This is a genomic window from Adhaeribacter soli, from assembly GCF_008727925.1.
GTDB lineage: Bacteria > Bacteroidota > Bacteroidia > Cytophagales > Hymenobacteraceae > Adhaeribacter_A > Adhaeribacter_A soli.
The window spans coordinates 1-115,343 of record NZ_VTWT01000001.1; the positions used below are offsets into that span (position 1 = coordinate 1).

A 115,343-nucleotide genomic window follows, 5' to 3' on the forward strand; every position below is an offset into this window, starting at 1 on the left:
CGTAGCGCCAATGGTACTGCCGTCAAAGGTGGGAGAGTAGGTAGCCGCCAACCCCTTAAACAAACCCTTTGCTGAAAAGCAAGGGGTTTTTCTTTTTATATCCCATTCCGAAAGCCTGATTAAAAAGATAAAGTGAAATAAGAATCCTGATTGGCCGTTTCTTTAATGCATCAAAAACTTTCAGTTTAAAGAATAGGGAAGTATTAACAGAATTAAGTGAACAATAAGCTTAATTACTTAGTTTTTTGCTTTGCTTTCCCTAATTTCACCCAAATTATTCAGGAATGATCTTACAGGCTCCTTATTTTTTATTCGGCTTATTTGCTATTGCCATCCCGGTGATCATTCACTTGGTGCAATTGCGTAAGCCTCAAAGAGTTCTGTTTACCAATGTAGCTTTCATCCGGAACGTTGAGAAGATCACCGCCAATCAGCGGAAGCTGAAGCATTGGTTGATCTTGCTTAGCCGGATCTTATTCCTGATTTTTCTGGTACTGGTATTTTGTCAGCCTTTTATTCCGGCTCGGGATAATGCTTTAGCCGAAACGGCTGCTGTAAATATTTACCTGGACAATTCCGGGAGTATGCAAAACGAGGCTGATAAAGGCGGTGTTTCCTTAATGGAAGAGAGTATTGAAGAAGTAAATAAAATTACGAAGAGTTTTCCGAAGTCAGTTCCCATTCAACTGCTTGATAATAGTTTCAGAACAGGGGATTTCCGGAACCTGAATCCTGAGCGTATTCCTGATGTATTAAGTCAGGTACAATTCTCTCCTCTTAACCGGCAAGCATCCATTATTTATTCACGTCTGCAATCCGGAAAAGGACAAGCTCAAAGAACATTCTGGTTTTCGGACTTTCAGCGTTCTACTTTCGACCCGGGTTTTTTCACCAAAACAGATACCCTTTCCCAGATAAGCCTGGTTCATATAAAACCAGCCTCCACGGCCAACCTTTTTATCGATAGCGTAAGCCTCGAAGATGAATTGGTGCGGTTAAATGAAAATAACCGATTGCTGGTTCGGGTATACAATAATGGTGATGAGCCTAAGAAGGGAGTAAGTTTAAAGCTCGTTATCGGCAACCGGCAGGCGGCTGCAAACAGTATCGATATTGAACCCAAAAGTGCGGCCACTGCCCAGTTGGAATTCCGCCTTACCGACAAGCAAACTCAACTGGCGCGGCTCGAAGTGGAAGATCAACCAGTTACTTTCGACAATACCTATTATTTTGTGCTTCAGCCGGCAACTGCCATTTCAATTCTGGATATTAATAGCAGTGCCCTGAGCAATACCAACCGCTTGTTTACCAATGAGCCTTTATTCCGTTATCAAAGCCTTGGTCCCGGAACAGCCAATAATCAGGTAATAGCGCAGGCGGATCTGGTGTTGGTGAACGAACTGACGTCGGTAGATGCTGCTTTAGCCGATAATCTGAGCAAATACGTGAAGAATGGCGGCAACCTGATCATCATTCCGGCGGAGAAAACAGCTGAAAATGGTTACAGCAACATCTTTCAATCCTTAGGCATACCTGTTCGCAATGCGGCTGAAGATCAGACTAAGGTTTCGCAATTGGCGCTGCCTGACGTAAAGAACCCGTTCTTCCGGAACATATTTACGGAGCTGGATAAACGGATGCAAATGCCACGGGCGCCGAAATATCTGCAATGGCAACGTTCTGATGCGGGTTTGCTGAACTTTAAAGATGGTTCCGGCTTTTTAGCCCAGTTCAATTCCGGGAAAGGGAAGGTATATGTTTTTGCCGCGCCTTTTTCTGCCGAAAATAACGAATTCAGCCGCAACGCTTTGTTTGTGCCGGTAATGTACAAGCTTGCCCTGAGCAGTCATGAGTCGGAGCAGCAACTGGCGTATAATTTCAGCCAGCGTACTTTTTCGCTTCCGGTTCCGAAAACTGACATCCGGAAAAGCCATTTCTCTTTGGAAACCGATAGCCTGAAGTTTATTCCGGAGCAGCAATTGCGCAATGGAAAGATGTTCTTTACGCTTCCGGCCGAAATGGCTGAAGCGGGTTTTTACAAGCTAAAGCATAATGATTCTACCCTGATGACGCTGGCCTTTAATTACCCGAAAAGCGAATCGCTGCTGGATACGTATTCGGCTGAAGAGCTCCGGAGTCTGATCCCGAATAAAAACGTGAAGATATACGAATCGGCTGCCAATGCTGATTTCAGGGAACAATTTACCCGCGAAACCAAAGGCACGCCGCTTTGGCAGTATTGCCTGCTGCTGGCCTTGTTCTTCCTTTTAGTTGAAATTCTCTTAATCAGGTTCCTGTAAAATGGATGTTCTTTTTAAAAACGTAAAGATTTTTGCTCCGGCTTCGGCCTTTCATCTACAAACTTCAAACTTACTCCTTAAAAACGGCCGCATTGGTTATATCGGTTACGATGCTACGGATGCCGAAAAAGTATTCGATGTCCCTGGTTTATGCGTGTCCGGTGGGTGGTTCGATATGCACGCCCAGATTACGGACCCGGGTTTTGAATACAAAGAAGATATCGTTTCGGCGGCCCAGGCTGCTGCTGCCGGCGGGTTTACTGAAATACTTTGCTTCGCGAATTCGGAACCGTTGCTGCAAACCAAAAACTCCTTGCTTTCTTTAAAAGAACAGACCCGGAGCCTGCCGGTTACCTTTCATCCGGTTGGCGCGGCTACGGTAAATTCTGAAGGCAAAGACCTGACCGAAATGCTGGATTTGCAACGCCACGGCGCGGTAGCGTTCTCCGACGGGGAATCCGGCATTCAGCAGGCGGATGTAGTTCTGAAAGCGCTGCAATACCTGCAGATCACCGACATGCTGCTGATAAACCGGGCCGAACACGTGAAGCTGAACGAACGCGGGCAGATCCACGAAGGACTGGTAAGTACCCGCCTGGGTTTAAAAGGCATGCCGGCTTTGGCCGAAGAACTGCACCTGACCCGCGACCTGGAACTGCTCGAATTTAACGGGGGCAGGCTGCACGTACCGTTTGTGTCTACCGCCCGGTCGGTGGAGAAGATCCGCGAGGCCAAAGCGAAGGGTTTGCAGGTTACCTGTGGCGTGGCTACTTATCAGCTGGCCTTTACCGACGAAACCCTGATCCCATTCGACACCAATTACAAAGTAAACCCGCCTTTCCGTTCTGAAGCTGACCGTAAAGCCCTCATAGAAGGCTTGCAGGATGGTACCGTCGATATATTGGTTTCGGGCCATACGCCGCAGGATGTAGAAAATAAAAAGCTGGAGTTCGACCACGCGGCCTTCGGCATTACGAACCTGGAAACTGCTTTTGCCGTGGCTTGTACTTATGCCAAAGAATTGCCCCTGGAAACGGTGCTGGAGAAGATGGTAGTGAATCCGCGGAAAATCCTGAACCTGCCTTTGCCGGAAATAGAAGAAGGTGCGGAAGCGAATCTGACCTTTTTCCAGCCGGAACAATCCTGGATCTACGAAGAAGAAAATATCCGGTCGAAATCGCACAACAATCCGTTTATCGGGCAGCAGCTTACCGGAAAGGTGTTCGGCATTGTAAATAAAGGGCAGTTTATCCTTAATGATCCGGTGAATGTATAATAATTTGCCGAAACTGTTTTAACTTGCTATCTAATCTGCTTTTATTTTAACACATGTTCAATCAGGCCATTTTCCGGACCGGAATTAAATTTGGGGGTATCAGTGCACTGGCTGGTTTTGCAATCATTCTTATCCTGTTCCTGGTTGGTATTAACCCCTTCGGGCAGCTAAGCCTGTGGAGCTGGATCTTTATTCCGGTTTTCATTTTCCTGGGAATCCGTTCGTTTAAAAGAACCTTCGATCCTGAAATGGGCTTTCTGAGAGCGTTGAAAGTAGGCTGGATCATTGCTTTTTTTACGGCCTTGTTTTCAGCTTTACTTATTTTTATTTTCGCTACGCTGGGCGGCGAAGACCTTATTCAGCGGCACATTGCCGAAATGAAAATGCTGTTCGAATCTTCGCGGCAGGCGGCCATTGAAGCGAAAGTGCTTACGCCGGAAGCCTTCGACCAGACCTTAAACGAACTGGACAAGACCACCGCTGGATCGCTGGCCCTGGACGATTTCTTTAAGAAATTTGCCGTCGGTTTTTTTATAGCCGTAGTTGGCGCCGTATTTTTCCGGAAGTAAACCCGTATTCTCTAAACCTATAAAACTATGAACGAACAACGAACAATTTCCTGGTGGTCAGTGGGGTTAAAGTATGGCCTTATTACAGGCCTGGTTGGCTCTGTATTAGCCATGATTAATTTCATTACCGGAAACTTTGACAATATATGGCTGATGTTTGTAATTGGCCTGGCCATTTATATTCTCGCTATTGTTCTGGCGCATCGGGAGTATAAAGCAAACAATGCAGGATACATGACCTATGGAGAAGGGCTAATGATAGGTACTTTAACGGTATTTATAGCCGGTGTAATAGGCGGTTTGTTTTCTTATGTATACATAGAATTTGTAGATCCGGGAATACTGAATAAAATGGTTGAAGTACAAATCAGGATGATGGAAAATTTTGGCCTTCCGGAAGACAAGCTTGATGAAGCGATTCAGAAAGTGGAAAGAGATACAACAGCTGCTAATCAGTTAAAAAGCGGCTTGATAAATGGCATATTTAGTGGTTTGGTTCTTTCCCTGATCGTGTCTGCTTTCACAAAAAAGAGAATGCCCGAATTTGAATAAGTATTAATGAACGAAGCTACGCTCGATATTTCTGTTGTAATTCCCCTGCTGAACGAGGCCGAATCTTTGCCCGAACTTACGGCCTGGATCGCCCGCGTAATGCAGGCAAACAATTATTCTTACGAAGTGCTGCTGGTCGACGATGGCAGTACGGATCATTCCTGGAAAGTAATTCAGGGCCTGAGCAAGGATAACCCTGCTATTAAAGGTTTACGGTTTAACCGGAACTACGGCAAATCGGCGGCCCTGAACGTAGGTTTTAAACAGGCCGCCGGCGAAGTGGTGATCACCATGGATGCCGACCTGCAGGATAGCCCGGACGAGATCCCGGAACTTTACCGCATGATCAAGGAGCAGGAATACGACTTGGTTTCGGGCTGGAAGAAGAAACGCTACGACCCGCTGAGCAAAACCATTCCTACCAAGCTTTTCAACGGCGTTACGCGCAAAATGTCGGGCATAAAGCTGCACGATTTTAATTGCGGCCTGAAAGCTTACGACCAGCGGGTGGTGAAAAGTATTGAGGTTTACGGCGAAATGCACCGCTACATTCCGGTAATTGCCAAGTGGAACGGTTTCGGGAAAATAGGGGAGAAAGTAGTGCACCACCAGGAACGGAAATATGGCGTTACCAAATTCGGCCTGGAGCGCTTCATTTACGGCTTCCTGGATCTGATGTCCATTACCTTTGTATCGAAGTTCAAAAAGCGGCCCATGCACTTTTTTGGCACCATGGGTACCGTTTCGTTCTTTATCGGGATGCTCATAACCTTAGGCCTGATCACGGAAAAAGTGATCCGGGTGTTTACCAACGAACGTGGCCGCGATGTGGTGGCGCAACCTTTATTTTTCTTAGCGTTAGCAGCCATAATTATTGGGGTGCAGTTATTTCTGGCTGGTTTCCTGGCCGAAATGATCTCACTTTCCGGCTCCCGCAAAAACGAATACCTGATCCGCGACCGGGTAGGAAACCTGTAAAACCGTACCGGAAATGAAGCAAAAAGTAGTGATCATCGGTCCGGCGTACCCCTTGCGGGGCGGTTTGGCAACGTACAACGAACGCCTGGCCCGCGCCTTTGCCGAAGCCGGCGACGAAGCCGAGATCGTTACCTTCAGTTTGCAGTACCCCAACTTTTTGTTTCCCGGCCAGACCCAGTATTCCACCGACCCGGCACCCCAGGATCTGGTCATTAAGCCTTTGATCAACTCGGTTAATCCCCTTTCCTGGCTGAAGACCGGTTTGTATTTAAAGAATCAGAAACCCGACATCGTTATTTTCCGGTACTGGCTGCCTTTTATGGGCCCGGCCCTCGGTACCATTGCCCGTCTGATCTCCGGCAACAGGCACACCCGCATTCTGGCCATCACCGACAACATAATTCCGCACGAAAAACGCCCCGGCGATGATATTTTTACGAAGTACTTTCTGAGTGCCTGCCACGGGTTTATTACCATGAGCAGATCGGTACTGGAAGACCTGAAAAAGTTCGTGCCGCAAAAACCGGCTATTTACCACCCGCATCCGCTTTACGATAATTTCGGCGAAAGCCAGCCCAAAACAGTAGCAAAAACAGCATTAAAACTCGACCCAGCCACGCATTACATCTTATTTTTCGGTTTCATCCGGGCGTATAAAGGCCTGGATCTGTTACTCGAAGCTTTTGCCGAAGAGCGCCTGGCCAGGCTGAAGAACGTAAAGCTGATCATTGCCGGCGAGTTTTACGAACCTGCCGAACCGTATGAAAACCTGATAAGAAAGTACCACCTCGAACACCGGATTGTAAGAGCCACCGATTTTATTCCGAACAGCCAGGTTGCCACCTATTTCAGTGCCGCCGACCTGATCGTACAGCCCTACAAACACGCCACCCAAAGCGGCGTTTCCCAGATCGCCTACCACTTCGACAAACCCATGCTCGTAACGGATGTAGGCGGTTTAGCCGAATTAATTCCGGACGGGAAAGTGGGTTATGTAACTGCCCCGGAGCCCAAAGCCATTGCCGACGCCATTCACAATTTCTACACCTCCGGCAAAGAAGGATTTTTTATTGAGCAGGTAAAATTCTACAAACAGCAATTCTCCTGGAAATCGATGCTGCAGGCCATTAAGGAAGTGGCAGGCAAGGTTGAGAGGAATTAGAAATTAGAAATGCTGGCGCAAGTGTTAAGCCGAAGGCGTCACTTGGGCCTGACAGACAAAAGCCAGTCTCCAGACTGGCGTAAAAAGCAACCCAAGAATTACATTCCTCAGAAGTCCTCTCCTGAATTAGCTGTTGAGTGGGGGCACGGAAGTCTGAAGACTTCCGCTTGTTCTTTAGGCCCAAGTGACGCCTTCGGCTTAACACTTGCGCCAGGAATAAACAATTGCGCCAGGAATATTATTCAGTAGCAACTCTAACAGAAACATTCCCTCTTTTCCGGAATTGTTCCACATACCGGTGCGCGTTCTGAATATCGTCTAAACTATAAGTCCGGTCTATTACGGAGGTTAATTTATCAGCTTCGATCAATTCTTTGATGAAGGTTAGATCCTGTTTCGTTGGTTTTGCCTGTCCGTTAACGGAAACATACCTGCCATTTGGCTTCAGTAACTTTTGAGCGATTGCCTTTTTGGTTTTGCCTACCGCATCGAAGATGATATCGAATTTTACATCCAATGCGGTAAAGTCTTCCTTTAAATAATCGACGGTTTTATCGGCTCCGAGAGACTTTACCAGATCGATGTTGCTGGTGCTGCAAACCGTGGTAACTTCTGTCCCGAAATGCTTCGCTAATTGCACGGCAAAAGTCCCGACACTACCCGAAGCGCCATAGATCAATACTTTCTGACCTGCCGCTATCTTGCCTCTGCGTAAAAAGGACAAGGCTGTTAAGGAGCCCAGGGGTACTGTTGCCGCTTGCTCAAACGTCATATTCGTTGGTTTTAAAGCAATTACCGCTGATTCCCGCAAGCATTGGTATTCAGCGTAGCCTCCGAACCTGAGCCCGCAAAAGGCAAAAACGGCATCGCCCGGTTTAAACGACTTTACATCTTTACCAACTTCCTCTATTACACCTGCTAGTTCAAAGCCAAGCACCTTTACCCTTTTAGGTTTGAATAAACCGTTGAATAAGCGGGCTAAAAACGGATCAGCTTTTCGCATCCGCCAATCACCCGGCGTAACCGACGTTGCGTGAATTCTGATCAAAACCTCATCGTTTTTGGGAACCGGTTTGGCAATGTCCTGCAAGGTCAGCACATCCGCACTTCCGTAGCGCTCATAAATAACTGCTTTCATGTAGGTTGTTTCGTGGTGGTTGATTCGAGTAGCGTAATTGGTATTGCCGGAAGTGGAGAAATCAAAACGCAGATTTTTGGTTTTGGAGTGCTGCAAGATCGAAAAATGAGTTTGCAATTAAGCAATTCGGTCGGCTTCTGGCTAATTCCTGTAAAGAGAATTAATTAGCTTTTACTGTCAGATTTTTTCAGAATGCCTTTTTCAACGCTTTCGTTTATCAGGTTTTCCGCATAATTCCAAAGTGCCGTCGAGCCCTCTTTTATCACTTTCTTCTTTTCGTAAACTTTGTGGTAATCCACGTCGAATTCTGCCCAGGTTCCACCCTTATTGGAAGTGTTTTGCAACAGCGGTTCAAGCCGGTCCATGGATCTGGCAAATTTGGCTTCATTGGTTTGGCCAAGCTCAAATTCTTCCCAGATCGAAATAAACTCCTCGGCCTGTTCTTTGGGCAGCATCCCGAAAATGCGGTTGGCGGCTAATCTTTCTTCGTCGGTATTCGAATGGCTTTTTACAGTGTCGTAAATGAAAGTATCGCCGGCATCAATTTCAACAATGTCGTGGATCAGCACCATTTTCAGCACCTTCAGAACGTCGATCGGAACCTCGGCATGCTCGGCCAGCACGATTGTCATCATGGCTAAATGCCAGCTATGCTCCGCGTCGTTTTCGTTCCGGTCGCTGTTAAACAGTTTCGTCTTTCGCTGAATAAGTTTGACTTTGTCTATCTCTTTGATGAAATTGATTTGCTGTAATAGATTGTCTGGGTGCATCCTTATTATGAGTTGAAAGAGGGCCTGGTGATGTTGCTGTTAACAGTTTGAGTTGTGCCCAATTGATCGCAAGACTGTCACTAAACACAAAAATAATTAAAAAGCAGAAACAGGAGGAGGTTCAAATCGGCCGGACATAACTTAAACCTGATGTTAGCGATTTCTTTTTTCCAATGACCAATTTCCATCTCTAAGTTTATCCTTCTCAATCTTGCACCGAAATGTGCCCGTTTTTTCGTGATACGAAATTTCAGGATAGGCAAGCGTTTGAGAATTAATATTCAATAGGACTTTGATTGAATCAGTCAATCCTTTTGTTGAGAATCTTAACTTTCTATTTGCAAATATTTGTAACTGGGGAAATTCTAACGAATCTATGTCTTCAATTGGCACTTCTGCTTTTCCGTCTACATCAGTTTGATAAATTTCAATCTTTGTTCCATTGGCGTTGAAAATAATAGAGCTGTTAGAGGTTAAAATGTGTTTTTCATTAGCTTTAATAGGTTTAATCAGAAAACCTTGAGTGGGTTTACCGGTTTTATCGTTAATTTGAAAAATTACTGCTCCTCTTGAAGGACGGCCCCCAAACTCGACCTTTCTTACTAAATTAAAACTTCCTTTAGGTAACGACTTAAACTCAATACTATCTCTGCTTCTTCTCCATTTTCCAAAAGCAACATAAGAACGTCCTTCGCATCCTCCTTCCATCGAAAAAGTTGAATCGCTGTTAAGGAAAATTGAATTAGAGCAAAATCCACTTCTATCACTATAAGTTTCGCTAGTAACTACATTTTGGTTTCCTGTTGGTTGCAAAACTTCAAGGATATCTTTTTTGGCACTATTACAGGATACAGTTCCAAATATCAGAATGGAAAAGCATGTGATTAATTTTTTCATTGAGTTACCGCCAACGGTCTTGTACATGCTGTGGTGGGGCGTAAGTCGAAGCTTGAGTATTTGTCTTGTTATATTAAATTGTTTTTCTTTTAAGCTTATTTCCTTGTTTCCAGTTTAAAGTTTAGCTTTTGAATCTCTTCGTAAAACTCTGTAGAATCGAGCGGAACAGGTTGTGTTCCTTTCCTTTTGTCTATAATCCAGAATTTGATTTCTTTATTAATCCTGCCTTGGATGTTTCTGGCGATAATATATTCTGAATTGAAAGTGTAGTGAGTTACTTCTTCAGGAACTACAGTCTGTCCACCACTTCTATTTTTATTCCTACTTAGTAAGATTTGAGATTCTCTTCCGTCGCCCATATAGTAGTAGTTGCTACCAAGCTCTTCTATATTATCTGTGTGGTCATACAGGCATGATTGTAAAGATAGAGCTACAGCGACTAAAAGGATTTTCTTCATCTTTATTTATGTCTGCAATTAAAGATAACTAACTGTATATAAAACACTCCTACGCTTATCTGTCTTATATCCGTAGCCTTTAAACCACCGGCTGTAAGATCTTATCTTCCGTAGCTAAACACTTCCGCACGTATTCGAATACTTTTTCCGCCGGCAGTTCTTCCATGCACGACACCCCGAACTTACAGGTACCGCGGTAGAAGCAGGCGCATTGCTTTTCCGGTTGTACCAGATAGCCGCGGCCGTAGAGGTCGAATTCGTACGGGTTGAAGATGTTGTTCATCAGCACGATCTTTTTCTGCAGGGCAATGGCAATGTGCATGGCCATGGTAACCTGGGTCACGATCAGATCCATCTGGTACATCAGGTTAATGAACTTCGGCAGCTCGAAATACCCGAAATACAGTGCATTGGTAACGTTCGCCAAGGTAACGTTGCGCTCGTGTTCTGCTTCGCCGCCTAAGAGCACCGGCTGGTAACCGTTACTTTCCAGCAATTCTATCAGCCTGATCCATTTCTCGTCGCTCCATAAACGGGTGGTCCAGCGGTCGCCGCAACCGGTATTCAGGCCCACCAACGGTTTGCTCCGGTCTAAATTCCAGTTATAACCTTTGTCTTCGTGGTTATCGAAAACGTATTCCTCGTGGTTAAATTCCCAGCCGCACAGTTCAAAGATTTCCTGCACATACGGCTTGGTATTGGCCTGGCTCAGGTCGTCGAAAACGCCCGTTAAATATTTATGGTTGGCCAGCGGATTGGAAGGAAAAGCCACGCCGTTTTTCAGGGTATAACCGAATTTCTGGGTCGCGTTCAGGGAATCGTGCAGGGCACAGGCTTCTTTGTCTTTATCTAAATTGAAGAGTACATCGAAATGCAGTTGCTGTAAATAAAGCACCGAAGCAAAATCGAATTTCAGAATCTCATCGATTGCGCCTTTCGGCAGAATAGCCGGGGTAAGCGTAAGCCAGGTAATTTTAGCGTTCGGGTATTCGGCCCGGATCTTATGCAGCAGCGGCGTAGTGCGGATCACATCGCCGATGGCGCCGAGTTTAATAATTAAAATGCGTTTCTCAATGGGCTGGTATGCCGGACAGGTACAATGGTAGCCGTGTTGTTTATGAGGGAGGCAAGGCAGGTCGCCTTTAAAATAGATACAATCGGTATTCAGCAGTACGCCGTTCACTACATCAGCCATCGGTTCGGAAGAATAAAAAGGAGAATTAAAAAATGGGAGCGTTTCCCGCTTAAAATTAAGGAAATGCCGGTTTTATAAAGTAGCCGAAATTAGGAAGAATTGTGGAAAGGGAAAAATGAAGGAAGGTATTAACGTGTATAGCAGGGTTTAAATGTGAACGCAAAGTAAATAATCGGTATTGTATGCTCCTGGCTTAAACCACGCTTTTACTTATAATGGATAATTCCAACCTCCCATAATTCATTGGAAAAAATGATTTCTTTTGTGCGGTTTTCGTTCGCCTGATACTCATCCTTTCTGCTTAAATAGCCGTACTCCTTACCAGGTTTAAGAAACTCATCATAAAAAATATACTTACCGAACCGGTTTACCTTGTATACCCCATCCCTGATCTCGTACGCGGCCTCCGTTTGAAATTGCTTGGGCGGTATCTGCAGATAAAATAGCGTATACACGTAAGGAAGCGGCATTTGGTCGGTAATCCGGACCTGATCTACCGGTAAATTTCTGGCAGCTGCAAAGGCTTCTCCCAATCCGATATTAAAATGATGACGAATGCTCTCCTTCGGATATTCCTTAAAGTAATACCGGATGGTAATACTGCTTTCAAGAATAAGCCAGGTCAGGAGCAATAGCTTAATGGTAGTTTTTGGGGCAGTATCTTTTAGATTCGTTAAAATAAGATTAACAAACCAGGCAACAAGCGCCAGGCCGGGAAGATAAAAATGGTTAAACCGGTTAACATTAAGTTCAAAGGAGAAGATCAGGGCCAGAGAGGCAATAGCCCAGGAAAAAAATATAAAAACGACACTGTTTTCCTTATCGGGTTTATTCGTTTTAATGCTCGGGAAACTCCGGATCCCTGCTGCTACAATACCAATAACGGATGCCGGAACCGTAAAGAATAGCAATAGTTTAAAACCCGGTATCAGGTTATAATTAGAGCCATCGTCAAAACCACCCATAAAAAATCTGAGGTTATGCAAGGCGGTTTCTTTCCAGTCTGCAGCCTCAACCTGACCTAGCCTGCTGGAGGGCAAAAGGGGGGTGGAGAAAAAAAGACTATCCGTCCAGGTTAGATTTTTTTTAAGTAAATAGTTTTCTATAAAGAAAAGCAGGAACGGAAGCGCTGCAAGTATAAATAAACTAAAAGCAGCAAGCCACCGCTTCCATTGAAGCCGGATTCTTTCCCGGAAAAACAGCAGTAATAAGGTAAAAAGGGTTGGCAAAACCACTATTGTGGTTCCATAGCCATATAAGGCTAAGGCAAAGGGTATTAAGGAGGGTAAAATCCACTTGCTACCGTTGGCGGCAAATGCCCGGATAAGAAAGAAGCACCCGAGTAACATGAAAAAGGGAGCAAGATTACTTTCCAGCGCCCACCTCGACAGCATGAAATGCCAGGGTATTACTACGATTAGCAGTAGTCCCAGAAATGCAGGAAACCGGCCCAGAGGCCGTAAACAAAAGTAAAAAAGTGGTAAGGTTAAAATTCCCAGAATAAGGGAAACGAGCCGGGAAGAGAAAATACTGAGACCGAAAATTTTAACGATCGGGGCTGATAAATAAGAAAGCAGCACATTCTGGCCGCTGCCCCAGGCTGGAAAATAAGCAGGTAAAACATTTCCCCATCTGTCCTTGCCTGTTTCGGCCAGACAAAAAGCTTCATAAGCACTGGAAGCTTCGTCCTGATTAAACCCTGGCGGAATGGCCGGGAAATTAATTATCCGGATAAAAATGCCTATCGTTATAAGTATAAGAACGGAAAAGGCGTAAGCTCTTGGAGAGAAAGATATTCCTGGGAAAACCGAATTCATTTAAATAGAATCAACTTATTCTGGATCCGGCAAAGATAACATAATCATTTTATTATGTGTTCTAACTGACAGGATCGGAGTTGGCGCCGCACTTTATCTGGTAAACTGTCAGGTTATTTTTTAGAAAGTGGGATTAAAAATCCCGCGGTTCGGTTAAGACGGGATTATAAAACCCATCAAGCAAATTCTAAAAATTAACCTGACAGTGTACTAGGCTTACCGGTGAAATTGTAATTCCATATTTAAACAAATCAGAATAAAAGCATGGATCCCGCTCCTTACTTCCAGGATAAATTGCCCCGGCCGCCGCTAATGCGATAGCCGTCTTTGTCGCGTGGCCAGACTGCAGCCTCGTTGGTTAAAACAACCGGCTCACCTACCACAGAAGGAACAACGGCGATAGCTGTGTAATAAGAAATTTCAAACGTTTTATAGCTCCACACCGCAATATGCTTCCCGTCCGGCGACCAGACCGAAAAGCTTTCTTCGTTGTCGTTGTCCGATGCCGTAAGCTGTTTCATGTTCGTGCCATCCAGGTTTATGGTCCATAGGTGTTTATTCAGCACAAAAGCAACCCGTTTCCCGTCCGGACTAACCGAAGGCAGTAAAGGCGTAGGATTCGCAAGTGAAGGATTGATATTGGTAAGCGTAGCGGTATTGCCGGTAATGGTAGCAATGTGCAGGCCTGCCTTAGCCGAAGGCGTGCTCGGAGCATACCCATCCGAAGAGAAATCGCCGGCTACCACCAGCCGTCCGTCCGGCAGCCACACGGCATTGTACACGTCCGGAATACCGGCCACGTAATTCCCGTTCATATCAATAATAACCGTCCCTTTTTTCACCGGATAAGCCGAAGGGTTATAGACTTTCAGGTGAGTAAAAGCGATCTTCGTCCCGTCCGGCGATACCTGGGGCGCGTAAACGGCCGAGGTTTCGTTTGCATTGTAGATCACCCTTTTTTGCGTGCCGTTGGCATTGGTTATTTCCAGGCGTTCAAAGTATTCGGAAGTATGCAGGGTGGAGCCATCGGCCAGCCGGTGGGGCATGCGGCCGGCAAATAATTCCGGGTCGGCTTTGGTACTGAAGTTATACTCCCGCACCGAAGCAGACCAGTCGTGCAGCAGCTTCCCGGTCCATACGCCGGCTTGCTGACCCGGATCATCCGGGTTCTTTTTAGGGCTGTCTTCCTTGTCGCAGGAAGTAAAAGCCAGCGAACTGGTGAATACTAAAAAAAATAGGACGAGGGATTTAAATTTCAAGACCATAAAACAGGGTTTTAAAACGGTTAGAAAAATAAAACTTAAACTGAAACCGATCCGTTCGGTTGGACAATAGGTATAAATATAAGCCTCAAAGCCGGAAATTGTTTTGCGGGTTTGAGGGACTTTATTTTTCGTGTCTTTTCTGTTTCTTTTTAACTAATGCCTGTCTGGGTTTTGCCCGGAAGCAGAAGTGCCGCCATAGGCGAACAAAGGCTTTACGCAAAATCTGAAATTTCCGGCAAATTTTAAAGCTTCGGAGTTATTATTAAAATTGCAGAAGTAAATTCTGCCGGACAGTATTTATCTTCCCTGATCACTTTCATATCCCTGGTTTAGCTAACCTGTTCTTCAACATGTAGGTCATGGCTTTACCGAAATGTTGTTACCTGTCAGCTCATTTTCGTCGGTTATGTTTTTGTTGAAGAAAAAAAATGTAACTGTTCTGTAAGTATCGTTAATTAAAAGCAGGCTGCCGCCAAAATATATGAGTTAACCGGCCGGAAAAAGGTAGTATTAAACCATAAAAAAGTGCACCAGGTTTTCCCTGGCAGGCATGCTGAAAAAGTAGGATTGGTTAAACGGAAGGTTCCGGTAGAATTTCCGGGTTCAGCGTTTCGTTTGCCGCAACTGGCAGGTTCGACGCGCGCATCAGTATAAAATAAATTACGCCTGAAACCAGCAAACCTACAAACCAGGCATAATGGTACAGCTTAGAAACCCAGGGCCAGACCGCATCCTGCTCAATTGCCTGAATGGTGGTCAGGAAGCCGGGCACGTTGGGCAGAATGCCCAGCACCAAAGCAAGAATGGCTGCCTGGTTATAGCCGTTGCGGTACGTGTATCGTCCCCCGAATTGGTACAGGTCGTTTAATTCCAGCGTCTTCTTCCGGATGAAAAAATAATCGACGATCATAATGCCACCGATGGGCCCGAGCAGGCTGGAATACGCAATGAGCCAGGTAAAAATGTAGCCGTTCGGGTCCGCGATCAGTTTCCAGGGAAAAATGAAAATGCCGATGATACCGGTAATAAAGCCGCCTTTTTTGAAATCGATTTTAGCGGGGGCGAGGTTGGCAAAATCGTTGGCCGGGCTTACAATATTGGCGGCAATGTTGGTAGCTAAGGTAGAAATGGTAACAGCAATCATGGCAATGCTCACCAGGACTTTGCTTTCGAATTTACCGGCCAGCACCAGCGGGTCCCAGATCACGTTGCCGTAAATTATAACCGTTGCCGAAGTAACCACTACCCCGATAAAGGAAAAAATGGTCATGGAAGGTGGCAGCCCGATTATTTGACCGGTTACCTGGGCGCGCTGGCTTTGGGCATAACGGGTAAAGTCCGGAATATTCAGGCTAAGCGTGGCCCAGAACCCGACCATGCCGGTTAAAGCCGGAAAAAAATAATGCCAGAAATCAGCATTAGAGGTAAATTTAGATGGCTGCGCCAGAATTGGCCCTAAACCGTTGCCGGCAGAAATGGCCCAGAAAAGTAAGGCCAATGCCGCTGCTGGAAGGAAGAATGCTTTAAACACCAAAAGCTTTTTAATGCTTTCCACCCCACGGTAAACCACCGCCATATTCAGCAGCCAGAAGGCAATAAAGGTAATGGCCGGACCGGTTTCCAAACCAAAGGAAGCCGGAAAAACTTGTGGCAGATCAGCAACTCCCGGAACCCAGATCTTCAGCATTAAATACATGGCATAACCACCCAGCCAGGTCTGGATGCCGAACCAGCCGCAGGCCACAATTGCCCGGAGAATGGCCGGAATATTGGCGCCTTTCAACCCAAAACTTGCCCTGGCCAGAACCGGAAACGGAATGCCGTATTTCGCACCGGCATGGCCGTTCAGCACCATGGGGACCAGCACAATGGTGTTGCCCAGAAAAATGGTAAGAATAGCCTGCCACCAGTTCATGCCCCCTTCAATAAGCGAGCTGGCCAGCATATAGGTAGGAATGCACAAACTCATACTGATCCAGAGGGCGGCATAATTCCATGTATTCCAGGTGCGGTTTTCCGGCGCTACCGGCGCCAGGTCTTCGCTGTAAAGCGAGGTGTTCGCCTGCACTTTTTCCGGGTTATCGGTTAGCGTTTTCATGGGTTTGGTTTTTGATGGTTACTGTAATCCTGTTCGCCTTTGAAGGAAAAGCTTGTTTCATTCTTACTAAAATCTCCTTGGCCTGTGTCGCACAGGCCAAAGCACTGAAGGTAAAAATTAGCCTACTTTCAAATAATCAGCAGTAGCATTTTTTGAGGCTGTCGCCTCACTGAAGTTGAAAACTTCAGGCTGTTTGTAGGTTCAAGTTACCGCTTCGCTCAAACTTGAACCAGCATTTTTAATAATGAAATGGCCTTGCCTCCAAAGGGGGACTAAGTTGCTGTACTTTGTAGAGGTACGAATTAAGGTACTTTAGGTATGGTTAGCAAGGTTATTTTCCTTGCAGTTTTTCAATTGTAGGATAATCTAAATAAGCAAAAGTTAACCGCCACCGATTACTTATTTTATTGAATTCAAGATTGCCAATCCTTGCCCAATTCTCTTGTATTGTTTCAGGTTCTAATGTTTGAGTCTTTTTTATTTGTTCAAAGAAGGAAGTAGGTTTAGTGTCTCCTGGTAAATAATTCTCTTCCTTCAAATAAGCTGATAATAATTGGGGAAAGTACTTTTTGTGATATTTAACTATTGGGTCGCCATCAAAAGGTCCTCGGGTTTCTAAGGGAAACTGAGTTAAGGCCATAATTTTTGCTGTATCATTTTCGATTATTGCCTGTCTGAATGATTTCCAATACAAAGTAAAATCAGTATGGGATGTATCCTCCAATATTTTATGTTTTACTGCTGTGGTTGCTTGAACTGAAGATTTTTTAACAACCTCACGAGGATTATTTTGTGTTTCTGATTCCTTTGTTCCACAGGAAGAAATTCCGATTAGACTTATCAATAATAAGAGGGATATTTTCATTTTTGCTAACTATCATAATAACAAACAGGAAGCCGCAGTTTTGAAAAATCAAGGAGTAAATCTTGAATTTTGAATACAAAATGCGGCTTCCTGGTTGGTTAGAGACAAATTAAAGAAAACTTCTGCTTCCGGAAAACTCAGGAAGCAACCATCTGCTCTTTGGAGGAAACGCCTTTTCTCCGGTTTTCCAGAATACGGAAAAAAGACCGGCTCCGGATTTCTTCCAGCGTAAGGCCGGTTGCCAAAGCTTCTTCTTCGGAAATGGCGCCGCAATTCATGGCTTTCAGGAAGAAATTAAGCAAGCCCTGGCCGGTGGCGGCATCGTCGAAAACGTCTTTGGTGAGGGTGGAAATGGCGGCGCGTGCTACAAAGGTTTTCAGGCGGAAAACGGCATCTTCGTAGCTGCTGAGGAAAAAGTTGTAGGTAGCGGCATAGCGCATCGGCAACTGGGCAGGATTCAGATCCCAGCCCTGGTAGAGGCCGTTGATGAGCGAATGCATGGTGTGCCCGAAGCCGATCTGCCAGGCATTGTGCACGGATTCGCGGTTTTCTTTTTCCTGCTCAAAGCTCAGGTTTTCGCCGCGGTGCGGACCAATGGGCATGATGTTGGTGGCGCCGTCGGATAGGAAAATGCCGGTACCGCCGAGGGCTACTTTGGTCATGTGGTGGGCGAAATCGCAGACGGGGTGCGCCATAGTCTGGTATTTGGCCGTAATACCGGCAGAGGCGGTGTAATCGTAGGTGCCGAAGTGCGCGGCAATGCAGCGGCCTTCGCTGGCTTTTATAATGCGCATGAGCGGGTTGCGGCCTTCGTCGTCCATGATGATCTGAGTGGCTTCGACCATGGTTTCCATTTTCAGGGTTCCCGGTTTCAGGTTGTTTTCCCGTTCCAGAATTTCGAAGAAGCGTACCATGGCCGTCATTTGCTCGGGTATAGTTACTTTGGGCAGCATTACCACGAAGTTTTCCGGTAGTTTTCCGCCGGTTTCTTCCAGCAGGTTGGTCAGGAAAATATCGAGGGTGCGGATGCCGCGGTGCTTCAAGTCTTCGGTAAAGGGTTTGATGCGGATGCCGATGAAGGGGGAAATGGTGCCGTTTTTCATGCCGGCGGCTAATTCCCGGGCGGCCTGCACGGCAGTGGCATCTTCTTCGTCGTCGGGGCGATTGCCGAAACCATCTTCAAAATCGATCCGGAAATCTTCCACAGCTTCGGTCTGAAGCTTTTTAACGACTTTGTTGTAAACCGAATACGAAAGCCAGGCCGCTTCTTTTTTACGTTCTTCCTCCGTTTGGTCTCCCAGCTTTTCGGTCAGGGCTTTGATGTCTTTTTCGAGGTGGGGCAGGTGCTCGTAGCCTTGCAATTTCAGCACGTTGGCCAGTTCTACGAAATTTGGGGCATAGGTCTGCAGGCTGCGCAAAGCAATATCACCCATTTTCTGACAGGTGTCGGACTTGAACAAATTTGCGCCGCCGTAAACCGTGTGTACCGGTTGCCGGTCGGGCCGGTCGCCGGGGTAGGTTTGCTGGAATTTACGATTGGCAAGGCCGAGGGTATTCAGGAGTTGCTCTTTTTCGGTGTTGTTTATGCTGAGTTTCATAGGGGCTGAATTTTTAAGTTGTTGCGTTTTTGCTGGGTTTGACCCCGCCTAAATCCTCCCCTAAAAACAGGGGAGGACTTGAGTTACTTTATCTGGAGGTTAAGTAAGTTGGTGGACAAATTTAGTTTGCACATTCATCCCTGTTACTTTTCTGTCATTCTGGAAGAATCTTGTGAATTCTAAGCATTGAACCATAAATTTTTTACAAAATGACAATTGTAGTAGTTTGAATCAATTTGATCCCTTACTTAAATCCTTTATTTATAAGCTTATTTTAAAACTTTAAGTACTTCTGGTTCTTTAGGAAGACTCATAGAATTCACCTGAATTCATTTAAGAACCGCGGTAAGTGGAATAGCCAAACGGATTTAGCAGTAACGGAATGTGGTAGTGTTCCTGGCCGGTGATGTCGAAAATGATTTCGATGTAGGGATAGAAGGTGGCGGTATTTTGCGCGTCGAAGTAGGGTTTGGTTTCGAAGCGCATTTTGTAGATGCCGGTGGCAAGCTCCGTTTGGTTATCGAGCAGATCGGGAATGCGGCCGTCCTGGTTCGTTTTTCCTTCGGCCAGCTCCACCCATTCGGTGTGGCGGTAATGCGATAAAATGATGGTAACACCCACAGCGGGTTTGCCTTTGGTGGTGTCGAGGATGTGGGTTGTGATCTGGCTCATGCTGCTAAAAGTTTTTCTAACCGGATTCTGGTGATCTTGTTTTGTTCGCCCATCGCAATTTTCATTTCCAGGTCAGGCGGATTTTGCAAACGGGCCCGGAGCGAATCGAGCATTTCTTCGGCCGATTTACCCGTAGCACAAATGATGAAGATGTAGCCGAATTTCTGTTCGTAAAAATGGTTGGCTTCGGCCAGTTCGTTTAAAACTATTTCGGAAGTATGATTTACCCCCGCCTGTTCGCCGGATGCCCATTGCGCGGTGGAGGCAAATTTTTCCCTTAACGCATTCGTATCGCCAATTTTAGGGTGGTGACTGAACGCTTCGAGCCAGTCCCGTTCTTCCAGGTCGTACCAGATCTGCTCGGCTTCGTTGAACAGCTGGTCTTCTTTTGGAAAAGGGAAAAGCACGCTTAGTCTTTCCACCCATTTCGAAGAGCCGCAACACATAAAAAGCGCTTCTTTTAGTGCCTGGTTATCCAGGGCATTCAGGTCCTGTAATGCCATGCGGGTCAGATTATGGTCGGAAACCGGTTAACGTTCTTGTAGTAAATGTACACGGCGGGTTCTTTGCCCATAGCCGTAAACCACTGCTGACAGTAAGGCGCCATCCAGATAGAATCGCCTTTTTTTACCGGGTACCAGCATTGGTCGAGCATGTAAACGCCCTGGCCCTGCAAATAAAGCAGGCCGTGCTCCATGATGTGGGTTTCTACCATGGGCAAATGGCCGCCGGACTGGTAGGTGAAAATGTTAACCGCCATATCCCAGGAATTGTTGTTGGGCAGCAATTCCTGAATACGAAGCGCTTCATCGTTCATATAAACCGGGGCTTTGGAATCGTCTTTTTCGCCGAAAGTAACTTCTGGTACGTCGAAGCCTTCCAGCATTTCATAAACTTTGTGAAAAGTAAGGATCCGGGTGCCGGTTTCTATGTTGGTAAAGCTGTAATCATTTTCGATGGGCACGTATACGAACTGGCCGGTTTTTAAGGCCTTTTCGGTACCGTTTACCGTTGCCGTGCAGCTGCCTTCCACCACGTAGAAAAAGATTTGGGAAGCCTGAGTTCTGCCTTTTATGGTGCAGTCCTGGTTGGCGGTGATCAGGGTCTGGCAAAGGCCGGCACCCATGTCTTCGTTGATGATCACGTTTACCGTGCAGTTGCTCCAGCCGGGCACGTTGCTGTTGATGTAGCCGTCCGGCGCGATAATGGCGTGGTTGTGTTTTACTACGGAGCGGGTTAATGCGGGTATTTCCATTCGTTTTATTTGTATTTGGTAGTTGTTTTACTTTTTTGTCGTCCTTGAGCTAAAGCGAAGGGGCTCATTTGCTTTGAGCAGTTTTTCTGTTCTAAATGGTATTGTTTTTTATGGCTGACTTTATTAGTTCCTTTGGCTTCGCTTGGGATGACTGTCTAAATTGTTTCCAGATTCCATTCCGTTGACAGGACCACCCCCAACCCCTCCTTGAATAAAGGAGGGGAGCTTAAAAAAGCGATCCTAAATTCTGTTAATTCTTAAATTCTGTAAATTCTGCTTCAGACAAACTTGGCTACGGCACGCCAATATGTTGTTGCTGCAGTTGTTCCTGAAGGAGTTTGTGCAGGAAGTTTTCGGAAACCCGGAGGGCGGCGGCAATGTCTTTGGGTTCGGCATTTTCCAGCGGGTTGTGGCTGATGCCTTCGTAGCAGCGCACGAAAAGCATGGAAACCGGTGCAACTTTGGAAATGGGAACCGCATCGTGTCCGGCACCGCTTACCAGTTTTGTTTCCGCATAACCTGCTTCAGTAATGGCTTCGGAGAGTAAGTCGTTTAATTTAGGATTGCAGGTTACTGGTTCGGTTTGCTGTACCAGCTCCCAGCTTAGTTCCAGATTGCGGATTCGGCAAAGTTCTTCAGCCAGGGTTCTCAGGTCTTTTTCGGCAATTTTTAAGGTTGTTTCGTTTGCGCTCCGGATATCTAAGGTAAAATTTACAACTCCGGGTATTACGTTGCTCGCCTGGTTTGGTATTGCTAATTTACCTACCGTGGCTACCAGACTTTCTTTATGCTTCCGGGCATATTCTTCCGTTTTCAGAATGAAATCTGAAGCGCCGCAAAGGGCATCGCGACGCATAGGCATGGGTACGGTTCCGGCGTGACCGGCCATTCCTTTTAAGGTGATTTCGATACGGTTTTGCCCGGAAATGGAAGTTACAATGGCCACCGGAATATTCAGTTCGTAAAGCACCGGTCCCTGCTCGATGTGCACTTCAAAATAACCAACCCATACTTCCGACGGAATCGCATCGTGTTTGAGTTTTTCCGGGTCTCCGCCTAGCGTTTTTATGGCTTCGTTTAATGTAATTCCGGCCGCATCTTTTTTAGTTAAAGCAGTTTCTTCGAATGAACCGGCGACTACTTTACTTCCTAAGTAGGTTGTATGGAAACGCACGCCTTCTTCGTCGGAAAACGCGATGAGTTCGAGATTAAAAGGGAGTTCGGGTTTAATTGTTGACAGATTTTCCAGCAGATCGAGCCCTAGCAGAACGCCTAACGGTCCATCGAACTTACCGGCATTTTGTACAGTATCGATGTGCGAACCAATCACGAACGTTCTTTTGGAATGGGGCGCCGGTTCGAGCCGGCCGCGCACGTTGCCGATGTTGTCGGTGCGAGTTTGCAGGCCGGCGGCTTCCATCCATTCCTTTACCAGTTGGCTGCCTTTCATAAATGCTTCGGAACCGAACGTGCGGGAAATCTGCCCGGGCTCTTCGGTAATGGCGGCCAGTTGGTTCAGGCGCGAAAGAATTTTTTCGGTTCGTTGTAAATATTCCTGCATATCAGTTTCTTAAGTAAAAAGACATCGGTATCTGGATATTAGTATCTGGACTAAAAGTCTGCAAGTTTTTGTAATTCAGTTTATTGTGTAAACAGTATTTCCTTTCAAGCTATGCCTTTGATTTATATTGTCATTTAAAAGAATTTCACCCTGGTTTAACTGCATAAAATTGCCTTGGTCATATACCTTTTTCCCGGCGAGGTAAGTTTGCTCCACTACGCCGCTTAGTTCCAAGCCGTTGTAAGGCGAAGTTTTATGCCGGTGGTGGGTATTGGCTTCCAAAACGGTAAAAGCTTTTTCCGGATGAAGTACCAGCAGGTCAGCATCGTAGCCTTTGGCAATCTTCCCTTTCCGGTGTTGCAGCCCCGCCAGTTTTGCCGGATTTTCGGAAAGCCATTTTGCCAGGTCGGCCGGGTTAAAGCCTCGCTTTTTTGCAGCAGTCCAGAGGGCCGGAAAAGCGTATTGCAACGAGGCGATGCCACCCCAGGCCGTGGTAAAATCCCCGGTCCGGATTTGCTTTAAATCAGGTGGCGCGGGCGAATGGTCGGTGGCTAAAAAATCGATAATGCCTGATTTTAGAGCTTCCCAAAGCTGTTCGTTATTTTCCTTTTCCCGAATGGGAGGCGCACATTTAAATTGGGTTTGACCATCCGGAATTTCTTCGGCGTTGAAAAATAAATAATGCTGACCGGTTTCTACAGTAAGCGGCAAACCTTTGGTTTTCGCTTCGGCAATTTGATATAATGCTTCGGCCGAAGACAAATGCACGATGTGCGTGCGGCAGTTAAATTCTTCGCAAAGCCGGATCATCAGGGTAATGGCTTCGTTTTCCCAGGCTTTCGGCCGCGAGGCAAGATAATTCCGGTACGAGCGTTTATCGTTTTTTTTCCAATCTTCCGAATTCACGCTTAATTCACAATGCACCAGTAAAGGAAGATCGTAGCGGGCCAGAACGGGCATTACTTTTCGCAAGTCCGCTTCAGTGGCGTTCGGAAAATCGTCGATGCCGGAGTGGGTAAGGAAAGCTTTAAACCCCAGAATTCCGTTATGAATCAGCGGCTCGATCTCAGACCCGTTGCCTGGAACTATGCCGCCCCAGAAGCCGCAATTGGTATGCAGTTTCTTTTCGGCAGCCCTGAGTTTTTGCTTCAAATTTTCTACCGTTGTGGTTACCGGCGAGGCGTTCAGCGGCATATCTACGAGCGTGGTAATTCCGCCGGCGAGCGCGGCTTTAGTCGCGGTATCGAAGCCTTCCCAATCGGTGCGGCCGGGTTCGTTTATGTGCACGTGCGGATCGATCACCCCCGGAAACAAATAATTGTCTTCCAGGTTTACTATTTCGCACGAAACTTCCGTGTGCAGCGGCGCCAGATCCGTGATCCGGCCGTCCTTCAGGAGCACCAAGGCTTCTGCAATGCCATCAGGGGTAACCGTGTATTTGCTTTTCAGGGCCAGGTCGAACATGGGTTTGCGCCGTTATAGTCTGCAGGAATAAATTTTTATAAATATATTATTTAAAATATAACTTGTATAATAAATTTCTATATTTAGCAAAATATAAACGGTAAAACCGCTTCCGGCTCCGGTAACCGGCTGCTACCTGATGGCTGTTGAGAGTACAAAGACAGCCGGAGGAAATACCATCGAACACAAGCTTACAAGTCCTTTTTAGTTTTCAGGAAGAATTTTTATCTGTTTTCAAAACATTTAAACAATACGCTTATGCTGCCGTCGCTGGTACTTTTTATTGCGCTGCTGGTACTGTTCTTATTGCTCGGAGTGATTTACGGATTGAAGCATTATGCCCGATCGGATGAAGACGGTGTAGCTTTGGGAAACAGCGGGTTTACGGTGGAAGGCGTGGCGTATGCTTTAATTGTGTTGGCTTCGCTTTATGTGGTAGGCGTGGGCTACTTTTTTGTGCGCGGCACCGCCCTGGAAGGGCACCTGCTGGAGTGGCTCAACATCGTGGTGCGGCTCATGCACATTACGTTCGGTATTGCCTGGATCGGGGCTTCTTTTTACTTTGTTTTCCTGGAAAATGCCCTGAACCGGACCGACAACGTGCGGGAAGAACTGGCCGGGAATTTATGGGCGGTGCACGGCGGCGGTTTTTATTACCTCGAAAAATATAAGGTTGCGCCAAAGGAAATCCCGAAAGCCCTGCACTGGTTCAAGTACGAAGCTTATTTTACCTGGCTTTCCGGCTTTAGTTTGCTTTTTGTGGTCTATTACTTCAATGCGCGGGCCATGCTCATCGACCCCGCCGTATTGAACCTCAGTTCTTTAGCAGCAGTGAGTTTGGGTGTTGGTTCTTTGATCTTAGCCTGGCTTATTTACCACTTCCTGTGCAAAACCGAACTGGTGAAAAGAGGGCTCTGGTTTGCGTTGATCGGGTTTGTAATTGCCGTAGGATTTGCCTGGTTTTATTGCCAGGTTTTCAGCAGCCGGGCCGCCTTCATTCACTTCGGGGCCATGCTCGGAACGCTGATGGCGGGCAACGTTTTCTTTATTATAATTCCGGCGCAAAAGGCGATGGTGCAGGCGGCAAAAGAAGGGCAGCCGGTTAATCCAGTCTTAGGGAAAAATGCTTTGTTTCGGTCCTTGCACAACAATTACTTTACTTTGCCGGTGCTGTTCGTAATGGTAAGCAATCATTTCCCGAGCACGTTTGGCAATAGTTATCCCTGGGCAGTTCTGGCGGCTATTTCATTGGGTACAGCAGGAATCAAGCACTGGCTCAACCTCCGGGAAAAGAAACAGGCTACGGGGTGGGTAATGCCGGCTTCGGTGGTGCTGTTGCTGGCGGTGGCTTTTTATTCGGCACCGGAAACCAAAACAGCAAGCGCTGCTACCTGCACCCAACAAATTGAAATGAGTCAGGTCAACAAGATCGTGCAGCAGCGTTGCGTTTCCTGCCATTCCGGTAACCCCACCGACGATGTGTTCAAATCGGCCCCGAACGGCGTGAAGTTCGATTCGCCGGAAGCAGTAGCGAATATGCGGGATAAGATCATGCAACGGGTAGTAGTAACGAAGACCATGCCTCAGAACAATAAAACCGGCATGACCCAGGAAGAGCGCGACCTGATCCGCTGCTGGATCGAGCAGGGGGGCGGGAAACATGGAAGCTAAACCGTAGCGTTTTAGGGCAAAAAGCTATTGGACAGAACAATCAGCCTTGAAATTTCTGAAAGGTGGTTAAGTTTTTTCGGTTAAGGTAACGTAACAGGTAATATAAAATGGTGCTGGTATGGCTACAAAAGAACTCAGCATAAAAAACAAGTTTCAATTAGTTAAGAAGCTGAAAAACCGGATCGGGGTTATTCGCGTGCTTGTGGGTTTATTGACCTTCGGGCTTGGCATCACCTTTCTGGCTTTCCGGAATGGGTGGGTAGCCGTAGATTTTCCGGTTTACCTAGGTTTGTTAACTGCAGTAATTTTGGTTGCGGTAATGGTTTATGGCTATCAGATCTACATGGTCCGCCAGGCAATTCTTACGTCTAAGAAAACGGTAATTACCGGTCGTATTCAGAAAAAAAGCATGCAATGCAATGAGTACAGTACCGAGTATATTTTTCAGGTGGAAGGAAGGCCTTATGATGTAAAGTCCAGGCACTTCGATGCTTTTCAGGAAGGAGAAGAAATAAGGATCGAAATGATGGAGCCAGGTAAAGAATTGCTGAAAGTAAAACGCATGAAATGAGCTCCTGCCTGAAGAAAATATCCTTAAGTAATTAACCATCATTCACTTCCTGCGATCTTATATCATTTCATTCTCCTTTCGTGCTTTCTAAACTTTCGTAAACGGTAACCGATAGGAGCGGCAGCTGCACATTTGTTCCGGCTTTGGCAGCGTCAGGCAAGAGCTTTGCCACCAAGTCTTTCGTTTCGAGCCATTTTCCTTCTTTCGAATCCACGATCTTCTGCCATTTCTCCGACCAGGCAGGGAAGGTGTAGGAAATTACTTCTTCGGTTAAATTAAATAAGCAAAGCAGGTGCTTCTGTCCGCCTACGGCCTGCCGGTGTAATTCAAAGCCGGCCTGGCCCAGGAGGTTGACGCGTACGTCGTTTTTGCAGAAATTATGCAGTACCGGGTGGGTTTTTCGCAAGCTTATCAGGTGCTGATGCCAGTGCAGCATTACGTTGTGTTTGCCGGTTTTTCGTTTTTCCCAATTCAGCTTGCAGCGGTTAAATGTTTCCGGAGCCTGGGCATCGGGCGGACCTTCGTTAAAGCCGAAAGCGGCGAACTCTTTCTGGCGGCCCTGGCGTACAGCTTCTATTAATTTTTTATCCGAATGACTTACGAAATAAAAGAACGGCGCTTCTTCGGCGTATTCTTCGCCCATAAAAAGCATGGGAACGTAGGGGGCCAACAGGATGGCGGCAGCGGCAATTTTCAGCCTCTCGAAATCTACCAGTAAGCTGAGGCGTTCGCCTTTTACGCGGTTGCCGACCTGGTCGTGGTTCTGGTTGAAGACGATGAATTTTTCGCCCGGAACTCCGGCTGAGGAGACGCCGTGCCGCCGTTTCCGGAATTTTACGTATTCACCGCTGTGCACAAACCCGTCGGTATAGGCTTTGGCTACCTGCTCTAACTGGCCATAATCGTAATAGCGTTCCCGGCCTTTTTCATCGAGCATTACATATAAAGCATGGTTGAAATCGTCGAGCCATTGAGCATCGAATCCGAAACCACCGGCTTCCGGATGCTTGATTACTTTGGGGCTGTTAAAATCGCATTCGGCGGTAAGGTGCAGCGGGCGGCCCAGTTTTTCTTCCAGGGTTTTTACCCGGCTGCTCAGCACTTCCCAGATATGCACCGCACCCAGATCAAACGCCATGTGAATGGCATCGAGCCGGAGGCCGTCGAGGTGATAAGTTTCAAACCAGTAGAGGGCGTTGTTTATGAAATATTCCCGCACTTCATCCGACCATTCCCCGTCAAAATTGAAGGCTTTCCCCCAAGGAGTGGTGTATTTATCGGTAAAGTAGGGGCCGAACTTTTCGAAGTAATTTCCTTCCGGGCCCAGATGGTTATAAACTACGTCCAGAAAAACGGCGATTCCGTGGGCGTGACATGCATTTACCAGCTCTTTTAATTTTTCCGGACCGCCGTAAGATTCGTGAACGGAATAAGGGTAAACCCCGTCGTAACCCCAGTTGCGGCTGCCGGGAAACTGGTTAACGGGCATCAGTTCCAGAGCATTAATTCCGGTATCGGTCAATTCTTTGAGGCGGGGAATAATGGCTTCGAAGGTGCCTTCGGGAGTGAAAGTACCTACATGCAATTCGTAGAGAATCAGTTCTTTTAAGGGCGGTGATTTCCAGGTCTGGTCCTGCCAAGGAAAGGCGCTGTGGTCTACCACTTCGGAGGGGCCGTGTACGCCTTCGGGCTGAAAATAAGAAGCCGGGTCGGGATATTTTTCTTCGCCCTCGGGCATAAAGAAATAGCGGGCTCTGCGAGAAATATTATCTTCAGTGAGCGTGAAATAACCTTCCGGCGCCGGCTGCATGGCTATTTTTCGGTTTTCGGGTGCAACCAGTTGCAGGAACATTTTTTTCTTTTCCGGCGCCCAAACGCTGAATGTACACCTGCCGTTGCCCAGGTAAGTTGCTCCGATCCTCTTCATTTTCCATCTCAGACTAAAAATTGAATTCTTCGGAAGATTCAGAGCAGTTTAAAGAATAAGTTTGAGAGCCTACCCCGAGATTGCAGAGCGGGCATGCAGGTAATGACCGTATTAGGCAAAAGCTACCGCTGAAAGGTAAATGCCCATGTAGCACCCAAGCGTAAACCCTTCCAGTAGCGGGGGTATTTCGTTTTAACGGATTCTCCCCTTGAGCATCAGAGGGGTGTTTACACGTTTTTGATATATTCTGCAAGTGTAAACACCCCTCTAACTCCCCTGAAGGGGAGAATCCGTTAGAATGAAACAGCCCTGCTTCCGATAGCAGGCCTGTTTTCCGGCCACTAGCCGTGCTGTTCCGGTATATCTATTTACGAAAGCCGCACGATTATGCCTTCGTCGCCGGCCAGGTTTACCCAATCGGTTACTATATTTCCTTCCCATTCGGTTATGGTGGCTACTTCTATGGTGCCGCTGAATTTAAAATGCGGCGGTTTGAAATAAGAGGGGCGGTGGCTCAGATTCAGCAGGATCAGAAAACGGGTGTCACCGGCTTCCCGGACATAGGAAATGATCTGCTTATCGGCATAGACCGGGGTGTAGCTTCCGATGCGGAGCGCGGGCTCATTTTGACGGAGCATTATCAGCTCTTTGTAGAAAGTCAGCATCGAAAAGGGATCTTTCTCCTGCACCTCCACGTTCAGGCGGCGGAAATCCAGGGCTATCCGGAGCCAGGGTTTGCCGGAAGTAAAACCGGCATTTTCCGTAATATCCCATTGCATGGGGGTGCGGGCCGGGTCGCGGCTCAGGTTTAGTCCGGGCATGTTCAGGCCTTGCGGGTCCTGCACTTCGTCGAAAGGAATGGGAATATCGCGCATGCCTATTTCATCGCCGTAATAGATGGTGGGCGTGCCGCGCAGGGTAAGCAACATCATGGCGGCCACCCGGGCCTGGGTAGCGCCAACGCGGCTGGTAATGCGGGGCTGATCGTGGTTGCTTAACACCCAGTTTGGCCAGGCTTCTTCGGGGAGCGCACCTTCGTATTGGTTAATGGTAGAGGCAATATGTTCGGCATCCCAGGGCAAAACCAGCAACTGAAAATTAAAAGGCATGTGTACCTCGTTGTTATCTGCTCCGTAGTAGGCTACCAGTTTGTTTATGGGCAGGTAAACTTCGCCGATCAGCACGCGGTCGCCGGGATAGCTATCGGTTAACTTGCGCATTTTTCTTGCAATCTCGTGGACTTCGGGCTGGTCGGTGGAATAAACCGGCAACAGCTTGTCGTAGTGGTTCATGTGGGGTTGGTAGTCGGGGTTTGACGGGTTGTTCCTGAATTGCGCGTCCTTTATCAGGTGATAAATAACGTCTATCCGGAAGCCGTCTACCCCCTTGTCAAACCAGAACCGCATCACATCGAACATGGCCTCCTGCACTTCCGGGTTGCGCCAGTTCAGGTCAGGTTGTTCTTTCAGGAAACCATGGTAGTAATATTGTTGCGTTTTCTCGTCCCATTCCCAGGCGGTTTCGCCAAACATTGCCAGCCAGTTATTCGGTTCACTGCCGTCTTCGTTGGCATCGTGCCAGATGTACCAGTCCCGTTTGGGGTTGTCGCGCGAAGACCGGGATTCCTTGAACCAGGGGTGCTGGTCGGAGGTATGATTAGGAACAAAATCCAGCAAAAGTCTCATTCCCCGCCGGTGCACTTCGGCCAGCAACTGGTCAAAATCTTCCATGGTGCCGAAAATGGGATGAATGCCGGTATAATCGGAAATATCATACCCGAAATCGGCCATGGGCGACTGGAAGATCGGGGAAACCCAAATAGATAAAATGCCCAGTTCTTTGAGGTAATCGAGCCGGGAAATAATGCCCTGGATGTCGCCGATGCCGTCGCCGTCGCTATCCTGAAAAGACCGGGGATAGATCTGGTAAATGATGCACTCCTGCCACCAATGATATTTTGAAGGGGTAGTTTCCATGTACTTTTTCGGTTAAAAAGCCTACTGTTTAAACTTTACAGCTAACCAAAAGTTTACGCATCGCGTCCGCATTCAATGGAAGAAAATTAGTAACCAAGGCTTTATTTCCGGTGGAAGGGTGTAGTTCGGACAATATATGTTTATCCAGGTTAGTCCTTCCGTTTTCCCGTTCCGGCAATAAAAAGTTTCAGAAGGAAGGCCGGTGTGCTTTATTGGTGAATTAACCTGCAGATCGCGCTGGTTATTTTTGTGGAACTGTTGAAAGAAAGCTGCCTGGTTTTTCCGGGCAGCTTTTTTCTTTAGCAGGAATTTCTTCGTATTGCTCAGGAAGGTGGTAAAACGATACCTGAACCAGGGAAAAAAGAAAAGGCAGACATGGCAACAATTCAGTTTCACGGGGCATTGAACGATTTTTTACCGCCCCGGTGGCGCAATGCCTGGTTTCCCCTGTCTTTTAAAGGCAAGCCGGCCGTTAAAGATGCCATCGAAGCCTTGGGCGTACCGCATGCGGAAATTGATGTGATCCTGATAAACCAAACGCCGGTTGCCTTTCAATATGGGTTGCATCCGGAAGATGAGGTGGAGGTTTTTCCGGTTTCTTACCGGCATCACTTTCCCGGAAGCGTTTTTCTTCAGCCAGAACTACCGGAAGAGATCAGATTTGTACTGGATGTACATTTAGGTAAATTGGCCCGGAATTTACGGATGCTGGGCTTCGATTCGGTGTACGAAAAAACTTACCGCGACCAGACCATTACGCAAATAGCCGCCGCTGAAAACCGGATCGTGCTGACGCGGGATGTGGGATTGCTGAAGCAAAAGGCCGTAAAATGGGGCTACTGGCTGCGTTCGCAACACCCGGAAACGCAACTACTTGAAGTTATTCGTTACTTTCACCTCGAAAATAAACTTCAGCCTTTTACCCGCTGCCTGGAATGCAATGGCACAATCCGGGAAGTTTCGAAAGAAAGCGTACTGGAATATTTGCCGCCTAAAACCCGGCAGTTTTTCAACGAATTTTACCAGTGCGAAACCTGCCGGCGGGTTTACTGGAAAGGCTCTCATTTTGATCGCATGGAAGCCTTTATTCGGGATTTTAAGAATGGGAGCTCTGGGTAATTTGCTGTTTATTCTGATGTTGTTTCAAATTGGAATTTCTCAATAGCGTAGTGCCTTAGTAGCGTAGGGTTTAAACCCTACGCTACTAAGGCACTACGTCCAATTATTGCTCTTCCGGACATCCTTGTCCGGAAAGTTTCTGGCGGGGGCATCTTTATCCCCATAACCACACCCGCGGACAAGGATGTTCGCACCATGTTAAGTTTCGGACAGGGATGTCCGAAACAGCATTTTAAGATTACAAATCCCGTCAGGCAAATGCTGATAATTAATTTGGTCGAGCAGTAGTAGCTTAGTAGCGTAGGGTTTAAACCCTACGCTACTAAGCTACGAGGCTATTGCGGAACGACGTCCAAGCCTTTGATCTCTTCCCGGTATTGCTTTGGCAGAATGATAGCTTTAAGCAGCCAGTCTAATTTAAAAATGCGGCTTAGTTTATACCCTTTCAGGACCGGCGTAAGCAATTGTACGTGGTTAAAACCGAGCAACCTCAACACGATTTCCGGGGAGACCAGTTTCTGGGCTTCGAGCAGGAGTTTGTAGCGGACCGGGCCTAAATGTTTGTGGTATTTTTTGTACAGGTCTATGGTGTGGTTGCTTTTTTGCATGTTGGCTTCCAGGTGTTCCCGGCGCATTCTGGTCCAATCCCGGAAAGTTTCCGGCAGACCTTGAATCCCCATCCGGGTACCTACGCGGTTAAATACCTGAAACACTTCATTTTTTTCTTCGTCGCTGAGTTTGCGTTCCAGTAGTTCGTAAGACCGGATGGAATAATCGATAAGCATAAAGAGCACGTCGCGGTAAGCCCAGTCGGGAATGAGGACGCCGCGTTTTTCTTCGAGCCGGCTATGAATGGCCGCCATTTTATCGATGGCGCGGTTGGCGGCTTCTTTTTCTGAAAACACGATGAGGCGGGCATAGGCAACCGTGGAGAACAGGCGGCCCAACGGGTCTGCCGGCAAACGCCCCGTGAAATAGAGCCAGTCAACGGCTTTATTCAAAGCAAATTCGGCAGAAGCTCCGGCAAATATGAACAGGATCGTATCGCCTTTTCCCCAGATCTGCCGGACTATCGAATCTTTGTTTACAAAATATTCCATAACTGCTTAAACGAAAAAAAACAGGCCGGTAGGGTGGCACATTGGCAAAAATCAAGGCTGTTCGCTAAATAAAAGCTGCCGTTCGCCCTGAATTATTCCAAAAATAAAGCCAACAGGCAAAACAAATCGATAATCAGTAGTGCCGGGCTCAGTTCAGATTTTTTGCCGGCGGCAAGTTTCAGGGCGGTAAAAGACAGGAAACCCCAGATAATGCCCTGGGTGATGGAATGCGTAAACGGGATGAGCACCATGGCCAGAAAAGCAGGAATGGCATCGTCGAGCTGCAGCCAGTTTATTCTGGTGACCGGCCTGATCATAAACGCTCCGACCAGTACCAGGGCCGGCGCTGTGGCAATTGGCGGAATAACCGAAAGCAGGGGTGCCAGAAACAGGAAAGGCAGGAACAAAACGGCCGCAACCACCGCCGTTAAACCCGTCCGGCCGCCGGCCTCAATGCCCACGGCCGATTCCACATAAGCCGTTCCCGGACTGGAGCCGACCAGACCGGCCAGCGTCGTGGCCACGGCATCGGTCATGAGGGCACGTTTTACGTTCCGGGGTTCGCCGTTTTCATCGGTCAGGTTAGCGGCTTCGGCCAAACCCACCAAGGTAGAAAGGCTGTCGAACAGGTCGGTGAACACGAAGGCAAAAATTACGGGCCAAACTGAAAGTTGTATGGAATTGAGCAGGTCCAGTTTAAAAACCAGACTGAAATCCGGCGCGGCAAAAAGGCCCTGATACGTGAGGAGTGGCCCCACGTTAGGTTCAAAACCCCACCAGCGCCCTAAAGGGTAGGCGGCAAGGGTGGTAAAAATAATGCCCAGCAGAATGCCGCCTTTTACCTGCCTGGTTACCAGCAGGGAAGTAACCAGCAAACCGGCCACAAAGGTAAGTAAGGTAGGCGTAAGCGGGCCCATGGCCGTCATGGTAGCCGGGTCGGGGACAATGAATTTCGCGTTGGTTAGGCCGATAAGGGTAATGAACAAACCTATTCCGGCGGCAATTGCATAACGCAACGGCCGCGGAATGGCCCGGATAATATAGGTCCGGATGTTGAAGGCCGAAAGCAGCAGGAAAACGATTCCCGACCAGAAAACCGCGCCCAAAGCCACTTCCCAGGGAACGTTCATGCCCAAAACCGCCGAGTAAGTAAAAAAAGCGTTCAGCCCCATGCCCGGCGCCACCAGGATCGGGTTTCTGGCATACAGCCCCATCATGAGGCTGCTGAAAAAGCAAACCAGCACAGTGGCCGAAAGCACGCCGGAAAAAGGCATGCCCGCCTGGCTCAGAATACCCGGGTTTACGACAATGATGTAAGCAGTGGCCAGAAACGAGGAAATGCCGGCAATGCATTCGGTTTGCCAGGTAGTCCCGTTCTTTTTCAGTTCAAAATAATCCGGCATAAGGCAGATGGTCTTTTAATAAATTCCGGGAGCGCGTAATGGTGGCTGTACGGATTAAGTTAAAAAGTGCTGCTTTCGGCAATAAAAATTTTGGCTAATGCCGATTCCGTTGACTGAAGCCAACGGCAAGGGAAATGTTAGTTGGATGTAATTGGAGTTAATGATGTTTTATTCCGATAGGTATGGGGGAATTTTAAGGAACGGGCTTGAGCAAATTTCCAATGCCCTGTCTATGATTGTCTGCTTTAGCAAACGGCTCCGTCAGCTAAAGCAGACGGGAATGAAGGTTCTCAAAATAAATGCCTGATGGAGTGGTTTTTTGGCTGGGAACCATAGCATTTAGGTCGGCACTTAACGTTAATCATCGGCACTTAACGGCAGTCAATAAAAAAGCGGCTGATCTGCACCAGCCGCTTTTTTGAAATTAATAGGTTCAGGTTCTTAACTGTTTGTTTAAGCTTCCGCCGGAATGCGTTTGAGGGTTTCCAGCAGGAAGTTCCAGTATTTCTGTACCGAAGAGATCTGCACTTTTTCGTCCGGGGAATGCGCGCCGGTAATGTTAGGGCCAAACGAGATCATTTCCATTTCAGGATAATTGGCTCCTACAATCCCGCATTCCAGACCGGCGTGGCAGGCATTTACGTGGGGCTCTTCTTTGTACATTTCGCGGTACAGGTCGGCCATTAATTTCACGATGCCAGCATCCGGGCGAGGCATCCAGCCGGGGTAGGCGCCCTTGAAATCTACGCTTGCACCGGCCAGCTCGAAAGCGCTCTGAATGGCCTGGGCCAGGTCCATTTTCTCGCTGTCTACGGAGCTACGGGTGAGGCACTGTACGGAGTAGCCGCCTTCTTTTACCAGTACGCGGGCCAGGTTGTTGGACGTTTGCACCAGACCGGCAATGTCAGGACTCATGCGGTAAATGCCGTTCGGGCAGGCATATAAGGCGCGGAGCAGTTGCTGCTGAAAGTCTTCGGCTAGCAGTTTTCCCTGGGCTTCGGTTAATTCCAGCGTAATAGCCAGGTTCGGGTCGGTGGTGCGGTATTCGGTTTGCAGGATGGCGGTTTGCTCTTCCACAAACTTTTTCAGATCGGCTTCGCGGGCTTCTGCTACGGCTACCAAGGCAAACGACTCACGCGGAATGGCATTGCGCAAGCTGCCGCCATCTATGCTGCTAACGCGAAGGCTGAATTGCGAGGAAGCCATAAAAAGCAGGCGGTTCATCAGTTTGTTCGCATTGCCACGACCCAGGTGAATGTCCATGCCGGAGTGGCCGCCGGTCAGGCCTTTTACGCTGAGCTTGTAGCTTTTGAAACCGGCAGGAATTTCTTCGGCCTGGTATGTTCCGGTAGCTGTAATGTCTACACCGCCGGCACAACCGATGGTCAGTTCACGGTCGTCTTCCGTGTCGAGGTTCAGCATAATTTTGGCGTTCAGCAGGCCGCCTTTCAGGCCTAAAGCGCCGGTCATGCCGGTTTCTTCGTCGATGGTGAATAAGGCTTCGATGGGCGGGTGCGCAATATCCTGAGAAGCCAGAACGGCCATAATGGAAGCTACGCCAATGCCGTTATCGGCGCCCAGCGTGGTGCCTTTGGCCCGTACCCAATCGCCGTCCACAAACATCTGAATGCCTTGCGTGCTGAAATCGAAATCGGTGTCGGCATTTTTCTGATGCACCATATCCAGGTGGCTTTGCATAAGCACGGTTTTGCGGCCTTCCATGCCCGGAGTAGCCGGCTTTTTAATGATCACGTTGCCTACTTCGTCCTGAATGGTTTCCAGGCCCAGTTTCTGCCCGAAATCTTTTATGAATTGAATAACCCGTTCTTCTTTTTTTGAAGGGCGTGGAACCGCGTTCAGGTCGGCAAAATTGCTCCACATTTCCCGTGGTTCCAGGTTTCTAACGTCTGTGCTCATAGTTTTTTATGCTAAAATGGTACTGTTCGGGCCAAAAAAAATTAAGGCTGGAACGGAATGATGGGCTAAAGATAAAAAGCTATTTCGGGATTATCAGAATTAAGTAGATGGACATTGGTAGCTGGATATTAGTAGCAAGACTAAAAAAACGCGAGGCGCTATTATCCGGAAAAATATTTAACCGAATTTCCTTTCAGGAAATGCGGTGATTTAGTCCTGCTACTTACTACCTGGTTTAAGGAAGTTAAGTTAATGGACGCATTTATTTTAAAATACTAGGATTGTCATTCAGGACGAATCTTGTGAATTCCGTGCCCTGAACTCACAAGATTCTTCCTGAATGACAGAAAAGGTTAGAATAAACCTGGTAAACTAAATCTGTCGACTTACTTACTTGGAATTACAGCCGGTAAAACGCTTGGTATCAGGAAAGTGTTTTTGAATGAATTTCGGACTAGGCTTTGCCGGCCAAGTGTTTTTTCTGAAGTTCGTAGCCGATAATGGCCGGAATGTAGAACGTAATATCGGCGGCGAATTTTGCCACTACAATACCCGCCGAAAAGTTGCCGAGCAGGATCGGGAAATAATACATCAGCGCCGGACGAATCAGGAAACTATCGATCACTTCGGCCAGGCCAAATTCCACCAGCAGCGCGCGCAAATTTCGGAGAAAGACCGGAAAACGGTAGGTTTTACCGTCTGAATTCAGGCTTTTGCGGGTTTTATATATATCGGTGCCTAAGATCAGGCCGAAAAAAACGAGGTTGCCGCCCAAGGTTCCCACCAAAGCCGCCTGCAGGTGGTTTCCGGTGAAGTGGAAAGCCAAGCCGGCACAAGCCAGGGTCGCGACCAGCGAGAGAATTTCAGCAGGCAGGTAGCGCTTGAGCCATTCTTTCAGGTTTTGTTTCATAGCGTGGGTTTATGAGCGTTAGAGCAGCCTGGTTAACAAATAGTTAGATGGAAGTGGTTCAGTTTTAGTTGGATAATGCGGGAGAATTGCCGGGAATTAAAGGGAAGTGAAATGCTGTTTCAGGTAAAAATTTATACATTTAAAGTTCAAAATTAAGGAATATGCTGAAGATCTATCATAATACCCGGTGCAGTAAAAGCCGCTGTACGCTCGATCTGTTAAAGGAAAAGGGCAAGGATTTCGAAGTGGTGGAATACCTCAAAACGCCGCCAACCGTAGCCGAACTGCAGGAAATTACCGCGAAACTCAACCTGAAACCGGAACAGCTCGTGCGGAAAGGGGAGAAGCTTTACCAGGAAAAATTTGCCGGCAAAACCTATACCGACGAAGAATGGCTGCGGATCCTTGCCGAAAATCCGGTCCTGATCGAGCGCCCGATCGTGGTGAAAGGCGACAAAGCTGTTATCGGGCGGCCGCCGGAAAATGTGCTTACCATTTTATAAGGGAGTTAGTGGTTCGGAAAGGCAACGTTCCTTGCCTGTTGAAGTGCCGGCTTCCTTAATCCGGAGATTCCTGTAAAACTGCCTTCCGGTTGTAAAGCAGTTCGTTGCCTCGTTTTCCGGTCAGGGTTATAGCTTCCATTTTGCGCAAGGAATAGGTTATCTGGCGGCAGCGGAACAGGGGCAGCTTCAGGCTATTGGCCAGGCATTTATTCGAGAAGGGTTGGGGCAGATCCGAAGGGAGTATTGCCAGGAATTCTTCCGGCCGGTGAAAGCTTCTGGTTTCGATTACTTCCAGCAGGCGGCGGTCTTTCAGGCTCTCGCGTTTGCGGCGCTTACTTCCTTGGCCGTCTTTGCAGCGCACTTCTTCCTCCCTTATCAGCAGAAATTCCACGCTGAAATTCGGGTGCATCATTAGTTCCGGGATTCGGACCAATTCTTCAAACAGATCGGTGAGTTTGCCTTTTGTCGGTGATTTGCGACGGGAAATAATTTCGGAGCCCGAAGGGTTGGTTTGTACCACCCATTTTTCAATAGTAACCGGATGGAGTAAATGCACTTTGTGGGTTTTTATCAGTTCCTGCAGCTTCCGGCGAATGGCGGTGAAATTCCGCGTCTGGATCTCGATAAGTTGGTCGCCCCGCACCAGGTCAATCACAAAGCCGTGCAGGGGAATCTCGAAGCGGTCGTTCGGCTGAGCATACCATTGTTTTAAGGCGGCATGCAGTGACCGTTCGTTTCTTAAACCAATGCCATTCGAGGCTTTTTCTGTTGCTTCTCCTACGGTTTCCTGCCCTTCCATGCAGTAAAATTCGGAATAAGGATCGGGATTCTTCCTGGCTTAACCATTAAAATTTTCGCTGGGGAATGCCCAAACTTTAATCGCTAATCCTACCTCAGAAATTGACAGAGGTAAGCTTTCTGCTTTAAAAATGAATTTAAAGGCGTTTCATTGCCGTCTGCTTTAGCTGACGGATAAAAGGACAGCAAATTCGGCTTTAGCCAAACTCTTCACTTGCATAGAAATGAATTAGGCTAAAGCCATAGAGGCATTTGACCGGAAACCGTCAGCTAAAGCAGACGGCAATGAATAAGGAATTAAGTGAGAGATTCTGCTCAGGTATTTTAATGTTTGCATGCTTAGGCAGTTTTACCAGGCACTGAAGTTAGGCCTGAAAAAGAAAAAAGCCCCAAGAATCTAAACCTCAACCTTATCTTCCGAAAGTATTTTAACCCGGTGTTTCAGTCCCCAGTCGCGGAGGGCAAAAATGATGGGGTTCAGGGTGTGGCCGTATTCGGTAACCGCATATTCTACTGAAACCGGCATGGTCTCATAAACGGTGCGTTTCACCAAGCCGTTAATTTCCAGGTCTTTCAGTTCTTTGGAAAGCATTTTGGCGGTAATGCCGGGTACGTCGCGGTGTAGCTCCTTGAAGCGCCTTTTATGGATGCACAAAGCCGTGAGGATCGGAATTTTCCATTTGCCGCTGATAATATCCAGCGCGTCGCGTATAGGTAAAATATGGGTCAGGCAAAGTTCGCTTTTCATGATTCCGGCTCTTGTGGTTTCCTAAAGGATACCAGTATCCTCTGGTATAGTGGTTACAAATGTATACCGATAACGCCTAAGTTTGCAAACAATTTATTAACTGCTCTCACAAATATGAATTTATTAGAAGCTCTGAACTGGCGCTACGCCGCCAAACGCATGACCGGCGCCCGCGTACCGGAAAACAAACTGAACAATATTCTGGAAGCCATTCGCTTATCGGCTTCCTCCATGGGCCTGCAGCCTTATACTATTCTGGTAATCCAGAACCAGGACCTCAAGAAAGAGATCTTCGAAAAAGCGGCCCAACAACCTCAGATCGTGGAAGCATCCGCACTGCTGGTTTTTGCCGCCTGGGATCCGGTAACAGAAGAACAAATAGATGAATACATCGACCACGTGGCCGAAGAGCGGGGCGTAAACCCCGATACGCTGGCAGATTTCCGGAACGGTATCAAAACCATGGTAAAAGGCCGGACCCCGGAAGTGAATTTTAACTGGGCAGCCCGTCAAGCCTACCTGGCGTTGGGAACCGGCCTGGCAGCAGCAGCTTCCGAAGAAGTGGATGCCACGCCCATGGAAGGCTTCAGCCCCGAGGAACTCGACAAGGTGCTGAACCTGCCGGAAAAAGGCCTTCGTAGCGTCGTGATCATGACCCTGGGTTACCGCGATCCGGAGCGCGACCCGCTGGTGAATGTAAAGAAAGTGCGCCGCCAGAAGGAGAAATTATTTATTTCGATTAACTAACTGACGTTATATAAGTTTTTTTGAGGTCCCCCTCCAAAGGGGGACTTTTCTCCTGCTTGCGTAACACCTTAACTAATTCATCCGGCCGGAATATCAGGAAGCTGTTGAAAACCGTATAGTTTCCGGCATAAAAACCAACCTTAAGACTATACGCATCAACCCAACGCATAAACAAAAGAACGCATGGAAAAACGCAAATTAGGAAATTCAGGGCTTGAAATAGCTCCCCTGGCCCTCGGCGGAAACGTATTCGGCTGGACGATCGACGAACCGAAGTCTTTCGAAATCCTGGATGCTTTCACGGCCGCCGGATTTAATTTTATCGATACGGCCAACGTGTATTCCGCCTGGGCGACCGGCAACAAAGGCGGCGAATCGGAAACCATTATTGGAAACTGGCTTAAGAAAAACGGCAACCGCGAACAGATCATCCTGGCAACCAAAGTGGGCGCCGACATGGGCGAAGGCGGCAAAGGCCTGGCAAAAGATTACATTTTCAAAGCCGTGGAAGCTTCCCTCAAACGCCTGCAAACCGATTACATCGACCTTTACCAAACCCATTACGACGACCCGGAAACCCCAATCGAAGAAACGCTGGAAGCATACGCCGAACTGGTAAAATCCGGAAAGGTTCGGGCAATCGGGGCTTCCAACATGAGTGGCGACAGGTTGAAGCAATCGCTTGAGATCAGTAAGCAGCACAACTGGCCCCGCTACGAAACCATGCAGCCCGAATACAACCTCTACGCCCGCGAGCAATACGAAAAAGAATACGATCAGCTCTGCCGCGAGCATAACCTGGGCGTGATTCCATACTACGCGCTGGCCAGTGGTTTCCTTACCGGAAAATACCGTGCCGAAGCCGATCTGGGAAAAAGCCCGCGCGGCGGCGGCATGACCAAATTCCTGAACGAACGCGGCTTCCGGATCCTGCAGGCCTTAGACGAAGTAGCCGCCAACTATGAAGCGAATCCCGCTCAGGTTGCCTTAGCGTGGCTTATGCACCGCCCGGGCATCACGGCACCGATTGCCAGCGCCACGAGCCTCGAACAGCTCCGCGATCTGGTAATTTCGGAAGAATTAAAACTGGATGCGGAAGCTATGGAAAAACTAAATCAGGCCAGCGCTTATTAGTACTCGTGCAAGCTGGTTCAAGTTTGAGCGGAGCGGGAACTTGGACCTATAAATAATCTGAAGTTTTCAACTTCAGTGAGGCGACAGCCTCATAAAAGGCTCCTGCTGGTTATTTGAAAGTATACAATATACTTAGCTGCCGTGCTTTGGTTTGTGCACACAGTCCAAGGAGAATTGGAATGAAATATTACGCCGGAATTTAACTTAATGGGTTAAAGTAACTATTTAGTCATCCCGACGACAGGAGGGATCTCATCAGGTTGGTAGTACCATTTATTCTGGCTTCTCTACCTTCTTCCGGAGATCTCTCCCTCTGGTCGGGATGACCAAATAAAGTTTGAAAGCTTTTTTGTGAAATCCCAATTCAAAAACAATCCTTTTTAACACTCTCACCCCAACCAAAAATGAAACTCAGCATTCTCGATCAGTCGCCGGTACGGAAAGGCGGCACCGCGCGGCAGGCCATTCTGGAAACGGTGGAACTGGTAAAACTGGCCGAAAAGCTGGGGTATACCCGTTTCTGGGTTTCCGAACACCACAATACGGGCAGCCTGGCCGGTTCTACGCCCGAAGTCCTGATCGCGCATTTGGCCGGCGAAACCGAAAAGATCCGGCTTGGTTCCGGGGGCATTATGCTGCCCAACCACAGCGCCCTGAAAATGGCCGAAAACTTCCGGATGCTGGAAACCCTTTTCCCCGGCCGCATCGATCTGGGGCTGGGCCGCGCACCGGGCACCGACCGCTACACGGCCTCGCTGCTGAACCCCAGCAATACATTCAGCGAACACGATTTCACCCAGCAACTCGTAGACCTTACCCATTATTTGAACGATACCGCACCCAACGGACCGAACCAGAAAAAGATCCGGGCCATACCGATTGCCGAAACGGTACCCGATTTGTGGATGCTGAGTTCCAGCGGGCAAAGCGGTGTTTTTGCGGCGCACTTTGGCATGGCTTTTTCCTTTGCCCATTTTATAAACCCGAACGGTGGCCCGCACATGGTAAAGATGTATAAAGAGCATTTTCAGGCTTCGGAAAACCGGAAGCAGCCCGAAGCCAATTTTGCCATCTTTGTAATGGTAGCCGATACCGAAGAAAAAGCCGAACAGTTGCAGGCGGTAATGGATGTGCAAATGCTTCGGATCGAAAGAGGGGTACGGGAAGGTATTTTACCTTACGAAGACATAAAAGACTATAAGTTTTCGGAAGATGAACTGGAACGGGTGCAGTTTAACCGCCAGCGAATGGTAGCGGGAACGCCGGAAAAAGTAAAAGCTAAACTGGAGGACCTGGCCAAAAATTACGGGGTAGACGAAATTATGGCCGTAACCATCACCCACGATTTTGCCGATCGCATCCGCTCGTATGAATTGCTGGCCGAAATGTTTGAACTGGGTAAATAAGGCCAAGCCGTAAATACCGAATTCCATTAGAAAAAATTTTGGCAGATTATAGCGCAAGCGTCCGCTAGTGCTTACATGCTTAACTGGTCTGCTAAAATAAAGCACAAGTAGAAAGCACAAGCGGACGCTTGCGCTATTCCAAATAAAGAACGTTGCTAAATATCATCTGGTATAAGTTAGAAGCTATCTTATAAATAAGCATGTCATGTCGAGCCTTAGTGAGACAACTCGTTGGCGGAAAGCAATACTTCTGGCTTTTCTGCTAATGGCCGACAAGGTCCTTCGCTGACGCTCAGGATAACGCAATAAATTTGATTAGCCTATCAGCAAAAGGAAATAACCAGGTAGTACAGTCCCCAAAGCCATTCCTTTATTGTCCATTAGAAGCAAAAGGGTAGGGGAAATAGCTGAAAAGTCAAAGATCAGGCGGCAATGGTTTCGGTAACTCTCCGGATATCGGTGCTTACTTTCTGAATAAACATTAGCTGTTCTTTCAGCAGATTTTCGTCCGGATTGGTTACGGCCGGCAGGGCTGCAGCCGGCTCCGGAGTTACCGTGTCCGCCGGACTGTTGCCGGGCAAAGCGCCCAGCTTTTTCATACTTTCCTGCAGGTTGCTTAAGGCTCTTTTCACTGTCCGCTGATTTTCCGGGGCATGGTTCCTGCCCTGCAGCAGGGCGGTAGCCAGGTTTGCCACGTAGGAAGTAAGAATGTGGTTCAGGATAATGAATTTCTGGATCTCTTTGGCGTTTTTCTGTTTTCGTTTCGGTTCCGAGAGCATGCGCTGAAAAGCAGCTGAAAGGTTCGCGGAACTCACGTAAACCTGTTTGCGGGCCAGTTTGTATTCTTCGGTGCCCACCTGGCGGCCGGTCAGCGCATCGGAAAGTTTTTGCAGATAGGCCGTATTTGCTTCCAGGGTTTCTTTTAAAAATTTCTGCAATTGGTCGGCTTCCCAGCTTGGCAGAATGAAATAACTCGCCGAAAAGGCAATGGCGCACCCGATCAGGGTATCGATAATGCGTTCCTGCACAATATTCAGGCTTCCGGCTCCCAGAAAGTTAAATAAAATAAGCACGAAGGGCGTCATGAAAATTACGCTAACCACATAATTGCGCCGCTGAAAACTGTAGGAAGCCACCATGAAAAAGAGCAGGAAAACGAACTGGGCGGTCCGGTCCTGAATAAAATGCAGGATGAGAATACCAATGCCGCCGCCGGCCAGTGTACCGATAATGCGTTCGTAATTCCGCTTTTTGGTAAGGCTGAAAGCCGGCTTCAGGATTACAATTATGGTAAGCAATACCCAGTAACTGTGGTGCCCGTACGGAAAAAGCTTGGTAATAAGAAAGCCGGCCAGACAAACCAGGGCTACCCGAAACGAATGCTTAAAGGTATTGGAGCTGAACGTTAAGTTGTTGCGGAATAATTTCAGGTCGTAATCTTGCCGGGAAACGAATTTCGAGAACTCGGCGGGGCTGCTTCCGAACGTCTTCTTTGCCGAAGCTTCGGAATAATATTCCTGGATGTTGTGCAGGCGCTGGTTCAGGTTACGGAGGTTTACAAGGATCTTTTTCAGCACCAGGTTGCTGCCGCCGGTATCTTTCAACGCATCGATATTCGTTTTCAGCTGTTCCAGGATAGGGTTCAGGTCCTGGGTTCGTCCGTAACGGATATTGGCCTGAATGGAAAACCCGATGGCATCCAGCTGATCGGCTACCAGTAAAATGAGGTCGGAAATCTCTTTCAGGACCGGGGTGCCGGCAAAGCGTTCGCGCAAAGAGCCGTAATCGTAATGCGTAGCCGTAATTTGTTCATACAGGTCTACCAGGTCTACAAAGGTGAGTACCAGCAAACGGCTTTGCCCGGTGGGCTCTTTCATAAACTGCCGGCTTTTGAACAGGAGCTCGCGCACGGCATCCTGTTTTTCACTCACCACAATCTGTTGGGCCACCAATTTCTGATAAGCGTCTTCCAGGTTGGTGCGCGGCTGGTAAAAAGCGGCTTTCAGCCGTAAAAAGCGGGCTACTTCGTGAATGCACTCCCCCAGGGTCTGTTGCGCCTGCCGGTAAGGCCTGATCTGGAATAGCAGCCAGCTTAAAACCATGTACCAGGTGCCGCCGCCCAGAATCAAAAGGGCGTGGGGCACCACCTGCTCCGGTTTTAAGGCCGCATCCATGGTCAGGATCATTACCACGAGGCCGGCCGTACCCAATGCCGCCGCCCGCGGGCCGTAAACCATGAACATGGAGAAAAAGAAACTGAAAAGAAGGATTTCCGCGCCTAAGATAAATGGATTCAGGCGGGCAAAGCCGGTAATGATGGCCACCAAGAAAATGGTGATATTGCAGAGCAGCATGGCGTTGCGCTTATGCTGCACCGGCCCCGGCGTATCGGTAATACTTACGCAAAGTGCCCCCAGCGAAAGCGAAAGGCCTACCTCGAACTGATTGAATTGTGCCGCAATGAGAGCGGGAAATAAAACCCCTACCGTAATGCGGAGGCCGTCGGATAAATACTGGCTGAATAAAAAATATAAAACCTCGCGGGCTTGTTTTTTCATGCTGAAGCTTTGTACTGCAAATATAGAACGGGAGTTCAGCTTTAAAATTTCTTTTCGATCTCTTGACCGCTTACCGGGTTTTGTAAGGCTGTTGAAATCAGGAATTTAAAACTTTAAGAAAGCTAACCGGTTTTACTTTCCTTGAAATGTTCTTATTTTTACCCTGAAAATTAATTTTCGGCATTTACAGTAATTTAAGTTTACAGGAGGCTGAGGCTATGGCGCGAAAAGAATTTAAGAAAGCGAACGGCGATATATTTCTGATTGCAGAACGCATGCCCGATAATGCTTTTATCCATGCCCGCTGGATCGGTATCCAATCTGTGGCAACGGTAATGGAAGGCGGAAATTTTTACGTTTCCATGTTGCAGAAACAGCCTTGTCCGCGCCTGCTTAACGACCACTCCGAACTGATCGGCCCCTGGGAGGTAGCCAACGAATGGATCGCCAGCGACTGGACGCCCAAAGTGCGCGCCCTGGGTTTGCAGTACATGGCCCAGGTGTTGGCGCCCGGCATTTACGGTAAAATGTCGTTTCACCAATTGCACCAGCGCATCGAAGGGCAGTTCGAAATTATGATGTTCGATAAAGAAGCCCCGGCCAGGAAGTGGCTGCAGGAAGTGGATACCTTCTCCGTTAAGTAACACAGTTCCCTTACTCTCCGGTACCTTCTTCCGGAAATAAAAATGCAGCCTTGCCGGAACGAACAACTTACGCAAAAAAGGAAATTGCGTAATATCGCAGCTGAAAATCAAAGCGCTGTGCATGATCAATTATAACCCTAAAGACTGGTTCACGTTCATTTTCCGGTTTTCCCGGGCCGATACTTTCCGGCGGTTGCTGCCTTTAATGCTGGCCGTTAGTGTTTATGCCGGCGGCATTGCTTACCTGGAAATGAACTATGTAAGCAAGGAAACCTCGAAGCATTTGAGCAATGTAGGCATGATGCACAGCGTGCTGGGTTTTGTGATTTCCCTGCTGCTGGTTTTCCGGACCAATACGGCTTATGACCGTTGGTGGGAGGGGCGCAAGATCTGGGGCGGCATTACCAACAGTTCCCGGAACCTGGCCATAAAACTGCAGGCCATGCTCACCGATGAAGCCGATAAAAAGTACTTCCGGCTGATGATCCCGAGTTTTGCTTTCGGCCTAAAGACCATGCTCCGCGAAAACGAAGACTTCCATGAGCTGGACCCGGTTCTGGACCTGAAAAAAGAAAAGCACCTGGCCAACCAGATCGCGGCCTCGCTTTACGCCCGGGCCAATAAACTGCATTCCGATAATAAGATTTCCGCCGTACAATTCCTGGCACTGAACGAAGAATTAAAAGCCCTGACCGAATATTGCGGCGCCTGTGAACGGATAAAAAATACCCCGATCCCGTTCACCTACAGCGTTTTTATCAAGAAATTCATTTTCTTCTACGTCATGACGCTGCCTTTCGGCTGGTCTTTCAGTTTAGGTTACTACATAATTCCGGTGGTGCTGCTGATCCTGTATGCGCTGGCCAGCCTGGAGTTAATTGCTGAAGAAATCGAGAACCCCTTCGGCCGCGATGCCAACGACCTGCCCATCGACCAGATCTGCCACAACATCCGCAAGCACGTAGGGGAGATCCTGACCTGATCTTCTTTTCGTGTTTTTAAATTGAAGTAATTACCACAGTGCCTGTCGTTAATTGAAATTATTATTGCGTCATTCCGAGCAACGTCGAGGAAACTTATGGGAATTACAATGGTAAATCGCGCGTAGCATGATTTGGCTTACGGTTTAATTTTAATATTCGGCTTCATAAACTCCCTCAGAGCTCCGCTCGCAAGTTTCGTGCTTTCTCGCACTCACTTGTGTTCGGGATGACGCAATAAATTAGGCCATTTTTTCTTAAGCTGACGAAAACCACCCCCAGCCCCTCCTTGAAAAGGAGGGGAGCTTATAATTCTGCTGTTTCAGACATCTGTGTCTGAAACTTATTCTGGTGCGGACATCCGTGTCCGCGTTTCTGCATACGGGGACAAAGATGTCCCCGGCAGGTTGCTTCCAGACACAGATGTCTGGAAAAGCGCTTTTGCCTTAAGCTGAAGAAAACCACCCTCGGTCCCTCCTTGAAAAGGAGGGGAGCTCTACCAATTATTACTTCCTGCTGACTTTTCCGCTGTCGGGGTGGGTGCTGCCTGGTTCAGTGAAAACGGTACGGGTTGGGTAGGCAAGCTCGATGTTGCGTTTCTGGAACTCTTCGAAAATGCGGAGGTTGATGGCCTGGTGAATATCCATGTACCGGTTAAAGTCGGTGTCGAGCACGTTGTAAACCACCTCAAAATCGAGGCTCGATTCGCCGTACGACGCAAAATGCGCCCGGTCGAAATTTACCGGGTGCTGCTCTTCCACAATGCTTTTCAGCAGGGCCGGAATGGTTCTCAGGTCTTCCAGCGAGGTCTGGTAAATTAACCGGAGCTTAAAACTTACCCGGCGGGTACTCATGCGTTTGTAATTGTGGATGCGGGAGCCGGTCAGGTCGCTGTTGGCAAAGATGAGCTGCTCGCCGGTAAGGCTTTGCACGCGGGTGGTTTTAATGCCGATGTAATCTACCGTGCCGCTTTTTTCATCTACCACAATAAAGTCGCCGGTTTCGAAAGGCCGGTCGAAGAAGATCACGAAATAATTGAATAAGTCGCCGAGGATGTTCTGGGCAGCCAGGGCCACGGCAATACCGCCAATTCCTAAACCGGTAACTACGGCGGTTACGTCGTAGCCCATGTTGGCAAAAAGGAAGAGCAGGCCGATGATCCAGATGACCCCGTTTACGATAAGCATTAAGCCGCCCAGCTGTTTCACTTTTTCGGTGCCGCGGTCCTGTTTCCGGACGTAGCTTTCCAGCAGGGCCATGATGATGGTGGCAAAAAGCCGGATGATGAGAAACGTAAAGGCAACCGTAAACGCGATCTTGAAGATGTTCTCGGTTTTCTGGTGCAGTGTAAGGTATTGCAGGGCAATGTAAACTACCGTAAGGTAAAGCCAGGGAATGCCGAACCGGTCGAGGGAGTCGAAAACGAAATCGTCCAGTTGGTTATGCGTTTTCTGGGTCCACTTCCGGAGGCGCTGTAAAATGGTGCGTCTAAAGACCCGGACCAGGATCAGCCCGATAGCCATGGTTACCAGGGCAATGGCATAATCCTGAACGGTGTTGTGGTAATAAATTCGGGTAAAAAACTCGTCGTCGAATACTTCTTTCATGCTCCGGGAAAAATTGGTCGGCAATAAAAAAAAACATACGCAACGCGCCCGGTTTCAGGTTGGATGCTGGTGAATGATTTGAAAAATAAAACTGCTTACCGATATCAATTCGGCAATAGAAAACAGTAGACCTGAAGCATGAAAAAGCCCTTCCGGCAAAGAAAGGGTATTGGATTTTACAGTTTAAGCTTACCGTTTGGGCTTCAGTAGAGAGTAAATGGCAGAATCGAGAAAACGGCCACGGAAATAATAATTCTCCTTAAAATGGGCTTCTTTCACAAAGCCGTGTTTTTCTAAAAGCTTAATAGAAGCCTGGTTATTGGGGTTTACATTAGCTTCCACGCTGTGTAGGTGCAGTTGGTTAAAACCGTAATCCAGTACGGCCTGCATGGCCTCGCTCATCAGGCCCTGTCCCCAGAAGGCCGGCCGTATGGTATAGCCGATCTCGGAGCGGTGATGCGCTTTATCGAACCGCCAATGCCCGATCGTGCCGATCAGGAAATCGGTGCCGCGCAGACATATGGCCCACATAATGCCTTCGTTTTTCTTTACCGAAATCAGAGCATCCTGAATAAGCTGGCGGGCTTCATTTAAGGACTCCATTTTCTCCCGGTCCAGGTATTTCATAACGGCATCGTCGGAGCGGAGAAAAAGGATTTCCGGCGCATCCGATTCCCGCACCTGCCGCAAGATGAGCCGGTCGGTTTGCAGTTCGGTAAAAGGGTTCAGGTTTATCTCGAGCATTTCAACGGGTTTTTGGCCGAAGGCATTTGAAACTAAAATTAACCGGATTTCTTTACGCAGGCAACTTCAGCAACATTTCAAACTGGTCGAGGTTATTCTCCAGGCCAACAGTTTCTAATAGTTTGTAAATTTCCTGTGCCCGGCTGTCCACGTTGTTTATCCTGACGGCAGGAATTTGTCGGGCAATTTCCCGGAATAAAAGCTTCCCATAAAACGGTATGTTTTCTGCCGAAAAACCCAATTGCGCTAAATAACCGGTAGCGGGGTTGAGCAATACGTACCCTTTCAGGATTCCGCGCTGATGCAGCAGCCAGCATTCCAGATCCGGCAGGATCATGCTTACGCCTTCGTTACGGTTATCCCAGGAAAATTCATAAGGCTGAAGCGGCGCCAACAGGTTAAAATCGATTTCTGATGTTCTGGTGATCGCATAGCCGTTGACAGGGAAGTTCTCCGGATCAGTTAACAGGTTGCCTTTAAAACAATGCAGCGTACGAACGATCTGGAAGCCAACCTTCTGATAAGCTTTTATGGCTTTTTCGTTTTGGGTAATTACTTCCAGGGTACTTTGCTTTATGCCGGCAACTTTAAAGGCAGGCAGGGCAACTTCGTAAAGCTTTTCTACCAACCGTTGGCCGCGGTATTCCGGAATTACGCCGGTTCCGGCATTGTAAGCAGTTTTCAGCCCGTTTAATCTGTCTACGCCGGTTATGATAAAAGCCACGAGTTTCCCCTGATCGAAGGCGCCGAAAGACAGGCTGTAATCTACCCGGCCGGCGCGCCAGCGTTTTTCCATGGCTTCTTCGGTAGCGGCAATGGGAACAAAATAATCGGAGAAGGCACGGTTAAAACAGGCTACAATTTCATGCAGCGGGGTTTGGGCAAGGTTTTTAATTTCCATGGGCCGAAATTACCGATTTAGCTTAACCTGCAGGTTGGAGATTGCTACCTTTTTTTGCTTAAATCCTACCGTTTCCAAGGGCTACTCTACACTTATTTTGCGGGTAGCAGTTCGATTTCCAGTTTTCACGTGCAATAGGTACATCCCTTTGGTATAAGGTATTGAAATCTCCTCGAGAAGCTGGTTATCTGAAAATTTAAATTCTTTATGAAGCACTGTCCGGCCCAGCAAATCGGTAATGGATACTTCTGCAGTTGAAGAGGTAAGCCTGCTTAGTTGTAGGTTGAATTTTCCGGCATTAGGATTCGGAAAAATGGCAATGGGTAAGGTTAATTCTGCCTCATTGAAGCCAGTAATTTCAGCCCCGAGTTTTACTACCCAATAATCGGATAAACCCTTTGATTGACTGGTTTTGTCAAAACCAGCCTGGGAATTGGATATACCACCTAAAATATAACCACCATCTGAGGTTTGTTGCAATGCCAAGAGGTTGTCAATATCACTGCCTCCTATTGCTTTATCCCATAATTTGGTTCCACTTGTATCAAGTTTTATAATCCAAAAATCAGCATTTCCCCTTCCCATTTGAGTTTTGTCACCGCCTATACCAAAATCAGACCAACCACCTAAAATATAACCGCCATCTGCCGTTTGCTGTATTGATGAACAAAAATTATTATTTAAGCCACCATACGATTTTTCCCAAATTCTTGTACCAGTGTTATTAAGCTTTATCAGCCAATAATCTCTAGAACCTTTTAATGGCTGGACTTTATTGCCGCTAACGCCTGACTTAGAAGAACCGCCAAGAAGATAGCTGCCATCGGATGTTTGTTGTATAGAATAAAGTAAATCCTCATCACCGCCACCAAATGTTCTATCCCATATTTTATTCCCGGCATTATCAAGTTTTAAAACCCAGTAATCAGGCTCTGCTCCTTGAGTGTTTTCGCTTTTATCTCCTGAAACAGGAGAAGTAGAATTACCACCTAGAATATAGCCACCGTCGGCCGTCTGTTTTATTTTAGGACTATCATCTAATTCTGTACCTCCAAAGGTCCTATCCCAAAGCTTGTTTCCGTTCAGATCAAGTTTTACAATCCAATAATCTGTTCTTCCACGGGAAGGATGGGTCTTATCACCGGAAACATTGGAGTCAGAAAATCCGGAAAGAATATAACCTCCATCTGCAGTTTGTAAGGCAGAAGTTAGTACATCAATGGTATTGCCACCATAAACCTTGTCCCAAAGTTTGTTTCCGGAAGCGTCCAATTTTATGATCCAATAATCGACATAACCTTGTGAAGGCTGGGATTTATCGCCACTAATATCTGAGTCTGATGTTCCAGCTATTAAGTAACCCCCATCTGCAGTTATTTGGAGTGACCCTAAAATATCATAATCATTTCCGCCAAAAGTTTTGTCCCAGATCTTATTTCCATTGGCATCCAGTTTTACTATCCAAATGTCTGAAGTTCCTTGTAAAGATTGGCTTTTATCTCCTGATAGCCCCGAATCGGAACTGCCGCCAAGAATATAGCCGCCATCAGCTGTTTGCTGAATAGAATATAATTCATCAAAGCCAGACCCACCAAAAGTTTTATCCCATTGTATTACAGGGGCAGTTTGAGCAATGGTTTTAAATGAAAGCGTAGCGAAGCAGGACGTTAAAACTCCGAGAAGGAGCCAAAAATTTACCTGAGGAGAAGAACGCTTTTTCATATGAGGCAATGATTGTTGGGGAAAAACAAATCTAATAATTTTTAACAAGGAGCGCCGAGCTCTGCTATTTTTTTATTTAATATTCTTAATTCTCCAGCATTTGCACCACCTGCCGCACGGCTACTTCCGGCGCGGTTGCTTTCATGCCGAAACGCTTTTCAAATTTGCTGCTGTCGAAGTAGTAATCGCGGTCGTACTGGTAGAGCATTTCTTTCGATTCTTTTACCACGGGAATAAACAGGCCGATGAGGCTTATCATCCAGGGTTTCAGGACCATGTAGTTGGGTTCGGTTCCTAACTCCCGGGCAAATAGTTTGATCCAGTCTTTTGCAGTAAGTTTTTCGTGGGAAGTGGGTAAGTGCCAGACTTGGTTGTAGGCGTCCGGGGTGTTGCCGAGCAGGGCAGTGGCTTTGGCGGCGTCCGGCGTGTAAATAAGGGAATGCACTTTACCGGCATCTACAAACCAGTTGGCTTTTTTGCCTTTCACCAGGTTTTTGTAGATCACCTCCACGGCTACGCTGTTCTTCGGCCCAAGGAAATCCGGGGCGCGGGCAATTAAGGCCTGCAGGCTGCCGGTGCGTACTTCCTGCAGGAGCATCTCCGCAATTTGCGCCCGCACTTTGCCTTTTTCGCTGATCGGGTTTACGGGCGTTTCTTCGGTCATGTGAGCCAGTTTACCGGCATCGTAGAGGTACATGTTGTCGAAGAAAACCAGTTTGGCTTTGTGTTTTTTGCAGGCGTCGAGCACGTTGCGCATGATTATCGGCCATTGCTGCTGCCAAACGCTTAGCTTGTACTCCAGGCCCGCTACCAGGTACACAATTTCGGAACCGGCTACGGCTTTATCGGTTTCTTCGGCGTTGGTGAGGTCAGCGGGGAAGAGCTCGTCGGTGTGGTTTACTTTTTGCGGGTGACGGCTAACGAGGCGGATCTTATTGGTATAAGCCGTTAGTTCTTTGGAGAGTTCGGTACCGATGCTGCCGCCGGCGCCTAAAATGGTTTGCATAGTTTCGGGGTTTAAAGAGGTCGTACAGAGCAGGTTTAAAATTCAAAGTCGGGGCGGCAAACAGAATTTGAAATTGTCCGCCTTCGTCCTGGGGCCACCTAAAGCTGCCAGGATGCTTTACTAAAACCTTTGAAGGCAACTATAACCAGTAAAGTTTGCCCTGCCTACTTGTATTCTAATGACTTTATACCTGTTTCAATTGTTGCAAATATAGCAGGAGTTGAATATAAATTGTTATTTAAAGGAAAAGCTTAACTCTTGCCTGTTGTATTGTTCTGGTTAAGCTGGTTTAGGAAGTGATTTTCCAGATTGAGCAAAGTTACCAATGCTAGCCGGTATCTTTTTCACTACTGAAAATTATGATTAATGGAAAGTTTAAAGGTGAGATACCGTTTTTTTTGGGGAGGAGGGAAGATGAAGAATCAGTTGTACATGTTTGTTGTAGCAAGAAGTAAAAATTTAGTTAATGATTTAGGAACGGGTAAGATTTTTTATATAATTGTGAATTGTTATATCAACTTAAACTATGGGAGCTGCAGAGAAATTATCTGGCAATTTTATTTTTAATAAATCAGAAGAATCCAATACAAAAGAAAAGATTGAGAAAACATTTTCTGAAGAACTTGTAATTGGAATTTGTGCCCCAATAGGTACGAATAAAGATGGATTTATAAATTCACTTATTGAAAGGTTAAAGGAGTACCACTATGAATGTGAAATTATAAAGCTAAGTCAATTTATTCGTGACTTTAAGGATAAGGTTTCTATTGATACTGAGTCACTTAGTAAAGGACGAACCAGTAATTTCAGAGACAAAATGGAGTTAATTCTTACTGGGGATGAATTAAGAAAGACGATTAATACTTCAATATTAGCTGAATTAGCTATTTTTAATATTCATAGTAAAAGATATCCTGATGGAGATTTTAATATTAAATCTGATTTTGACCTCAATGAAATAGATCAAAGTATTTATGAAAGTAAAAGGAAGTGTTATATAATTGATAGTATAAAGAATAAAGAAGAGTTAGCTTTATTCAGAACTGTTTATAGAGAGCTTTTTTACTTTTTTAGCTTGTTTACTCCCTTAGGTGAGAGAGAAGAAGCCTTAAGAAAATGCGATTTATCCCCAAGTGAAATTGACGAATTAATTAAAGTAGATGCCGGTAGTGGATTCGAGCATGGGCAAGATGTAAGAAATGTTTTTGTAAAAGGTGATTTCTTTTTTAGAATTAGCGAGAATTCAAACTTTAATCTAATTGAAAGAATTAAAAGGTGTTTACATTTAATCTTTGATACTGAAGTTGTAACTCCTACTACCCATGAAACAGCGATGTATCATGCAAAATCTGCTGCAAAAAATTCTGCTTGTCTTTCAAGACAAGTAGGAGCTGCTGTAACCGACAAGCTTGGGCATGTTTTAGGTGTCGGCTGGAATGATGTTCCAAAATTTGGTGGCAATTTGTATGCCAGCCCTAATAATGATTTTAATGAGAAGAGTAATTTGCCTGATAACAGGTGCATTAATCTTACATATGATTCTAATAATAAATTGACAGTTGGAGACGGTGCTTGTTTCAATGACATTGAAAAGAATTTACTTTCTGAGGAACTCACAGATGAGTTGGTTAGAATAGGTATTATAAATCCCTCAAATAAAGAGCAAGCATATACCTTAATAAGAAATTCAAAGGTTAAAGGTTTAATCGAGTACTCTAGAAGTGTTCATGCCGAGATGCATGCAATTATCCTAAGCAGTCAAATGAGTGGAGATAAAATGAAGAGCGGAAAGCTATATTGTACCACTTATCCATGCCATAATTGTGCGAGACACATAGTAGTTTCTGGCATTACTGAAGTTTATTACATCGAACCTTATGTTAAAAGCCTGTGTATGAAGCTTCATTCAGATTCCATTACAGAAACTGAAACAGAGGATGGTAAAGTACGTATTCTCATGTTTGATGGGGTTTCACCTAATAGATATATTAAGTTTTTCTCAATACATAATCCTAGAAAAGGACTTGATGGAAAAGCAATACGCAATAAAGAATTAACTATTGCGAAGCCAAAAACTCAGTTATCTTTGCGTGATATTCCTTCTTTAGAATCTCAGGCCGTTCATGCAATAAAGAAGAGTGGCCTTTATGAAAATCAAGAGAAAACGCTTTTAAATTAAAACTTGTTGCCTTATGAAAAAGAAAATCGAAATGCTTGCAGGCAATAAACTAAATTGTTTAAATGATGGATTGCAGTATAAGGGTAACATTCAGCTTTCATTATTTGATATGCTCTATGAACAAGATGAAGCTAACCAAAAAGTAATTAACTTTAGTGATCAAAAATTTGAAACCAATTGTATAAAAATTGTTTCATTGAATCACGACCCCTCTAGAAATTCAGAAGAAACCGAGATATCTGAATTAAGTACGAATTCTTTTGATAGATCAATTGTAATCTCATTTCATGATTATAAAATTCAAAAAACAAAAAATCTCTTGAATTTTATAACAGCTAAATTCCCAGCATTTTAGTTGTAATAAACTTTATAAATTTTAAAATCCCGGTGTAGTCTACACTGGGATTTTTTCTTTCAATCCCACCGCTTTCAATTCTAATTTTTCACTTCCCCTCTCTATTCACCAAACCACCAAAAATCAGAAAAGCGAGCAAACTACAGGCAGCAATTACCCCGGCCATGGGCAAAGCAGTGTTGTTGGCCAAAACGCTTACGGCTACGGCAGCCAACGCGCCGCAACTGAACTGCAGGGTGCCTACCAGGGCGGAGGCGGTTCCGGCGTGGGCGGCGTATTTTTCGAGGGCGCCGGCGGTAGCGTTCGGCATGGCTAAACCTACCGAGCTGAGCGTGAAGAAAAGCGGAACCGCAATGCCGTAAATGCCGAACCAGCCGGTATAAGCCATGAGCAGGAGCACCGCGGCGGCCGAAAGGGTAAAGTAGGTTACGCGGCGCAGGATCTGGCTGAAAGAATAATGCAGCAGCAGTTTGTGGTTCAGCTGAGAGGCCCCGATGATGCCCACGGCGTTCATCCCGAACAAAATGCTGTACTGCCGACCGGTAAGATGAAACAGCTGGGTGAATACAAAGGCCGATCCGGTAATGTAGGCAAACATGCAGCTCTGGATCATGCCGGCCGTGAGGGAATAGCCCACAAATTGCTTGTCTTTCAGCAGTTGGCGGTAGGTGCGGAAGGAATTGCGGAGCGCTACCGGGTTGCGTTTTTCGGGGTGCAGGGTTTCGGGCAGGAAGAAGGCCACGTATAGCAGGGTAATTAAACCAATGGCCGCCAGTAACCCGAAAATGTATTCCCAGCGGAAAGCTTCCAGCACCAGGCTGCCGACGGTTGGCGCCAGGATCGGGGCTACGCCCATAATGAGCATTAAGGTAGAAAATACCTTCGCCGACTGGTTGCCGTGGAACTTGTCGCGGACAATGGCGCGGGTAATTACCATGCCGGTACAGCCGCCAATAGCCTGCAGGAAGCGCAAGGCCACCATGCTTTCTACCGAGTTGGTGAGCATGCAGCCGATGGAGGCGATCACATACACGGCCAGTCCGGCAAGGAGGTTGGGTTTGCGGCCCAGCTGGTCGGCCAGCGGACCGTAAATAAGCTGACCCAGGGCAATGCCGATGTTGAAAGAGGCCAGGGTGTACTGCACCGAGGCTACGGAAACACCGAAATCGCGGGCAATTTGCGGGAAAGCCGGCAGGTACATGTCGATGCTCATCGGGCCGAAAGCGGTGAGCAGGCCAAGAACCAGGATGAGGCCGGTAGTGGGTTTGGTTTCGTTTTTATTCATTCAGAATGGTAAAGCCTGGTTGATGTTTTAATTTTTACCTTTTTGGGAGTGATTCGTTTTTCATAGCCTGCTTGCTGCCTTTTATCCCTTAACGGAATTGATTGTGTAATACCAGATCATATTAAGTAACTTCCATTATTAGATAGCGCAAGCGTCCGCTTGTGCTTGCGTAACCCCATGGTCTGCTTATTAGAAAGCACAAGCGGACGCTTGCGCTATAATATGCCAAAATTTTAATCTAGTGGAATCCGTTGTTTTTGGCCAGGAATATGGAAGCAAGCACGAAATGCATCGGTTATCGTTTCTTCCTTCCGTATCTCTTTAACAGGAATTTTAGGATAAATTCTTACTCTTCCGTCCGTTTGTTCCTGTAGCATTTCTTACGCCTTTAGGATACCACTTTCCGCTTTAATCAGCCATTAACAATCCTGCAATTTCGTCGCCGGCGGTGCTGGAGAGGGCTACCCCGATGCCGTTGCAGGCGAAGCCCACCGTAATGCGGTCGGAGACTTTCCGGATGATGGGTTGCTTGTCTTCGGTGAAGCCCATGATGCCGGACCAGCGCTGGTCGATCTCGAATTTCTGGCCGGGCAGGATTACTTCGCGGAGCAGTTTTTCGAGCTCTTTCAGTATCGTTTCGTTATAGTGAATGTCAGTGGTGGCTTCCTGCTTGAAAGCCAGGTTGCGGCCGCCGCCGAAGAGTACGCGCTGACCTACGTTGCGGAAGTAGTAATACCCTTCATCGAAGTGAAACGCACCCTGGAATTTGAGGTCCGGAATGGGTTTGGTGATAATGACCTGGCCGCGACCGGGCGTTATGCAAATTTCCGGGAGTAATCTTTGGCTGAAAGCATTGGTGCACACGGCTACTTTTTCGGCCTGAAAGGGTACGGTCTGGCGCACCGGGTCCTGCACGTACACGCGCACGCCACTTTCTGTTTCTTTTATATCCATTACTTCCGCGCCGGTTCTTATTTCCACGCCTTTGCTTTGAGCCAGTTGCAGCAAGGCTTTCATCAGTTTGCCGGTGTGCAGGTGGCCTTCGTAAGGGTTATACACAATGGTTTTTACTTTTTCCGGATCGAAGCCAAAAGTTTTTACCAGGTCGGGGCGGTTGGTGTAAGTACCTTCCGGGAAAAGCGGTTTTAAGACTTCGTTTACTTTTTCAATGCTTTCCAGGGCCGGGAGTTCTTTTTCGGAGAGCAGTTCAAAACCGCCGGTATGCTGGTAATCCATTACGGAGTCGGGGAGGCGCTCGCGCAAACGGGCCAGGCCGCGCCACCGCTTTTCGGTAAGCGCCAGCACCGTTTCGGGAGGCGTATGATGCAGGTCGGAGAGGAGTTCGGTAAGCGAGCCGAAGGATGCAAACCCGGCGTTGCGGGTGCTGGCGCCAGATGGGAACAAGCCGCGTTCCAGCACAAGAATAGTTTTATCCGGCGCTTTTTCTTTCAGGGAAATGGCAGCAGATAAGCCTACAATACCGCTGCCAATGATGATATAGTTGTAGGTTAGAAAGGATTCGGTTTCCCAGAAGCTGAGCATTGAAATGATAATTAAGAATGAAAACCCAAATGAGGCAGGTAAATTTAAGGTTGTGCTCTTAATAAATCGCCTTCTTGCTGAATTCTTCCATTTTGTAAGCTTAAATTTACCGCCTGCAGGATGTTGTTTCTCACATCTTCGGTTACGCGGTTAAAGCCCAGTCTTTTAGCTACCAACGGAATGCTGGAATCCGGCTGAATGGCAATGGCGCTTTTAACCACCTGTTCTACGGCTAAACTCAATTCTTCCGGAGCGATATAGCTCATTTTGCGAGAGGATGCCGGCAGATTTTCACGGTTCCGAACCGTAGGCTCCGTCATATTATAATCCCACAAAAAGTCCTGCTTTATGGTGATGAAATTTTGAATTTCCGCCGTTTTAGCTGCCTCTTGTATGGTTTGGCGAATTCTATTGCCCGCCCTTGAAACTTGGGCAGCTTCCATAAATCGTTTCACCACTTCATCTATATGAACCGGACTTTCTATTTTAACTACTTCCGTTAACCATTTTGCTAATTTCCCAACCGGGTGCAGGTGCAGTTCCTGAAAACCAACTTCAGCCGGTAAGGTAGCCGCTTCATACTCGGTTATTTCAGTTGCTTCTGCTTCGGTTTCTTCCCTTACCAGTTCGGGCAATTCTACTTGTTCTTCCGGTTCTATATCGTCTAAATGCGCCTGAATTTTGGCTTGTTCAATGGCATTTATTACCCGCTCCAGTTCCCGTTCCGGATTTTTAAACCAGTCGGTGCTCCAGATGCGGTGAATGCGCCAGCCAATTCCTTCCAGTACCTGTTGTCTTAGGCGGTCGCGGTCGCGGGCAGAGCGGGCAGAATGGTAACTGGCACCGTCGCACTCAATACCAAGAATGTAACGGCCAGGGTGTTCCGGATCTATTATGGCCAGATCGATGAAGAAGCCTTGGGAGCCAACTTGTTTTCTAACGGTGTAACCCACCCGTTCCAATTGTAAAGCAACGTTTTCCTCGAAGGGGCTGTCGGCAGGTTTACCGGTTTCTTCGGCTATTCCCAGGCGGCCGTGCTGGGCAAAATACAGGAAGCTTTTCAATACTTTAATGCCATAAGCTTTGGTCCGGTTCAGATCGATATCGTCGGCGGTAAGATTCGTGAAAACTTCGCAACGCAACTTTGCCCGGGTAACCAGTACGTTAAGCCGCCGTTCTCCACCTTCGTTATTCAACGGACCAAAATTCATGGCTAAATAACCTTCTTTCGTTTTGCCGTAGCCAATACTGATGAAGATCGCGTCGCGCTCATCGCCCTGTACGTTTTCCAGGTTCTTTACAAAGAAAGGTTCGTGCGGATGGGCATTAAAGTATTGTTCCAATTCCGGATGGTTACGGCGCCGGAGTTCCAGGGCATTCTGAATAGCCTGCATTTGGGCAGTGCTAAAGGCAACTACCCCCAGACTTAATTTCGGATTTCTACGGGCATGCAGCATTACGGCATCGGCCACGGCGTTTGCTTCTTCGGTATTTGCCCGTGTTTTACCCCGGTCGTAGGAGGTATGGGGGAGGTGATGGAATACCAAACCTAAGCGCTGTCTGGATCCCGGACTTGGGAAAATAACCAGTTCGTTTTCGTAAAATTCGTGATTGGAAAGACTGATCAGGGATTCGTGGCGGCTGCGGTAATGCCAGCGGAGTTTCCTTTTGGGCGCACCTTTCGCTTCGCACATTTCCAGAATGCTTTGAATGTCGGCAGTCGTATTTTCTTCGTCGTCCTCGTCAACATTATTGGTAATGGACCCAAAGAAATTCGTTGGCGGCATTTGCTTGCTATCGCCTACTACTATCAGCTGCTTTCCGCGCAACAAGGCACCCAGCGCTTCTACCGGTTTTACCTGGCTGGCTTCATCAAAAACCACCAAGTCGAAATCCATTGCTTCCGGTGGCAGGAAATTGGCGATGGAAAGCGGGCTCATCATAAAAACCGGCTTTATGGCCTGAATGGCCAGACCGGCTTCCTTAATTAATTTCCGGATCGGCATATGGCGCGACCTTTTCGCAAATTCATTTTTCAGGATGCTTACCTGGCCGCCGGCTTCCAGGCGGGGTACCGATTCGTAATGTTTCAGGGCTGCCCGGGCCTGGTTGTAATGCAGGTTAAGCCGGTCGAGTTTCCGGAATTTCTGAATGACATCTTCGTGGCCGGTCCGTTCAAATTTTCTAAGAACCGGATTGGCATTTACGGATCTTTCGAGCAGGTATTCGTACCAGGTTTTCTGTAAGTTATCTTTTAAGTGGTCTTTTGCTTCCGGCCAATGCGCGGCAATACTGGTTAAAACCTGTAAGTTTTCGGTAGCAGAAGTTTCTTCCAGCGTATTCCAGGCGGTAGTTTTCTGAATTTCGGGTAAATGCTGAAGCCAGAACTGGAGAATTACTGCCTGCTCCGTTGCTTTTAGTTGCAGAAACGGTTGCTGACTGCCAAAGCGTAACGCTTCATCGAATTGCAAATGCGTTAAAACGGATTTCAACGATGCTTTGTATTCCCGAAGGGTGGTAATGAAAGCCTGGGCTTGCTCTTTTAAAATTGTTGCCGGTTCCGACTTTTGCAGGTACGCAAGCAAGTTTGCCGGTTCTATTGCCGAATTAACCTGCTGATGGACTTTGGTCAGATAGCCCGCAATGGTATTCAGCTTTCCCCAATCAGATTCGAGGTTTTGCCAGTGGCTTCCGAATAAACCGACCAGTAAATTTTCGTTTTCTTTAAGGAGATTTCTTTTGCGTTTGCTTTCCAGAATGTCGTCCAGGTATTTAAGTTTGGCTGCATTTTCTTTGGGCAGCGGGTTTTTGCAAACGGCGGCCAGTTTTTTGTTGCTTTTTTTGTAGCTGCCAATTATGAATTTATACCATTTTTCGCCGTGAGCCAGCAACTCCTGCCGCATTTCCAGCACTTCCTGCTCCCAGGCTTCCGGCAAAAATATATCCTGGTATTGGGCCTTAAGTTCCTGTAATTCTTTGCCGGTTTGCAGCAGGTTATTTAGAAGTGCAGCTTTAGCGTTCCAGTTTTCAGAAATTATATTTACTCCTTTTAAATCGGGCGCTTCGGCGGCCAATAAAGCACTTTGGTAGAGTCTTTCATACCCTGCCAGGTCAGCGGGCACCGGAAATTCTAAGTGCCTGGCCAACGCTTCGGCCCGGTTCAGTAAGCCGGTTATTAAATTATTAGCACCCTGAAGAGTTTGCTGAATAGATTCCTGTTGCGGGGGCAAAAGGAACGTGAGTTTTGAGCCCCAGAAAGGTAACGTTTCCGGTACGCCGTTTTCCTGGAGGTAAGCCTGAATTCTATCTGCAAAAATTTCTGCCCGGTGCATTTTCAGGGCATCCCAATGAGCAATATCCGTGATCTCCAGTTTAGGGAAATTTTTATCGCCTTTCTTTTCTTTCAGCCGCAATAAATGCCCGATCACTTTCTGGCTGCTGATTCCGCTTTTTTCTATTTCCTCATTTATGGCATGGCAATAATCGTTTAGTTCTTCCAGATAGCCCTGTAGTAGTTGAATCTCGTGCTGAAGCTGATTGATGTTTGGTCTTCCGAGTTCTAAAACCCGCTTCAGTTCTTCGTGAAGTTCTTTTTTATTTGCTTTATGGCTGTGTAGTTCCAGACAAGCTTCGCCTAGATGGATGGAATCGAGCCTTCTTTTTACCACTTCCAGGGCGGCCATTTTTTCGGCTACGAACAGCACTTTTTTGCCGTGCCCGATAGCATTGGCAATGAGGTTGGTGATGGTTTGTGATTTTCCAGTTCCCGGCGGGCCCTGAATTACCAGGTTGCGGCCTTCGTGCACGGCTAAAGCAGCCAGAATTTGTGAGCTGTCGGCATCTACCACCTGAAAAAGTTCGTGCGCCAGGGTTTCCTTATCGATAAAGGCGTTTGCATCGGCGGTGGGTTGCTGGTCGCGGAAACCGGTTTCAAATAAGGCTGCTAAAAGCGGGTGATTTTCCGGCTTTTTATCGTCGGGCCATTTGCTGCTGTCCAAATCGTGGTAGAGCATAAATTTTCCGAAAGAAAAAAATCCTAATTCAATATTGTCTTTCCCGATATTCCACCGCGGCATTATCTGAATGATCTTTTCGATCGCTTCAAAATACCCGTAAACGTCCAGATCATCAGTTTCCGGCAGCGCGGGAATCTGAAGTCCGAAATCAGCTTTTAACTTGGCCTGCAACGATAAATTACCTTCAATATCGGTAGCGGCATATTTTAGCTTAAACCGTTCGCGGGCATTGGACCGCTCCAGGTTTACCGGAACCAAGAGCAATGGGGCCTGGCGGATTTCTTCACTGTTTTCGCTTTCGTACCATTGGAGCAGGCCTAAGGCAATGTAAAGCGTATTTACGCCCTGTTCTTCGAGGCTGGTGCGGGCGGCGTAATACGTATTTAAAAGCTTGGTCTGTAGCTTGGATTCCGTTTCGTTTGTTTGGAGTTTGGTGTCGGTGTAAGCACTTTCTAACGCTTCACCGCTTAAAGCGGGAAGTTCAAATGCAGCTTCTTCCTCTGTTTCTGCTTCAGGATCTTCTGCTGCCGCTCTGGTTTTGTCTGGCCTCCCGGTAAAGGTCATCGCTTTTCCCTGCTTTACCAGAATTTCAAAAACTGCTTCTGATTTTTCCTGAACAATGTGCAATCCTCTGGCGGCCGGTACTTTATAATTAAGCAGCGGGTTCCGTAAGCCGAGATCCAATAGTTCTTTCCGGGAAGATTCTAATTTTGAGACAATGGATTCTTGGAGCATATAAGGGTGCATTTGAACTTGGTTTGTAAGTTACAAGGAATTAGAAATAATCAAAAACAAAAGATGATTTCTTACGGGAATGTAAAGCTAAAAGTCCCGGCCAAATCCTGAACCGGGACTTTTTTCAATGAATTCTATACGGTTTTATACCTACATCCACTCCACTTTTTCTTCCAGCGGGGTTTTGCGTTTGCCTTCCGGGCTTGGTTTGTCGGTGTAGCCAAGGTAAAGTATTCCCAGCACCAGGTCTTCTTCTCGGAGGTGGAGGTAGGTTTTCATGGGTGGGTGGTAGGCCATGCCGCCGGAGCCCCAGTAGCTGGCAATGCCCAGGGTGGTAGCGCCAAGCAGCAGGTTTTGGATTGCGCAACTGGTGGCGGCCACTTCTTCGAGCACCGGAATTTTAGGGTTATCGCCGCGGCGCATATAGGCAATGAGGATGTGGGAAGTGTGGTCGCCCATGTGCAGGAGTTTGTCGTAGGTGGCCTGCAGGAATTTTTCGGGGGCTACGTGCTGGCGGTAAAGTTCGGCGTGGTCGTGGCAGAATTGGGGCACTTTGGGGCCACCATAAACCCTGAACCGCCAGGGCTCGGTGTGCGCGTGCGTAGGCGCCCAGTCGGCTAAGCGGAGCAGTTGCTTTATTTGTTCGTCCGGAATCTGGCGGCCGTTGTACTGGTTGGGTTTTATGGTGCGGCGCGATTCTATAATCTGGCTGATGGCGTTGAATTCGGTGGTCATGGTTATAGCGGTTTGTATAACTTTATAAAGATTGAAGACCCGTATTTTGTTTGGTTTCCGGAGGTGAAGTTAAGGTTTATCAGATGATTTTTTGCCGTTTTTCAATACCATCCGGTCTTTCCTTTTTTTATTCGAAATCCTCCGCAAACGTCCGGCAGAGGGGGGGGTATCCGGAAAGGCGGCGTTTGCAGGCGTTGCTGTGAACAGAAACTTAATACTGGTAGAAGGAACGATATCCGGAGTAAAGTGCTTTTACAGAAAGGGATCGGTTTTCAATAACAGGGAGATTTTCTGAAATCAGCGAAGCTTTTGTAACTGTTTTTAAAGTTGAAAGTATTACCTTTACCAAATCTGTAGCTTCGGAAGCTAGTTCCGGCTAACAGGTATTACAAAATTTAACTTTATTGCATGGCAGCACCAAGATTTACTGCACCAACCAACGACTTCTTTTCTGAATTAAAGGCCCGGATCAACGATCATTTCGAGCAGAAGGGTACTTCGCCAACCGGCAATTCTAAACTTTTCACCAAAGCCATTATTCTGGTTCTAGGCTTTGTAGGGCTTTACGTACACCTGGTTTTTTTTACACCACCGGCCTGGCTGGCTGTACTGGAATGCATCCTGTTGGGGAGTGCGGGGGCTTCTATCGGGTTCAATATTATGCACGATGGCGCGCATGGTAGTTTCAGCGAAAGCAAATGGCTTAACAACATCGCTGGTCTGTCGCTGAACGTGCTGGGTGGTAACGTGTTTATGTGGAATACGAAGCACAACGTTATCCACCATACTTATACCAATATCGACGATGTGGATGATGACCTGGATGCGCGGCCTTTTTTACGGCTTTGCCAATCTCAGAAAAAGTATAAACTGCACAAATACCAGCATTACTACTTCTGGGCGATCTATGCCTTCCTTTATATTTACTGGATCGGGTACAGCGATTTTCATAAATATTTTACCGGAAAAGTAGGTGATTTTAAAATTGCCAAGATGAAACGCTCGGAGCATATTTCTTTCTGGGCTTTTAAAGTATTGTTTGCCGCATTCTTTATTGCCCTGCCAATTTTTATGGTTGGTTTCCTGCCCTGGCTGATTGGTTTCCTGGTATTTACCATGTCTACTGGTTTGGTAATGAGCATTGTTTTCCAGTTGGCGCATACGGTTAGCGAAACGCATTTCCCGTTGCCGGAAGCTAAAACGAATAAAATGGAGGAAGCCTGGGCAATTCATCAGCTAAAAACTACGGCTAATTTTGCAACTAATAATAAAATGGTTTCCTGGTTTTCCGGCGGCTTGAATTTCCAGATCGAGCACCACTTATTCCCGAAAATCTCGCACGTACATTACCCGGAAATCAGCAAAATCATTAAAAAAGCCTGCCAGGATTATGGCGTAGAGTACATCGAATTCCCAAGACTGCGCACGGCCATTTACTCGCACATCATGCACCTGCGGCAGCTGGCCCTTGCCAATTAATCTAAACACTTTCGTATAAAATGAAAAGTCCGGTTCTTAAATTGAGCCGGACTTTTTTTGCTTTAAAGATTATCGTTTTCATTTGCCGGATTCTACGTGGCGTGATGAAGTAATGCTTTTGAACCTGGTCGGTTCTATGGATTTTCGATTGAGGTTTGAGATTACAATGATCCATGCAAAACCGCCGGATTTCTTTCCCTTATTAACTCCTGTAATCTTCGGGCGTTAAAACCGGCATAACCCAATTGGTCGTTGTCGAAATAAATGTACACGTCTTTGTTTTGACCTTGCCATTCGAGGCACTTTCCGGCCCAATACGATAGCGTTTCGTCGGAGTAGCTTCCCTGGTATTTGAAGAGGGTAGGGCCATGCAAACGGATGTAGACAAAATCGGCAGTTACTTCAAGCGGGGATATGTGGCCGGCCAGTTCGTAAATGCAGAAGGCCGCGTTGTGCTCCCGGAGCAAATCGTAAATTTTAGGATCGTACCAGGTCTGGTCCCGGAACTCGAAAGTATAGCGGTAGTGGTTTGGAATTACGCGGAGCAGGTTGGCTAATCTTTCTTCATTTATTTTCCAGGCGGGCGGCAGTTGGAAGAGAATAGGTCCGTTTTTTTCGCCCAAAGCGCTAACGTTTTCGAAGAAGCGGATGGTGCTTTCGTGCGGGTCTTTCAGCTTTTTCATGTGGGTAATGAAGCGGCTGGCCTTTACGGCAAAAATAAAATCCTCGGGAACGGAGGCGCGCCAGTTGGCAAAGGTCTCGGGGGAAGGCAGCTTGTAAAAGGAATTGTTGATCTCTACGGTACGAAAATACTGCAGGTAAAAATTTGTGAAATCTTTGGACTGCATGCCGGCCGGATAGAAGTTGCCTACCCAGTATTTGTAATGCCAGCCTGAGGTACCTACGTAAATTTTCCGCTCCACTTTGTTCCGGTTTTTGTTTCGGGGTTATACTTGTGGTGGAGGGGGAAGGTTAAAGGGGAATCTTTGGTAATTCTTGTTTGGTTTTTTTGCTTCAAAACTTACCTCAACTCTAAACTCATAACTTTCAACTCTTAACTAGCCTTCCCCCTCAAGCCGGGTGGCTTCGTTTCTGCGTTCGCGGCTGCAACCTTACCTGCCCTACCGGGCTGCCTCGTTCCTCGGCACCGGTAAGCTTGGAGGCCGCTCTCACAGAAACTGGTGTCAGTTTGCCTCCGTGGCTGGCTTTCTTGTATTTAGTTTTTATCCGTTAACGTGGTTTTCGGGGGCGCTGCGCTGGCGATATGCGTGGGTTGTTTTGTGGGAGAAAGCTTTAGGTAACCGTATACTAAGTAGCAAGACTAAAATAACCTTATAATTTGCAAGGGACTTTAATCAGGCAATATTCTGAATATAAACTCTTTGCTTATTTTTTGTCCAGATACTAAAATCCAGATACTAATGTCATTTTACTTATTTCTTTTCTGCCGGTTGATTCTTTTCTGCGGGTTCGGCTAATTTGAAATTAATCGGGATAACCATACGGACATTTACTTCCCGGCCATTTTGTTTTCCGGGCTTCCATTTGGGCATGGCCTTGATCACGCGGAGGGCTTCGGCATCAATTTCGGGTGATAAACCTCTTAAGATTTTTGGTTCTTTGATCAGGCCATCTTTCCAAACCACGAACTGTGCCATTACCCGGCCTTCGATCTTATTCTTTTGGGCGGCAGGTGGATAGATTATGCTTTTGCCAAAGTACTCATACATGACGTTAAAACCGCCCGGAAATTCAGGGCTTTGTTCCACGGAAACAAAAATAAGATTCTTTTCTTCTTCGGTTTCCACCCGCTCCGGCATGGGTACGGTTACCGGCAGGTTTAACCGGACGTTTACGGGCTGCCCTTTCTGTCTGCCCGGTTGCCACTTCGGCATTTTCTTAGCGGTTTCCAGTACAAAAGCATTGGCCTCGGTAGAAATGCCGGTGCCAACTTCAATATCTTTGGGCTGGCCGGTTTTATCGATTACCAGGCTTAAAGTTACCGTTCCGCTGGTTGTAAATTTCCGGGTTGCCAGGGCGTTATCAAAGTATTGCTTTATGGCCGCCTCGCCTCCCGGAAATACCGGCATTTGTTCGGCCACTACGTACACTTTGTCCAGGTTTTGAGGTTTGGTTTGCCGTGCTTGCGTGTTGCTGCTTAAACCGGAGGCAAGAAGTATAAAGAGGGCAAGTAAGTTCTTTTTCATATTTGAATTTTAAGGCTTTTCGCTGATTTTTTTCGCTGCAACGGTAGCGTTTAGAAATGTTCGTAATAGAAGATCTCGGTGCCTAAAAGCCGGTCGTTCTGAAAGACTTGCCGGCGAAGGGGAAGGCCGCTTTTGCTCTTTTCTATTTTGTAATTCACTTTACTGCTTAAGGCCGGTTCCAGGGCATTGGTTGTCTGGTATTGCAGGAGGTTGCCGTTTTCGTCGTAGGTTGCATTGGAGGTAGAATAAAGCTCCACTTTGCCGTTGCGCGGTTTGTGGTGTTCCGTTTTTATTACATGGTCCTGAGCGTCGGTTACCTGCACGATCTTTTCCCGGAGCTGGTTGTTTTTATAACTCAGACTGGTCCTTGTCCGGCCGTTTTCGGAATATTGGGTTTCGTCGTAGTAATCGGGGTGCTGCTGCCGGCGGAGGAGCCGGCCTTGTTTATCGAACTGGAACTGGCCAGAGATGTTGGTAACTTTGGGTTTGGTTTTGGGCTTCTTTGGTTCTTTTTCCTCGTCTTCATCGCGGGGCTGATATTCCGTTTCGAGCACATTCCAGGATGTAACTTCGCCTTTGTTGTTGCGGATCAGGCTTACGTCTATACCGCCGTTGGCGTAGCCCAGGTAATTTCCTTTGTCGTCGTATTTATAGGAAATTTCCATTTCCGAATCGGAGCTGGTGGGGTAATTCAGGTCTATCTCCTTGTGCTCGATCATTTTGTTCTGCTTGTTGTAAGCGTAGGTGGTATAGCTTTTCTGACCCATGCTGGCCACGGCTACAATATTCCCTTCGGTATCGAATTCGGTAAAGGAACCCAGGGAAGTAAAGAACAATAGTTTGCGGAGGTTGCTGTCTTTGTGCCGCCGGTACGTTTCATAACTTTCGCGGCGTGGTAAATAATCGTCTTCCGTTTCGGCCAGGTTCATCTGCATCATGGCCATTACCGATTTTATGCGGTTACTCTGAACCACGTCGCGGGTAAGCTGTAGGGGGCGATACTCCCGGGAGGAAAACTGGGCCGCCGCCGGAGCTACCAGGCTGAGTGCTAAAAGGAAGAAAAATGCTGAAACTAAATTTTTATGCATAGTTGGTTGGAATCTGGAGTTTTTTAGTCGGTGAAATACCGTTTGCCGTACCGGTCGATGTAGCCGTCTTTTTCGCGGTTGCCGGAGCAAAGCTTGATCAGGCCATTTTCCCAGTTGCCGCAAAACTGGTAGTTGGGTAACGTTTGAAGTGGCGGAATAACTTCTTTGCCTTTCAGGTCAATAATGCCTATCGCATGGTTTTGCTGGGCAAGGGCCAGGCCGTTTTGGAAGGGATCGATGCGAGTGTATTTTAGGGGGGCAATTTCTTCCCCCTGGCTATTGACCAGCCCGTAAAGGGTGGCGCCATTCCAGCCGGAGCGCGTTCCTACTTTAAAAAGATCGGCATCCAGTACTTCGAGCTCCGTGAAAACGAAAGGCAGCACCATTTTACCGGTTTTATCGATTACGCCCCAGAAACCTTTCTTTCGGACGGCGGCGCGGCCTTTGTAAAACATGCGCGCGGCTTCGTATTCTTCCGGAATTACAACCGTTCCGGCCTCATTTATATAGCCAACCTTATTTAATTCTTTCGAAATTACGGCCAATCCGTCGGAGTAGCCGTCGGTTTGGTAAGAAGAAGCGGGAATGGTAAGCTTACCGGTTTTTGCGTTGTAAAACCCTTTTAAATTGCGGTCTTTGGTTTGCAGGTTATAGTAATTGCTGCCTTCGCTGTAGTAGATTCTGGTGTAAATGAAGTCGGTTAATTCTTTGCCTTTTTTATCGATCAGTCCATAGGCCTGGCCTTTTGCCACGATTGCGAGCCCGTTCTGAAAGTGAGTCGCCAGGTCGTAGGTTGGCGCGATTACCATTTTGCCTTCTTTGTTTATAAAGCCCCATTTGCCGTCTTTTACGGCGGCAGCCAGGCCTTCGGAAAAATCGCGGGCGCCATTGAATTTCGGGGGAATTACTTCCTTGCCGGTTTTATTGATAAAGCCGCATTTCCGTTCACTGCAAACCACAAGCAAGTCTTCTTTCAGGAAACCGGGCCGGTGCACTTTTAAAGGAAGAATGGTTTCGCCGGCCATATTTACCACCGTGCATTTTTCTTCGATGCAGGCCCTGAACAGGCCACCGCCCAGGTAAATAATTTCAGAGTATTCTACTGGCAGCAACCGCTTCCCTTCCCCACTAAACAGCCCATAAGCCAACTTCATTTTAGGTCGACGGTTTATTTGTTCAGCGGCCGAAGGCATTTTTTCAATACTTACCATGATAGCGGTGCTACCCAGATCCGCAAGGTTTTCCAAGGAAACGTATTTATAAACGGCTGGTATAATTTCTTCGCCCTGCCGGTTTACCACGCCTTGCTGCCTATCCTGGTTTGTCACCAGGGCCAATCCGTTCGCAAAAGGGTGAATTTCCTGGTATTGTGGTTTTATGATCAGGTTGCCCTTTTCGTCGATAAGGCCCCAGACATAATTATCGGTTACCTGCGCCAGACCATCCTGAAAGGGTTCGGCCCGGCGGAATTGCGGTTTAATTTTCAGCGTGCCGGTGCTGTCGGCATAGCCCCACAGATTTCCGGCACGGTAGGGGATAAGGGCTGGTAATTTTATGGATATGGCCTTTTGCTGCGCCTGAGCTTCAGGCAGAGGTAAAAGTAAAAGAAAAAGGAAGGAAAGACAGGAGGAAACTGTACGGCTAACCACAAGTACTTGCTTTATTTTAAGTTAAGCAATTTACCTAATAGTAACACCTCATACAAATTTATTCTAATAACCAGCCTCCCGGCCTGTAATATTATGGAACAGAACCTGTGCTAAATCCGGACAGTTTCATTGGGTGGAATTTGCAGGAATTGTTGTAATTGACTGAAAGTTAGTTGGTTTTGATTTGTGGCACAGGCGTTGCAAAAGTGGTGTCAGGAAATCTGAAAATTCACTTTAATGCTTACGACTATGAAAATCTTAACTTTACTTTCCGCCATGTTGATCTGTTTTGGCATTGCCTTAAATGATGCCGTTACTTACGTTCCTGATTCCACTTCAATTAACCAGGCTGAAAGGTATGCGAAGTTCGGAATCGAAACGAAGGATGGGTATTTGCTGGAGGAAGTAACTTTTATTGGCAAAGCAACCGGATCGGTGAAATAGCTTACAACTAGAACTGCAGACTGAACACCGTTCCTTCGCCTACCACCGAGTTTACCCGGATGCTGCCTTTGTGTAAGGTCATAATCTGTTTAGCCAGGCTGAGACCGATGCCGGAACCGTCTTTGTGGCTGGTGAAAAAGGGTATGAAAATGCTGTCTAAAAGTTCTTCGGGAATGCCGGTGCCGTTGTCGGCTACTTCCATTACAATGCTGCCATTTTCCGTTTGCCGGCACGATAATTTTATGATCGGCTCCGGTTTTTCGCGTACGGCGCGTTCGGCGTTTACCATTAAATTGATGAGCACCTGTTCCAGTAAATAAGGGTCGGCCTGAAGGGTAAGGTTCTGGTTCGATAGTTCTACTAACAGCTTTATGTTTTTTTGTTCGAGACGTGGTTTTAGCAGGCTGGTGATGGCGCGGAATAATTCCTGGACGTACACGGTAGTTAAATGCAGGTCGGTTACTTTACTCAGGTTGCGGTAGATCTGGGCAAATTTCAGCAGGCCTTCGCTTCGGTTTTGAATCACTTCCAGGCCTTCCTCCACGTCCTGAAATAATTCCGGATCGGCTTGTGGTTCGGGTATGCCGGCCAGGGCTTCGCGGTTCAGTTTCAGGTGCTTCAGCATGGTTTCGGCCAGGGAAGAAATGGGAGCAACCGAATTCATGATTTCGTGCGTCATTACGCGGAGCAGTTTCTGCCAGGCTTCGGTTTCGGCTTTATCGATGGTGGTGCCTACGTTTTTCAGGGCTGCCAGCGTCAGGTTTTTGTGCTGCATTTTAAAGCTCCGGGCCGAAACCAGCAACTGCAACGGGTTCTGATCTACTTTCAGTTTTATGAGCTGATTTTCGTTGGGCTGCAGTTTTTTCAGGGTCTGGTATAGCGTTTCCTGCCTTACTTCCAGGGCCTGAATGTTGCGCAAATGCGGCAGGTGGATGGTTTGTTTAAAAGCTTCGTTTACCCAATGTACTTCTCCGGTTTCGTCGTACGCAATGATGCCGGTATCGATTATCTGCAGGATGCTTTGCAGAAGCTGGAACTGGGCTTCTTTTTCGATGTGCAGCTGCGTGAAGGTCTGGTTTAACTGGTTGAAAGCCTGGTGCAGTTGGGGCAGATCGGAACGGGTATTCTTTTCGGTGAATTGCAGTGAAAAGTCGCGGTTCTTAATGGATTGCAGAAAGCGGGCAAGTTCTTCGTTGCTGCGCGTAAGGTAACGTACCAGTTCCCAGAGCTGCCCCAATACAATGGCCGAAGCCGTGAGGACCTGTGGCAGAAATAAATGATGCAGGGCGTACACCACCGCGTTCAGCATACCGAATAGCAGCGATACGCGCACAAGCAAACCAACCCCGATATGTTTAATTATCATGTTTAAATATCATGCTTGGAAAGTCGGCGGTAAAGGGCGGCGCGGGTAATGCCTAATTCTTTGGCGGCTTTGGAAATATTGCCTTTGTTTTTGTCGATCACCCGGATGATGGTGTTGCGTTCGATCTCGCTTAAGGCCAGTGAGCCTTCCGGCATTTCAATTACGGGTTGCGGCTCCTGGTAAAGGTTCTCTTCGAAGCCGGCAAAAGTAAAGTCCTGCGGACGGAGCACATTGCCTTCCGATAAAATAATGGCCCGTTCCACGGCGTGTTGCAGTTCGCGGATGTTGCCCGGCCATTTGTGCTGTTTCAGTTTTTTCAGGGTTGCTTCCTCGAATTCCGGAGCAGGTTTGCGGTTCTTTTCGGCGTAATGGTTGGCAAAATGGCGGGCCAGCAACAGCACATCGTCGCCGCGTTCGCGCAAAGATGGCAGCTTTATTTCTACGGTGTTGATGCGGTAAATTAAATCTTTGCGGAACTGGTTTTTAGCGGCCATTTCGTAAAGCGGGGCGTTTGTGGCCGAAACCAAACGGATATCCACCGGAACCGGCGTGTTGCTGCCCAGCGGAATTACCTGGCGGTTCTGCAACACGGTTAAAAGTTTGGCCTGCATCGCCAGGGAAATATTACCGATCTCATCCAAGAAAAGCGTGCCGCCGTTGGCTGCCACGAAGCGGCCGGTGCGGTCTTCTTTGGCATCGGTAAAAGCGCCTCTCTTCGACCCGAACATTTCGCTTTCGAACAGATTCTCACTCAACGCGGCCACATCCACCGAAATAAAAGGCTTTGTTGCCCGGTACGACCGGTTGTGCAAGGCCCTAGCCACCAGTTCTTTTCCGGTGCCGTTTTCGCCCAGAATCAACACATTTGCTTCGGTAGGAGCAATCTTTTCGATCTTATAAAACACCTCCTGCATCACGTCCGACTGTCCGAGCATATCCAGGCTGTTCAGCGTTTGCGAAGTAGATTGTTTAGCAGTGCTTGCTTTTCCTTTCTGGCTTTTTTTCTCACAGGCATTTGCTAAAGCCTCAATGAGTTTTTCGTTCCGCCAGGGCTTCAGGATAAAATCGGTAGCGCCGTCTTTTAAGGCCCGAACCGCCAGTTCTACGTCGCCGTAAGCCGTGATCATGATTACGGCAACTTCCTGGTCTTTCTCGCGGATCTTCTGCAGCCAGTAAAAGCCTTCGTTGCCGGTGTTCAGCGCACTCTTGAAATTCATATCCAGAAAGATCACGTCGAAGGAATGCCGGCTTAAAAGCGACAACAAGTTTTCCGGATTCTTCTCGGTAACCACCTCTTTTACTTCGGTTTTCAATAGCATTTTTACGGCAAAAAGCAGATCGCTTTCGTCGTCTATTACCAGTACCCGGGCGTTTTTCAGGTTCATAAAGAAAGGCTTAATGGCGAAAAAAAGTAACGAATGTAAGCAGATTTTACAAAAGCAAAAAGCATGTTTTTCAGCCCGAAAAAACGTGTTGCGGAAGCGGACACTTTGCTCAAAAAAAGTTGTACCGTAAGCGAACACTTTTTTAGGCTATTTTCATATCGTTTTGAGAAAAGCGTTGATATTCAATAAAATAAAATTCTGGTATTATTGTTTCTGTAAACCTGGCACTGCTGTAAAAAATTTTTTGAGGCAAATCTGCAACCACGCTATGCTCTACAATTATCTGAAAATCGGACTCCGGAATTTAATGCGCCACAAGGTGTTTTCGCTCATCAATATTTTCGGCCTGGCCCTGGGCATGACCTGCTGCATTTTTATTTTGTTGTGGGTGAAAGATGAACTGAGCTTCGACCGCTTTCATAAGCATACCGATAACCTGGTACGCATCATCAGCGTGCAGCATTACCCGGGTTCCGACGACCTGATCACCCAGTCCGGGAACGGGATGATCGCTCCAAGTATGGCCAGGGAACTGCCAGAAGTGGAGCGTGCCATCCGGCTGAGCTGGAACCAAGAAGAGCTGTTCAGTTTAGGTGAAAAAGCGTTTAAAGTGGATGGTCTTTATGCCGACACTACCTTCTTCGAAGCGTTTACCTTTCCGCTTTTATACGGCGATTCGAAACTGGTCCTAAACGAGCCGAATTCGGTGGTGATAAGCGACAGCGTGGCCCTGAAGTTCTTCGGATCTACCAACGTAGTAGGGAAGGTCTTCAAGACGAATAATTCCAAGAGTTATAAAGTGACCGGCGTGGTGCAGAAACCACCGAAAAATTCTACCATTCAGTTCGACTTCGTAAAGCCCTATAAAGATTATTTAAAAGAAAACCAGTGGCTCAACGATTGGGACAACTACGGGATGCGCAATTTCCTGCAACTGAAACCCGGAACCGATCTGGCCGCTTTTAACAGGAAAGTAGCGCATTACCCAACGCAACCTGGCCGGGGCAAACGCGACATCGATGTTTTTGTGCAGCCCCTGAAAGATGCGCACCTTTATTCTGATTTCCGGCCGGGCAAAACGAACAGTGGCGGCATTTTGTACGTGCGCTTATTTTCGGCGGTAGCCGGGTTTATTTTGCTCATTGCCTGCATCAACTTTATGAACCTGGCTACGGCACGTTCATCCAAACGAGCCAAAGAGGTAGGGGTTCGCAAAGCCATTGGCGCGGCTAAATCCCAGATCATCACGCAATTCATGCTGGAATCGATTCTGATCGCCTTTCTGGCCCTGATCGTGGCGGTTAACCTGATCGGTTTGCTGCTGCCGGCCTTCAATGAACTTACCCAGAAAGCCGTAGCGCTGGATTTGAGCAATCCGAACCTGATCTTATTACTGGTAGCAGTGGCCTTGTTTACCGGCATTGTTTCCGGAAGTTATCCGGCATTTTTTCTGTCGGCGTTTAACCCGGTGGCCGTACTAAAGGGTACAGCCAAATCAGGTAAAGGCGCGGCATTCTTCCGGAAAGGTCTGGTGGTTTTCCAGTTCGTATTGTCGGGCATTTTAATTGTGAGTACGCTGGTGGTGTATCTGCAAATGGAATTCATCCGCTCGAAAGATATTGGTCTGAACCGGGAGAATGTGCTGTATGTGCCCATGGAAGGAGATCTGGCCAAGAACTACGACGTCATAAAACAGGAATTGCTGCAGCAACCGGCCATCGTTTCGGTAGCCGGAACCAGCCAGAACCCGATTGAAATGGGCAATAATACCCCAGACGTGGAGTGGGAAGGCAAAGACCCCAAAGCTGACCTGCTGATCGATATCATGAACGTGGATTATGATGTGCTGCAAACCTTCGACATAAAACTAAAAGACGGCCGGACGTTTTCGAAAGCGTTCGGCGCGGATACAGCCAATTACCTGGTGAACGAAGAAGCCATCCGGCTGATGCAGTTGAAGAATCCGGTGGGAAACTGGCTGAAGGTTTGGGATGTGCGGGGCAGCATTATCGGGGTGGTGAAAGATTTTCAGAACCGGAAAATGCAGCAAGGCCTCAAACCACTCGTGATCCGGCTCACGAAAAACAAAGCTTATTACAGCTACCTCTTTGTGCGCACTTCCGAAGGAAAAACGTCCGAGGCCTTGAAAGGCCTGGAACAAACTTTAGCGAAACACAACCCGGCATTTCCGTTTGAATACAAGTTCCTGGACGACGAGTTTGAAAAGATGTACACCAGCGAAGCCATTATTGTAAAGCTCAGCAATTACTTTGCAACCATTGCCATTTTCATTTCCTGTCTGGGCTTGTTCGGCCTGGCGCTTTTCACCGCGGAGCAGCGCACCAAAGAGATCGGTATCCGGAAAGTACTCGGCGCCTCCGTTTCGCGGATCGTGTTCATGCTCAGCAAAGATTTCCTGAAACTGGTGCTCCTGGCTAACATAATTGCCTGGCCGCTTAGTTGGTATTTAATGCACAAATGGCTCGAAGATTATGCCTACCGCACGGAACTGAGCTGGTGGATCTTTGCCCTGGCCGCTATAGCTACCATGCTCATCGCTTTATTTACGGTAAGTTTCCAGGCTATAAAAACGGCCATTGCCAACCCGGTGACTTCGTTGCGTAGCGAGTAGTTTTTTTGAGCAAAATAGTACTGTTTTAAGCATTAAATATCTTGCTTTTATGAGGGTGTTTGGTGGCAGGTCTGTTCCTTGCTCAAGTCGCTGGTTCAAGTTTGAGCGAAGCGGAAACTTGGACCTATCAATAATCTGAAGTTTTCAACTTCAGTGAGGCGACAGCCTCAATAGGAGCTGTTTCTGCAAGGATCAACCGGCAGCTGACACCCCTCCGACTCCCCTCAAGGGGAGAGTTCCCATAACGGAACGGCCTTGCCTTCAAAGGGAGCTCTGATTTTACATTTGAAAAATCAACCCAAAAATAAACCATCAAAATAAACGAATGAAAAACCCTTTTCTTCTTACCATTCTCCTTACGCCAGCTTTAGCCCTCGCCCAGAATACGTACAAAACTCTGCCGGTAATAAAAGCAACTAACGTGAAAGCATTTTACCGCATCGGCGATGAAAAAGCAAATTCGAACTGGAACATCAGCCCGGAGTTAAGCCCTGATGTCCTTAAGGTTTCCTGTTTCGCCGGCAAAGAAAAAGTGTTCTTCAATACCGATAAAGATTCAGTAAGCTACACCCTGAAACCCGGCGAAAGCAAACAGTTTTATGTGCTGCTGAACGACAAAGATTACGCGCTCACCGAGCTGAAAGGCGTAACCTATCCGGCGGTTAAATTCGAAGAAAAAAGCAAAAAGGCGGCCTATACTTTCCGGTATGAAATCAAGCCGGAAGACAATGTTTTCCTGAAGCAACTGCGTGATGATTACAACTTAAACGAAGTAGTGAAAGGCGCAAAAAACGATACCGAAAAAGCGTTGAAAGTCATGAACTGGGTGCATAACCAGTGGAAGCATAATGGTAGTAACCAGCCCTCAAAAAGTGACGCTTTAACCATATTGCAGGAAGCAAAGGAAGGCAAACAATTCCGCTGTGTGGAGTACGGCATTGTAACGGCTTCGGCCTTGAACGCGGTTGGATTAAAATCGCGGGTGCTGGCTTTGAAAACCAAAGACGTTGAAACAACCGAATCCGGCGCGGGGCACGTAGTGCTGGAAACTTACCTGAACGATCTGGGAAAATGGGTGATGCTCGATAGCCAGTGGGATGCCATGCCGGCGCTGAAAGGAAAACCGCTGAACGCCGTAGAATTTCAGAACGCCATTGTAAACAACTACGAACCACTGGAAATTAAAAGCCTGAGCGGTTTGGGCAAACGTACCTACGCCAACTGGATCGCGCCTTACCTGTACTACTTCGATGTGAAATTCGATAACCGGGAAGGAGAGTTGAAAGACCAATTGATGGTTTCCGGCAAGAAAAGTCTGATGCTCGTACCTTCCCGCGCGAAGAACCCTACGGTTTTCCAAAAGCAGTGGCCGATCAATAATTGCGTTTACACCAATTCGTTGGTGGATTTTTATGCCAAGCCGCAATAAACATAGAAGACATTTTATAGCGGTTATCTGTTAAATGTCAGTAGCAGTTTATGAAGTTGTTCCTGGCAAAAAAAACACTCCGTAGCGTAGGGTTTAAACCCTACGCTACGGAGAAATTTCGATTTATGAGAAAGCCCGATACCCGTCAGCTAAAGCAGACGGCAATGAATTTTGTAGGTATTGGTTTTTGGTAATTAAACCGCTTACAAAGAGCTTCTAAATTTCCAGAACTACGTCCCCACCAATCGGATAGCCAACGCAAGTCAGCACCAGACCTTTGCTGATCTCTTTTTCGGTCAGCACTTCGTTGTAGCTCATCCAGACGCGGCCTTTTTTGCAGCGGGCCACACAGTTGCCGCATTTTCCGGCTTCGCAACTGTAAGGCAGATTGATGCCGGCTTTTTTGGCTGCCTGTAAAATGGTTGCCGGGTATTGTGCCGGAATAATATGCTGCTGACCGTTAAAAAAAATGGAAACGGTATGTTCTTCGGTATCCGGCGGCTGTACTTTCGCTAGAACTTTATCGGTACTGAAGGTTTCCTTCCGGATATTTTCCAGCGGAATACCGGCCAGGTTCAGGCCGTAGGTGCACATGCGCATGTAATTTTGCGGACCGCAAACGTAGCACAGCATTTTATCCGGCGTGGTGAGGGCATGGTACTTCACAAAAAGCTGCAGCAAGTCTTTGTAAAGACGGGCACGGCTCAGGTCGGCGGCATCGCTGTAGAGGAATTCCGTTTTAAAGCGGGAAGGATACCGGTCTTCCAGTTCCATAAATTCCTGCCGGTACGCGGCTCTGTCATGGGAACTGTTGCTGTAAATTAGCACGACCGGTATGTCCGGGAAGGCAAAAAGTGCGGTTTTAATTAACGATAAAACTGGGGTAATGCCGCTGCCAGCTGCCAGGAAAAACAATTGCCCGTAATCAGCCAGGTTTTCCGGCAAGGTAAAGAAGCCGCCGGCGCCGGTAGTCCATAAGGTGTCGCCAACTTGGGCATCGTCTGTCAGCTTGCGGGAAAATAACCCGTTCGGAATGCGTTTTACACCAATGCCTAGCGGTTCATTTAAAACCGGACTCGAAATAAGCGAATAAGACCGGCGGAATTCAGTATTGTGTTCCTGGGTTACCAGGGTTAAATACTGGCCGGCCTGGTATTTAATTTTTTCGCCGTTGGCTTCCTCCAGAAACAAGGTTTTAAAACCCGGAATTTCCTCCCGGATGCGGGTTATAGTCAAGGGATGGTAAAGCGAATAAAAATCCGGGTCGGGCTGAAGCATCGGTAGTTGGTGTGTTTTGAAATAATAAATACTTTCTCATAAATAAACCTGTCATCCTGAACGAAAGTGAAGGACCTTGTCGGCCCTCAGCAGGAAAGCCAAATGCAACGGTATTGCTGGGAGCCGACAAGGTGTTTCGCTGGCGCTCAACATGACAAACTTATTTATGAGATAGCTTCTAAACTAAACGGCAGTAAAAAGTTTCTGGTTGAGTTAACCGTTTTAGCTCGCCTTCACAAAGTTAAACATAAACCGGTTTACCAGTTCGGGGTTTTCGTGGTGCAACCAGTGCGAGGCATCTTTCAGGAAAATCAGTTGCCCGTTCGTGCATTTTTCGATGCTGGGCAAAGCCATTTCTTCGCTCAGGAAGGTGTCTTTTTTACCCCACAGCAATAGCGTGGGTACTTCAATGGATTCGGAAATCTCCAGTCTGGCAACGGGGTTAGCACGATACCAGTGCAGCATCGCTTTTAGGGCGCCGGGATGTTTCCAGGCGGTTTTATAGTATTTCAGGTCTTCGGAAGAAAAAGCATTTTTGGCTGCCGAAGTAGTCATACTCAGTTCCAGGATCTTGTAATTGAAGGCTTTGCAAACTGCTTCCGGCAGCCAGGGCAGTTGAAAGAAACCGGCGTACCAGCTCTTTAGCATTTGCTTCGGATGGCTTTTCAGAAAACTTTTCATTACTTCCGGGTGCGGCATATTCAGGACGATCAGTTTTTCGAGCAGTTCCGGGTAGCGGTCGGCCACCGTCCAGGCTACCGCCCCGCCCCAATCATGGCCTGTCAAAATTACTTTTTGGTTCGTTACCTGCTTAATTAGTTCCGCAATATCCGTTGAAAGAATATTGAGGTGGTACGCTGCTTCGCCCTGGGGTTTGCTGCTCAGGTTATAGCCGCGCTGGTCCGGTGCAATCACCCGGAAACCGTTGGCAGCAAAATAGGCCAGTTGGTGTTTCCAGCCGTACCAGAACTCCGGAAACCCGTGCAGGAAAAGCATTAGGGTGCCATCCGCCGGACCGGCTTCCCTGGTGTGGAGCGTTACTTTGTTTACCTGGTAAGTTTTTTCCTCAAATTCCATATCGTTTCTTACTCCAAAACAAAAAGAAGAGTGCAGGGCCGTGCCCTTGCCGCCTAATTTTCTTTAGAAGGCTTTCCGCCAGGCGGTTTCGGGTAGAATTACTGAGATTTATTGCCTAATTTAGCCAGCCTTAAGATCAAACTTTCGCCCGGGATCAGCTTTACAAATGCAATGCTGATTTTCCGAAAAAGGCGAACCCGAATACCCGAACCGATAAATGCTACGCCTGAAACCAAACTTAAACCGCCTTTTTTTACTTTTTTGCTTATCGTTTTTCATTTCCGACCTGCAAGCCCAGGCGCCCCGCAAACCCGATGCTGCTGAAATCCTGCAGGGCCTTAAAAAGCTGAATGTGGTGGGTTCCGCCCTGTACGTGGCCGCCCACCCCGACGATGAAAACACGGCCCTGATTGCTTGGCTGGCAAACGAAAAACTGGTAAATACCGGCTACTTATCCTTAACCCGCGGAGACGGCGGCCAGAACCTGATCGGCCCCGAGATCCGTGACCAGCTCGGCCTGATCCGCACCCAGGAATTGCTGCAGGCCCGGCGCATAGACGGCGGGCAGCAGTTTTTCACCCGCGCCAACGATTTTGGTTTTTCGAAAGATTACCAAGAAACCCTCACGCTCTGGGACAAGGAACAGGTGCTCGCCGATATGGTCTGGACGATCCGCAAGTTTAAGCCGGACGTAATGGTTACCCGTTTTTCCACGCAACCCGGCGGCACGCACGGCCACCATACCACTTCCGCCATTCTGGCTTCCGAAGCTTTCGATGCCGCCGCCGATCCAAAACGCTTTCCGGAGCAACTGAAATATGTTTCCGTCTGGCAACCCAAGAGAGTGCTCTGGAATACGTCCTCGTTCTTCTATACCGATAAAAAGTTCGACCCGACCGGGAAACTTACCATCCAGACGAGCACTTTCAATCCGGTTCTGGGAAAAGCGTACACCGAAATTTCCGCCGCCAGCCGGAGCATGCACAAAAGCCAGGGTTTCGGCAGCGCGCCTAATTACGGCGTGGTTACCGATTATCTGGAGCACACCAAAGGCAGCAAAGCTGAAAAAGACCTGTTCGAAGGCATAGACCTGACCTGGAACCGCGTTGCCGGCGGCAAAACCGTAGGAAAACTGGCGCAAAAAGTGCTGAACCAGTTCGATCCGCAAAATCCGGCGGCCAGTATTCCGGGCTTGCTGCAGTTGAAAGCTGCCATCGAAAAAATGCCGGAAAACGTTTACAAGGAAACCAAACTGGCAGAAATTCAGGACCTGATAAAAAATTGCGCCGGCATGTTCTTAGAAGTAACCGCCACGCAAAGCACCGCCACGCCCGGCGAAACGGTAACGCTGAATGCCGTAGCCGTAAACCGTACCAATATCAACGTGCAGCTGCAGCAGGTTTCCATTCCGAATCTGAACAAAACTTCCGAAGTAAATCAGAAGCTTACCAAAGAACTGAACCCGCTGAAAATAGAAGCAAAATTGCAGGCCGATATGCCGTATTCCCAACCGTACTGGCTGCGCGAAAAAGGCACCGAAGGCATGTTTGCCGTGGCCGATCAGCAGCTTATCGGGCTGCCGGAAAATCCGCCGGCTTTATCGGCTACTTTTTCGGTTTTAATTAATAACGTTCCGTTTACCTATACCGTGCCGGTGGTTTTCAAACGTACCGATCCGGTAGAAGGCGAAGTGTACAAACCTTTCGTAATTACCCCGCCGGTTTACGTGAACATTCAGGAGAAAGTGTACATGTTTCCGGATGAACAGCCGCGCACGGTTCAGGTAAAAGTAAAGGCCGGAAAAGAAAATGCGGAGGGTTCGGTGGCTTTACAGGTACCCGCCGGCTGGCGCGTAGAACCCGCTTCCATTCCCTTCAGCCTGAAATTGAAAGATGAAGACCAGTTGGTTTCATTTCAGGTTTTCCCGGCTAAGAATCAAAGCGAAGGAAGTTTAAAAGCTGTAGCTACGCTCGATGGAAAAACCTACGGCAACAGCCTGGTAACCATTCAATACAGCCACATCCCGACGCAATTATTATTTTCGGAAGCCACTGCTAAAGCCGTGCGCCTGAACCTGCAGAAAAAAGGAAACACGATCGCCTACATCATGGGTGCCGGCGACGAAGTTCCGGCCAGTTTAAAGCAGATTGGCTACAAAGTAGTGCCCCTCCAAGCCGATGAACTTTCGCTTGCTACCCTCAAGCAATTCGATGCGGTAGTAATTGGCGTGCGCGCTTACAATACAGTAAACCAGCTGAAATTTGCCCAGCCCGCTTTAATGGAATATGTGAAAGACGGCGGTACAATGGTGGTACAATACAATGTAAATAATGGTTTGGTTACTTCCGAGCTGGGGCCATACCCGTTCAAAATTTCCCGCGACCGCATAACGGTAGAAAATTCCGAGGTCCGCATATTAGAACCGAACCATCCGGTGCTGAATTTCCCGAACAAAATTACCGCCGCCGATTTTGAAGGCTGGGTGCAGGAGCGGGGCCTGTATTTTCCGAACGAATGGGATAAAAAATACGACGTGGTAATTTCCGGCAACGATCCCGGCGAACCGGCTAAAAATGGCGGCCTCCTGGTAGCAAAATACGGCAAAGGCTATTACGTGTATACCGGTTATTCCTTCTTCCGCCAGTTGCCGGCCGGCGTACCCGGCGCTTACCGCCTGTTCACTAATTTAATTTCTGTAGGGAAGAAGTAATTATACGATAAAATGCTGGTTCAAGTTTGAGCGAAGCGGTAACTTGGACCTACCAATGATCTGAAGTTTGTAACTTCAGTGAGGCGAAGCCTCAGAGAGCGCATTGCTGCTAAATTGAAAGTAGCAAGTGCTGCTCAGGCTTGTGGATCCCATGCAAAGAAATATTATTTCGACTTTTTTTAAGAAAGCCAAGCGGGAATCAGCGAGAAGAAGTAGCTTTTAGATGTGAAAACCTCCCCCTTGCCCCCTCCAAAGGGGGACTTTTCGCAGATGTAATTTCTGGAATTACATTATCTGATAAAGTACCCCTTTGGAGGGGGCAGGGGGAGGTAAAAAACGCTACCAAATTCCTCAAAAAACAAAACACGATGCAGCAAAACGAAGAAAACGATAACCCCCCGCTTTTTAAGAGCTGGAAGGGCATGTACTGGCTCGTGCTGGGCGCCCTGATCTTTCAGATAATTTTGTATTACGCCATAACCCGGTATTTCGAATGAGTTATATAGATTGGTTTGTATTGCTGGGAACCGTGGTGTTTATTACGGTTTACGGCATCTGGAAAACGCGCGGCACCCAGAACATTGAAGGCTACCTGAAAGGCAACAACTCCGAGAAATGGTGGACCATCTGCCTTTCCATTATGGCTACTCAGGCCAGCGCCATTACGTTTCTTTCCACCCCCGGACAAGCCTACGAAGACGGCATGCGGTTCCTGCAGTTCTACTTTGGCCTGCCCATTGCCATGGTTATTATTTGCGTTACCTTCATCCCGATCTATTACAAACTGAAGGTCTATACCGCGTATGAATTCCTCGAAAGTCGCTTCGATCTGAAAACCCGGTCGCTGGCAGCTTTCCTGTTTCTGGTGCAGCGCGGACTGGCGGCCGGTATTACCATATATGCGCCGGCCATTATCCTTTCCACTATTCTGGGTTGGAACATTAACCTGACTAACATTTGCGTGGGCGCACTGGTGATTGCCTACACGGTTTCCGGCGGCACCAAGGCGGTAAGCGCTACGCAAAAGCAACAAATGGCCGTGATGATGGGGGGAATGATCATTGCCGGTATTGTGGTGGTGCACATGCTGCCTGCCCAGGTTTCGTTTGGCGATGCCGTGCAGGTAGCCGGCGAAATGGGCAAGCTGAACCTGGTAAATTTTGACTTCAGCTGGACCGACCGCTACAATGTCTGGTCCGGGGTTACGGCCGGCTTGTTCCTGTTCATGTCGTATTTCGGCACCGACCAGAGCCAGGTGGCGCGTTACCTTTCCGGCAAATCCATTTCCGAGATCCGGACCGGTTTGCTCTTCAATGGTTTGCTGAAGATCCCAATGCAATTCATTATTCTTTTTATCGGGGTGATGGTGTTCGTGTTTTACCAATTTGTGCAGCCGCCACTGTATTTCAATAAAGTAGAAACCGATAAGCTTGCTAATACCGAGCAAGCGGCCCAGTTCCGTGAATTAGAAGTAAAGCACCAGCAGAACTTTCAGGCAAAATCGGAGCAGGTGCAGGTAATGGTAAATGCGCTGCAGGCCGGAAACGATACCAACGTGGAAACTGCCCGCCAAAGCCTGAACAGTATCCAGGAAGAAGGAAAAAGTATCCGCAAAGAAGTGAAGGATCTGCTGAAAAAAGCCAACCCGAATACCGAAGCCCGCGACACCGATTATGTGTTCATTTCCTTCGTGATGCAGTACATGCCGGTTGGCCTGATCGGGTTGCTGATGGCCGTAATTATTTGCGCCGCCATGTCTTCCACTTCTTCCGAACTGAACGCCTTGGCTTCTACCAGCCTGATCGATATTTACCGCCGCTCGGTTAAAAAAGAAGCCTCCGAAAAGCACTACCTGAACATGTCGCGGTTGCTGACTTTTGCCTGGGGCGTACTCGCGATTTTCTTCGCCACCCTGGCTTCCCGCATGGAGAATTTAATTCAGGCCGTAAACATTCTGGGTTCTATTTTCTACGGTACTATCTTGGGCATTTTCGTAGTAGCCTTTTACTTTAAATACGTTAAATCGAACGCCGTTTTCTGGGCCGCCGTTTTAGCAGAACTAATCGTTATTGCCACCTACGTACAAACCGACATCGGCTTTTTATGGCTGAACCCGATCGGTTGTTTACTCGTGATCTTCTTCGGTTTTATGTTCCAGGTTTTATTCGGCAGGAAGCTGGAACCGGTTGAAATTGGTATAGAAAAGCCTCTGAAAAGTGGAAAGTGAAAACAGGAGGAATGCTTCCGGTTTATGATCTGATCCTGGCATTTTCATTGCCGTCTGCTTTAGCTGAAGGATTGCAGGCTGTTTGTAGAAAGCATTTCATCCTAATTATTGCTGCTGTACTTTTGAAATTCGACTACAGCCTCTAGGAATAAGCCTTGCTGTTCCGTCAGCTAAAGCAGACGGCAATGAAACCACTTTTTAATACAAAAAAGCCCTTCCTGCATTAACAGGAAGGGCTTCATTTTTAGATAATGAGGAAGATTATTTCATTTTCTTCCACTCGGCAATCGCCTTCTCATTCATCTTTACATAATCGTCGTTCTTGGCTTCTTTCGCCAAGGCAATAGATCTTTCGGCAGATTTTATAGCCGCTTTATAGTCTTTATTCTTGGCTTCAATTTTTGCCTGGGTGTGCAGGTTCCAGAATTTCGGGTCTTTTTCGTTCGCCTTTTTGATCCAGTCTAAAGCCAGTTTCGGATCTTTGTTGTTTTCCAGATAGTAAACCGCCGCGGAAGCATAAGTAGCTGGCGTGGCATCTTTGCCGTTAATTACTTTCTCCTGAATCTGGGCCATCACTTTGCTTTCCACTTCGGTAGCAAGTTTAAACTTAACCGAAGTCTTATCCCAAAGCAGCTCCATGTTGGCTGTTGCCGGGGTAAGGTCGGCAAAATTAATGGTGAAGGTTTCGGTTTTATCTTCGGTTTTTGTTGGTTTTACTTTAAAGCGGGCTACATCTTCGGCTTCTTTGTAGTCGCCGGTGCTGCCACCCAGTTTGGTGTTTTTATTAAGCACTACGGTCCACTCATTTTCGGTCGGAATGGTATAAAGCGCGTACTCGCCGGCCGGAACTTTAATGCCTTCAATCGTTACTTCATCCGGGAAATTAATGAGGGTAGCATTGTTGGCGCCGGTTCTCCAGGCTTTGCCGTAAGTTACAACTTCGCCATAAGCCTTGCGGCCTTTCATGCTCGGGCGCGAATATTTTACCGTAATGTCGGTCAGGCCCACACGCTGGGTAACGGTGCTGATCGGGCTCGGAGCCGGCATGTTGATCTGGGCCTGTACGTTGGCAGCGCCTAAAACACAGGCAGCAAATGCCAGCACAATGCCTTTTTTAATGTTTTTCATAAGTTTTCTTGCAATGGGTTAATAGAACATTGCTGTAATATTACTAAAAAGCGGAGAAAACTTATAGGGAATGATCTGAAATATTGCTTCCGGCTAATAAAGTAACTGCCTGAAAAGGACGCTGGTAAAAGCTTCCAGAATGCAAACTTTCTCAAAAATGCTATGAATTTCAAGCAAAAAAATCAGGGATAAGCTGCTTGCTTTAGGAGTTGCCAAGCCTTATTCCTGACCTTACGCAGTTATGTAAAAAGTCCCCCTTTGGAGGGGGTAGGGGGAGGTTTTTACTTGGTTTGATCTTATTAAAAAAAATCAGATAAATCTCCTGTCCTCCCCAACCCCGTCCAAAGGGGGACAAAAAATATCTTGCGCAAAGTCAGTTATATAATAAAGGTCCAGCTACCAATTTCCAACTACCATCATCCAAATACCTATTTCTTCGGCACCATGTACTCGTTCTTCCTGGCCACCTTTTCGGCTACGGCTTCGAGCCAGGGTTTACCGGTGGCCGCTAAAAGCTCCGATTCATTCCAGGCTTGTTCGGCTTTTAGGGCATCGTCGGGTTCACAGAAATAAAGTTCATGCGCCGGTTTTTTCGTTACTTTCAGGCCACAGGAACGGAGCATGGCTTCGATGCAGGCATGGTTGGGCGCCCACCAGTTGGTAATATCGCCGGCTAGTTTCTTCTCGATAAAGGCCATTACAGGCCAGCCGGCTTGCTGCATCTGTTCCCGTTCATCGATCCCGAAATCGTCCGGCACTTCCGCTACTTTATTACCCGGCATGGTAAGCGTCTGAAATACCATCAGTTTGCGAAGTTTTTGCGAAAGGATATCGAGGGAAAGCAGGGGGTAACGCAAATGGTACATTACACCCATGTACCAGATCAGGTCAAATTTTCGATCCAAACGAGCTACGTCATAAACCTGCATTTGCTGAAGCTCAATTTTATCTTCCAGTCCGAATTGCTTTGCCACCCAGGACGCTTGCTTCAGGTAATGCGGATCGATGTCGATGGCCAGTACATTGGCGCCGCGTTTGGCTAATTCAATGGAATAAAAACCCGCGTTGCAGCCAATATCCAGCACCTGCCAACCCGAAAGGTCTTCCGGCAAGTGCGGCGCAATATCCACCCATTTAAAGCGGGGAAAATCGCCGAGTAAATGGTTCGGAGCGGTTTGGGTGCCGTCGGGCAGATGAATATTGTGAAACCAGGGGCTTAGATTTTCAATGTCCTGTTGCAGGTTCATCGGCAGGGTTGGTTAGAAATAAAAGAAGCGTAAATTCATTTACGCCTCCGGCCGGAATAAGATATACCGGGTAAGTATCAGAATCAGGATTTACTGGATTTAAGGATTATCAGGACTTTAGTTTTTTCCTGATTTTCTTGCTGTTTATAGTCTTCCGGAGGGGACTGCAAACTTTAGATGAAACAGGAAGTCTCTGACTTCCCCACAATACCATGAGCTTTCCGGAAATGTTTGTCAGCATGTAGCAGCGCCGTCGGAGACGGCTTGTTTCATTGGAACTTTGCAGTCCTCCTCCGGAAGACTACAAAGATCGACGAGCGACTGAGCCAACCAGTATCAGGAAAAAACTAAAGTCCTGAAAATCCTTAAATCCTGAGAATCCCGATTCAGGCGGTTACCAGCGATTTCACATATTGCTCCAATTCCAACGCGCGGTGTGCCGCCGTATGGTTAGCGAGCACTTTTTGCCGGGCTCTTTCCCCAATGGCCTGACGTTCGGTTTCCGGCAGGTCCTGCAAAAATACGAGCGTATCTTCCGCCGAATAAGAAACCAGGATCTCGTCGTCGAAATCGAAAATTTCATCCAGGCCCTGCCAGTAATCCGAAATGATAGGGGTACCACACGCGGCGGCTTCGAACAAACGTACGCTTGGCGAAAAACCGGCTTTGATCATATCGGCGCGCGTAATGTTGAGAGTAAACCGCTGACTGTTGTAGAATAACCGGTGCCCGGCAGGTGGTAGGTGCTGAATGTGCTGCACGTTGGTCGGCCATTGAATCGTTTCCGGGTATTGCGGTCCGGCTACCACGAATTTTCCGCTTTTCCAGTACCCGGCCGTGTCCAGCATCAGTTTCTGCAAAGGCGGTTGCCGGTCTGCCGAGTAGGTTCCCAGGTAACCCAGATCCCAGACTTTGGGAGTGTCCTCCGGGAAGTAAAGCTCCGGGTCGAAGGAACAGTAAAGCGGCCGAGCCATGGGAGAACCGTATTCCTTTTCCAGTTTTTCCAGCGTTGGCCCGCCGGTAAAGGAAAGGTACAGGTCGTATTGCGGAATGAGGGAAGGGTCCAGGTATTCGTAATCTTCCCGCGCCAGTTTGGCCAGCGTAACCGGCGTATCGATGTCGTAGAATGCTTTAATGCCCTGAGCCGTTTGCATCACCCAGTTTCCCACTTCAACGCCTTCCGGCACGTAAGAACCCACCATTACCATATCGGCTTCGCGTACCTGGTCGGTAAAGTACTTTTTCAGATCGTCTATGGATTGGTACAGGGCCAGGTCGCAAAATTCCGGGTCCGGCAGATCGCGGTTGGAAGAATACCAGGGTACATCCCGTTCCAGAAATAAGATCCGGTGACCGCGTTTGTTCAGTTCACGTACCAGGCCGCGAAAGGTGGTGGCGTGGCCGTTGCCCCAGGAGGAAGTAATGGAAAGACCCAGGATCACAATGTTCAGGCTTTCGTTTTTCATGCTACAGTTTCCTTTGCTTTGGTTCTTTGGTTGAAGTGGGAGTGGAGTAAGGCTTCCAGGCCGGCGGCCCGGTGCGCATAGGTATGTTTGGCAAGTACCTTTTCGTACGCCGCCCGCCCGATGGCCGCCGCCCTTTCCGGATTTAACAGGCGCATGATCTCGGCTACTTCTTCGCCGTCGCGCGCTACCAGGATTTCGGTTTCCGGCTCAAAGAAAAAGTCGATGCCTTCCCAGTAATCGGTTATGATGCAGGCGCCCGCTCCGGCAGCTTCGAACACCCGCGTAGCCGGCGAAAATCCGTAACGGGCCATGCTCTCCCGGCTGATGTTCAGCACCGCTTTGGGCGTACAGTTAAACGCATTATGATCGTGGGTGAAAACGTGACCGATATAGTTTACATTTTCGCTCATCGGTTTATCGCCCCAGCCGCTGCCACCGATCATGAATTTATATTCCGGAAGCCTGGTGGCCACGTTCAGAAAGAATTCTTCCACGCGGGCTTCGCGGTCCGGCAAACGGTTGCCTAAAAAAGCTAGGTCGCATTCGAATTTTGCCTGAGGTTCCACCGGGAAATGGGTAGCCGTATCCAGGGCATTGTAAACCGGAACGCATTTTTTCGCACCCCAGCTTTCGTAGGCATCCACTACCGGATCGCCGCCGCCGTAAGTCAGAATAAGATCATATTGTGGGATCAGGTTCCGGAACGGATCGTTTTCGTTTTGGTCAATTCGGTCTAAGGTTGCCGGGGCGTCTACATCCCAGAATACCACCAAGCGGTCTTTGGTTTGCAGTTTCAGCACCTCTCTTTCCAGGAATTCATCCAATACCCCAACGCCGCTGGCTTTCACCACCAGGTCGGCTTCCTGAGCGTTTTTCAGGCATGCCAGGGCAGCCGTTTCGTTTGCTTCATACACCACCACCTTTGCCCAATCGGGGTCTTCCATGTCGCGGTGCTGCTGGCGCTCGTAGGCGTCCGGCTCGTAGAAAGTTACGCGGTGGCCGCGTTCGTGCAGCGCCCGGATGATGCCGCGGTAATAGGTGGCGGCGCCGTTCCAGTAAGCCGATACCAGGCTGGAGCCCAAAAAGGCGATCTTCAGTTTTCTTTGCGTCATACGGTTGCTTTTTGGTGGGCGGAAGAATGGGTTGGATTATAGATCTTATCGTGGGCGATGCCGAGTTCTTTGCAAATGGTTTTCAGTTCATGAATGCGGTGGCTGCAGGTGTGGTGCCGGTTTATTACTTTCCGGCCGTTGCAAACCAGGTCCAGGGCTTTTCGTTGGTCGGTCAATACCCATTTCAGGTGCTGCTTCATTTCTTCGCCGTTGCGGGCCACCAGAAAATCGCGGCCCGGCCGGAAGAGGTTTTCGGAGTCTTCCCAAGGCGCGGAGATCAGCGGAATACCGCAGGCCATGGCTTCGAACGGACGAATGGTAGGAATGCCCGGCAGCGCTTCGGCATAAGGGCGGCGCGGCACGTGTACAGTTACTTTGTAACGCGCAAACACCTCCGGAACCATGTAGTTGGGCAGCCAGCCGCCGTATTGAATGCCGGCGTCGGCCAAGGCTTTCAGGGCGTGTTTCGGGTAGCGTACGCCGTAAACTTTGGCGCGCAAGCCCAGTTCTTTTACCGGTTTCAGTAGGAATTCATGCAGTTCGGCCGTCCGTTCTTCATCGCCCCAATTCCCGATCCAAACCAGGTCGCCGTCGAAGCTGTCTTTGGTGCGCGGGTAGAATACGTTGTGGTCGGCGGCTTCGTGCCAGGCCCAAGCGCGGGTGGTCCAGTTTTCTTCCAGGTAAATATTCCGGATCACTTCCCCGAAAGCCAGTACCCCGTCGTAATTCGAAAGGTCGTACTGACTCATGCTTTCACGTTCGGTCAGGGCGCGGTGGTGCGTATCGTGGAAGAGAAGTTTGTAGTCGCTGTTTTTCCGGTGCTCGCCGATGCGTTTTACCAGATCGTGGTCGTTCCATTCGTGCACAATTACCAGATCGGCATCCTGCAGGGTTTTATCCAGGTCCAGGGTTTCGGGGCGGTAGAAGTTGGTTTTCAGGTTCGGGTAATATTTGCTGAATTCCTGAATCTTGGTTTCGCCATATTGTTGGGTCAGGTTGCTTAAGCTCCAGCCGTTTTCTGGTTCGAAAACCTGCACCTGGTGGTGACGCTTCTGCAATTCGGTAGCAATTCCCCGCAAAAAATGAGCGTTTCCGTGGTTCCAGTCCGAGAGGAGTGAGTGATAAAACATGATAACTTTCATGGCAGAAAAAATTAAGGTTAGTGGCTTGCCGGAGAAGAGCTTTTCCGGAAGCCGGAATTCGGTTAATTAACAGGTGCTTTGGGCGTGGTTCCGGTTAGTATTCGGGAAGCCTTGGTTAACTGCCGGTAAGCATCCAGGTACTGCAGGGCGAACCGGGTGGCGGAGTAAGCGTGCGCGGCCTTACTGGCCCGGCAGCTCATGATGTTGCGGTGAAATTCGTCATTTATCAGTTTCTGCAGGGTGGTTTCCAAAACGCCTGCATCCGTTGGGTCTACCAGGCAGGCGGCATTTTCCCAGATTTCCCGCTGACTTTTAATGTTCCCCAGTACCAGGGCACAACCTGAAAAAGCCGCTTCCAGAGCCGACAAACCGAAGGGTTCGTAACGGGCCGGCAAGGCAAAAATGGAGGCGCGGGAAAGCCAGCTGGTTATTTCCTTTTGCGATAATTTGCCCAGGAAGTAAACGTTCTTAAAATCCACTTCTTCTCTGGTAACCGGGTGCACGTTTTCGCCGGCAATGTAAACGGGCCAGTCGAGGAAGGCGGCCACGCGGGTAAGCAGTTCCAGGTTTTTGGCTTCGTCCCAGATCCGGCCCATGCTGAAAATAAAAGGCTCTTTCGGGGCGTAGCGGAACAGGTTTTTATTCCGGCCGTTGTAGATCACGCGTTCCTGCCGGAATGGCCCGTAAAAATCGGCGGCTTCGCGTAGCATGGCAGCCGAAGGCGCTATTACCAGATCGGCCGCCTGCAAACCCTGGCGCACCATGGTTTTATACAGGCCCCATTCCTCCGGCGCTTTCTCGTTTTTCACGCCCTGCCACCACGAGAGCACACAGGAATGCGCCACCATCAGCACCGGTTTGTTCCAGGGCAGGTTTCCGTGGGCGAAGTTGTTGAGGTGGATCAGGTCGGGTTCGAATTTCCGGCTTATTTCCAGGAGCCACTGGCCGGCCGCGTTCACATCTTCCCAGGGGTTAGCCATCCATTCCAGTTTCCATGTGCTTTCGTGCAGTTCTACATTGGGAAGGGCGTTTACTTCCGCCTGCTGGTCGGGGCTTAAGGGTGCGCCCATGGTTGCCAGCGCCACTTGCACTTGCGAACCCAAGGTGCGGATAAGTTCCAGGGCATAGGTCCAGACGCCACCCACGGTGTCGGCAGTCATCAGGATGCGGAGGGGTTTCGGTGCATTCATGTCCGGTTTAATTAAGCGTTCTATAAGGCCGGAAGCCCTGGAAAAAACGGTAAGTTTTTAAGGTAAAAAGGACCAACTTTGGCTTAGTGGCCGTGGCCTTTCAGGTCGGGCGCTTTGTTGGTTACCTGGAACTGCCTGATCTCGCCTTTTTCCCAGGCATTGGCCATCGGGTCTACCTGAGGCATAGGAATATCTTCGCGGTTCTTTCGTTTTTCAGCAGTAGAAATGTTGAAATTATCGTCGCGTTTTTGCAGCAGTTCCGGTTTTAATTGCCCGTCTTTGGTAAAGCCCATCATCAGTTGCGGCGCGCCGAAAGGCAGTTTCAGGTCGCGGTCGGTGTGCCAGGTATGAATGGTTTTTCCGTAGGTAGAAACCAGTTTTTCCATCAGTTCGTGTTCGGCTGCTTCGGGGATGCCCGGCGCTACGAGCGTTCCCGATTTCACTTCGTAGTGGTGGCTGTGCCAGAGTTTTTTCTCTTCTTCGGGTAGCGTTTTGAAAAGCTTTTCCGAAACAATGTATTCCACGCCCATGAGCTTGGCATTTTCGCCGTTCCCGTCGAAGATCACGGCCTGGTGCAGGTCTTCGTTTATTTGCGAAACGTAGTGGTGCGCTTCCATTTGCCCTTCCATGTGCCCGTCGTAAAAATGAAACCCATCGAGGTAGGCATTCATTTTAGAGAGCGGGGTTTTATCCTGCATTACATCGGCGCCGGTTTCCAGTACTTTCGATTTAGTTGTTTTTTCGCCGCCGGGCGCCTGCACGTTGGAGCTGGTGTTTTCCCCGCCGCACGCACTTAAAAAAAGCATGGCTATAAAGCATCCGGTAAAAATGTTTTTCATAGGCAAAAGGCAGGAATGTTCTAAAACTACTGAATTCAGGAACAGGGGTTGCGCGATATTTAGCGACCGTATATTTTATCAAGGACTTCAGCTACTTTCATGAAGGCAAGCGCATCTTCGGAAAACTTCTCGCCGGCAGCTAAACGTTTGGCCCACTCCACGGCGGCGCGGCCCATCCAGTTATCCGGCGGCGAAACCAAGGTTTCGGTGCGGGTGCCGTAATAGCGTTCGGCCACAAAATCGTAGAAGGAACCGTTCACGTTTCTGAAGGCTACGCCGCCGTTGGTGCCGTAGAAAACAGCGCTGATCAAGGCTTCCTGACCGGCCTGTAAATTCCAGGAACAGGTAAGCTGCACGTGCGTGCCGGTGGCCAGTTCGATGTGCGCGGAAGCGTAATCTTCTACCTGGGTACTCGGATCGGTAAGCGGTTTTCCTTTGGCGAAAAGGCGGCTGTTAACGGTTTTTACTTCCGGGAAATTCAGGCCCCACAAAGCCAGGTCTACCAAGTGCACGCCCAAATCGATCACGCAACCGCCGCCCGATAATTTCGGATCGTAGAACCAGTTTTTGTCCGGACCATAAGCGTTGTGAAAAACCAACTCTACCGCATAAATTTCCCCGAGTTCCCCGCTTTGTAAAACATCGTAAACCTGCTGCATGGCAGTGGTATGGCGATAGGAGAGGTCTACGCCCAGGGAAAGATCCGCTCCGCGGGCAGCTTCCACCACCGCTTTGGTTTCGGCGGCATTGCGGCCCAGGGGTTTCTGACAGAAAACGGCTTTCCCCGCCTGCAAGGCAGCGATGGATTGTTCGGCGTGCAGGGCGCTGGGCGTGGCAATAACTACCGCATCGGTTTCAGCCGTGAGTAATGCTTCCAGCGTGTTTTCCAGTCTGGCATCCGGGGCGGTTTCGCGTACAGCCTGCTTGTTTTCGGCCACCGGATCGGCGGCGGAAATAATTTCGGCTACGCCGGCTTTGGCAATGGCTTCGAGGCGGTTGCGGCCGATCCAGCCAACTCCCAGGAAGCCCAATTTTAGTTTAATAAATTCAGCAGTTTCGGCAGGGGCCGGGGCGGAGTTGAGTAAAGTATTTTCCATTAGTTCTGATCAAAAGTGATAAGCGCTTTCATGAAGCCGTCGGGGCGGGTTTGAAGTTTTTCGAACGCTTCGGAGAGTTGGTTTAAAGAAAACGTGTGAGTGTAAAGCGGCAGCGGATCGATGCGGCCTTCGGTGACGGCTTTTACGGCTTCTTTCATTCCGTTCAGGTACATTTTCGGGTCGCGTTCGTGGGCGTTTATGATGTCCAGGCCGCGCCAGTTCCAGAGTTGCACGTTCACCTGCCGCATGCCGTCCTGGTGGTAACCGGCAATGATGAGTTTGCCGCGGATGGCAGTTAGTTCGCCGGCTAAATTCAGGGGCCATTCTTTGCCCGTGCATTCAATTACCCGTTCACAAAAATGCTCCTTCGTCTGGTTTTTTACTTCTTCGATGATGCGGTAATGGTCGTCCATTTTTATCACTTCGTCGGCGCCGCATTCTTTGGCTATCTGCAGGGAATATTCGCGTTGGGAAATGGCAATTACTTTTGCGCCGGCCGCTTTGGCCAACTGCACGAGTAATGCTCCCAGAAAGCCGATACCTAAAATGGCTACAGTTTGTCCGGCCTGGATGTCGGAGCGGTTGAAGATGTTCAGGGCGCAACCCAGCGGCTCCCCCGGAAACGGTTGGTTATTTAAGCTTTCCGGCAATTTTAACACGCTGCTTTCTTCGGCTAAATCGTATTCGGCATAAGCGTTATAAGACAGGCAGGCTACGCGGTCTCCCGGTTGTAAAGAGGTAACCTCGGCCCCAGTTTTATCTACAATGCCCCAGCCTTCGTGGCCCGGCGTTCCGGCTTGTTGCGGATAGGTAAACCACTCGCGGCCTTCCCAAAGGGGCAGGCTGGAAGCACATAGCCCGCAACCTTGCATCTTGATGCGCACCTGTTTCGGGTCGGGTTCCGACAGCTTGGTTTCCTTAATTTCGAAAGTCTTTGGTGCGGTAAGTACGGCAGCCTGCATGGTGGCAGTAACCAGAGGTTTTGCCTTTATTCCGGCTTCGGCAGTTTCAAGTATCATTGGTTGTTTTTTAGTGGTTTTGGATAATGTTTTTAATGGTTGAAGAATGTTACAGCTGCTTTTCGCCAGCGGCTGTTTACCTCCCCCTTGCCCCCTCCAAAAGGGGACTTTTTTCTATATTCGCTCTTCCGGATTTGCAATCCGGAAGCACTGAGTTGCGGATTTATAATCCGCCTTGCAGGAAGGCCTGCTAAATGCCAAGCTTTTCTGCTAAAAGTCGGATCACAGATCCGAAGCTCAAAACTTCGGGATTGCAAATCCCGAAGAGCGATTGATGCGATTGGAGCAAGGTTTGGTTTTATTTTAAGCCTCATAAGTTCCTTCGGAGTTGCCTTAATGCTTTGGCTTTTTCAATGTGAAGCCATAAGTGCTAAAACGCTACCCTTTTCAGGCTAAAATCTGGTCGGTTTCTTCCGGGGTTTCTGCCTGCACTTCCAGTACATTGAGTTTTTCCGGTACGGCGTAGCCGCGCACTTCGGAGAGCCATTTGTAGAGCCGGGCAACGCCTTGGTGCACATTGTGGCGCGGGCTCCAGCCGGTTGCTTCCCGGAATTTGCGGATGTCGGAAACGTAGTAGTGCTGATCGCCGGTGCGCCATTCTCCAAAACTTAACGGGAGGCGCTTGCCGCGGTATTCGCCCAGCATTTCGATCAGTTCCAGTAAGCTGATGGTGTTGGTTACGCCGCCGCCAATGTTGAAGGCCTGTCCGGAAATTTTGCCCATGTTTTTTTGCGCCATCATCATCGCTTCCACCAGGTCTTCCACGAACAGAATATCGCGTACCTGCTTGCCATCGCCGTAAATGGTGATGGGTTTATCTTCGATGGCGCGGATGGCGAAATGCGCTACCCAACCCTGGTCTTCGGTGCCGTATTGATGCGGGCCGTAAATGCAGCTCATCCGGAAAACCACTGCCGGCAGGTTATAGCTCCGGGCATAATCGAGCACGTACTGGTCGGCGGAACCTTTGGAGCAGCCGTAAGGACTGTGAAAATCGAGCGGGCGGTTTTCGCTGATGCCGTAGGTGGCTATCGCTTTTTCTGCCGGGGTGTAACGGGTACCGTTCGGGATGAATTTCAGATCTTCCAGGCCGCCGTAAACTTTATTTGTGGAGGTGAAAACCAAGGACGGCGGATTGTCCTGTTCCCGGATGGCTTCGAGCAGATTGATGATGCCGCGGGCGTTGATTTCAAAATCGTTTACCGGCAGATCGAGGGAGGTGGTAACGGCAACCTGGGCAGCAAAGTGAAAAACTTCGGTGGCATTCTTCATCACTTTCCGGAGCGTATGCTTATCGCGGATGTCGGCTATGCAAACATGCACCTGCTTTGGAAACTGTTCGTGCAGCCACTGTAAATTGCGCTCTACGCCGCCGCGCGAAAGGTTATCGAGAATCACTACCTGTTTGCCTTCGGAGAGTAATTTTTTGGCGACGTTGGTGCCTACAAAGCCGGCGCCGCCGGTAATAAGCGCATATTTTTCGGGTAAGGTCTTGTCGGTGCAACGGTCGAGGCAGGGAAATTTATTCAGGCCGCCAAGACCGTATTCGGCCCATAGTCGGTACAGGAGTTTGGGGCTGCCATCCGTTTTTTTCAGGCCGAAGAAATATTCCCGCTCATCCACGTGAAACCCGCCGGTGGCCGGTTTTTCCGGCGACAGGTCCTGCACGCCGTACCAGTACACTTTTTCTACTTTAGCTTCCAACGCATTCCTGAATTCGAGTAATTGCCGGTATTCGTCGTGCTGCCAGGTAGAAAAACCGGCTTCGGTGATCCATACTTCGGCCTGAGAATGATTGGTTTTCAGAATTTCGCGCACGGCTTTCACCTGCTCTTCCCAACCTTCCCATTGCTGATCGAACACATCCGGAAACCCGTGGATCCCTACCGCATCGATGTACTGCATTACGCCCCGGTCGAACATTAATTGCAGCCAGTTCGGGTCTACGGGGCTCATACCGCCGAGCACGGTTTTTTTGCCGCGCTGTCTGGCCCAGTAAGCGGCACCGCCTACCATTTCGGCAAACCGGTTCCAGTTCTGGTCCAGGGTGTAATCGTAGGCGGCTTTGTTGTTGGGTTCGTTCCAGAGCTCCACGTATTCGAAATGTTTGCCCAGATCGGTAATGATCACATCCAGGAAATCGGCGAAAGCTTTTGGCGTTACCGGCGGGGCGGAAGTGCGGGGCTTCATTGCCAGTGAAGGCGGCGTGTATAAAAAGCAGGGCAGCAGTTTCACTTCTTTGGCCAGTTCCGGAATTAACCAGTATATCCATTCCTTGCCTTTTTCGGAATAAAAATCTGCCCAGGAAATGCCGGTGCGGAGTTCGGTTACCCCCAGTTTTTTCAGGTCCGAAAGCACTTGCTTCACCCGGTCGTATTCGCCCACGTGAAACCATTCGACCAGGCCAACCGGCTGAGCAGTTTTTAAGTTATCGGAAGCAGGTAGCGGAATATTTTTATGCATAATAGTACTGTTTTGGAAAGCGTTAAAAGATCTACACCGTCAGGCCGCGGGCGGCCAGTTCGGCGCTCGCTTCGTTCACTTTGTCGCATGCGATCTGGCCTTCGAGCCAGGTTGCCAGTTCGGTAAGTCCGGCGTTGAAATCTATTTGCGGTTGAAATCCCAGCACTTCGCGGGCCAGGGAAATGTCTGCGTAGCAGTGCCGGATGTCGCCCACGCGGTACTTGCCCGTGATTTCGGGTGCCAGGTTTTCCTTACCCATTACCTGAGCCAGGCGCGTGGCAATTTCCCGGATGGTGTAATTGTTGCCGCTGCCCACGTTAAATACTTTGCCGTCGGCTTCCGGTTTTTCCAGGGCTAAGCGGCAGGCCAGAGCTACATCTTTCACGTGCACGAAATCGCGCTGCTGCAAACCGTCTTCAAAGATCATGGGCGGGTTGTTGTTCAGGAAGCGGGAAGCGAAAATGGCCAGTACCCCGGTATAGGGGTTGGAAAGCGCCTGCCGGGTACCGTACACGTTAAAAAAGCGCATGGCTACCGTAGGAATATTGTAGGCGCGGCCGGTCATCAGGCAAAGCCGTTCCTGGTCGTATTTCGATAGAGCGTAAACCGAAGAAAGGGTAGGGATCTTAGATTCCGGAGTTGCCACGGGTTTCAGTTCGTTTCCGGCTTCGTCGTATAATTCCCATTTGCCGTTTTTGAGTTGTTTCAGGCCGCGTTCCGGTACGGTTTCCGGTTCGCCTTTCCGGTTCTGGTATAAGCCTTCGCCGTAAATGCTCATACTGGAAGCTACCAGTAATTTAGCTACGGGTTTTTCGATCAGGGCTTCTAAGAGTACGGCCGTGCCCAGGTTGTTTACAGCGGTGTAATCGGCAATCTGGTACATGCTCTGGCCTACGCCTACTATGGCCGCAAAATGCACCACCATATCCACGCCTTCCAGTGCTTTTTTTACCGCTTCCTTGTCGCGCACATCGCCGATCTGCAGTTCTACTTCCGGGTTCAGGTAAATCGGGCGCTGGCAATTTTCGCCGTGTACCTGTTCCGAAAGGTTATCCAAAGCCCGTACCTCGTAACCATGGCTGAGTAATTCGTCGGCCAGGTGAGACCCGATAAAGCCGGCTCCGCCCGTAATCAGTACTTTTTTCTTCATATCGTATAGCGTTTAGTTATCTGGGTTTAAAGGCTGAAGGCGGGAGGAGAAAAAAACAAGACTGACCCGCGAACAGGTGAAAGAACAATTAGGGAATCTGTTAGCCTGCCGGTAATGATGGTTCAGAGATGGATTCATCGGCAGATCGATCACCGGAACTGGTGTGCCGGCAAAACAAGGGAACGGACAAGCCTGGTAAAGCAAACCGGGTTATTCTGAAACTTTCCTCTTAGAAAAAGGAGGGAAAGCCTGAAGGATTGGGTAAGCGAAGGAAAAAAAGCAGGGCTAAAATGAAAGACGTGGGTGCGGGCCGGCTTCTGGATTTCGGCCGGGAAAATGGTAGCCTCAGGCGACCGAAAAGCCAGCAACTTAAAAGCAGCTAATCCAACCTCTGGAAGGCTGGTTAAGGCAGTGCGGTTCGTATGATCAGTTGCTGAATTGGCTCCCACTTTTAGTAAAACTTATAACAATTTTTTGAAATTTTAGTACTAAAGGAACGTAGATATAGAAGCCAGGGTTGAAGAAGAAGATGCTGCTTTGCTATGTTTTGGTGGGGAAACAGGTATTTACCTTATGTAACAACAGGTGTTTTGTTCTAAAAACTGAGGGAATAAATTTGAAATTACAGGATAGGCAGCCAAAATTGTACTGGATTTCGCCGGTTTGGACCGGCACCGGAGTTAAATTTCTGCCGTTAACCGGTGCAAATTCCGGGTTTGAGCCTGTTATTAGGAACCCCGGTAAAAATTCCTTATCTTAGGCTAAACCAACTTCTTCAGAATTGCTTATCTATAAAGTTCCGGCCTACCCGGAACCTTATAAGCGTATGCCATTCTCAGACCACCTCATATGATAAAAAGCAGCAAAGCCCATGTGTCCGAACCGGCCGAAAACCTGGAAAAGATCTCTAATCATCTTGACGAGCTGATCGGGGATTCCCTTCAGTTAGAGAAAAAGTTTGCCTCCGAGATTAAACTGGTAAACCCGGCTTTCCGGAAGAGCGCTAAAAACCTGCTGCACTACCTGGCCCTCCGCCGCCACGACATCCGCGAGTTGCAGGAGCAACTGGCCGCCTTGGGATTATCGTCGCTGGGCCGGGCGGAGGGGCACGTACTGGCAAGTTTGCAGGCTGTGCAGCAGCAGCTTTGCTATCTGCGAAAATGCGAAGCAGCCCAGGACCTGCATGCCCTTTCTTTCCCCGAAAGCACTTCTCTTTTAAGAAAGCATACCGAGGAATTACTGGGTTTGGCGCCTACTCACCGGAACACCCGCATCATGGTTACTTTTTCGGCCGAACTGGCTACCGATTTCGACCTGATCTGCCGCCTGTTGCAGGCTGGGATGGATTGTGCCCGCATCAATTGCGCCCACGACGATAAAGCCACATGGCTGAAAATGGTGAACAACATCCGGCGGGCAGAAAAAGAACTGAATATCAGCTGCAAGATCCTGTTCGACCTGATGGGGCCCAAACTCCGGACCGGCCCTTTAAACCCCGGTCCGGCCCTGATCTCCGTTCACCCTACCCGGAACGAACTCGGGCAGGTAGTAGCGCCGGGAAGGGTGTGGCTGACGGCCGTAGATGCGCCGCCCGTGGTGCCGGTAGATGCCGTGTTGCCGGTAAAAGCAAACTGGCTCGGACAGTTACAGGAAGGCGACCAAGTGAAATTCCAGGATACCCGGGGGCGGAGACGCGCCTTCACCGTTTATAAAAAGGCAGAGAACGGCGTGCTGCTGCATGTTTTTAAGACCTCCTATATTGCTACCGGCACGAAACTGAAGTTTAAAACGCCTTTGCCCAAGCCTCTGGTAGCCGAAGTTGGTGCGCTGCCCTTACTGGTAAGGCCCATCGTTCTGAAAAAAGACCATTTTATGGTGCTGGACAAAGAGCCCATTCCGGGCAAGCCGGCCCAGTTCGATGCCCAGGGGCATCTGGTAAAGCCGGCGCATATTTCCTGCACCCTGCCGGAGGTTTTCGATAAAGCCAAACCCGGCCAGCCGATCATGTTCGACGACGGCAAAATTGAAGGGGAAATTACCGAAGTAAAACCCGAATCGCTGCTGGTAAAAATAACAAGGGCTAACGATAAAGGAAGCAAGCTCCGCGAAGACAAGGGCATAAACCTGCCGGAAACCAACCTGCAGCTGATCGACCTGACCGAACAGGACAAGGAAGACCTGGCCTTTGTGGTCAAACACGCCGACATTGTAAACCTTTCGTTTGTGAACCGCCCCGAAACGGTGTTTGCCCTGCAGGAAGAGTTGAAAAAGCACGGCGCCGGTCACCTGGCCATCATGCTGAAAATAGAAACCCGGGAAGCGTTTCAGAACCTGCCGCATCTGCTGCTGGCCGCCATGCGGAGCAACTGTGCTGGTATCATGATTGCCCGCGGCGATCTGGCGGTGGAGTGCGGGTGGCAGCGCCTGGCCGAAGTGCAGGAAGAAATTCTCTGGCTTTGCGAAGCCGCCCATTTGCCGGTGGTCTGGGCTACCCAGGTACTGGAAACCCTGGCCAAAAAAGGCCGCCCTTCCCGCGCCGAAATTACGGACGCCGCCATGGGGCAGCGCGCCGATTGCGTGATGCTGAACAAAGGCCCGCACATTGTTTCGGCTATTACCCTGCTGGACGATATCCTAACGCGCATGCAGGAACATCAGCACAAAAAAACGTCTATGTTGCGCGGCCTGCACGTGTCGCAACTGGAGCATTTTTATGAAAATCAGGCAAACAAATCGTAAGCAAATGAAGGGGACTTTCTTTTTCCGGAAACTAGGTTTAGGGCTGCTGCTACTGGCTTGCAGCTGTCAGGGCGGTGGGGAAAAGAAACGAACCGAAAAGGATATCAACTTTACTGAATTTGGGAAATACTGGTATCAGGGGCAGGCAGAAGTGAATACTTATGAACTGGAACAATTCCGTTACGGAGAAAAAAGGCCGGCCGAAGCGGTGCTGATCTTCGTAACGGAAGACCTTTCCAAGAAAACGCACATAAAACCCGACGCACCGGCAAAAGACCAGGTAGGGGTGCAGAAGGTGCTGAAGCTGAACCTGACCAAAAAGTTTACGACCGGCATTTACCCGTATTCCATGATGCTGTCGGTTTTTTCGCCGGTTTACGAAGAGATGCCTGCCCTTAAGATTACCGGAAGCTGCCAGGAATGGTGCGGCCAGACGTTCACGCAACTTAATTACCGGCCTCAGGCTTACGAGGCGCTGCAACGCTCTTATTTCGAATCGGACGGGGACCGGGAACTGACCTTAAAAGCCCGTTCCGAAGATGAACTCTGGACCCTGATCCGCCTGAATCCCAAACTCGTGCCCACCGGTAACCTGGACCTGATCCCCGGCCTGCTCGACCTTCGTTTCACGCATAAACCCCTGCAAGCTTACCGGGCCGGCATCGAAATAAAACCGGCCGCAAAAGCATTCAGCAATTTTAAAAAAGAACAGCTCCGCGTTTGCAGCGTACGGTACCACTACTACCCACGGCAATTGCACATTTATTTCAGTTCAAAATTTCCGTATGAGATAGCCGGCTGGGAAGAAGTGCACGTTACCCCAAACGGGAAACCCGAGATCAGCCGTGCCACGCGCAAAGCCGTAGAAATGCTGGCTTACTGGAAAATGAACGGAACTAAGTACGATTTTAAACGGAAAGAACTTTTGCTGGAATAGGGGAGATTTTGCTAGGAAAATGGTATTGTTTCAGCGGGGAAAATGTATTTGAAAATGGTATTTATTAGCTTGAAAAAACGATGGAAATAGGAGGAAATACGGTACTCATTACCGGCGGCGCTACCGGCATCGGCCTGGCCTTAGCCGTCCGCTTTCTGAAAGCCGGCAGCCAGGTTATTATATGCGGCCGCCGGAAGGCTAAACTGGAAGAAGCCAAGCTGAATCATCCGGAACTGCACATCCGGGTTTGTGATGTCGGCTTGGAAGAAGAACGGAATGCTTTATTCCTGTGGACGGTTGCCGAGTTTCCGCAGGTGAATGTGCTCATCAACAATGCCGGCATTCAGCGGCGGGTGGAAGCCACGAAAGATCAGGATAGCTGGGAGGAAAGGCGGAAGGAAATAGCCATTAACCTGGAAGCTCCCATTCATTTGTCTTCGCTATTTGTGCCGCATTTTATCACGCAACCCAAAGCCGCCATTATTAATGTTTCTTCCGGGCTGGCTTTTACGCCCGGAACATTTGCCACTATTTACAGTGCCACCAAAGCCGCGTTGCATTCCTTTACCATGTCTTTAAGATACGAACTCGAAGGTACCCCTGTAAAGGTGCTGGAAATAGTACCGCCTGCCGTAAACACCGATCTGGGCGGAGCCGGCATTCACACCATGGGCGTGCCGCTCGATGAATTTGCCGATGCCATTATGCAGCGCCTTGCCGGCGGTGAAGTGGAAATCGGTTATGGTCGGTCCGAAAAAGCCCGCAACGCCTCCCGCCAGGAAAGCGATGAAATGATCCGGCAAATGAACAGGAAGGAATAGGGGCCTGTTTACCATAATCTGTAGAGACGTAATGCATTGCGTTTCTACCAGTATTGCAATATTGCCGCATATCCCTGAATGGGGACGTAATATATTACGTCTCTACAGGTTCGGAAAACCTTGCATGATGGCTTGGGGAGAAATAATAGCACCGGCAAAGCAGCTGCTATGCTAGTCGGAGAAATATCAAAGTCAATGCCCTGCCAGTAAGAACCGGCAGGGCATTGACTTTGAGGAAGGATTCCATTCCGGAAACCGGGTTATTTTTGGCGCCGGTATTGAATGCCAATGCTTAATCCGAAAGTAGTTGGTTTGGCGGAAATTGGCGTGTTTCCCCGCTGGAAAGCCTGCAGGTAATACTGCATTACCGGTCCGGCCTGCAAGGTGAAATCCCGGCCAAGCTGCCAGTTGTATTTAAAACCGGCCGTTACGTACGGCGCTACCCTGGTAATTTCAGGATCAAAACCTTCCGTTTCGTTTTTATACTGAAGAAGGGTATTGGCTCCTAACCCGGCATTGAAATGCAGCTTCGGTAGCAATACGTAATTTGCGCCTAAATAAACTCCGCCCAGGTAATACCGGAAAATAACCTGCTGCTTCTGCTGGCGGTTATGCACCTGCATGGCAACACTGCCGTTTGGTTGCTGCTGCACGACTGCTGAATCGGCCAAGGTTGCCTTGGTAGTCAGGTTTATGGATTGGGTAAGCTGGCCGAAATGAAGGCCTGCTTCCAGTTGTAAATTTTCTGATAAATAATACCGGCTGCGAAGCCCCAGTTCATAACCTAAACGTTCGGAAGAATAGGCGTTCATGTGGTTCATTTTTACAACCATCAGGTTATCCTGGCGGTTGGCAAGTACGCGCTGGTAAGCGATCTGTGGCGTGCCGTAAGTTATAAACGCCCATTTGTTATTCGTTTTTACGGGTTGCTTCCTGGTTTTATTTTCCGATGAATCCTGAGTCAGGTTTGCTGCCAGAGAAATCGGTTTTATTACTGAGTCCTGCTTTGCTGCTTCGTTTTGGACCGGTGCTAAGCCGGATAATTCACCCAGGGAGCTTTTCGAATCTTGCGTAGCCGCACCGTTTTCCTTGTTCTCAGAATTGATTTCCTGAACTGTAAAGCCGGCGTTGTTTTCTGTTTTTAGTTCGTCAGGGCTACCGTTTAACGCTTTACCAGCTTGGTCTTTTTTGGCATTCCTGTTAAATGCAATTGCAGGCTGCAATATGCCGCCTGCTGAAACGCTGTTCCCTGAATTTTCTTTCTGGTCCGGAACGGTAGTATTATCTTTACTTTCCTCCGGATTTAGAGATTTACTGGCTAATGTTGGTTTGGCATCTTTCCGGCGCGCGTGTGCAATTAGCCCCTTGGAAAGAATCTTCTTTTTCGGTTTTTCCGAAATGCTGTTTTCTTCCTCCATATCCTCCGTTTCCCGTATTGCTGCTACTCCCGGAATAACCACAAGCGGCCGGTAAGCGGGTTTCTCCGCCTGCCTGTTAGGAGTGACATTTTTGCCTATTTCATCAACCGTATTTTTGTCCGGGTTACCGGAATTAGTCTGTTGGTCAGATCCTGAAGTCAGTTCTTTCGGCGAAACAGGAGCAGGCTGATTTGAGGCGATGCTCCCTGTCTTGTTTTCAGATGGTGAATTTTCTGTCCCGTTAGCCGGTTGCAAGAAGGCAAGGTTTTCTTCAGACTTCGGATTATTTTTCTGTTCCAGGCCTACCTCATGCTTTTCAATAACAGTGAATTTCAGAACCCAGGGCAAGGATATAAGCAGGGGTATCAGGGGCAGCCACAGCCACCACCGGTAACGCCGGGGCTTTAATTCTCCGCTGATCTTCGACCAGGTTTCCGGCAGGGGCGCTTCCTCGAAATCGTAAAGCCGTTTCCCGAGCGCATCATTCCATTTGTTTTCAGCTGGCATATTTACAAGGATTAATCTTTTCCAGTTTCTTTTTAAGCAAGTTTTTGGCCTTCGATAACTGAGAGCGCGAGGTGGCTTCGGCTATGTCCAGCATTTCGCCGATCTCGCGGTGGTTATAGCCTTCCACCACGTTCAGGTTGAATACCACGCGATACCCTTCCGGCAACTCATTTATCATGGCCACTATTTCTTTGGTGGTAAGTTCCTGAAGACCATCCAGCTGATTATCGTCCTGGATCTCCAGTTCCTGGCTATCCTGGTGGTCGTAATGTTTTTTGTTCCGGCGGTAGTTATTAATGGCCGTGTTCACAAAAATACGGCGCATCCAGTTCGGAAAAGAGCCTTCCCGGAAGTTCTGGATATTCCTGAAAACGCTAATGAAAGCCTCCTGAAAAGTGTCTTCCGCCTCGAATTCGGTTTTGGCGTACCGCATGCAGATCCCTTTCATCCGGCTGCCATAAAGCTTGTATAAGGCTTCCTGGCAGGCGGGTTTTCCCTTCTTGCATCCTTCTATTATTTCAACCTCAGTCACCGTATTTCATTTTAGGTCCCGGTTTCTTTTCTTATGCCTGAACAGCCGCGGCTAAAGCAACGGCTGTTCAGGAGGTAATAGATTTATTTGAATTGAAATGCTGCAGACTTCATCGGATATAAATGTCTATATCGGCATCGCGGCAAACCTGCTGGCCGTTAATGGTCTGGCAGATCCGGTACCGGAAGTTTTCCCTTACCGGCCTCGGGGCAGTAGTGGTAGAATAAATGATTCGGGTGGCCAAGCCATTATTTACAATGGAAACACGTCCATAATTCGGTTGGTAAACAATCTGTACGGTTGGGAAAGTACCATTCTGGCAATACACATCATTTTGCAGGATTGCCACCGAAACCGTATCGTAGCTTTGTGAACTTACCCGTCTTAAGGTCACGCTATCGGGGTTGGCCACCAGCGAGCAGTTCGGGTTCTGGTTCGGGGTAACGGTGAAATACACTTTGGCATTCGATGGGTTTCCGTTGCCGGTAAGGTTGTACAGCACTTCATCCGGACCTACATAACCTGGGTTTGGGGTATAAACCAGCTGGTTATTGGCGTTTATATAGGCTTGGCCGTAAAGCGGCTGTTGCGAAATGCCTGGGGTTACGTAATAACTCGTGCCCAGGCAGGTATTGTCGTTCTGCAGGATATTTACCGTAACAGAAGTGTTAGCCTGCAGGGTAGCATAATCGGGATTGGCTTTTACAAGGCAAGTGGGGGCTGATACTGTAAGATACACTTTGGCTATGGTACTGCCGTTCGGGCCGGAAAGGGAATAGGTTAGTTCATCGCGGCCGGAGAAATTCCGGATGGGGGTGTACACCAGCTGGCCGTTTATGTTTATATACGCCTGGCCGTTATTGGGGAATACCGCAATACTTGGCGAGCCGCCGCACGAATTATCGTTGGTCAGGATATTAACCGTTACTGAGCCGTTGTAGGTTACAGTGGCATTGTCGTCGCGGGCAACTACCGTGCAGGTATATGCGCTGTCCAGTACCAGGATATTTACCAGGGCAGTTGCGGTGCCGTTCTGGCCGGTTAACTGGTATTTTACCTGATCCATACCTAAATAACCGGGGTTCGGCTTGTAAACCAGGAAGTTGCCGGCATCTAAATAAGCCAGGCCGTGGGAAGGTTGCTGCAAAATACCCGGCGTGGCGCCGCAAACGTTATCGTTCTGAAGGATATCGATGCTTACCGAACTGCCGTAATTATTGGCCAGGGTATCCAGATCGTTCATGGCACTTACGGTGCAGGCGCCGGTGGAATCTATAACCGAAATTGCTACCAGGCCGGTAGCGCAGTTGTTTCCAAGGCAGGCCGTATAGTTAAATTTATCGGTACCCACAAAGTTCGGGTTAGGCTGGTAATGTACCATACCATTGGTTCCGGCTTGGAGGGTACCGTGTTGGGGTTGGGTGAAGTTTACGGTAGCCTGGCTGCCGATCGAATCGTTGGCAATTACGTTTACCTGGATCCCCTGATTTTTGAAAGTGGTAAATGCGTCGTCGTGTACTACCAGCGTACCGGTGCCGGCGGGCAGCTGGTCGTCCTGATACTTATCGCAGGAAGACAGCAGCAGGAGGCTGAAGATAAAGCCGAAAGCTAATTTTATGGCGTTAAGGTTTTTCATTTTAGGTGCTTTAAAGGTTCGTTTATCAGGAGCTCCGAATACAAAACAATGCGTGCTTTCAAAACGCTGCCTGCCCTGTTAAAGAAATCTGTATTTATTTTTTATGCCTTCTGATTTAAGTAAATAGACATTGATATCCGGATATTTATTTCTGGTCTTAAATTGTGTAAATGCCTATCATTCAGTGGAATAAATTATTATTTTTCCTGGTAAAATTTGCAACTGAATTTAGTTCTGCTAGTTAGGTTGTTTTTATGAGAATGTAATGTTTCGGAAACAAAAGGCAACGTTCTTCTGATTTTTTTTGCAAAAAAGCTTAAAAGAGGCTGCTTTTGGAACAGCTATAATTTTTCCGGTTCCGTATCAGGGGAACTTATCTGAAGAAAGCTTACCGAAAATTATATGAGTACAATTATTTACCCCGGCACGCCTTATCCGCTGGGGGCAACCTACGATGGCGATGGCGTGAACTTCGCCCTCTATTCCCAGAATGCTACCGGCGTGGAATTATGCCTTTTCAATTCGGTAGATGATGAAACCGAATCGGTAAAGGTGAAAATGGTGGAGCGGACCCATTACGTGTGGCATGCTTATGTGCCGGGCCTGAAACCGGGGCAGCTTTACGGTTACCGCGTACACGGGCCTTATGAGCCGAATAACGGCCACCGGTTCAATCCGAATAAGCTGCTGATTGACCCGTATGCGCTGGCCATTTCCGGCAACTTTAACTGGACCGATGCTTTGTTCGGCTATAAGCTTGGCGATAAAGAGGAAGACCTCAGTTTCAGCTCCATAGACAGTGCGCCGTTTGTGCCGAAAGCGGTGGTAGTAGATTCAACCTTCGACTGGGAAGATGATAAAAAGCCCTGCACGCCTTACCACCGGTCGGTTATTTATGAAACGCACGTAAAGGGCTTCACCAAAATGCACCCGGAAATTCCGGAAAATATCCGGGGCACGTATGCCGCGCTGGGCCACCCGGTAACTATTAAGTACCTGAAAAAGCTGGGCGTAACGGCCGTGGAACTGATGCCGGTGCACCACTTTATTACCGACCGTTATTTAAAAGACAAAGGCCTTACCAATTACTGGGGCTATAATACCATCGGTTATTTTGCGCCCGATGTGCGGTATTGCAGCAGCGGCCGCCTGGGCGAGCAGGTAACCGAATTTAAGACCATGGTGAAGGCTTTGCACAAGGCCGGCATAGAAGTTATTCTGGACGTGGTGTATAACCATACCGGCGAAGGCAACCACATGGGGCCTACCTTGTCGTTTAAAGGAATCGATAACGCTTCGTACTACCGCCTGGTGGAAGATAATAAACGGTATTACATGGATTATACCGGCACCGGCAACACCCTGAACGCCAACCTGCCGAACGTGCTGAAGCTGATCATGGATAGTTTGCGCTACTGGATCCAGGAAATGCATATAGACGGCTTCCGCTTCGACTTGGCGGCTACGCTGGCGCGGGAACTGCACGAGGTGGACCGCCTGAGTTCCTTCTTCGATATTATTCACCAGGACCCGGTTATTTCGCAGGTGAAACTCATTGCCGAGCCCTGGGATATTGGCGAAGGCGGCTACATGGTAGGCAACTTCCCGCCGGGCTGGACGGAGTGGAACGGAAAATACCGCGATTGCGTGCGCGATTTCTGGCGCGGCGCCGACAGCATGCTGGCCGAATTTGCCGAACGCTTTACCGGCAGCTCCGACCTGTACCAGGATGATTCCCGCAAACCTACCGCCAGCATAAACTTCGTAACCGCGCACGATGGTTTTACCCTGCAGGACCTGGTTTCTTATAACGAAAAGCATAACGAAGCCAACGGGGAAAACAACAACGACGGGGAAAGCCATAACCGCTCCTGGAATTGCGGGGAAGAAGGCCCTACGAACAAACCGGACATAAACGAGTTGCGGCAACGGCAGAAACGGAACATGCTTGCCACGCTTTTTCTGTCGCAGGGTGTACCGATGCTGCTGGCCGGCGACGAGATGGGCCGGACCCAGGGCGGCAACAACAACGCCTATTGCCAGGACAACGAGATCTCGTGGGTGAACTGGAAAAAGGCCGACAAAGATCTGCTGCAATTCACCCAGAAACTTATTCAGTTGCGCAAAGACCATCCGGTTTTCTGCCGCCGTCGCTGGTTTCAGGGGCAGCCGATAAAAGGTATCGGGCTGGAAGACATTGCCTGGTTTTTGCCTTCGGGCGAAGAAATGTCGGAAGAATCGTGGAACCAGGATTTTGCCAAATCGCTGGCCGTGTACCTGAACGGGAAAGGGCTCCGGTCTTCAGGGCCGAAAGGCGAATTTATTATGGACGACAGTTTCTACGTGATCTTCAACGCCCACCACGACCCGCTGAATTACAAGCTGCCTCCTAAAAAATACGGCGACGTCTGGACTAAGATCTTGGATACGGGTACCGGGGAAGTAGGGGAGGAAGGCAAAGAATACCATGCCGGAAAAACCATAAAAGTCCTCGGCCGGTCAGTAGTGCTGTTGCACCACCCGCTAGATGCTGCCGGTAAAAAAAGCGGATAAGTTGTTGTTTTAAAATACTGTAAGCGGACCGGAAGGAGGGAAACTTTCTTTCGGTTCGCTTTTTTATTTGGTTTCCGGGCTTAATAACTGAGTTGATTTCGCATAAAGATCTCCGTAGCGTAGGGTTTAAACCCTACGCTACGGAGATCTTTATTTGTCTGGAACAATTTTTCATATTTTTGAACTGGTGTTATAAAATGGAAGGAAATGCTATCTTTGGAAGCGGAGCTTGGTTGCTGCCTGAGTATTAACTGAATGTTGGGTGAAATTCCTATGTGCCTGATCTATTGCCGTCTGCTTTAGCGGACGGATCCGTCAGCTAAAGCAGACGGCAATGAAAAGGGGGAAGTATTCCATGCCGGGAACGGTTTTTTTTGGATGAACCATAGCATTTTTATTCTTGCCAAGGGTCAATAATTAATTAACGGCAACTTCCAACTTTTAAACCCTAAAGGCAGACAGCATACAGGTAGCCTCTAAGAAAAGGATCATTTTACAGTGATGACAAAGAGCGTGAAGTTTCTTTTGGGATTGATAACCGGATTGCTGCTACTAAGCAGTATGCCTTTATTTGCCCAAACACCCACATTAGCTTGGCAACAACTTTATGGCAACTCTACAGATCGGGAGTATGGAAATGCTTCTATCCGTTTAAACAGTAACTTGTATGTGCATGGTGGTTATCTCTGGCCTCCTTCTCCTTCAATTGTTAATACTTATGCAGTATTTACCGATGGCAATGGTACTTTTCTGCGCGACAAGCTTTTCCCAGACTTAAATGCCGGTAAAATTACCGGCATGGCGGCTAATGATGATGGCACGTTCGTGGCTTGCGGCTCCTATCAGGATTCTGTTGGAGCTTGGGCAGTTTTCATTTTCAAGGCGGACCAGTTGGGTAATATACAATGGCGACGGAGCTTTACCGGGGATATGGGCAATAGCCAAAGAGTAGTCCGGGTGCCAGATGGATACCTGATAATCACTTCCAATCAGGTCAGGATTATCAAGACAGACCTTAATGGCAGGTTTATATGGAAGAAGGTTTATGGTCAGGACTGCGGCGGGGAAAGCATTACGCCTTTGCCTGATGGCAGCTATTTAGCAACGGGCTGGTCTACAAGGGGAGGAGCTTCTACGGTTTCTACCTTTTACAAGCTCAGCTACTGGCTTTTAAAGCTGCGGCCAAACGGCGATACCATTTACACCCGCATAATTGGTACTCCCACCAACTATGAAGTTGGCCATGCTGCAGCTAATACTCAGGATGGTGGAGTAGCCGTGGCCGGAGCCTACGTTGCTAATGTGCCAAATACTAAGCGCCAAGGGCAAGTTCTCAAATTAGACAGTCTGCTGAACTTGCAGTGGGAAATGAAAGTAATGCCTAATGGTGGGAGTTATTCCGTAGGCTGCGAGTTTTTTGCTATTCAGCCTACCGTTTCCGGAGATTATGTAGTAGCAGGTCAGAATTTCCGGAATACCTATAACGAAGCTTTTATGGCCCGGATTACTCCTCCAACTACCCTTGGAGGTAATGCTGGCTTAAACTGGTCCAGTTATTTTACAGGTGGCGCTTTTATCCGGGAAATCCTATTTGAGAATGACGGTTCTGCTATGGTAGGAGGAACAGGCTATATAGGCCCCGTGTCGTCTGCGAATATGCAAGTGTTAGCATTAAAACTTATAAATACCGATCAGCCTTACCGCCCAGACTTTTGCGCTACACCACCTCAGGCCTATTTCACTACCCAGCTTAGACCCGATTCCCTTATCCTGTTAGGCGGCAGCGCCTCCCAATCCGGTTTGCGCTACGGGGTGATCAGCAAGTGGGAATACCAGTTTGGGGATGGCAGCAGGTTTATAACCTATCAGCCGTCGGCAGCCAAGAGAGTGGCGCATAAATACAACCAGCCTGCTCAGTTGCTTTTCGGCACTGCCGTAAAGCTCATTGTAACGAACAATCTTTTCTGCACCGATACGCTTACGCTTTATCCTTTCGGCGGCGGGCCAACGGGTATTTCAGAAGCGACCGCGCAACAAGTTGAAGTGAAGCTGTTTTCGCAACCCCTGCAACAAAGGGCCACGCTGGAGCTGAAGAATTACCGGGGAAAGGCCAGGCTGCAACTGGAATTTACCGATCTGCTGGGGAGGAAAGTAACAGTTCTACACCGGCAGGAAAAACCGGGGCTTTGGCAACTTGAAAAGGGTAACTTAAGCAAAGGGCTTTATTTGTACCGGGTTGTTTCTCCGAGTAGTGTAGTAGCGCAAGGGAAGCTGGTGGTGCATTAGGGTCGTTTAACAGCGTCTTCGATATTAGTTTTTCAGGTGGAAACGCTACCATTTTTGCTTTAAAAAGGAATGCTTAGAATCTTCAGGGAAAGATTAAAATTAAATAACTTACGTTACACAAGTTTTTTGAAGCTCTGACCTTTGGAGCAGGATCGATTCATTCTATCGGATTCTCTCTTTCAAGGGAGTTATAGGGGGACATCTACCGGTTCATCATTGTAGAAACAGTCCTTTTGAGGCTGTCGCCTCACTGAAGTTACAAACTTCAGATTATTTATAGGTCCAAGTTTCCGCTACGCTCAAACTTGAACCAGCGAACGTGAGAATGAAGGGGCCCTACCTTCAAAGGAGACTTTTCTCTTGCTTGCGTAATGTCAGTTAAATAACCAGCCTTACACCGCCTAGTTCCTGCAGGCCGTAATGAAAGCGGTCGCCGGGGGAGCCGATGAACATGAAGTTTTTGGGGATGTGCCATTTCGTGGAAAGTTCCTGGATCAGTTCCGGCCCGAAGTGTCCCTTTATCACAATAAAATCGACGGTTAATTCGGGGTAGGCCCGGTCGAGTACGTCTACTTCGTGGATTAGCTTTTTATTAACCACTTCGTTGTCGCCGATCACGTTTACGATCTTCAGCTTGCGGGTATGTTCGTTTTCCACAATGTATCGCATTACCTTATTGAGGTTGGCAATATTGTCGCCTTTGGTAAAGAAAATAAACTGTTGCGAGTGAATGCGCATAATCAGGCGTTTAAGCCGGTAAGAAGTTAAGGCCATGAGCTTGCCATGGGAATCTTCGAACTGACGGAGCAGGTAAACCAGCACCCCCAGGATGGTGGTACGGTTCAGCATGATAAATAGGAGAATAGCGGCCGGAATAAAATACTGCAGGAATACGAGCAAATACCCGGGGTTTAATACGGCATTCCCGACCAGGGCAGCAAGGACCGCCAGAATGGCAAAGAAAACCGTGGAGGCGGAGGCCCGAACGGGCCGGGGAAGGCGGTTGCGGCGGATCTTCAGCAATACATTCCCGATCCCGAACAGAGTCATTACCGATAAAAAGGAGATCGTGTAAACGCCTGCCAGGGCTGCAATATTACCACTGGTAATGAAGAGAATGGAAACGCACAGCAGGAAGAACGCGATCATGATGAGGTAGGTGGTGCCTTTGCGGTTGGTAATCAGCAGGAACTGGGGCAGGCAGCGGTCCAGAGTCATGCGGTGCACCAGCCCGGCCACGCCTACATAGGAGGTCAGCACAGCACCGCTCAGCACCATGGCGGCATTTACCGAGATCAGGATGGCAAGCCAGGGGCCGCCGGCAATACCGCCCATATAAGCCAGCAAGGTTTCCTGGTGTGCGGGTACGTCGGGAATAGGGATGATGGAAAGCGCCAGAAAGGCGGTTAAGGGGTTGAAAATGGTTACGGCCAGCCACATGTTGCGGAGCGTTTTAATGAATACGCCCGGTGCCTGTTCCTCTACAAAGTTGGCTGAACTCTCGAACCCGGAAATACCCAGCATGGCCGCACTGAAGCCGAAGAAAAGCGCATGCCAGATACTTCCTTTCAGAGGCTGATGAAAGTTAATAGCAAAAGTGTCGAAACCATGGTTGAACAGGTAAATGCAGCCGACAATTACCAGTAAGCTGAGCGTGCAAATGTGGGTTAGAAAAATGACTACGGCTACAATAGAAGATTCCCCGATGCCGAGAATGGTTAAACCCATAAAAATTGCCAGCAAGCCGATGGTGGCATACAGTACCGGCCAGCCCTGCCAGAGATGGTGCACGTAGTGCATGGCCTCGGTAGCGGAAATTACGGCCGTGGCCATGTACGAAAGCAGCGTTAAGCAGGCGGCCATGGAGGCGGTGCGCTTGCTGGTGGTATTGAGCAGGGCGTTGTAGGCGCCGCCGTTCAAAGGTAATGCGCCTACCACCTCGCCGTATATTTTGCGGAAAAGGAACAATACACCCCCCACCAGCAACAAGGCAATCCAGGCGTACTGACCGGCGTAAATGATAGCCAGCGAGGAAACGTATAAACAGGAAGAGGTTATATCGTTGCCGCAAATGGCCGTAGCCGGCAATTCTCCTAATTTTTTATGACCCGTGGTCGATACAACCTGGGTAAGATCTTTTTCCATAGAGGTCCGGAAAGCAAGAGATTCAGTTTAAGAATACAAACCAGTTGCCGTTAAGTTTTGGCAAGTGTGCTACGAACCTGAATAATATTGGGTTTTTGGTTAAAAGTAATACCGAATTAAAATGATTTTTCGCCTTGTTACCGTCTTCTGCTTCTGATAGAAGGCAACGCTCAGAAGCAGCTTTTGAAATTGTTTATAGCAAAAAAAAATCTCGGTAGCATTCCGTAGCGTAGGGCTTAAACCCTACGCTACGGAATGCTACCGAGAAATATTGATTTAGAGGCAATGGAACATTATATAGGCATTTACTTCCAGAATTCATTGCCGTCAGCTAAAGCAGACGGCAATGAAAAGGACTCAAAATTATTGTACGTGACGCCTATTTTTATTTTAAAGCATTTCCTGTTTCTGGTTTGTTAAAGGGTAGTGAAGGACCTTGTCGGCTTACAGTAATACTGTTATTGTTAGAATCTCTGCTGTAAGCCGACGAGGTCCTTCGCTGGCGCTCAGGATGACGGTAAATTTTTATGGTTTACTCATTTATCTTTCTGATTATGAGGTTTGGGCCTTTTGCTTACCCGTAAATTTCATTCAGCAAGCCGGCCAGGCGGATACCGGCCTGCAGCAGCCGTTGCTCTACGGTATCGAAATTCTGGTAAGAGTATTTGTAGCCTAATTTCTTATCGGCGGGCAGGTTATAGACTTGGGGCCGGTAGGTCATCGATTCGTAGGCCCAGTCGCGGATGGTGGTGCTTTGCAGTTGCCTGATCTGTTGTTTACCCGGTTTACCTAAAAAGCAGGTTAGTTCGGAAAAGCTCAGGGCCTGAAAATCGATCATGTCGCTGTCCCAGACGCGGTGCAGGTTAGATGGCTTGCCAAACCATTCTACTTTAATGGCATTGCCGCCGGTATCGTCGCCGCGGCCTACGTGCAGGGGCTGGTGGAGGTCGCCTACCAGGTGCACCAGGTATTTCAGGTTTTCCTGCTGCTCTTTTTCCGGCCGGTTCTTGTCTTTTAAAACTTTGGTCAGTTCTTCAATTTTAGCAATCACGTCGCCTTTGGGGTTCTTTTCGGTTTGCTCGTATTTTTCGTTGTCCGGAATGGTTACCCAGTGCCAGTCGTGCGTAAAGTTGTAGGCTTCATCCGATTTTATTTCGTCCATCCAGGTAGATACTTCGGCCAGGGAATTGTCGCCCAGAATAGCCTTGATCTTCTTTTTGGCTTTGTTTTTCAGGTGCTGTTCGGCTACCAGACCAACCACGCGGTGCCCGTTGGCGCCCCAGGAAAAAGCCTCGCCTGTGAATAATAAAGCCATTAAAAGCGCGCAAACTACTTTTTTCATATAAGTTGCTACTGTTTTTATTTCCTGCAAAAGTAGTTCATAATAGTCTGACTACCTTGCTGGTGAAGGTTTTAACCATTTGTTGCTGTTACTAAGTGATTGAGTTTTCATCATCGCATTCTGGGTAAGGAGAAAAGTTGGTCATTCCGAGCGAAGCCGAGGAAACTTATAGAAGTTACAATGACAAAGCGCGCGTAGCAAGATTTGTCTTACCGGTTAGGTTTAATATGTGGCTTCATAAGTTCCCTCGGCTTCGCTCGGGATGACGCAATAATGTAGCTTCACTTTACACCTGGATGAACGCATTAACAGGGAAATTTCCTCGGCTCTAAAGAAAATCTCCAAGCAACTTTATTATGCCCGAACAGAAATCTGATGCAATTTCTACAAAAGCCCTTCCACCGATAAATAACGTTCGCCGGTATCGTAGTTGAACGTGAGGATGCGGGAGCCGGCCGGGATTTCGGGGAGTTTTTTAGCTACGGCAGCCAGGGAGGCTCCGGTGGAAATGCCCGCAAAAATGCCTTCTTCCCGGGCGATGCGGCGGGTGTATTCAAAAGCTTCGTCTTTGCTTACCTGGATCGCGCCGTCGAGCAAACTGGTATCCAGAATGGAGGGAATGAAACCGGCGCCCAGGCCTTGGAGCGGGTGCGGCCCCGGCGCGCCGCCGCTTAAAACCGGCGACAGTTCCGGCTCCACGGCAAAAACTTTCAGCTTCGGGAATTGCTCTTTTAGCACGCTGGCCAATGCCCCGATGTGGCCGCCGGTGCCAAC

General features: G+C 48.3%; 87 protein-coding genes and 1 pseudogene (1 of these 88 running past the window's edge). 29 read left to right on the top strand and 59 right to left on the bottom strand.

Features of this window, described 5'->3' with window-relative positions; translation table 11 throughout:
* Positions 1-284 precede the first annotated feature (284 nt).
* The 6 genes from F0P94_RS00005 to F0P94_RS00030 are packed head-to-tail and all read left to right on the top strand — an operon-like array spanning position 285 to position 6,837.
* The gene (locus F0P94_RS00005; RefSeq protein WP_225307058.1) at positions 285-2,300 is read left to right on the top strand and encodes a BatA domain-containing protein; all 2,016 of its coding nucleotides are present in this window, start codon (positions 285-287) and stop codon (positions 2,298-2,300) included.
* Between the two features lies 1 nt (position 2,301).
* Positions 2,302-3,576, top strand: a complete 1,275-nt coding sequence (locus tag F0P94_RS00010; protein ID WP_150901650.1) for a dihydroorotase — start codon at positions 2,302-2,304, stop codon at positions 3,574-3,576.
* 53 nt (positions 3,577-3,629) lie between these two features.
* Positions 3,630-4,145, top strand: coding sequence for a DUF4199 domain-containing protein (locus F0P94_RS00015; protein WP_150901651.1), 516 nt, complete (start codon positions 3,630-3,632; stop codon positions 4,143-4,145).
* A gap of 27 nt (positions 4,146-4,172) precedes the next feature.
* Entirely contained in the window at positions 4,173-4,697 is a 525-nt protein-coding gene (locus F0P94_RS00020) for a DUF4199 domain-containing protein (protein ID WP_150901652.1), read from the top strand.
* A 6-nt stretch (positions 4,698-4,703) separates the two neighbouring features.
* Positions 4,704-5,675 carry a glycosyltransferase family 2 protein gene (locus F0P94_RS00025; protein ID WP_150901653.1) on the top strand — a complete coding sequence of 324 codons (972 nt, stop codon included), beginning with the start codon at positions 4,704-4,706 and terminating at the stop codon, positions 5,673-5,675.
* Positions 5,676-5,688: 13 nt separating this feature from the next.
* The gene (locus F0P94_RS00030) at positions 5,689-6,837 is read left to right on the top strand and encodes a glycosyltransferase (protein WP_150901654.1); all 1,149 of its coding nucleotides are present in this window, start codon (positions 5,689-5,691) and stop codon (positions 6,835-6,837) included.
* A gap of 238 nt (positions 6,838-7,075) precedes the next feature.
* On the opposite strand, the gene F0P94_RS00035 is transcribed toward F0P94_RS00030, so the two are convergent.
* The 16 genes and pseudogenes from F0P94_RS00035 to allB form a co-directional block, all read right to left on the bottom strand.
* On the bottom strand, positions 7,076-8,071 hold the full coding sequence (locus F0P94_RS00035; RefSeq protein WP_225307059.1) for an NAD(P)-dependent alcohol dehydrogenase: 996 nt from the start codon (positions 8,069-8,071) through the stop codon (positions 7,076-7,078).
* Between the two features lie 68 nt (positions 8,072-8,139).
* A complete protein-coding gene (locus tag F0P94_RS00040; protein ID WP_150901655.1) occupies positions 8,140-8,745 on the bottom strand; it encodes an HD domain-containing protein in 606 nt (201 codons plus the stop codon).
* Between the two features lie 153 nt (positions 8,746-8,898).
* Positions 8,899-9,669: a hypothetical protein gene (locus F0P94_RS00045; protein ID WP_150901656.1), complete on the bottom strand. Its 771-nt coding sequence runs from the start codon at positions 9,667-9,669 to the stop codon at positions 8,899-8,901.
* A 68-nt stretch (positions 9,670-9,737) separates the two neighbouring features.
* Entirely contained in the window at positions 9,738-10,100 is a 363-nt protein-coding gene (locus tag F0P94_RS00050; RefSeq protein ID WP_150901657.1) for a hypothetical protein, read from the bottom strand.
* A gap of 79 nt (positions 10,101-10,179) precedes the next feature.
* Positions 10,180-11,295 (bottom strand): glycosyltransferase family 9 protein, encoded by a 1,116-nt coding sequence (locus tag F0P94_RS00055; protein WP_150901658.1) that lies wholly within the window; start codon positions 11,293-11,295, stop codon positions 10,180-10,182.
* A 206-nt stretch (positions 11,296-11,501) separates the two neighbouring features.
* A complete protein-coding gene (locus F0P94_RS19805) occupies positions 11,502-12,260 on the bottom strand; it encodes a hypothetical protein (protein ID WP_225307111.1) in 759 nt (252 codons plus the stop codon).
* Positions 12,261-12,422: 162 nt separating this feature from the next.
* A pseudogene (locus F0P94_RS20000) lies at positions 12,423-13,112 on the bottom strand (ArnT family glycosyltransferase); the annotation flags it as partial.
* Positions 13,113-13,390: 278 nt separating this feature from the next.
* Positions 13,391-14,377, bottom strand: a complete 987-nt coding sequence (locus tag F0P94_RS00065; protein WP_150901660.1) for a DPP IV N-terminal domain-containing protein — start codon at positions 14,375-14,377, stop codon at positions 13,391-13,393.
* A 571-nt stretch (positions 14,378-14,948) separates the two neighbouring features.
* Positions 14,949-16,475 carry an NCS1 family nucleobase:cation symporter-1 gene (locus tag F0P94_RS00070; protein WP_150901661.1) on the bottom strand — a complete coding sequence of 509 codons (1,527 nt, stop codon included), beginning with the start codon at positions 16,473-16,475 and terminating at the stop codon, positions 14,949-14,951.
* Between the two features lie 331 nt (positions 16,476-16,806).
* Entirely contained in the window at positions 16,807-17,340 is a 534-nt protein-coding gene (locus F0P94_RS00075) for a hypothetical protein (RefSeq protein ID WP_150901662.1), read from the bottom strand.
* A 137-nt stretch (positions 17,341-17,477) separates the two neighbouring features.
* Positions 17,478-18,938, bottom strand: a complete 1,461-nt coding sequence (locus tag F0P94_RS00080) for a DUF6986 family protein (protein ID WP_150901663.1) — start codon at positions 18,936-18,938, stop codon at positions 17,478-17,480.
* Positions 18,939-19,271: 333 nt separating this feature from the next.
* Entirely contained in the window at positions 19,272-19,610 is a 339-nt protein-coding gene (uraH, locus tag F0P94_RS00085) for a hydroxyisourate hydrolase (protein WP_150901664.1), read from the bottom strand.
* Positions 19,607-20,113, bottom strand: a complete 507-nt coding sequence (gene uraD / locus F0P94_RS00090; protein WP_150901665.1) for a 2-oxo-4-hydroxy-4-carboxy-5-ureidoimidazoline decarboxylase — start codon at positions 20,111-20,113, stop codon at positions 19,607-19,609. The genes uraH and uraD overlap by 4 nt, the downstream gene beginning before the upstream one ends.
* 5 nt (positions 20,114-20,118) lie before the next feature.
* On the bottom strand, positions 20,119-20,865 hold the full coding sequence (gene allE, locus F0P94_RS00095) for a (S)-ureidoglycine aminohydrolase (RefSeq protein ID WP_150901666.1): 747 nt from the start codon (positions 20,863-20,865) through the stop codon (positions 20,119-20,121).
* A gap of 292 nt (positions 20,866-21,157) precedes the next feature.
* Complete coding sequence (locus tag F0P94_RS00100; protein ID WP_150901667.1) at positions 21,158-22,426, bottom strand: allantoate amidohydrolase; 1,269 nt, start codon at positions 22,424-22,426, stop codon at positions 21,158-21,160.
* Between the two features lie 75 nt (positions 22,427-22,501).
* Positions 22,502-23,890, bottom strand: a complete 1,389-nt coding sequence (gene allB / locus F0P94_RS00105; RefSeq protein WP_150901668.1) for an allantoinase AllB — start codon at positions 23,888-23,890, stop codon at positions 22,502-22,504.
* A gap of 258 nt (positions 23,891-24,148) precedes the next feature.
* Here allB and F0P94_RS00110 point away from each other — a divergent pair, with 258 nt between their 5' ends.
* Both F0P94_RS00110 and F0P94_RS00115 read left to right on the top strand, forming a co-directional pair.
* The gene (locus F0P94_RS00110; RefSeq protein ID WP_225307061.1) at positions 24,149-25,561 is read left to right on the top strand and encodes a urate hydroxylase PuuD; all 1,413 of its coding nucleotides are present in this window, start codon (positions 24,149-24,151) and stop codon (positions 25,559-25,561) included.
* A 118-nt stretch (positions 25,562-25,679) separates the two neighbouring features.
* Positions 25,680-26,132 (top strand): hypothetical protein, encoded by a 453-nt coding sequence (locus F0P94_RS00115; protein WP_150901669.1) that lies wholly within the window; start codon positions 25,680-25,682, stop codon positions 26,130-26,132.
* A 67-nt stretch (positions 26,133-26,199) separates the two neighbouring features.
* Here the strand turns inward: F0P94_RS00115 and treZ are convergent, their stop codons facing one another.
* Positions 26,200-28,059 carry a malto-oligosyltrehalose trehalohydrolase gene (gene treZ, locus F0P94_RS00120; protein WP_150901670.1) on the bottom strand — a complete coding sequence of 620 codons (1,860 nt, stop codon included), beginning with the start codon at positions 28,057-28,059 and terminating at the stop codon, positions 26,200-26,202.
* A gap of 368 nt (positions 28,060-28,427) precedes the next feature.
* Positions 28,428-30,035 carry an alpha-amylase family glycosyl hydrolase gene (locus F0P94_RS00125; protein ID WP_150901671.1) on the bottom strand — a complete coding sequence of 536 codons (1,608 nt, stop codon included), beginning with the start codon at positions 30,033-30,035 and terminating at the stop codon, positions 28,428-28,430.
* Between the two features lie 375 nt (positions 30,036-30,410).
* Here F0P94_RS00125 and F0P94_RS00130 point away from each other — a divergent pair, with 375 nt between their 5' ends.
* Positions 30,411-31,154, top strand: coding sequence for a Mut7-C RNAse domain-containing protein (locus F0P94_RS00130; RefSeq protein WP_150901672.1), 744 nt, complete (start codon positions 30,411-30,413; stop codon positions 31,152-31,154).
* 335 nt (positions 31,155-31,489) lie between these two features.
* Here F0P94_RS00130 and F0P94_RS00135 read toward each other — a convergent pair whose 3' ends face one another.
* From F0P94_RS00135 to F0P94_RS00150, 4 genes are all read right to left on the bottom strand, one after another.
* Positions 31,490-32,254 (bottom strand): oxygenase MpaB family protein, encoded by a 765-nt coding sequence (locus F0P94_RS00135; protein ID WP_150901673.1) that lies wholly within the window; start codon positions 32,252-32,254, stop codon positions 31,490-31,492.
* A gap of 92 nt (positions 32,255-32,346) precedes the next feature.
* Positions 32,347-33,657 carry an NCS2 family permease gene (locus F0P94_RS00140; RefSeq protein WP_150901674.1) on the bottom strand — a complete coding sequence of 437 codons (1,311 nt, stop codon included), beginning with the start codon at positions 33,655-33,657 and terminating at the stop codon, positions 32,347-32,349.
* Positions 33,658-34,110: 453 nt separating this feature from the next.
* Entirely contained in the window at positions 34,111-35,574 is a 1,464-nt protein-coding gene (locus F0P94_RS00145) for an aminoacyl-histidine dipeptidase (protein ID WP_150901675.1), read from the bottom strand.
* Between the two features lie 454 nt (positions 35,575-36,028).
* Entirely contained in the window at positions 36,029-36,484 is a 456-nt protein-coding gene (locus tag F0P94_RS00150; protein ID WP_150901676.1) for a hypothetical protein, read from the bottom strand.
* A gap of 161 nt (positions 36,485-36,645) precedes the next feature.
* On the opposite strand from F0P94_RS00150, the gene arsC reads away from it, so the two are divergent.
* The gene (gene arsC / locus F0P94_RS00155) at positions 36,646-36,987 is read left to right on the top strand and encodes an arsenate reductase (glutaredoxin) (protein ID WP_150901678.1); all 342 of its coding nucleotides are present in this window, start codon (positions 36,646-36,648) and stop codon (positions 36,985-36,987) included.
* Between the two features lie 55 nt (positions 36,988-37,042).
* Here the strand turns inward: arsC and F0P94_RS00160 are convergent, their stop codons facing one another.
* Both F0P94_RS00160 and F0P94_RS00165 read right to left on the bottom strand, forming a co-directional pair.
* Positions 37,043-37,786, bottom strand: a complete 744-nt coding sequence (locus F0P94_RS00160; protein ID WP_150901680.1) for a hypothetical protein — start codon at positions 37,784-37,786, stop codon at positions 37,043-37,045.
* 396 nt (positions 37,787-38,182) lie between these two features.
* A complete protein-coding gene (locus F0P94_RS00165) occupies positions 38,183-38,533 on the bottom strand; it encodes a winged helix-turn-helix transcriptional regulator (protein ID WP_150901681.1) in 351 nt (116 codons plus the stop codon).
* A gap of 114 nt (positions 38,534-38,647) precedes the next feature.
* Here F0P94_RS00165 and F0P94_RS00170 point away from each other — a divergent pair, with 114 nt between their 5' ends.
* The 3 genes from F0P94_RS00170 to F0P94_RS00180 all read left to right on the top strand — a co-directional run bounded on the left by F0P94_RS00170 (position 38,648) and on the right by F0P94_RS00180 (position 41,820).
* Positions 38,648-39,280: a nitroreductase family protein gene (locus F0P94_RS00170; protein ID WP_150901682.1), complete on the top strand. Its 633-nt coding sequence runs from the start codon at positions 38,648-38,650 to the stop codon at positions 39,278-39,280.
* Positions 39,281-39,463: 183 nt separating this feature from the next.
* Positions 39,464-40,414: an aldo/keto reductase gene (locus F0P94_RS00175; RefSeq protein WP_150901683.1), complete on the top strand. Its 951-nt coding sequence runs from the start codon at positions 39,464-39,466 to the stop codon at positions 40,412-40,414.
* Positions 40,415-40,818: 404 nt separating this feature from the next.
* Positions 40,819-41,820, top strand: a complete 1,002-nt coding sequence (locus tag F0P94_RS00180) for an LLM class flavin-dependent oxidoreductase (protein WP_150901684.1) — start codon at positions 40,819-40,821, stop codon at positions 41,818-41,820.
* A 422-nt stretch (positions 41,821-42,242) separates the two neighbouring features.
* On the opposite strand, the gene F0P94_RS00185 is transcribed toward F0P94_RS00180, so the two are convergent.
* Positions 42,243-44,378 carry an FUSC family membrane protein gene (locus F0P94_RS00185; RefSeq protein ID WP_150901685.1) on the bottom strand — a complete coding sequence of 712 codons (2,136 nt, stop codon included), beginning with the start codon at positions 44,376-44,378 and terminating at the stop codon, positions 42,243-42,245.
* Between the two features lie 218 nt (positions 44,379-44,596).
* Between F0P94_RS00185 and F0P94_RS00190 the strand changes: the two genes are divergently transcribed.
* On the top strand, positions 44,597-45,022 hold the full coding sequence (locus F0P94_RS00190; RefSeq protein ID WP_150901686.1) for a hypothetical protein: 426 nt from the start codon (positions 44,597-44,599) through the stop codon (positions 45,020-45,022).
* Between the two features lie 121 nt (positions 45,023-45,143).
* Positions 45,144-46,004, top strand: coding sequence for a bestrophin family protein (locus F0P94_RS00195; protein ID WP_150901687.1), 861 nt, complete (start codon positions 45,144-45,146; stop codon positions 46,002-46,004).
* A 504-nt stretch (positions 46,005-46,508) separates the two neighbouring features.
* Here the strand turns inward: F0P94_RS00195 and F0P94_RS00200 are convergent.
* The 5 genes from F0P94_RS00200 to F0P94_RS00220 all read right to left on the bottom strand — a co-directional run bounded on the left by F0P94_RS00200 (position 46,509) and on the right by F0P94_RS00220 (position 51,982).
* Complete coding sequence (locus F0P94_RS00200) at positions 46,509-47,609, bottom strand: mechanosensitive ion channel family protein (protein WP_150901688.1); 1,101 nt, start codon at positions 47,607-47,609, stop codon at positions 46,509-46,511.
* 189 nt (positions 47,610-47,798) lie between these two features.
* The gene (locus tag F0P94_RS00205; protein WP_150901689.1) at positions 47,799-48,353 is read right to left on the bottom strand and encodes a GNAT family N-acetyltransferase; all 555 of its coding nucleotides are present in this window, start codon (positions 48,351-48,353) and stop codon (positions 47,799-47,801) included.
* A gap of 52 nt (positions 48,354-48,405) precedes the next feature.
* Complete coding sequence (locus F0P94_RS00210) at positions 48,406-49,254, bottom strand: GNAT family N-acetyltransferase (protein WP_150901690.1); 849 nt, start codon at positions 49,252-49,254, stop codon at positions 48,406-48,408.
* A gap of 81 nt (positions 49,255-49,335) precedes the next feature.
* Positions 49,336-50,976: a T9SS type A sorting domain-containing protein gene (locus F0P94_RS00215; RefSeq protein WP_150901691.1), complete on the bottom strand. Its 1,641-nt coding sequence runs from the start codon at positions 50,974-50,976 to the stop codon at positions 49,336-49,338.
* A gap of 85 nt (positions 50,977-51,061) precedes the next feature.
* Positions 51,062-51,982, bottom strand: a complete 921-nt coding sequence (locus F0P94_RS00220; protein ID WP_150901692.1) for an NAD-dependent epimerase/dehydratase family protein — start codon at positions 51,980-51,982, stop codon at positions 51,062-51,064.
* A gap of 526 nt (positions 51,983-52,508) precedes the next feature.
* Between F0P94_RS00220 and F0P94_RS00225 the strand changes: the two genes are divergently transcribed.
* The gene (locus F0P94_RS00225; RefSeq protein ID WP_150901693.1) at positions 52,509-54,161 is read left to right on the top strand and encodes an anti-phage dCTP deaminase; all 1,653 of its coding nucleotides are present in this window, start codon (positions 52,509-52,511) and stop codon (positions 54,159-54,161) included.
* A 13-nt stretch (positions 54,162-54,174) separates the two neighbouring features.
* On the top strand, positions 54,175-54,516 hold the full coding sequence (locus F0P94_RS00230; protein ID WP_150901695.1) for a hypothetical protein: 342 nt from the start codon (positions 54,175-54,177) through the stop codon (positions 54,514-54,516).
* 88 nt (positions 54,517-54,604) lie between these two features.
* Here the strand turns inward: F0P94_RS00230 and F0P94_RS00235 are convergent, their stop codons facing one another.
* The 4 genes from F0P94_RS00235 to F0P94_RS00250 all read right to left on the bottom strand — a co-directional run bounded on the left by F0P94_RS00235 (position 54,605) and on the right by F0P94_RS00250 (position 62,829).
* On the bottom strand, positions 54,605-55,801 hold the full coding sequence (locus F0P94_RS00235; protein ID WP_150901696.1) for a Bcr/CflA family multidrug efflux MFS transporter: 1,197 nt from the start codon (positions 55,799-55,801) through the stop codon (positions 54,605-54,607).
* A 408-nt stretch (positions 55,802-56,209) separates the two neighbouring features.
* A complete protein-coding gene (locus F0P94_RS00240) occupies positions 56,210-57,343 on the bottom strand; it encodes an NAD(P)/FAD-dependent oxidoreductase (protein WP_150901697.1) in 1,134 nt (377 codons plus the stop codon).
* 44 nt (positions 57,344-57,387) lie between these two features.
* Positions 57,388-62,094: a DUF3320 domain-containing protein gene (locus F0P94_RS00245; protein ID WP_150901698.1), complete on the bottom strand. Its 4,707-nt coding sequence runs from the start codon at positions 62,092-62,094 to the stop codon at positions 57,388-57,390.
* A gap of 150 nt (positions 62,095-62,244) precedes the next feature.
* On the bottom strand, positions 62,245-62,829 hold the full coding sequence (locus tag F0P94_RS00250) for a nitroreductase family protein (protein ID WP_150901699.1): 585 nt from the start codon (positions 62,827-62,829) through the stop codon (positions 62,245-62,247).
* Positions 62,830-63,237: 408 nt separating this feature from the next.
* Here F0P94_RS00250 and F0P94_RS00255 point away from each other — a divergent pair, with 408 nt between their 5' ends.
* Positions 63,238-64,308 carry a fatty acid desaturase family protein gene (locus F0P94_RS00255; protein WP_150901700.1) on the top strand — a complete coding sequence of 357 codons (1,071 nt, stop codon included), beginning with the start codon at positions 63,238-63,240 and terminating at the stop codon, positions 64,306-64,308.
* 161 nt (positions 64,309-64,469) lie between these two features.
* Here the strand turns inward: F0P94_RS00255 and F0P94_RS00260 are convergent, their stop codons facing one another.
* The 4 genes from F0P94_RS00260 to F0P94_RS00275 form a co-directional block, all read right to left on the bottom strand.
* Positions 64,470-65,231, bottom strand: a complete 762-nt coding sequence (locus F0P94_RS00260) for a DUF72 domain-containing protein (protein WP_225307063.1) — start codon at positions 65,229-65,231, stop codon at positions 64,470-64,472.
* A 510-nt stretch (positions 65,232-65,741) separates the two neighbouring features.
* Positions 65,742-66,515 carry an energy transducer TonB gene (locus tag F0P94_RS00265; protein WP_150901701.1) on the bottom strand — a complete coding sequence of 258 codons (774 nt, stop codon included), beginning with the start codon at positions 66,513-66,515 and terminating at the stop codon, positions 65,742-65,744.
* Between the two features lie 50 nt (positions 66,516-66,565).
* Complete coding sequence (locus F0P94_RS00270; RefSeq protein WP_150901702.1) at positions 66,566-67,603, bottom strand: hypothetical protein; 1,038 nt, start codon at positions 67,601-67,603, stop codon at positions 66,566-66,568.
* A gap of 23 nt (positions 67,604-67,626) precedes the next feature.
* Entirely contained in the window at positions 67,627-69,252 is a 1,626-nt protein-coding gene (locus tag F0P94_RS00275; protein WP_150901703.1) for a WG repeat-containing protein, read from the bottom strand.
* A 249-nt stretch (positions 69,253-69,501) separates the two neighbouring features.
* On the opposite strand from F0P94_RS00275, the gene F0P94_RS00280 reads away from it, so the two are divergent.
* Entirely contained in the window at positions 69,502-69,696 is a 195-nt protein-coding gene (locus F0P94_RS00280) for a hypothetical protein (RefSeq protein WP_150901704.1), read from the top strand.
* A 7-nt stretch (positions 69,697-69,703) separates the two neighbouring features.
* Here the strand turns inward: F0P94_RS00280 and F0P94_RS00285 are convergent, their stop codons facing one another.
* Both F0P94_RS00285 and F0P94_RS00290 read right to left on the bottom strand, forming a co-directional pair.
* Entirely contained in the window at positions 69,704-71,062 is a 1,359-nt protein-coding gene (locus F0P94_RS00285; RefSeq protein ID WP_150901705.1) for a sensor histidine kinase, read from the bottom strand.
* A gap of 2 nt (positions 71,063-71,064) precedes the next feature.
* Positions 71,065-72,447 (bottom strand): sigma-54-dependent transcriptional regulator, encoded by a 1,383-nt coding sequence (locus F0P94_RS00290; protein ID WP_150901706.1) that lies wholly within the window; start codon positions 72,445-72,447, stop codon positions 71,065-71,067.
* A 268-nt stretch (positions 72,448-72,715) separates the two neighbouring features.
* On the opposite strand from F0P94_RS00290, the gene F0P94_RS00295 reads away from it, so the two are divergent.
* Both F0P94_RS00295 and F0P94_RS00300 read left to right on the top strand, forming a co-directional pair.
* Positions 72,716-75,079 carry an ABC transporter permease gene (locus tag F0P94_RS00295; RefSeq protein WP_150901707.1) on the top strand — a complete coding sequence of 788 codons (2,364 nt, stop codon included), beginning with the start codon at positions 72,716-72,718 and terminating at the stop codon, positions 75,077-75,079.
* A 325-nt stretch (positions 75,080-75,404) separates the two neighbouring features.
* Positions 75,405-76,508: a transglutaminase-like domain-containing protein gene (locus tag F0P94_RS00300; protein WP_150901708.1), complete on the top strand. Its 1,104-nt coding sequence runs from the start codon at positions 75,405-75,407 to the stop codon at positions 76,506-76,508.
* Positions 76,509-76,724: 216 nt separating this feature from the next.
* On the opposite strand, the gene F0P94_RS00305 is transcribed toward F0P94_RS00300, so the two are convergent.
* Together F0P94_RS00305 and F0P94_RS00310 are read right to left on the bottom strand one after the other, a co-directional pair.
* Positions 76,725-77,786 carry a flavin reductase family protein gene (locus F0P94_RS00305; protein ID WP_150901709.1) on the bottom strand — a complete coding sequence of 354 codons (1,062 nt, stop codon included), beginning with the start codon at positions 77,784-77,786 and terminating at the stop codon, positions 76,725-76,727.
* Between the two features lie 222 nt (positions 77,787-78,008).
* Positions 78,009-78,863, bottom strand: coding sequence for an alpha/beta fold hydrolase (locus tag F0P94_RS00310; protein ID WP_150901710.1), 855 nt, complete (start codon positions 78,861-78,863; stop codon positions 78,009-78,011).
* A gap of 217 nt (positions 78,864-79,080) precedes the next feature.
* Between F0P94_RS00310 and F0P94_RS00315 the strand changes: the two genes are divergently transcribed.
* The 3 genes from F0P94_RS00315 to F0P94_RS00320 all read left to right on the top strand — a co-directional run bounded on the left by F0P94_RS00315 (position 79,081) and on the right by F0P94_RS00320 (position 83,800).
* Positions 79,081-81,573: a PIG-L family deacetylase gene (locus F0P94_RS00315; protein ID WP_150901711.1), complete on the top strand. Its 2,493-nt coding sequence runs from the start codon at positions 79,081-79,083 to the stop codon at positions 81,571-81,573.
* Positions 81,574-81,941: 368 nt separating this feature from the next.
* Complete coding sequence (locus F0P94_RS19945; RefSeq protein ID WP_262714319.1) at positions 81,942-82,070, top strand: hypothetical protein; 129 nt, start codon at positions 81,942-81,944, stop codon at positions 82,068-82,070.
* Positions 82,067-83,800, top strand: coding sequence for a sodium:solute symporter (locus F0P94_RS00320; protein WP_150901712.1), 1,734 nt, complete (start codon positions 82,067-82,069; stop codon positions 83,798-83,800). Before F0P94_RS19945 ends, F0P94_RS00320 begins: the two co-directional genes overlap by 4 nt.
* Positions 83,801-84,061: 261 nt before the next feature.
* Here the strand turns inward: F0P94_RS00320 and F0P94_RS00325 are convergent, their stop codons facing one another.
* The 11 genes from F0P94_RS00325 to F0P94_RS00375 form a co-directional block, all read right to left on the bottom strand.
* Entirely contained in the window at positions 84,062-84,928 is an 867-nt protein-coding gene (locus F0P94_RS00325; protein ID WP_150901713.1) for a DUF2911 domain-containing protein, read from the bottom strand.
* Between the two features lie 428 nt (positions 84,929-85,356).
* Positions 85,357-86,175, bottom strand: coding sequence for a TIGR04290 family methyltransferase (locus F0P94_RS00330; protein ID WP_150901714.1), 819 nt, complete (start codon positions 86,173-86,175; stop codon positions 85,357-85,359).
* A gap of 386 nt (positions 86,176-86,561) precedes the next feature.
* A complete protein-coding gene (locus F0P94_RS00335; protein WP_150901715.1) occupies positions 86,562-87,641 on the bottom strand; it encodes a CgeB family protein in 1,080 nt (359 codons plus the stop codon).
* Positions 87,638-88,753 carry a CgeB family protein gene (locus F0P94_RS00340; protein ID WP_150901716.1) on the bottom strand — a complete coding sequence of 372 codons (1,116 nt, stop codon included), beginning with the start codon at positions 88,751-88,753 and terminating at the stop codon, positions 87,638-87,640. Before F0P94_RS00340 ends, F0P94_RS00335 begins: the two co-directional genes overlap by 4 nt.
* Positions 88,750-89,895 carry a CgeB family protein gene (locus tag F0P94_RS00345; RefSeq protein ID WP_150901717.1) on the bottom strand — a complete coding sequence of 382 codons (1,146 nt, stop codon included), beginning with the start codon at positions 89,893-89,895 and terminating at the stop codon, positions 88,750-88,752. The genes F0P94_RS00340 and F0P94_RS00345 overlap by 4 nt, the downstream gene beginning before the upstream one ends.
* A gap of 62 nt (positions 89,896-89,957) precedes the next feature.
* Complete coding sequence (locus tag F0P94_RS00350; protein ID WP_225307065.1) at positions 89,958-91,085, bottom strand: glycosyltransferase; 1,128 nt, start codon at positions 91,083-91,085, stop codon at positions 89,958-89,960.
* An 83-nt stretch (positions 91,086-91,168) separates the two neighbouring features.
* A complete protein-coding gene (locus F0P94_RS00355) occupies positions 91,169-91,924 on the bottom strand; it encodes an OBAP family protein (protein ID WP_150901718.1) in 756 nt (251 codons plus the stop codon).
* 59 nt (positions 91,925-91,983) lie between these two features.
* The gene (locus F0P94_RS00360) at positions 91,984-93,021 is read right to left on the bottom strand and encodes a Gfo/Idh/MocA family protein (RefSeq protein WP_150901719.1); all 1,038 of its coding nucleotides are present in this window, start codon (positions 93,019-93,021) and stop codon (positions 91,984-91,986) included.
* Positions 93,021-94,040, bottom strand: a complete 1,020-nt coding sequence (locus tag F0P94_RS00365) for an MDR/zinc-dependent alcohol dehydrogenase-like family protein (RefSeq protein WP_225307067.1) — start codon at positions 94,038-94,040, stop codon at positions 93,021-93,023. Before F0P94_RS00365 ends, F0P94_RS00360 begins: the two co-directional genes overlap by 1 nt.
* Before the next feature lie 387 nt (positions 94,041-94,427).
* A complete protein-coding gene (locus F0P94_RS00370) occupies positions 94,428-96,503 on the bottom strand; it encodes an SDR family NAD(P)-dependent oxidoreductase (RefSeq protein WP_150901720.1) in 2,076 nt (691 codons plus the stop codon).
* Between the two features lie 31 nt (positions 96,504-96,534).
* Positions 96,535-97,653, bottom strand: a complete 1,119-nt coding sequence (locus tag F0P94_RS00375) for an NAD-dependent epimerase/dehydratase family protein (RefSeq protein ID WP_150901721.1) — start codon at positions 97,651-97,653, stop codon at positions 96,535-96,537.
* An 849-nt stretch (positions 97,654-98,502) separates the two neighbouring features.
* Between F0P94_RS00375 and F0P94_RS00380 the strand changes: the two genes are divergently transcribed.
* The 3 genes from F0P94_RS00380 to F0P94_RS00390 all read left to right on the top strand — a co-directional run bounded on the left by F0P94_RS00380 (position 98,503) and on the right by F0P94_RS00390 (position 102,150).
* Entirely contained in the window at positions 98,503-100,392 is a 1,890-nt protein-coding gene (locus tag F0P94_RS00380; protein WP_150901722.1) for a pyruvate kinase, read from the top strand.
* Positions 100,393-100,396: 4 nt separating this feature from the next.
* Positions 100,397-101,329, top strand: coding sequence for a hypothetical protein (locus F0P94_RS00385; RefSeq protein WP_150901723.1), 933 nt, complete (start codon positions 100,397-100,399; stop codon positions 101,327-101,329).
* 80 nt (positions 101,330-101,409) lie between these two features.
* Entirely contained in the window at positions 101,410-102,150 is a 741-nt protein-coding gene (locus F0P94_RS00390) for an SDR family oxidoreductase (RefSeq protein ID WP_150901724.1), read from the top strand.
* Positions 102,151-102,410: 260 nt separating this feature from the next.
* Here F0P94_RS00390 and F0P94_RS00395 read toward each other — a convergent pair whose 3' ends face one another.
* The 3 genes from F0P94_RS00395 to F0P94_RS00405 all read right to left on the bottom strand — a co-directional run bounded on the left by F0P94_RS00395 (position 102,411) and on the right by F0P94_RS00405 (position 106,243).
* Positions 102,411-104,075 carry a hypothetical protein gene (locus F0P94_RS00395; RefSeq protein WP_150901725.1) on the bottom strand — a complete coding sequence of 555 codons (1,665 nt, stop codon included), beginning with the start codon at positions 104,073-104,075 and terminating at the stop codon, positions 102,411-102,413.
* A complete protein-coding gene (locus F0P94_RS00400) occupies positions 104,065-104,607 on the bottom strand; it encodes an RNA polymerase sigma factor (protein WP_225307069.1) in 543 nt (180 codons plus the stop codon). Before F0P94_RS00400 ends, F0P94_RS00395 begins: the two co-directional genes overlap by 11 nt.
* 109 nt (positions 104,608-104,716) lie before the next feature.
* Complete coding sequence (locus F0P94_RS00405) at positions 104,717-106,243, bottom strand: Ig-like domain-containing protein (protein ID WP_150901726.1); 1,527 nt, start codon at positions 106,241-106,243, stop codon at positions 104,717-104,719.
* A gap of 402 nt (positions 106,244-106,645) precedes the next feature.
* Here F0P94_RS00405 and glgX point away from each other — a divergent pair, with 402 nt between their 5' ends.
* Positions 106,646-108,796 (top strand): glycogen debranching protein GlgX, encoded by a 2,151-nt coding sequence (glgX, locus tag F0P94_RS00410; protein WP_150901727.1) that lies wholly within the window; start codon positions 106,646-106,648, stop codon positions 108,794-108,796.
* 561 nt (positions 108,797-109,357) lie between these two features.
* Positions 109,358-111,082 (top strand): WD40 repeat domain-containing protein, encoded by a 1,725-nt coding sequence (locus F0P94_RS00415; RefSeq protein ID WP_150901728.1) that lies wholly within the window; start codon positions 109,358-109,360, stop codon positions 111,080-111,082.
* Between the two features lie 378 nt (positions 111,083-111,460).
* Here F0P94_RS00415 and F0P94_RS00420 read toward each other — a convergent pair whose 3' ends face one another.
* The 3 genes from F0P94_RS00420 to cysK form a co-directional block, all read right to left on the bottom strand.
* Positions 111,461-113,227 (bottom strand): APC family permease, encoded by a 1,767-nt coding sequence (locus tag F0P94_RS00420; RefSeq protein WP_150901729.1) that lies wholly within the window; start codon positions 113,225-113,227, stop codon positions 111,461-111,463.
* Between the two features lie 574 nt (positions 113,228-113,801).
* Positions 113,802-114,569 (bottom strand): S1/P1 nuclease, encoded by a 768-nt coding sequence (locus F0P94_RS00425; protein WP_150901730.1) that lies wholly within the window; start codon positions 114,567-114,569, stop codon positions 113,802-113,804.
* 384 nt (positions 114,570-114,953) lie between these two features.
* Positions 114,954-115,343, bottom strand: partial view of a cysteine synthase A gene (gene cysK / locus F0P94_RS00430; RefSeq protein ID WP_150901731.1) — the final stretch only. It continues 522 nt past the right edge of the window; the window shows 390 of its 912 coding nt (coding positions 523-912); the start codon falls outside the window, past its right edge; its stop codon occupies positions 114,954-114,956.

Bases quoted from the DNA above. Each gene is read 5' to 3' on its own strand.
- F0P94_RS19805 (WP_225307111.1), bottom strand. From the start codon at position 12,260: ATGGGTGGTTTTGACGATGGCTCTAATTATAACCTGATACCGGGTTTT.
- F0P94_RS00030 (WP_150901654.1), top strand. From the start codon at position 5,689: ATGAAGCAAAAAGTAGTGATCATCGGTCCGGCGTACCCCTTGCGGGGC.
- F0P94_RS00100 (WP_150901667.1), bottom strand. From the start codon at position 22,426: ATGCAGGAATATTTACAACGAACCGAAAAAATTCTTTCGCGCCTGAAC.
- F0P94_RS00190 (WP_150901686.1), top strand. From the start codon at position 44,597: ATGGCGCGAAAAGAATTTAAGAAAGCGAACGGCGATATATTTCTGATT.
- F0P94_RS00330 (WP_150901714.1), bottom strand. From the start codon at position 86,175: ATGAACCTGCAACAGGACATTGAAAATCTAAGCCCCTGGTTTCACAAT.
- F0P94_RS00375 (WP_150901721.1), bottom strand. From the start codon at position 97,653: ATGAAGAAAAAAGTACTGATTACGGGCGGAGCCGGCTTTATCGGGTCT.
- F0P94_RS00080 (WP_150901663.1), bottom strand. From the start codon at position 18,938: ATGAAACTCAGCATAAACAACACCGAAAAAGAGCAACTCCTGAATACC.
- F0P94_RS00290 (WP_150901706.1), bottom strand. From the start codon at position 72,447: ATGAACCTGAAAAACGCCCGGGTACTGGTAATAGACGACGAAAGCGAT.
- F0P94_RS00325 (WP_150901713.1), bottom strand. From the start codon at position 84,928: ATGAAAAACATTAAAAAAGGCATTGTGCTGGCATTTGCTGCCTGTGTT.
- F0P94_RS00255 (WP_150901700.1), top strand. From the start codon at position 63,238: ATGGCAGCACCAAGATTTACTGCACCAACCAACGACTTCTTTTCTGAA.
- F0P94_RS00025 (WP_150901653.1), top strand. From the start codon at position 4,704: ATGAACGAAGCTACGCTCGATATTTCTGTTGTAATTCCCCTGCTGAAC.
- F0P94_RS00345 (WP_150901717.1), bottom strand. From the start codon at position 89,895: ATGAAAGTTATCATGTTTTATCACTCACTCCTCTCGGACTGGAACCAC.
- F0P94_RS00395 (WP_150901725.1), bottom strand. From the start codon at position 104,075: ATGCCAGCTGAAAACAAATGGAATGATGCGCTCGGGAAACGGCTTTAC.
- F0P94_RS00045 (WP_150901656.1), bottom strand. From the start codon at position 9,669: ATGTACAAGACCGTTGGCGGTAACTCAATGAAAAAATTAATCACATGC.
- F0P94_RS00425 (WP_150901730.1), bottom strand. From the start codon at position 114,569: ATGAAAAAAGTAGTTTGCGCGCTTTTAATGGCTTTATTATTCACAGGC.
- F0P94_RS00205 (WP_150901689.1), bottom strand. From the start codon at position 48,353: ATGCTCGAGATAAACCTGAACCCTTTTACCGAACTGCAAACCGACCGG.
- F0P94_RS00145 (WP_150901675.1), bottom strand. From the start codon at position 35,574: ATGAGCACAGACGTTAGAAACCTGGAACCACGGGAAATGTGGAGCAAT.
- F0P94_RS00225 (WP_150901693.1), top strand. From the start codon at position 52,509: ATGGGAGCTGCAGAGAAATTATCTGGCAATTTTATTTTTAATAAATCA.
- F0P94_RS00240 (WP_150901697.1), bottom strand. From the start codon at position 57,343: ATGCTCAGCTTCTGGGAAACCGAATCCTTTCTAACCTACAACTATATC.
- F0P94_RS00300 (WP_150901708.1), top strand. From the start codon at position 75,405: ATGAAAAACCCTTTTCTTCTTACCATTCTCCTTACGCCAGCTTTAGCC.
- F0P94_RS00185 (WP_150901685.1), bottom strand. From the start codon at position 44,378: ATGAAAAAACAAGCCCGCGAGGTTTTATATTTTTTATTCAGCCAGTAT.
- F0P94_RS00195 (WP_150901687.1), top strand. From the start codon at position 45,144: ATGATCAATTATAACCCTAAAGACTGGTTCACGTTCATTTTCCGGTTT.
- F0P94_RS00065 (WP_150901660.1), bottom strand. From the start codon at position 14,377: ATGGTCTTGAAATTTAAATCCCTCGTCCTATTTTTTTTAGTATTCACC.
- glgX (WP_150901727.1), top strand. From the start codon at position 106,646: ATGAGTACAATTATTTACCCCGGCACGCCTTATCCGCTGGGGGCAACC.
- allB (WP_150901668.1), bottom strand. From the start codon at position 23,890: ATGTTCGACCTGGCCCTGAAAAGCAAATACACGGTTACCCCTGATGGC.
- F0P94_RS00125 (WP_150901671.1), bottom strand. From the start codon at position 30,035: ATGGAAACTACCCCTTCAAAATATCATTGGTGGCAGGAGTGCATCATT.
- F0P94_RS00020 (WP_150901652.1), top strand. From the start codon at position 4,173: ATGAACGAACAACGAACAATTTCCTGGTGGTCAGTGGGGTTAAAGTAT.
- F0P94_RS00165 (WP_150901681.1), bottom strand. From the start codon at position 38,533: ATGAAAAGCGAACTTTGCCTGACCCATATTTTACCTATACGCGACGCG.
- F0P94_RS00235 (WP_150901696.1), bottom strand. From the start codon at position 55,801: ATGAATAAAAACGAAACCAAACCCACTACCGGCCTCATCCTGGTTCTT.
- F0P94_RS00015 (WP_150901651.1), top strand. From the start codon at position 3,630: ATGTTCAATCAGGCCATTTTCCGGACCGGAATTAAATTTGGGGGTATC.
- F0P94_RS00280 (WP_150901704.1), top strand. From the start codon at position 69,502: ATGAAAATCTTAACTTTACTTTCCGCCATGTTGATCTGTTTTGGCATT.
- F0P94_RS00320 (WP_150901712.1), top strand. From the start codon at position 82,067: ATGAGTTATATAGATTGGTTTGTATTGCTGGGAACCGTGGTGTTTATT.
- F0P94_RS00265 (WP_150901701.1), bottom strand. From the start codon at position 66,515: ATGAAAAAGAACTTACTTGCCCTCTTTATACTTCTTGCCTCCGGTTTA.
- F0P94_RS00070 (WP_150901661.1), bottom strand. From the start codon at position 16,475: ATGAAAACGCTAACCGATAACCCGGAAAAAGTGCAGGCGAACACCTCG.
- F0P94_RS00160 (WP_150901680.1), bottom strand. From the start codon at position 37,786: ATGGAAGGGCAGGAAACCGTAGGAGAAGCAACAGAAAAAGCCTCGAAT.
- F0P94_RS00170 (WP_150901682.1), top strand. From the start codon at position 38,648: ATGAATTTATTAGAAGCTCTGAACTGGCGCTACGCCGCCAAACGCATG.
- F0P94_RS00250 (WP_150901699.1), bottom strand. From the start codon at position 62,829: ATGACCACCGAATTCAACGCCATCAGCCAGATTATAGAATCGCGCCGC.
- F0P94_RS00005 (WP_225307058.1), top strand. From the start codon at position 285: ATGATCTTACAGGCTCCTTATTTTTTATTCGGCTTATTTGCTATTGCC.
- treZ (WP_150901670.1), bottom strand. From the start codon at position 28,059: ATGAAGAGGATCGGAGCAACTTACCTGGGCAACGGCAGGTGTACATTC.
- F0P94_RS00245 (WP_150901698.1), bottom strand. From the start codon at position 62,094: ATGCTCCAAGAATCCATTGTCTCAAAATTAGAATCTTCCCGGAAAGAA.
- F0P94_RS00140 (WP_150901674.1), bottom strand. From the start codon at position 33,657: ATGCCGGATTATTTTGAACTGAAAAAGAACGGGACTACCTGGCAAACC.
- F0P94_RS00215 (WP_150901691.1), bottom strand. From the start codon at position 50,976: ATGAAAAAGCGTTCTTCTCCTCAGGTAAATTTTTGGCTCCTTCTCGGA.
- F0P94_RS00390 (WP_150901724.1), top strand. From the start codon at position 101,410: ATGGAAATAGGAGGAAATACGGTACTCATTACCGGCGGCGCTACCGGC.
- F0P94_RS00055 (WP_150901658.1), bottom strand. From the start codon at position 11,295: ATGGCTGATGTAGTGAACGGCGTACTGCTGAATACCGATTGTATCTAT.
- F0P94_RS00385 (WP_150901723.1), top strand. From the start codon at position 100,397: ATGAAGGGGACTTTCTTTTTCCGGAAACTAGGTTTAGGGCTGCTGCTA.
- F0P94_RS00150 (WP_150901676.1), bottom strand. From the start codon at position 36,484: ATGAAACAAAACCTGAAAGAATGGCTCAAGCGCTACCTGCCTGCTGAA.
- F0P94_RS00180 (WP_150901684.1), top strand. From the start codon at position 40,819: ATGAAACTCAGCATTCTCGATCAGTCGCCGGTACGGAAAGGCGGCACC.
- F0P94_RS00115 (WP_150901669.1), top strand. From the start codon at position 25,680: ATGGCTACAAAAGAACTCAGCATAAAAAACAAGTTTCAATTAGTTAAG.
- F0P94_RS00315 (WP_150901711.1), top strand. From the start codon at position 79,081: ATGCTACGCCTGAAACCAAACTTAAACCGCCTTTTTTTACTTTTTTGC.
- F0P94_RS00420 (WP_150901729.1), bottom strand. From the start codon at position 113,227: ATGGAAAAAGATCTTACCCAGGTTGTATCGACCACGGGTCATAAAAAA.
- arsC (WP_150901678.1), top strand. From the start codon at position 36,646: ATGCTGAAGATCTATCATAATACCCGGTGCAGTAAAAGCCGCTGTACG.
- F0P94_RS00230 (WP_150901695.1), top strand. From the start codon at position 54,175: ATGAAAAAGAAAATCGAAATGCTTGCAGGCAATAAACTAAATTGTTTA.
- F0P94_RS00220 (WP_150901692.1), bottom strand. From the start codon at position 51,982: ATGCAAACCATTTTAGGCGCCGGCGGCAGCATCGGTACCGAACTCTCC.
- uraD (WP_150901665.1), bottom strand. From the start codon at position 20,113: ATGGCATTACAGGACCTGAATGCCCTGGATAACCAGGCACTAAAAGAA.
- F0P94_RS00175 (WP_150901683.1), top strand. From the start codon at position 39,464: ATGGAAAAACGCAAATTAGGAAATTCAGGGCTTGAAATAGCTCCCCTG.
- F0P94_RS00135 (WP_150901673.1), bottom strand. From the start codon at position 32,254: ATGGAATATTTTGTAAACAAAGATTCGATAGTCCGGCAGATCTGGGGA.
- F0P94_RS00365 (WP_225307067.1), bottom strand. From the start codon at position 94,040: ATGATACTTGAAACTGCCGAAGCCGGAATAAAGGCAAAACCTCTGGTT.
- F0P94_RS00355 (WP_150901718.1), bottom strand. From the start codon at position 91,924: ATGAAAAACATTTTTACCGGATGCTTTATAGCCATGCTTTTTTTAAGT.
- F0P94_RS00370 (WP_150901720.1), bottom strand. From the start codon at position 96,503: ATGCATAAAAATATTCCGCTACCTGCTTCCGATAACTTAAAAACTGCT.
- F0P94_RS00380 (WP_150901722.1), top strand. From the start codon at position 98,503: ATGATAAAAAGCAGCAAAGCCCATGTGTCCGAACCGGCCGAAAACCTG.
- F0P94_RS00200 (WP_150901688.1), bottom strand. From the start codon at position 47,609: ATGAAAGAAGTATTCGACGACGAGTTTTTTACCCGAATTTATTACCAC.
- F0P94_RS00285 (WP_150901705.1), bottom strand. From the start codon at position 71,062: ATGATAATTAAACATATCGGGGTTGGTTTGCTTGTGCGCGTATCGCTG.
- F0P94_RS00350 (WP_225307065.1), bottom strand. From the start codon at position 91,085: ATGAATGCACCGAAACCCCTCCGCATCCTGATGACTGCCGACACCGTG.
- F0P94_RS00010 (WP_150901650.1), top strand. From the start codon at position 2,302: ATGGATGTTCTTTTTAAAAACGTAAAGATTTTTGCTCCGGCTTCGGCC.
- F0P94_RS00360 (WP_150901719.1), bottom strand. From the start codon at position 93,021: ATGGAAAATACTTTACTCAACTCCGCCCCGGCCCCTGCCGAAACTGCT.
- F0P94_RS00295 (WP_150901707.1), top strand. From the start codon at position 72,716: ATGCTCTACAATTATCTGAAAATCGGACTCCGGAATTTAATGCGCCAC.
- F0P94_RS00415 (WP_150901728.1), top strand. From the start codon at position 109,358: ATGCCTTTATTTGCCCAAACACCCACATTAGCTTGGCAACAACTTTAT.
- F0P94_RS00270 (WP_150901702.1), bottom strand. From the start codon at position 67,603: ATGCATAAAAATTTAGTTTCAGCATTTTTCTTCCTTTTAGCACTCAGC.
- F0P94_RS00405 (WP_150901726.1), bottom strand. From the start codon at position 106,243: ATGAAAAACCTTAACGCCATAAAATTAGCTTTCGGCTTTATCTTCAGC.
- allE (WP_150901666.1), bottom strand. From the start codon at position 20,865: ATGGAAATACCCGCATTAACCCGCTCCGTAGTAAAACACAACCACGCC.
- F0P94_RS00130 (WP_150901672.1), top strand. From the start codon at position 30,411: ATGGCAACAATTCAGTTTCACGGGGCATTGAACGATTTTTTACCGCCC.
- F0P94_RS00050 (WP_150901657.1), bottom strand. From the start codon at position 10,100: ATGAAGAAAATCCTTTTAGTCGCTGTAGCTCTATCTTTACAATCATGC.
- F0P94_RS00040 (WP_150901655.1), bottom strand. From the start codon at position 8,745: ATGCACCCAGACAATCTATTACAGCAAATCAATTTCATCAAAGAGATA.
- F0P94_RS19945 (WP_262714319.1), top strand. From the start codon at position 81,942: ATGCAGCAAAACGAAGAAAACGATAACCCCCCGCTTTTTAAGAGCTGG.
- uraH (WP_150901664.1), bottom strand. From the start codon at position 19,610: ATGAGCCAGATCACAACCCACATCCTCGACACCACCAAAGGCAAACCC.
- F0P94_RS00110 (WP_225307061.1), top strand. From the start codon at position 24,149: ATGCTGCCGTCGCTGGTACTTTTTATTGCGCTGCTGGTACTGTTCTTA.
- F0P94_RS00310 (WP_150901710.1), bottom strand. From the start codon at position 78,863: ATGGAATTTGAGGAAAAAACTTACCAGGTAAACAAAGTAACGCTCCAC.
- F0P94_RS00335 (WP_150901715.1), bottom strand. From the start codon at position 87,641: ATGAAAAACGAAAGCCTGAACATTGTGATCCTGGGTCTTTCCATTACT.
- F0P94_RS00210 (WP_150901690.1), bottom strand. From the start codon at position 49,254: ATGGAAATTAAAAACCTTGCCCAAACCCCGCTGCATGAAATTGTAGCC.
- F0P94_RS00075 (WP_150901662.1), bottom strand. From the start codon at position 17,340: ATGAAAATATCCCTCTTATTATTGATAAGTCTAATCGGAATTTCTTCC.
- F0P94_RS00305 (WP_150901709.1), bottom strand. From the start codon at position 77,786: ATGCTTCAGCCCGACCCGGATTTTTATTCGCTTTACCATCCCTTGACT.
- F0P94_RS00340 (WP_150901716.1), bottom strand. From the start codon at position 88,753: ATGACGCAAAGAAAACTGAAGATCGCCTTTTTGGGCTCCAGCCTGGTA.